Below are 112222 nucleotides of genomic sequence, written 5' to 3' on the forward strand. Positions count from 1 at the left end.
CTGGGATGGCCGTGTCCGGTCACCGGGGTCCGGGTAACCGGCCTTCGTCGTCCGGGCGGCCTCGATCGCGGCCGCCACGGGTTCTCGTCCGCACCGACGCCGTCACCGTCGCGACCGGTCGGCGACAGGACCGCCGGTGTCCCCTGTCGGCAACCCGCCGTACACGCTCTGTACGCTGTCCCGATCACCGCCGCGCGGGCGGCAGTTGGGCCTGGGAGGAACGTCATGGGTGCTCCGGTACTGGAGGAGCTGCGGGAGGTCTGCCAGCCGCGGGCCAAGATGGACAGCCGCAACGGCGAGCACTGGGCCGGCCGCCTCTACATGCGGAAGATCTCCCTGCGCACCACCCGCCACCTGGTCCGCACCCCCGTCACCCCCGACCAGCTCACCTGGACCATGGTGGTGTGCGGAGTGGCCTCCGGCGCCGCGCTGATGATCCCGGGCCTGACCGGCGCGGTCCTCGCCGTGATCCTCATGCAGCTGTTCCTGCTCTTCGACTGCGTGGACGGCGAGGTCGCCCGCTGGAAGGGCCAGAACAGTGCGGCCGGCATCTACGTCGACCGGCTCGGCGCGTACCTCGCCGACGCGGCGCTGATGGCGGGCGCCGGCTACCGCGCCGCCGAGTCGGGCGTCGGCGGCTGGCTGTCGGTCGGCATCGCCGCCGCCCTCGGCGTCGTCCTCCTCAAGGCCTCCACCGACCTGGTGGACGTCGCCCGCGCCCGCCGCGGCCTGACCGTCGCCGACGACGAGTCCACCCGCCCGCGCTCGGAGGGCGTCGCCACGGTGCGCCGTATCGCCGCCGCGTTCAAGATCCACCGGGTCACCAACGGCATCGAGGCGTCCCTCGTCCTCCTCGTCGCGGCGGTAGCCGACGTAGTGGCCGACAGCATCGAACCGACCCGCTGGGCCCTGGGCGCACTCGCCGTCATCACCTGGGTGATGGTCCCGGCCCACCTGCTGTCGATCCTGTCGTCGTCCCGCCTGCGCTGACCCGGCGGCCCACCGGTGCGCCGCCGCGGGCCGCGTCCTGGTGCCGGCGCGGCAGCGCGTTCGCGTCCGTCTCCGCCGTACCGTCGAACGACGCCTGCGCCGGGGCGCGTCGGGTCGCGAGGTCCTCACACGTCACACAGTCGGGGAACGGTACGGGGGCCGACTCACGTCGGCCAACGGCCGCGCATGGTCATGGGCGGCCCTGAGGCCCGCGCTCAGCCGCTCCTCCGGTGGGGCCGTACGCACCGACGCCGGGCCCGCCTGCCATTCCCGGCCGCCGCCGACGGGGCGCAGCATCAGGTGCGGGTCGGCCGTTCCCTGGTATCCGCAAGTGGAGCGGGTGTGCGTTCGGCGTCCCGCCCTCAGAGCCACCCTTGCTGGAATTTCGTGAGCACTGACCAAGGATGTGTTCACGCCCCTCACATCTGAGCGCTGCCCGAACACAATCGGCCGAGATGCTCACACCGTCCACACTCCCCCCGGACCGCAGAGCGGCGTGCGCGCCCTCAACGGCGTCTCCTGGCAGACGGCTTGAGCCTCACCGCCCCACCCGCATCTGCGTGTGCTCCCTGCGTGGCGTCAGTTCACTCGCCTGGGTGAACATCACCGGTTTGCCTGCTTTCGAGGCTCCGACTTCCTTTACCCTGCGCCCCGTGGTCGCCGGCCCGCACAACATGCCCGTGATCACCGATCCCGAGGAGGCCCGCGCCGACCTCGTCCTGACCAGTCTGGCGGCCATCACGCACGCCGCCGAACCCGCCGTCAATGCGATACCGAAGGCCCTGTCCACCGCACTGCGGGACGTGCCCGAAGACATCGCGGACCCCATCGTCGAATTCACCGCACAGGGCCTGGGCAAGCACCCGGCCAAGCACCTCTGGAGGAACCTGGTGGCCGTGGACCTCTCCTTCTACAAGTCCTACCTCGTCGAAGAGATCCGGGAAGAAGCCCGCGCGGAAGCCCGCGCCGAAGCCCTCGCAGAAGCCCTCGTCAAGAGCCGTGTCGAGGACATCCTGCTCATCCTGGAGCAGCGCGGTCTCGACATCTCCGACGACGTCCGCAGCCGCATCGCGGACTGCACCGACCCCGACCTCCTCCGCCGCCGGCTCACCCGCGCCGTCACCGCCCCGAAGGCCGAGGAGATCTTCGAAGGCGAGTGACCGGGCGGGACGTCGGTCTCGTGGGCGTCCCGTGGCTCCTGGTCGCGCGTCACCAGCCGCTGGTCGAAGTACCGTACGACGTACGGTACTTCGACGAACACGGGTGCGATTGGCTTTATGCTTGGCCCTGCCCTCATGGGCCGAGATCGCACGCCGGGAGGCATTTGTGTCAGCGCTGGAGCCGGACGACCCGCACTCCGTCGGGGCGTACCGGCTGCTGAGCCGGCTGGGCGCGGGCGGGATGGGCCGGGTCTTCCTCGGCCGCTCCCCGGGCGGGCGGCTCGTCGCGGTCAAGGTGGTCCATGCCGAGCTGGTGCGCAGGCCCGAGTTCCGCGACCGGTTCCGCCGCGAGGTCGAGGCGGCCCGCAAGGTCAGCGGCGCCTTCACCGCCCCGGTCGTCGACGCGGACCCGGACGCGCCCCTGCCGTGGCTGGTGACCAGTTACATCGCCGGGCCGTCGCTGGAGCAGGCGGTCGTCGAGCGGGGGCCGTTCGAGGCGGGGGCCGTACTGGCGCTGGCGGCCGGGCTGGCCGAGGCGCTGGTGTCGATCCATGCCGCGAACCTCGTGCACCGCGACCTCAAGCCCTCCAACGTGCTGCTCGCCGAGGACGGGCCCCGGGTCATCGACTTCGGGATCGTCCGCAGTGTCGAGGCCGACTCGATCACCGGCACCGGCCTCGTGGCCGGCTCGCCCGGATTCATGTCGCCCGAGCAGGTCAACGGCGGCACGATCGCCCCGGCCAGCGACGTCTTCTGCCTGGGCGCGGTGCTGGCCTTCGCGGCGACCGGCGCCAATCCCTTCGGGGAGGGACCGACCCCCGCACTGCTCTACCGCGTGGTGCACAACACCCCCGACATCAGTGCCGTCACCGACCCGGCCCTGCACGCCCTCATCGGCGACTGCCTCGCCAAGGACCCGGCCCGCCGCCCCACCCCGCAGGAGATCCTCGCCCGGGTCGGCGCACTGGGCAACGAGCGCACGATGGCCCTGCGGCACCTCGGCCCCTGGCCGCAGCAGGGCGACGTTCCCGACTCCCCGACTCCGGCCGGGACGCCCCTCCCGGGCGCCCGTCCCACGGACCCCGGGGCCCTCCCGGGCGCCCGTCCCACGGACCCCCGGGCTCTCACGAACGTACTCCCGCGCGACGGCGGACCCGGCGCCCTCCCGCAGCAGGCGACCATGGTGGCGCCGCGGTTCCACGACCAGGCCACCCGGGTGGGCGCCACCCCGGAACCCGCACCCGCCGCGACGGAGCCCACCGGCCGCAGGGCGGGCCGGGAACGCGGCGGCAGCCGACGGGCCTTCCTGCTCCTCGGTGTCGGCGGGGGCGTGGTCGCCGCGGCCGGTGTCGGGGCGGGGTTCTGGCTCAACCGATCGGCCGCCGCGGACCGGGACCGGGTCACGCCCCCCTCCTCGGCCTCCCGCTCGTCCTCACCCTCCGCCACCCCTCAGCCCGTCCGGCCCGTCGGACACTGGCCCCTCGACGAGACCTCGGGCACGGTCGCACGGGACACCACGGGCGGCCACGACGGCACCGCGACCGGCGTCACCTGGGTGCCCGGCGGAGGCGGAGCCGTCTTCGACGGGCAGGGCGGCCAGATCATGACCGGGGGACCGGTGGTGGAGACCGGGGAGGGCCGGAGCTTCACGATCGCCGCCTGGGTCCGGCTCTCCGCCGCACCGGGGGGCTGGGCCACCGCCGTCAGCCAGGACGCCGGGGACGCCAGCGCCTTCTACCTCCAGTACGCCGTCGACGAGAACCGCTGGGCCCTCTCCCGCCCCGGCCTGCGCGCCGCCGGCCGCAGCGAGCCCGCCGTGAACGTCTGGACCCACCTGGCCGGCGTCTGCGACGGCCAGGCGCGCACACTGCGGCTGTACGTCGACGGCGTACAGGAGGCGGAGACCGAGGACACCCACCCGATGTCCGCCACCGGCCCCCTCATCATCGGCCGGGCGTCGTACGGCGGTCAGGCCGTCGACTTCTTCCCCGGCGCCGTCCGGGACGTACGGGTCTTCGACCGGGCCCTCTCCGCCGCCCGGATCACGAAGCTCGTCGGCTGACCCGCTCCGGCGCCACGTCCGCGCTCACCCCGGATCCGCGCTGATCGACCGCCAGATCCGGTCCGGCAGGACGGCGGCCGCCTCGTCGAGGTCGACGTCGCCGAGGGTCAGCCAGCGGCGGCTGACGCCGACGACCGGGCCCAGGATCAGGGACTCGAGCAGGGACACCGACAGGGGCGCGACCTCCCCCGAATCGATGTGCCGGCTCACCCACGCGGACAGCGGCGACAGCCGGGCCTCCTGGGCGTCCCGCAACTGCTTCGCCTGGCGCATCCCGAGCTCGTCGGCGCGGGAGGAGTGCAGAAGGAGACCCGCGTCCCGGTGGTCGCGGATGAACGCGAGATACGCCTGTACGAGGGCGTGGACACCGGCCCGGGCGGAGTCCGACTCCTCCAGGGCCGTGACCATCCCGGCCAGCAGCCGCTCCAGCCAGCGCATCAGCAGGGCGGTCAGCAAGCCGTCCATGCTGCCGAAGTGGTGGTAGAGACTGCCCGGACTGACGCCGCTCGCCGCCGTCACCGCGCTGACCGTGAGTCCCTGCTCGCCCGACTCCGCGTAGACGCGCAGTGCCGCGTCCAGAAGCTGTTCGACGGTGACCTCGCCGCGGTGCTGCTTGGGACTCATCGCAGGGCCGTCGTACCTTCCGGATGTGCTTCTGGAGTGAATTTCTAGAATTCCCTTCCAATCCTAGCTCGCGCTGGTTCAGACTGACCCGTGCCGACGTGCGGTCCGTCCGTCACGGGGGAACGGGCGGGCCGCCACCGGTGGCGCGGTGACGGAACACGACAACGGGGCAGGCGTGATCGAGTTGGCTGGAAGCGGCGCCGAGCCGCTGGAGGACGAGGACCCGCGACGGATCGGACCGATCCCGCTCGTCGGACGGCTCGGAGCCGGCGGCATGGGCCGCGTCTACCTCGGTGTGCACGAGGGGCGGTACGCCGCCGTCAAGCAGCTGCTGCCGTCGGTCGTCGCCGAGGACAAGGACTTCCTGCGCCGCTTCGGGCACGAGCTGGACAACCTGGCCCGATTGCCCGAGCACGCCACGGTCCCGCTGCTCGCGGGTGACCGCACCGCCCGGCCCCCGTGGTTCGCCACCGCCTACGTCCCCGGCCTCACCCTGAGCGAGGCCCTCGAAGCCCATGAGGGGCCCCTGCCCACCGGCGCCCTGTGGCTGCTGCTGCGCGAGGCCGCCGCGGGGCTCGCCGCGGTGCACGCGCTGGACATGGTGCACCGGGACGTCAAGCCGTCCAACGTCATGCTCACCCTCGACGGCCTCACCCTCATCGACTTCGGGGTGGCCCGCGCCGCCGAGCAGAGCCGGCTCACCCGGACCGGCATGGTGGTGGGCACTCCCGCCTACATGTCCCCCGAACAGGCCTCGGGGGCGCGCAGGTCGACCGGTGCCGTCGACGTCTTCGCGCTCGGCTCCGTCCTCGCGTACGCGGCGAGCGGCCAGCCGCCCTTCGGTGACGAGTCCGGGCACGGCGTGCTGTACCGGATCGTGCACGAGGAACCCGACCTCGACGCCGTACGGGCCCTGGACCCCGAACTCGCCGAGGTCGTCGCGGCCTGCCTGGACAAGGACTACGAGGGCCGGCCCACCGCCGCGGAACTGGTCGAGCGTGCCGACCGGCACGGCCCGTTCACGCCGCCCCTGTGGCCGGAGGCCGTCACCGCACGGCTGGCCGAACGGGCCGCCTTCGCGGAACGGACGCCGGCCGTCCCGGAGGAACCGGAAGAGCCGGAGAAGCCCGAGGAACCGAAGGCGCCCGAGGTGTCCGGGCCGGCGCGGGAGGAGCGCGGTCGCCGGACACGGGTGATCCCCGTGGTCGTTCCCGTCGTTGTCGTCACGACGGGCGCCACCCTCGCCTTCACGCTCCTGCCGTACACCTTCGACACGGGTGACGGGTCGGGACCCACCCCCTCCGCGTCGGTCACGGTCTCCGCCGGCGTGACGCCGTCACGGGCGGCCGTCGGGTCCGCGAAGCCGTCGCCGTCCACCAGTGCGTCCTCCACGCAGGACCCGAAGGACCTCAAGGACTCGGACAAGCCGGGATCCGGCTCCCAGGAGTCACCTGCCGAGGCCGGGGCGGAGGGTGCGGGCGCCGGCTCGGACGCGGACGACGGAGCCGCGAAGGGCGACGGCAGCGGCGGTGACGACTCCGCCCCGGACACGGACACGGACACGGACACGGCGACCGGGGCCCCGTCGACGGGCGGCTTCACCCTGCGCAACGCGTCGAGCGGACAGTGCCTCACCGCCTCCGGCAACACCTCGTACGGCAATGTCGGCGGGGGCGGCTGCACCGCCGCAACGGCCCGCTGGAGCCTGCGGAGCGTCTCCTCCGGCACCTACCGGATCGTCCACCGGGAGTCCGGCAGCTGCCTGTCCGGCTACGGTTCGATGCACAGCGCGGCCTGCGGTGCGGACAACGCCCAGGAGTGGCGTCTCGGTTCGGGCGGCACCGTGATCCTCGCGAAACACGACCTGTGCCTGGAGCACGTCTCCGCGAGCGGCATGATCATGCGGCGGACGTGCAGCGGCTCGGCCGCCCAGAGCTGGACCCGGGGCTGACGCGGGGGCGGTCAGGCGGGCCCGCCCCGCTCGCCGTCCCCCGGCTTGTCGTCCTTGTCCTTCTCCTCGCCCAGCGACTTCAGGAACTCGGGGTTGTCGTCCGGCGCGACCCACTGCCGCCGGCCGCCGCCCCGGCTCCAGGCGGAACCGGCGGAGCCGCCCGCGGGGTGCCGCTTCTTGCCGGCGATGAGCCAGGAGATCGAACCGACCAGCGGGAACAGCAGCACGAGGATCGCCCACAGCGGTTTGGGCATGTGCCGGATGTCGTCGTCCTTCGTACTGATGCAGTCGATGAACGCGTACACGCTCAGGGCCAGTGGCACCAGGAACATCAGCACCCGCAGCATGGGCCTCTCCAGCGAAAGCGGTGGGCGGTACAGGGCCAGGGTAACCGCTCGGGGATACTTGACCGCATGGCTTACGACGATCTTCGCTCCCTGCTCAGGGCGCTGGAGCGCGAGGGCGACCTCAAGCGCATCAAGGCCGAGGTCGACCCGTATCTGGAGGTCGGTGAGATCGTCGACCGGGTGCAGAAGGCCGGCGGTCCCGCACTGCTCTTCGAGAACGTGCGCGGCTCGGACATGCCCCTCGCGATGAACGTGTACGGCACGGACCGCCGCCTGCTGAAGGCGCTCGGACTGAAGTCGTACGCGGACATCTCCGAGAAGATCGGCGGGCTGCTGAAGCCCGAGCTGCCGCAGGGCTTCATCGGCGTGCGCGAGGCGTTCGGGAAGCTCGGCGCGATGACGCACGTACCGCCGAAGAAGGTGAAGTCCGGGGACGCGCCCGTGCACGAGGTCGTGCTCACCGGCGACGACGTCGACCTCGACCGGCTCCCCGCGCTCTTCACCTGGCCCAAGGACGGCGGTTCCTTCTTCAACCTGGGCCTCACCCACACCAAGGACCCCGAGTCGGGCATCCGCAACCTCGGCCTGTACCGGCTCCAGCGCCATGACAAGCGCACCATCGGCATGCACTGGCAGATCCACAAGGACAGCCGCAACCACTACCAGGTGGCCGCCCGGCGCGGTGATCGGCTCCCGGTCGCCATCGCCTTCGGCTGCCCGCCCGCCGTGACGTACGCGTCCACCGCGCCGCTGCCCGGTGACATCGACGAGTACCTGTTCGCCGGGTTCGTGCAGGGCAAGCGGATCGAGATGGTCGACTGCAAGACCGTTCCGCTCCAGGTCCCGGCACAGGCCGAGGTCGTCATCGAGGGCTGGCTGGAGCCCGGCGAGATGCTGCCCGAGGGGCCGTTCGGCGACCACACCGGCTTCTACACCCCGCAGGAGCCCTTCCCCGCCCTGAAGATCGACTGCGTGACCATGCGGAAGCGTCCGCTGCTCCAGTCGATCGTGGTCGGCCGGCCCCCGACGGAGGACGGCCCGCTCGGGCGGGCGACGGAGCGCTTCTTCCTGCCCCTCCTCAAGATCATCGTCCCGGACATCGTCGACTACCACCTCCCCGAGTCCGGCGGCTTCCACAACTGCGCGATCGTCTCGATCGACAAGAAGTACCCCAAGCACGCGCAGAAGGTCATGCACGCCATCTGGGGCGCCCACATGATGTCGCTGACCAAGCTGATCGTGGTCGTCGACTCCGACTGCGACGTCCACGACCTGCACGAGGTCTCCTGGCGGGCCCTCGGCAACACCGACTACGCCCGTGACCTCACCGTCGTCGAGGGCCCCGTCGACCACCTCGACCACTCCTCCTACCAGCAGTTCTGGGGCGGCAAGGCGGGCATCGACGCGACGAGGAAGTGGCCCGAGGAGGGGTACACGCGTGACGGCGGCTGGCCCGACATGGTCGAGTCCGACCCGGACACGGCCGCGCTCGTCGACCGCCGCTGGAAGGAGTACGGACTGTGACCTCGGCCTCCGCCGCGCTTCCGCAGCAGCCGGGACGCACGAAAGCCTTCCTGCGCCTGGTGATGATCGAGCACTCGGTCTTCGCCCTCCCCTTCGCCTACATCGCCGCCCTCACGGCGATGTACGAGTGGGACGGGAACATCCACTGGGGCCGGCTGCTCCTGGTCACCCTCGCCATGGTCGGCCTGCGCACCTTCGCCATGGCCGCCAACCGGATCATCGACCGCGAGATCGACGCCCGTAACCCGCGCACCGCCCACCGCGAGCTGGTCACCGGCGCGATGTCGGTGAAGCACGCCTGGACCGGCGCGCTGATCGCCCTCGCCGTCTTCCTGGGCGCGGCGGCCCTGCTCAACCCGCTCTGCCTGGCCCTCGCGCCCATCGCCGTGATCCCGATGGTGGTGTATCCGTACGGCAAGAGGTTCACCGACTTCCCGCAGGCCATCCTCGGGCTCGCGCAGGCCATGGGTCCGATCGGCGGCTGGCTGGCCATCACCGGATCGTGGTCCTGGGACGCCGTCGTCCTCGGCCTCGCGGTCGGCGTCTGGATCGGCGGCTTCGACCTGATCTACGCCTGTCAGGACGTCGACACCGACCGCGAGACCGGCGTGAAGTCGGTCCCGGCCCGCTTCGGCATCCCGGCCGCCATTTGGGGCGCCCGCGCCTGCCACGCCGTGACGACGGCCCTCTTCGTCTGGTACGCGCTCCTCACCGACGCCGGCGCCTTCTTCTGGCTCGGCCTGCTGATCGTGGCCGGGGCCTTCGGCTACGAGCACACCATCGTCCGCCCCCACGACCTGACCCGCCTGAACCGGGCGTTCTTCAGCGTCAACGGGTTCATCGGCATCGCGTTGTTCGTCTGCGCGCTGCTGGACCTGCTGGTGCGGGGGCTGACGGTGTAGAGCGCCGGTGCGCGGCCGGGGACTCAGCCCTGGGGCTCCTGCGGCTTGGCGTCGACCTCGCGCAGACCCTGGTCCTTGAGCCCGGTGCGCGCCTCGGTGCGGTGGCCGCGGGCGATGTAGTCCCGCACGACCACCTCGATCGCGTCCTGGGGCGAGCCGACCCCCGCCAGGACCATCACTTCCACCACGAGTTCGGCGTCGAGACTGATATTGACCTTGGCCACCGTGTCCCCCTCATCGCGTCGCACCGGCACTCTAGCCGCCCGGGGTGCGGTGGTACGTGCCCGAAGACCGGCCGGTGGGGCCTCCGACCGGTCCTGAGCGCGGACGCCTGCCGCCCGCCGGTAGGCTCGAGTTGTGAACGCAGGAGAAACGCGGCGCAGGCCTTGGATCGTGGGGGTGTCGGGGGCGTCCGGGACGCCCTACGCAGCCGCTGTGCTGCGTGCGCTTCTGACGGCGGGGGAGAGTGTCGACCTCGTCGTGAGCCGGGCCTCCCGGCTCACCCTGCTGGACGAGACCGGCATCGCCTTCCGGGACGCCCACTGGCGGGACGACCTGCGGGAATGGCTGTCCCGGGGCGCGGACGGCAAGCCGGACACGTTCACCGTCGACCTCGACGGCGTACGGCACTGGGCCGCCGGTGACCTCGCGGCCGGGCCGTCCTCGGGGTCGTATCCGAGCAAGGGCATGCTGATCGTGCCCGCCTCCACGGCCGGTGTGGCCGGGGTGGCGCTCGGGCTGTCCAAGGACCTGTTGCAGCGGGCGGCGAGCGTCACCCTGAAGGAGGGACGCACGCTGGTGGTGGCCGTACGGGAGACCCCGCTGAACGGCCAGACCCTGCGGCACCTGGTGACGCTGGACGACGCGGGCGCGATCGTGGTGCCCGCCTCGCCGGCCTTCTACGCGGGCGCGACGCACATCCAGGACCTGGTGGACTTCGTCGCCGGGCGCGTACTCGACGCGGCGGGTGTCGAGCACCGGCTCTACCGCCGCTGGAAGGGCGAACTCGGCGGCGGATCCCGCACGGACTGAGCACTTTCGCACCACCCCGGCACGTGCAGAACTTTCAGACCTCTTCAGTTCCAGTGGAAGGCTTCGATTCGATGGACGCGGTGGACAGGCAGCTCATCCAGGCCCTGAGGGAGAACGGCCGGGCCTCCTACGCGGAGCTGGGGCGCCTCGTCGGCCTGTCGGGACCCAGCGTCACCGACCGCATCAACCGGCTGGAGGCGGCCGGTGTCATCACCGGCTACCGCGCCACCGTGGACGCCGCTTCGCTCGGCCTCGGCGTCATCGCCCTGATCGGCATCTCGCTCTCCGACGCCGCCGACCACGAGGACGTGGCGCAGCGGCTGAAGGAGCTGAAGGAGATCGAGGACTGCTGGTTCATCGCCGGCGACGACTCCTTCATGCTCAAGGTCCGGGCGACCGACGTGGACGGCCTGGAGAAGATCATCCGCCGGCTGTCCGGCACCAAGGGCGTCTCCCGGACCCGTACGACCATCGTGCTCTCCACCAAGTGGGAGAACCGCGTCGGTGAGCTGCCGGAAGAGGTGGAGTAGCCGGGGCGTACGGTTGACGGGGTCTGTCCGAAGAGGTCGAAGGAAAGAGGGATCGGCATGGACGTCGGGCTCAAGCGCGAGCTGGAGGAGAAGGTCAGGGCGGGTGTGCGCCTGACCCGTGAGGACGGCATCGCGCTGTACGAGTCGGACGACCTGGCCTGGCTGGGCGGGCTGGCGCACGAGGTGCGGACGCGGCTGAACGGCGACGTCGTGCACTTCAACGTCAACCGCCACCTCAACATGACCAACGTGTGCACCGCCTCCTGCGCCTACTGCTCCTTCCAGCGCAAGCCGGGGGAGAAGGACGCGTACACGATGCGCATCGAGGAGGCGGTGAAGCTCGCCAGGTCGATGGAGTCGGAGAACCTGACCGAGCTGCACATCGTCAACGGGCTGCACCCCAACCTGCCGTGGCGCTACTACCCGCGCTCGCTCAGGGAGTTGAAGGCCGCGCTGCCGGACGTCTCGCTGAAGGCCTTCACGGCCACCGAGATCCACCACTTCGAGACCATCTCCGGGATGTCCGCCTCCGAGATCCTCGACGAGCTGATCGACGCGGGCCTCGAGTCGCTGACCGGCGGTGGCGCCGAGATCTTCGACTGGGAGGTGCGGCAGCACATCGTCGACCACCGGACCCACTGGGAGGACTGGTCGAGGATCCACCGGCTGGCGCACGAGAAGGGGCTGAAGACCCCGTGCACCATGCTGTACGGCCACATCGAGGAGCCCCGCCACCGCGTGGACCACGTGCTGCGGCTGCGTGAACTCCAGGACGAGACCGGCGGCTTCCAGGTCTTCATCCCGCTGCGCTACCAGCACGACTTCGTGGACATGAAGGACGGCAAGGTGCGCAACCGGCTCCAGGCGCGGACGCGGATGGCGACCGGCGCGGAGGCGCTGAAGACGTTCGCGGTGTCGCGGCTGCTGTTCGACAACGTGCCGCACGTCAAGGTGTTCTGGGTGATGCACGGCGTGCAGACGGCGCAGCTGGCGCTGCAGCACGGTGCGGACGACATGGACGGCTCGGTGGTCGAGTACAAGATCACGCACGACGCGGACGATTTCGGCACGCCGAACAAGCTGACCCGGGAGGACCTGCTGGACCTCATCCGGGACGCCGGGTTCCGGCCGGTCGAGCGGAACACGCGGTACGAGATCATCCGGGAGTACGAGGGCGCGGACCCGGCGCGCAGGGAGTCGCCGCAGCCGATGCGCGTGTGAAGGGGCGCTGCCCCGCCGGCCCCCGCCAGGGGGCTCCCGCCCCCTGGCCCCGGACCCGCGCCCACCCGCCACCACGCGGCCCGGCAGGTGGGAGGCGACCGGCGGGAAAGGGGCTGCGCGCGCGCTGAGGTAATGCTTACTATCGGCCTATGCCCCTTACTTTCACGTTCGATCCCGTCGTCACCCCCGAACTCCGCGACGGCGTCCTCGACCTGTGGGCCGATGTCACCAACGCCGGCGGAGCGGTCGGCTTCGTACCGCCCGTGACGCGGGAGGACATCCGCCCCGGCCTGGTGCGGCAGCTCGTGTCGATGACGGAGGAGCGCTCCCGCCTCCTTGTCGGGCACGACGAGGAGGGCAGGGTGGCCGCGACGGCGTTCCTCACCTTCAACACCCACCGCCTGATGACCCACTGGCTCTGGCTGTACACGGTGATGGTCCACCCCCGCCACCAGGGCAAGGGCTACGGCCGTGACCTGCTCGCCGCCGCCGAGGAGTCCGCCCGCACCATCGACGGGATCGAGGCGATCCGGCTCACCTGCCGCGGCGGCCTCGGCCTGGAGCGCTTCTACGCCTCCTGCGGCTACAAGGAGGTCGGCCGGGTCCCGGACGCCATCCGCGTGGCTCCCGGCGACGACCGCGACGACGTCATCATGCTGCTGCCGCTCACCTGAGGCCCGTACCCCGCTGAAAGATCCACGCCCGCTCGTGCTTCACTGGACGTCGTCCCTTTGGGGCGTTCTGACCGTACGCAGGGAAGAGTGGATGAGATGCTCCGCTACACACTGATGCGCCTCGGAGTCTTCGTGGGCTGCCTCGTGGTCGTCTGGGGCCTCGTCCACTCCGGCCTCGCCCCGCGTGGCCTCGGTGACTCCAACGGCCTGTGGATCGTCCTGCTCGCCCTGCTGATCTCGGCCCCGATCAGCCTCGTCGTGCTCCGCAAGGAGCGGGACCGGGCCTCCGAGCGGATCGTGCAGCGGGTGAACCGGGCCAAGGCCGACCTGGAGGCCAACCGCAACCAGGAGGACGCGGCCGACGAGACCGCCCGCGCGCAGGGCCAGACCTCGTAACGTCCGTCACACCCGCGCACCGCACTCGGGCGCCCCTGTTTCCGAACTGACCCGGAAACCGGGGCGCTTTGCGTTGTATGGGTGCCTTTGGTCTACCGCCTCTCAAAGCAAGGCTTTGAGGATCTCAAAGTTCAGGTGTTACGGTCTCCGGGTGAAGTCAGCAGCCGTGTTCCCCACGCCCCGGAGTGTTCCGCTCGTGGCGCGCCTGCACGTGGACCTCTGCCGGGTCACTTCCGCGAACTGTCGTCACTGACGTTCCGCGCCACCCGAGTCCCACGTCACCTTTCCTCACGCGTCCCCACAGACGGATCACAACGGAGCATGTCCGTGTCCACGAACACGCAGTTCAAGCTGCCCCTGCGCGCGCCCTTCTGGGCCCAGATACTCGTCGGCCTCGTCCTGGGCGTCCTGCTCGGCTGGCTCGCCCGCAGCCAGGACCTCTCCTGGCTCGTCACCACCCTGGAGAAGGTCGGCGGCACCTTCATCGGCCTGCTGAAGCTGGCCGTCGCCCCGCTCGTCTTCTTCGCGATCCTGGTCTCCGTCACCAACCTGCGGAAGGTCGACAACGCGGCCCGGCTGGCCTCGCGCACCCTCCTCTGGTTCATGATCACCTCACTGATCGCGGTGGCGATCGGCCTGGTCATCGGCCTGGTCACCAACCCGGGCGCCGGCACCGGCCTCACCCCGGCGGACGGCGCGCCGCCGGAGAAGGCAGGCTCCTGGATCGACTTCCTCACCGGCATCGTGCCGACCGACGTCATCACGCCGTTCACCGAACTGAACGTGCTCCAGATCGTCTTCATGGCCGCCGTCGCCGGTATCGCCGCCCTCCAGCTCGGCGAGAAGGCCCAGCCGATCCTCACCCTGAGCGAGTCCGTCCTGGAACTCCTCCAGAAGGCCCTGTGGTGGGTCATCCGCCTCGCCCCGCTCGGCACCGTCGGCCTCATCGGCAACGCCATCGCCACCTACGGCTGGGACCTGATCGGCAAGTACGCCACCTTCACCGCCGACATCTACGTCGGCTGCGCGCTCGTCCTCTTCGGCGTCTACCCGGCGCTGCTCGCGACCGTCGCCAAGGTCAACCCCGTGCAGTTCTTCAAGGGCGCCTGGCCCGCGATCCAGCTGGCCTTCGTCTCCCGCTCCTCCGTCGGCACCATGCCGCTGACCCAGAAGGTCACCGAGCGCCTCGGCGTACCGAAGGAGTACGCCTCCTTCGCCGTCCCGTTCGGCGCGACGACGAAGATGGACGGCTGCGCCGCGATCTACCCGGCCATCGCCGCGATCTTCGTCGCCCAGATCTTCGACATCCCGCTCGGCGTCGGCGACTACCTGCTGATCGCGTTCGTCTCGGTGGTGGGCTCCGCCGCCACGGCCGGCCTCACCGGCGCGACGGTCATGCTCACCCTCACCCTCTCCACCCTGGGCCTGCCCATGGAGGGCGTGGGCCTGCTCCTCGCCATCGACCCGATCCTGGACATGATCCGCACGGCGACGAACGTCGCGGGCCAGGCCCTGGTCCCGGTCATCGTCTCCGCCCGTGAGGGACTGCTCGACCGGGAGGCGTACGACTCGGTCCACGCCTCCCCGGTCGACGAGGCCCCGGCCGACGAGCCCCGGCGGGTCCCCGTGGCGGCCTGACCGTCCCCGTCCCCGGGACCGCGGACAAACGGACCCGGGGACCTCACCCACCCGTCTCTTCTCGTGCTCCGGCGGTGACTTCTCCGCACGGCACCGTTTCCGACGACCCGTCAGAAAATGTGATCGCCGATGCCGGTGGCCGCTGTTAGCCTCCTGTCGCTCGACTGTTCGATGATCGGGCACCATCAGGGGAGGGGCATTCGTTCATGTCGGAGAGATGGGGCAAGAGAGGTCTGCTGCTGGGCAGTTGCCTTGCGGCGGTGGTGGCGGGGGTGGTCACGCCCGGCGCCGCGTACGCGGCGGAGCAGGCGAATCTTCCGCCCGCCGTCCAGGACCTGCAGACCGAATTCAAGGACTGCGCGTCGGGCGACGAGCCGGCCTATGTCGGGAGCCCTCCGGTTCTCACGGCCCGGCTGACCGATCCGGCCGAGGACGACCGCATCGGATACCCGGAGCAGGTAACCGCCGAGTTCGAGATCTGGTGGTCGGACGCGAGCGGTACCGAACAGCGCCGCTCCTTCACCACCCAGCCGACCTACACGGACCGGGTCCACCGGATCACCGTGCCGTCCGACATCCCGTCCGACACGGTGATCTCCTGGCACGTCCGGGCCAACGACGGCGAGGTGAACTCCTCCTGGAGTTCCGAGGCACCCGGCGCCGCGTGCCGGTTCGTCCATGACGACGAGAGCCCGGCCGCTCCCGTCGTGAGCTCACCGGAGTACCCGGAGGAGACGTGGTGGTCCGGCGGGGTCGGCATCTACGGCAGCTTCACCATGGACTCGCCCTCGGCGGACGTCGTCGAGTACCGGTACACCTTCCTCGGCGGCCCGCAGCGCACCGTCCGCCCCGCCGAGCTCGGCGGCCCGGCCACCGTCCGTTTCGTCCCGCTGAGCAACGCCCCGCAGACTCTCAGCGTCCAGGCCCGCGACCGCTCCGGCCGGATGAGCGGGCGCACCGACTACACGTTCTACCCGAAGGCGGCGAGCGCGCCCGTCTCCCGCTGGAAGCTCGCTGACGAGGCGGGCTCCACCACGGCGGCCGCAGAGGCGGGCGAGGCGGCCCGGGCGGGACGCGGCGTGACCTTCGGCGGTCCCGTGCCCCCGGGCACCCCGCTCACCTCCACGGCCACTCTCGACGGCAGCCGTCACGGCTTCCTCACCACGGACGCCCCGGCCGTCGACAGCGGCAGGACCTTCGCCGTCGGCGCCTGGGTGCGCCCGGCTGAGGACGGCCGGTCCATGACCGTGCTGAGCCAGGACACCGCGTCCGGCACGGCCTACGCCCTGGCCCTGGAGGCCCCGCGGGACGCGGCCGCCTCCTGGTCCTTCACCCTCGGCGACGCGAAGGTCACCGGCGGCGCCCCGGAGGCCGGCGAATGGGCCTACCTCCTCGGCGTCCACGACACCGAGACCGGGTACGCCCAGCTCTTCGTCAACGGCCACGAGGTCGGCACCAAGGCCGAGGCCGCTCCGGTCAGGGCGGACGGCGCGTTCCAGATCGGCCGGATCCGCGGCGAGCACGGCTACCGGCAGCGCTGGCACGGTGACATCGGCGACGTCCGGGCGTACGACCGTCTCGTCGTCCCGAAGGAGGTGACCGAGCTGGCCCACCGCAAGCCGGACCTGCTCGGCCACTGGTCGTTCAGCACGGCCGACGACGGCACCACGCCCGAGAACAAGGGCGGTTCGCCGCTGCGGCTCGCGGCGGGCGCGTCCGTCTACCGCGGTCCGGACGACTCCTGCATCCCGGACCTCGACCCCGACTGCCCGTGGAAGCCGTACCCGCTGGTCGGCGAGGGGCACCTGGCGCTGGACGGCGAAGGCGGCCACGCGGTCCTCGACGCCCCCGTGGTGGACACCGGTGACAGCTTCACCCTCGGAGTCGTCGCCAAGATCGAGGAGGCCGAGGCCACCCGGCCGATGACGGTCCTCTCCCAGGCCGGCGAGCACACCGACGCGTTCAAGCTGCGCTACGACCCGTCGGCGTTCGCCTGGCAGCTGGTCATGCCGGAACGCGATGAGGCGGGCGCGCCGGAGACGGTCGTCGCTCAGGTCACGAGGCCGGACGGCAGCAGCGGCCATGGCACGCAGCTGACCGTCGTCTACGACGACGCGACCGACACGGTCAAGCTGTACGCCGACGGCTACACGAACACCGGAGCCACCGCCCACCTCCGCGACGGCTGGACGAGCACCGGCCCGCTCCAGGTGGGCCGCGCCCGCACGGCCGACGGCTGGGGCGAGTACCTGAAGGGCGACGTCGACGAGCTCCAGGCGTACGCGGGCGCCCTGCGCGACCGCGACGTCATCGGCCTGGGCCACGAGACCGACCCCGGCGGGGGGGGCGCCAACCGGCCGCCCGCCCCCGGTGGCCCGGGGGCCGGCCTGCGGGACGAGGGGTGCTTCCCGGCAACCACCGACAGGTGACCGTTGCCGGGAGCGCCCCTCGTCCCTGTCCGTCCGGTGGTGTGAACCACCTGGACCGCGTGCCTCGAACGACGGCGGCCGGGACCCGCGCCAGGAGACGGACCGTACGCTGTGTCCCATGGGTGCCGTGAAGACGAAGCGGATGCCGCGTGCGGTCCGTGAACAGCAGATGCTGGACGCCGCCGTACGGACCTTCGGTCAACGGGGGTACATGGCCGCGTCGATGGACGAGATCGCCGAACTGGCGGGTGTGTCCAAGCCGTTGGTGTACCTGTACCTGAACTCCAAGGAGGACCTGTTCACCGCGTGCATCCGGCGTGAGGCGACGGCCCTCACCGAGGCCGTGCGCGCCGGTGCCCGCCCGGATCTGCCGGCCGACCGGCAGCTCTGGTCGGGCCTGACGGCGTTCTTCACGCACACCGCGCGCCACCCCGACGGCTGGGCGGTGCTGCACCTCCAGGCCCGTACCCATGGTGAGGTCTTTGCCGCGGAGGTCGCCGCGATGCGTGCGGAGATCGTGGCGTTCGTGACGCAGCTCATCCTCGTCGCCGCCCGTGACGCCCACCGGGACCCGGATCTGCCCGAGCGTGAGGTCTCGGGGCTCGCGGAGGCCCTGGTCGGTGCCGCCGAGTCCCTCGCGGACTGGGCGAACACCACGCCCGGTGTCACCGCCCGGCAGTCGGCGGCGACCCTGATGAACTTCGCCTGGGCGGGCCTCGGCGACCTGATGGCCGGCCGCCGCTGGACCCCGCCGGACGACGAGTCCGGCCCGGAGGCGGCTCAGAGCGGGCTGACCTCCCCGGTGACGTGAACCCGGCCGCCGTCGCCGCGTAGTTCGAAGCGTCCGCCCTCCGCCGCGTACGTCACCGTCCCCGGCAGCAGCACCGGCGCCCGGAAGTCCGCGCGGACCTCCGCCGCGTCCGGGGTGCCGTGGGCGGCGAGGCAGCGGGCCACGGTCCACATGCCGTGCGCGATGGCGCGGGGGAAGCCGAAGAGCCGGGCGGTGAGCGGGTGCAGATGGATCGGGTTGCGGTCGCCGGACGCGGCACCGTAGCGCCGTCCGACGTCCCCGGCCAGCCGCCACTCGTCGACGGCGGGCAGGGGCTCGCGCTCCTCCTGTTCGTGCCGCGCGGGCCGGCCGGCGGTCCGGTGGCGGGCCAGATACGTGCTCCGCGACTCCCATACGACGTCCCCGCCGTCCCGCATCTCGGTGACCACGGTGGCTTCCGTGCCGCGCCGGTGCGGGGCCAGTCCGTCGACGTACACCGTCAGCCCGTACGCGCCCGTGGACGGCGTCGCCCGGTGCCGGGTGATCCGTATCGACGTGTGGACGAGGCCCAGCAGCGGGAGCGGGAAGTCCGGCCCGCTCATCAGCCGCATGGCGAGCGGGAAGCCCAGCACGTGCGGGTACGTCACCGGCAGTGCGTCCTCGCCGGCCGGGGAGCCGGCCGGGAAGCCGGCCGGGAAGCCGACCGAGCCGGCCGGGGCGCCGGTCGGGAAGCCGCACACCCGCTCGTACGCGGCGAGCCGGGCGGTGTCGACGCGCAGGGCGGGCAGCACAAGGCGGGTGCGGGGATGACTGCCGCCGGGGCGCGGGCGCTTGAAGGGCGACAGCAGGGCGCCGCGTGCGAGGAGCGGTGCGAGGGCGGGGGGTGCGGGGAGTTCGACCGTGGGTGCGGGCGTCATGGCGGTCTCACGCCCCCAGCAGGCTCTGGCCGCAGACCCGGACGACCTGCCCGTTCACCGCGCCGGAGGCCGGGTGGGCGAGCCAGGCGGTGGTCTCGGCGACGTCGATGGGCAGGCCGCCCTGGGCGAGGGAGTTCATCCGGCGCCCCGCCTCGCGGATGAACAGCGGAACGGCGGCCGTCATCTTCGTCTCGATGAACCCGGGCGCGACCGCATTCACGGTCACTCCGTGCTCGGCGAGCGCGTGCGGTGCGAGGGCGCGGACCAGGCCGGTGATGCCGGCCTTGCTCGCCCCGTAGTTGGTCTGGCCGGCGTTGCCGGCGATCCCCGCGATGGACGCCGTGGCGACGATCCGCCCGCCGCGCTTCAACGTCCCGGCGGCGAGCAGCGCGTCGGTCGTGCGCAGCACGCTCGCCAGGTTCACCTCCAGCACCGGACCCCAGCGCTCGGCCGGCATGTTGACCAGCCGCCGGTCACGGGTGATGCCCGCGTTGTGGACGAGCACGTCGAGGCCGTCGGGGAGGGCCTCGACGATGCGGGCGCCCGCGTCGGCGGCGGTGATGTCGAGGGGGAGCGCGATGCCGCCGAGCCGCTCGGCGACGCGCCGGGCGTCCGCCTCGGCCCCCGGTACGTCGAGGACGACCACCTTGGCGCCGTCCCGGGCCAGGGTCTCGGCGACCGCCTCGCCGATGCCGCGCGCGGCGCCGGTCACCAGGGCGGTACGGCCGGACAGGGGGCGCTCCACGTCGTGGGGGACGGGGGTCTCGTGCGCGCCGATCCCGATCACCTGGCCGCTGACGTAGGCGGACCTGGGGGAGAGCAGGAAGCGCAGGGTGGATTCGGCGGCGGGGGCGTCGGTGAGGCGGACCAGGTTCACGGTGATCCCCCGGCCGGTCTCCTTGCCGAGGGAGCGGGTGAAGCCCTCCAACGCCTGCTGGGCGGCGGCCTGATGGTGGTCGGCGGGGTCGAGCGGGGCGCCGAGCACCACGATCCGGCCGCTCGCGGCGACCGACCGCAGAACGGGATGCAGGGCCGCGTGCACCTCGGCGAGCCCTTCGACGTCCCGTATCCCGCTCGCGTCCAGGACGACGGCGGCGGGCCGGCCGGTGTCGTCCGGACCGAGTCCCGTACGGGCGAGGACGGGGGCGAGGCCGAGGCCGGACGTGCCGGCCGTGAGGTGGAGCAGGCCGCCGTCCAGGTCCGGCCGCTCCGGGGACCAGCGCCGCAGCGGCGCCGGCTGGGGGAGGCCCAGGCGGCGCGTGAGGAAGCGGCCGGGCGCGGTGCCGGTGAAGCTCAGATAGCGGTCGGCCATGGGGGATTCCTCCGTGCCTGCTCCGGACATGCTTACTCTGGAGTAAGGTTACCGGAGGTAATCCTATGTCACCGGTGAGGAGCAGGTCGAGATGAGCACCCCCAAGCCGGCCGCCGTCCGGCGCGTCGCGGTCATCGGCGGCAGCCGTGTCCCCTTCGCCCGCTCCGACGGCCCCTACGCCACCGCCTCCAACCAGGAGATGCTCACCGCCGCGCTGGACGGCCTGGTCGAGCGGTACGGACTGCGGGCGCCGGGCGAGGTGGGCGAGTTCGTCGCCGGGGCGGTCCTCAAGCACAGCCGTGACTTCAACCTCGCCCGCGAGACCGTCCTCGGCTCGACGCTCGACGCCCGCACCCCCGCCTACGACATCCAGCAGGCCTGCGGCACCGGACTCCAGGCGGTCGTCGCCGCCGCCAACAAGATCGCCCTCGGCCAGACGGAGGCCGCGATCGCCGGCGGCGCCGACACCGCGAGCGACGCGCCCCTCGGCGTCAACGACGACCTGCGCAAGGTGCTGCTCCGGGCGCGGCGCGCCACCTCGCTCGGGGGCCGTCTGAAGGCGCTGGCGAAGGTGCGCCCGGGCCACCTCGTCCCCGACATCCCGCGCAACGCCGAACCGCGCACGGGTCTGTCCATGGGCGAGCACGCCGCGGTCACCGCCCGCGCCTGGGGCATCACCCGCGAGGCCCAGGACGAACTGGCGGCCGCCAGTCACCAGCGGCTGGCGGCGGCGTACGAACGCGGCCTGCTGACGGACCTGGTGGTGCCCTTCCGGGGTCTGGCCCGCGATCAGAACCTGCGCCCGGGGTCGACGGTGGAGAAACTCGCCACGTTGAAACCGGTGTTCGGCCTCGACGCACCCGACCCCACCATGACGGCGGGCAATTCGACCCCGCTCACGGACGGCGCGGCGCTGGTGCTGCTCGCGAGCGAGGAGTGGGCGGCGGAGCGGGGCCTGGAGCCGCTGGCCTACCTGACCGCGTACGAGACGGCCGCCGTGGACTTCGTGCACGGGGACGTCGCCGGCGGCGAGGACGGCCTGCTGATGGCACCCGCGTACGCGGTCCCGCGCATGCTGGAGCGCGCCGGCCTCGGCATGGCGGACTTCGACCTGATCGAAGTGCACGAGGCGTTCGCCTCCCAGGTGCTGGCCACGCTGGCCGCCTGGGAGAAGCGCGGCCTCGCGCCCGTCGACCGCTCACGGCTGAACGTGGCGGGCTCGTCCCTGGCCACCGGCCACCCCTTCGCCGCCACCGGCGCCCGCATCGTGGCGACCCTGGCGAAACTCCTCGCCGAACGGGACGCCCCCGCACGCGGGTTGATCTCGGTCTGCGCGGCGGGCGGACAGGGGGTGACGGCGATCCTGGAGCGTACGTGAGTGACCCTCACGTAACCTCCGACATTGCACACGCCCGGCCCGGGACCCTCCCCGTACCCGCACGAACCTTCCACGTCGGAGCCGTACGATCCCGGCACGACCGGTGGTGGACCCGTCCCCGGGAACCACCGGTGAGCGCCTCGGCGTGCGAGGCACGTACGTCGTGGCATCACGCAGTTCCCCCGCACGCCCCAGGAGCCGCCCGTGTCCACCACCTCTTCCTCCGCCCTCGACGACGACGTCCACGGAGCACCCGTCCTGGTCGAGCCGGCGACCCGGCGGCTGGACGGCGTCGTACGGGAGGCGTCCGTACCGCCGCTCGCCCGGCAGGCGCGGCACGGATCGCTCGCCGACCTGCCGTTCGAGAACGCGGACACGGCGCCGGACGCGGTGGTGCTCGGCCGGAAGACGGCGGACGGCAGGTGGCGGGATGTCACGGCGGAGCGATTCGCCGCCGAGGTCCTGGCCGTCGCGAAGGGGCTGATCGCCGAGGGACTGGTGCCGGGCGACCGGATCGCCGTCATGGCCCGCACGATCTACGAGTGGACCGTCCTCGACTTCGCCGCGTGGGCCGCCGGACTGGTCACCGTCCCGGTCTACCCGACCTCCTCCGGCTTCCAGGCCCGCTGGATCCTGCACGACTCCGGCGCGGCCGCCCTGGTCACGGAGACCGCGGGCCAGGCCGCCGCCCTCGGCCCCGAGCTTGTGCACCTCCCCGGCCTGCGGCGGGTGTGGGTCGTGGAGAAGGGCCACGTCGACGCCCTGGCGGAAGCCGGAGCGCACCTGCCGGACGCCGAGGTGGACGTACGCCGGGGCATGCTGGGCCCCGACACCCTCGCCACCCTCGTCTACACCTCGGGCACCACCGGACGTCCCAAGGGCTGCGCCCTCACCCACGGCAACTTCTTAGCCGAGGTGGACAACGCCATCGAGCTGCTCTACCCCGTCTTCAAGGCCCGGACCAGCGAAGAGGCATCCGTCCTCCTCTTCCTGCCGATGTCCCACGTCTTCGGCCGGATGGTCGCCGTCGCCTGCGTACGCGCCCGGGTGCGCCTCGGCCACGCGCCGAGCCTGGCCGCCGAGGACCTGCTGCCCGACCTGGCGAGCTTCCGGCCCACCTGCCTGCTGGCCATCCCGTACATGCTGGAGAAGGTCTTCAACACCGCCCGCGCCAGGGCGGAGGCGGGCGGACGGCTGACGGCCTTCGACCGCGCGGTGTCGGTGGCCCGCCGCTACGGCGAGGCCGTCGAGGCCTGCCGGGCCGGGGAGGGGACCGGTCCGTCCCGCCCCCTGAAGACGGCCCGCGCCTTCTACGACCCGCTCGTCTACCGCAGGATCCGCAACGCCATGGGCGGCAGGGTGCGGTACGCCATCTGCGGCGGCTCCCCGCTCGGCCGCCGCCTCGCCGCGTTCTACGCCGGTGCCGGCATCGAGATCTTCGAGGGCTACGGCCTGACGGAGACCACCGGCGCCGCGACGGTGACACCCCCGCTGAAACCCCGGCTGGGTACGGTGGGCTGGCCGTTGCCGGGGACGCGGATCCGCATAGCGGCGGACGGCGAGATCCTGATCGCCGGCGACCACGTGCTGCGCGGCTACTGGGACCCCGGGGCGGGCGGGGTCGTGCCCGCCGCCCCCGACGGCTGGCTGCACACCGGCGACCTCGGCGAGCTGGACGACGAGGGCTATCTGACCATCACGGGCCGCAAGAAGGAGCTGATCATCACCTCCGGCGGCAAGAGCGTCGCCCCGGCCCCGCTGGAGAACTGGCTCCGCTCGCACCCGTTGATCTCCCAGGTCATGGTGATCGGCGACAACCGCCCCTACGTCTGCGCCCTCATCACCCTCGACCCCGCCGGCCTCACCCACTGGCGCCGCATGAACGGAAAACACCCCGTGCCGCCGGAACTCGTCACCGACGACGAGGACCTGTACGCGATCCTGCAGCGCGCGATCGACGAGGCCAACAAGATGCTCTCCCGCCCGGAGTCGATCCGCCGTTTCACCGTCCTCCCGGTGGACTTCACGGAGGAGGCGGGACATCTGACCCCGTCGATGAAGCTGCGTCGCGAGGAGATCCTGCGGGACTTCGCGGGGGAGGTGGAGGGGCTGTACGGGGGGTAGGCCCAAGTCAGTCCGTCGCCGCGCGGGCGATCAGGAACGCCTGGGGGGTCGACTCGCCCTGGTCCGTGTCGGCCGCGCGCACCGTGTGCTGGACGAGGGTGAAACCGGCCGCCTCCAGGAGCGCCGTGATGCGTTCGGGGCGCAGCCGCCGGAAGTCGAGGGTGACCGGGTGGCCCCAGGGGCGGTCGTGGCGGCGGGGTTCGTCGCCGGACTGGAAGGCGAGCAGCAGATGGCCCCCGGGTGCCAGGACCCGACGGAACTCGGCGTAGAGGGACGGCAGTTCGTCCTGCGGGGTGTGAATGGTGGAGTACCAGGAGACCACGCCGGCGAGGGTGCCGTCGGGGAGGTCCAGGCTCCGCATCGAGCCCTGCTCGAAGCGCAGGTGGGGATTCTCGCGGCGGGCGATCGCGAGCATCCCCTCCGACAGGTCGAGGCCGAAGACGGCGAGGCCGAGGGAGGCGAGATGCGCGGTCACCCGGCCGGGACCGCACCCCAGGTCGGCCACCCGGCCGCCCTCGCCGACCAGTTCGGCGAAACCGGCCATCAGCGCCCGGTCCAGGGGCATGACGGAGAGGGAGTCGCGGAACCGGGCGGCGTAGTCCTCGGCGATGGCGTCGTAGAAGGTGCGGGTGGCGACTACGTGATCGGCGTCGGCGTCGGCGTCGGTGGTGGTCATGGACGGGGACCCTACCCGTCTCCGCCGACAACCCCGGGGGCATGGGGTGAATCCGGCCTCGCGCCCTTCGTGACCGGGCGGGCACGAGCCGGACACACCCCGCCGTGCCCGTTCGGCTCGGGTGACGGTCACGCGGTCCCTGTGCCCCTCCGGCCTGGGCGACGGCTACCCGATCCCCATGTCCCGCAGTGTCGCCGTCGTGGCCGCCGCCCCGAGGACGACCACCGGGAACGGTGCGCGTCGCCAGGCCAGTACGCCGCCCACCAGTACCCCGGCCGGACGCGCCCACCCCGCGAACCCTCCGCCCTCGGTGAGCGCCCCCGTCGCCAGCAACGCCACCAACAGGACCACCGCACCGGCGGACAGCAACTCCCGTACCCGGGCCGGCAGTTCCACCCGCCCGTGCAGTGCGGGCCCGACCAGCCGGAAGGCGTACGTCCCGGCCGCCAGCACCAGGATCACCGCGACCGTCGCGCTCATACCGACCGCCCCCGCCCGCGCCCTTGTCCCTGCCGACGTCCGCGCGGCACCAGCCCCGCCAGTGCCACCAGCACCGGCACGCCCGCCGGCACCACCGGTGTGACCGCAAGGGCCAGCGCCGCTCCTGGCAGCGCGGCCCGGCGGACGCCGGCGTCCTCGCGCAGGGCGGGAAGGACGAGGGCGGCCAGTACGGCGGGGAAGGCCGCGTCCAGTCCGTAGCGCGCCGTGTCCCCCAGCGCGCTGCCGGCCAGCGCGCCCGCCAGCACCCCGGCGTTCCACACGGCGAACATCCCCAGCCCCGAGATCCAGAACGCGGCCCGTCGCCGTGCCGGGTCCCGCTGGGCCAGGGTGAAGGCCACCGTCTCGTCGGTCACCAGGTGCGCCCCGACCAGGCGGGCGAGCCTTCCCGGGCCGATGTGCTCGGCGACGGCGAGGCTGAAGGCGGCCGTCCGGGTGTTGAGCAGCAGCCCCGTGACCGCCGCCGCGACCGGACCGCCCCCGGCCAGCAGCACGCCCACCGCGCTGAACTGGGCGGAGCCCGCGTACACCACCAGCGACATCACCACCGGCACCCACACCGGCAGCCCACCGGCGACGGCGATCGCCCCGAACGACACGCCGACGACGCCCCCGGCCAGACAGACCAGGGACACGTCCCGGAGCAGATCGGGGTCGAGGAAGCCGGGAGGTGTTCGCTGTACCGAACGCATGTTTCCTACCATGGACAGAAGAACTCGCGTTCGTCAAGACGAACGATCGTACCGCTGGAGCGAACAACATGACCGAAGGCCCCCCGCCCCGCCTCCCCCTCGACTGGATCGCCGCCGCCCTGCGCCGCGAACGCGTCCGCGCCGGCCTCTCCCTCTCCGAGCTGGCCAAACGCGCCGGAATCGCCAAGTCCACGCTGTCCCAGCTGGAGGCGGCGAGCGGAAATCCGAGCATGGAGACGATCTGGGCGCTGGCGGTGGCGCTCGGGGTGCCGTTCAGCGCGCTGGTGGAGCCGCCGGCGCCGCCCGTGCGGGTGATCAGGGCGGGGCAGGGGCCGGCCGTGCACTCCGAACAGTCCAGTTACGTCGCCACCCTGCTGTCGGCGAGCCCGCCGGGCGCGCGGCGCGACATCTACGCCGTGGGACTGGAACCGGGGACCGTACGCGCCTCCGAGCCGCACATTCCGGGGACCGTGGAGCACATCGTGGTCAGCGCGGGCCGGGTGAAGGCGGGACCGGGCCAAGAGAGCGCGGAACTCGGCCCGGGGGACTACATGACGTACCGCGGGGATGTGCCGCACGCGTACGAGGCGCTGGAGACCGGAACGAAATTCGTACTGATCATGCAGCACGTATGAGGGGAATTCCCCGAATGTTCACCGGGGCATTTCGGCGGCGCGAGAGGAGTGCGAGGGGAACGGAAGGGAAAGGCAGGAGCCCCGTCGCCTGACGGCGCGGGGCTCCTTGGGTACTGCTGGTCGTTCCCGGATCGGCGAGGATCAGACCGGGGTGACGTTCTCCGCCTGCGGGCCCTTCGGGCCCTGGGTGACGTCGAAGCTCACCTGCTGGTTCTCCTCAAGGGAGCGGAAGCCGCTCGCGTTGATCGCGGAGTAGTGGACGAAGACGTCGGGGCCGCCGCCTTCCTGGGCGATGAAACCAAAGCCCTTTTCGGCGTTGAACCACTTCACGGTTCCGGTAGCCATAAGCCCTCCTTGGGCCCAAAGGGTTGCCCTGCTCCAGAACCAGCAAGTGTGAAGACTATTCCGCACAAGTGCATCCGTCTGAGAACGACGAGAGCCCGCGGTCACATGCTCCGCAGGCTCTGTACTGCAAGGGAAACCAAACTGCAACTTGCGGAAGAGCCTAGCACGCACGCTCCCGAATGCAATAGAGGTCAAGATCACGTCACCCGAATGTTTGAACACCCCGTCCGTCACGGGCGTCCGGTCGAACGCACGGGTGATCGGGGGGTGAGGGGGCGAAGGTCCGTCCGACCGGTACGAGGGCTAGCCTCACGATGTGGACAATCCTCGCACCCGGCCGCGCGTCGGCCACATCCAGTTCCTGAACTGCCTGCCCCTGTACTGGGGGCTCGCGAGAACGGGCACGCTCCTCGACTTCGAGCTGACGAAGGACACCCCGGAGAAGCTCAGTGAGCAGCTGGTGCAGGGCGACCTCGACATCGGGCCGATCACCCTCGTCGAGTTCCTCAGACACGCCGACCGGCTGGTCGCCTTCCCCGACATCGCCGTCGGCTGCGACGGCGACGTGATGTCCTGCGTGATCGTCTCGCAGGTCCCGCTGGACCGGCTGGACGGAGCACGGGTCGCCCTCGGGTCGACCTCCCGCACCTCCGTACGCCTCGCCCAGCTCCTCCTCGCCGAGCGGTACGGCGTACGGCCCGACTACTACACCTGCCCGCCCGACCTGAGCCTGATGATGCGGGAGGCCGAGGCCGCCGTCCTCATCGGCGACGCGGCCCTGCGCGCGAACATGCTCGACGGGCCCCGCTACGGGCTCGACGTGCACGACCTGGGCGCGCTGTGGAAGCAGTGGACGGGCCTGCCGTTCGTCTTCGCGGTGTGGGCGGTGCGCCGCGACTACCTGGAGCGCGAGCCGGTCATCACCCGCAAGGTGCACGAGGCCTTCCTCGCCTCCCGCAACCTCTCCCTGGAGGAGGTCGGCAAGGTCGCCGAGCAGGCGGCCCGCTGGGAGGCCTTCGACGAGGCGACCCTGGCGCAGTACTTCACCACCCTCGACTTCAGCTTCGGCGCCCCGCAGCTGGAGGCGGTCGCCGAGTTCGCCCGCCGGGTGGGGCCGACGACGGGCTTCCCGGCGGACGTGAAGGTCGATCTGCTCCAGCCCTGAGGCCGCGGGCGGCCCGCCCACTACCCTGCTGGAAGGTTCCGGCGTACGGGCGTGACGGGGGAAGAGGTGGACGCCATGCGGCCGCTCGAAGTGGACGAGCCCACGGTCGTGGGCCCCTACCGGCTGCTCGGCCGGCTCGGCTCCGGCGGCATGGGCCGGGTCTACCTGGGCCGCAGCGCCGGGGGCCGCACGGTCGCGGTGAAGATCGTGCACCCGCACTTCGCGCTGGACGAGGAGTTCCGTGCCCGCTTCCGCCGCGAGGTCGACGCCGCCCGCCGGGTCGGCGGCGCCTGGACGGCCCCCGTCCTGGACGCCGACCCCGACGCCCGGGTCCCCTGGGTCGCCACCGCCTACGTGGCCGGTCCCTCCCTCGCCGCGGCGGTCACCGACACCGGCCCGCTGCCCACGCCCACCGTACGGGCGCTGGGCGCGGGGCTGGCCGAGGCGCTGACGGCCGTACACGCGCTGGGCCTGGTGCACAGGGACGTGAAGCCGTCCAACGTCCTCCTCACCCTCGACGGCCCCCTCCTGATCGACTTCGGCATCGCCCGCGCCACTGGGGGTACCTCCCGGACGAAGTCCGGGGGAGGCACGGCGTCCCTCACCTCCACCGGCGTCTCGATCGGCTCACCCGGCTACATGTCCCCCGAGCAGATCCTCGGCAAGGGCGTGACGGGCGCGGCGGACGTCTTCTCCCTGGGCGCCGTCCTGGCGTACGCGGCCACGGGCAGCCCTCCGTTCCCCGGCGACTCCTCGGCGGCCCTGCTGTACAAGGTCGTGCACGAACCGCCCGAACTGGGAGAGCTGGACGGCGAACTGCGCGAACTGACGGAGTCCTGCCTGGACAAGGACCCGTCGGCCCGCCCGGCCCCGGCCGAACTGGCCCACCGCCTCGCCCCCGAGGGCGGCGCGGCCCGCCTGGTGACGGCCGGCTGGCTCCCGGGAACCCTGGTGGAACAGGTGAGCCGGAGCGCGGTGCGGTTGCTGAACCTGGAGGCGGCGGGGGAGGGACCGTCGGGGCCGGTGGGGTTCAGCAGGCCGTCGGTGGGGGAGGCGTCGGCGGGCGGAGGCTTCGGCGGTCCGTCCGCGGGCGGCTCTTCGGCGCCCGGAGTCGCGCCAGGTGCCGTGCCCGGAGTCGCGCCAGGTGCCGTGCCCGGTGCGTTCGGTCCTCCGCCGGCCGGTGACTCCCCGCCGGCCGGCGCGGCGTCCGGGGCCTTTGGCCCGCCGCCCGTGATGCCGGGGGCACAGTGGCCGGGCGCGGCAGCCGTCCCCGGGCCACGCGACGCCCCGTCCCCCGCACCCGTGTCCCCGCACCCGCCGACCCAGCCGGGGGACCGGGTCGGCCCCGGGAAACTCTCCGTCTCCTTCGCGGCCACCTCCTCCCCCGACCGCGGCGGCCGGGGCAGACGCGTCAGCTGCACGGTCGCCCTCGCGGTGGCGGGCGCGCTGGCCGCGGTGACCGTCGGCTCCGTGTTCGTACGCGACCTGCTGCCGGGCGGCTCCTCGGACGACGGCCCCTCGAGTTCCGACGGCGGATCCCGGCCCGCGGCACCGCCCACCACGGTTCCCGCCGCCTACCTCGGCACCTGGGAGGGCCAGGCCAACTCCCGCGAGAGCATCGCCATTCCGCTCGGCACGTTCCGGGTGACGCTCAAGCAGGCCAAGGTGGGCGAACAGGTGGGCACCCTCCGGCACACGGACATCTTCGGCGGCGTCTGCGACGACGTCCTCACCCTGAAGCAGGTCACGGAGAAACAGCTCGTCACGACCTCCGTCGGCGCGAAGTCCAACCGCGACGTCTGCAACCAGGCCGAGCACACGGTCCGCCTCACCCCGGCCGGCGACGATCTGGTGTACGAGTCGGACAGCAAGGAGTCGGGGTCGCCGAAGGCCCGGTTGTCGAAGGTCGGCTAGCCGGAGCGGGCTCGGAAGCCTCCGCGGACGAGCCGGACCTGCCGCTGTACTTCACGGCCACACCGATCAGCAGCACGATCACGGCCAGCGTCGCGGCAAGTCCCACCACCCACAGATACGGGTACCGCTCATGCGTCCAGCACGGCCCGCCCACGCCGTAGCACCTGCTGCCCCAGTCCGACCGGTGCTTGGGCCGCGCGTACGCACCGATCACGCCCGCGACCAGGTAGCAGGCGGCCAGCCCGGGCAGCGAGGCGGCGGCCCAGGCCAGCGAGCGCGGCTTGCTCTTCTTCCAGGTCATCCGGGTCAGTGGGACGACCCAGGCGAGGAAGACCAGGGGCACGAGCGCCCCGACCGTCGCGGCGAAGGCGTACGCCCCACCCGGCCAGCCGGGCGCCAACTCGCCCCAGACGTCGTGACCCCAGTGCATCTTGAAGAAGACCAGCGGCATGATCAGGAGAACGAAGCCGGGCAGCACCAGACACCCGAACGCCTTCTCCCCGACCGTCATCCTCTTCTTCGCCCCGGACGCCGGCCTCCCCGGCCGGTGCTCGTACCGCAGGGACGACCCGGCCGCCTTCCGCCGCCCCGGCTTCGCCGATCCGCCGCTCACCCCGGCACCACGACCGTCCGCAGCTCTCCGTCCCCGAGGTGGAGCATGCCCTTGCCCGGAACCACCTGCCCGCCGACCATCCCGCGGGACAGCCGTACGCCGATGAGGTCGCCGCTGGACGACTCCTGCGGGGAGAGCAGAATCCCGCGCCGGGCCTTCTTCGCGTCGACCTGCCAGCCGGAGAAGCCGCTGCACACGTCCTCCTCGTCACCGGCGATGACCAGGGCGAGCCCTCGCTCGGCGCCACGTGAGATCAGCTTCTTCATCTGACTCTCGGCGTCGCAGTCCTCCAGGATCTCCCCGTCGTCGATGAGCACGGCGATCGGCTCGTCGGTCGACGCCCCGTCGATCAGCTCCTCGAACTCGTCCTCGTCGATGTCGTCACCGGTGAAGACCTTCAGCACACCCTCCGTGCCGTCGAGCCGACGCAGCGGGGACTGGCGCGGGGCGGCGACCACCAGGCGGGTGCCGTGCGCGAGGAACGACTGCGCGAAGTTCATCAGCACCGTGGAACGGCCCGACTTGGCAGGACCCGCGATGACGAACGCCGGTACGCCGTCGGCGAGATCGGGCCCGAAGCCGACGATCTCGTCGCCGCCGATACCGGCCAGCCCCCACAGCCTGGACCGGGACCCCTCCGGGTCGCGCAGCTCCCACGCCTCCGGGAAGGAGATCCGGCTCGGCAGGCTGTCCACCCGGAACGGCCTCCGCCCGCGCGGCACTTCGGCGTCACGGGCGGCCGCCGCCTCACCGATGGCCGTGAGCGCCGCCGCCTGGCCCTGACCGGTGGTGTCCTCGGAGAGCAGCGCGAACTGCGTCTCCGTACCCGCCTCGTTGCGGAAGGCGCGGCCCGGCGGGATCTCCTCCGGCACCTTGCGGGCCGGGATGCCGAGCGAGGAGAAGTCGCTGCGGTCGGCCAGCCGCAGACCGTACTTGTCCTCGGTGAGGGAGGCGATCCGGCCGACGAGCAGCGTCCGGTCACCGGTGAGGACGAGGTGGATGCCGACGCTCGCACCCTCCCGCATCATCGTCTGCAACTCGTCGGTCAGCGAACCGTGGTCGATCTCACCGAGCGTGGGCACCCAGCCCTCCCAGCGGTCCAGCAGCACCACGATGTGCGGCAGCCGCTCCTCCTCGGCGACCGCGGCCCGCTGCTCGCCGATGTCCGCGAACCCCTTGTCCGCCAACAGGTCCTGGCGGCGCGAGAGTTCGCCCTTGAGCCGGTTGACGAGCCGGATCACCCGCTCGGTCTGGTTGCGGCCGACGACCGCGCCGCAGTGCGGCAACCGGGTCAGCGCGTTCAGCGCGCCGTTGCCGCAGTCGATGCCGTACAGGTGGACGTCGGCGACGGAGTGGGTGCGGGCCAGGGAGCCCGCGATGGTGCGCAGCACCTGCGAGCGGCCACTGCGCGGGGCACCGCCGATCATCAGATGGCCGAAGCCGGCGAAGTCGACGACGACCGGGCGGCGGGCCTGGTCGCCCGGCAGGTCCTCGACGCCGAACGGGGCGGGCGGCAGCTTGCCCGGCGCGAGGGCGACAGCCGGCACCTCGACGTCGTCGAGCAGCAGCGTCTCGTCCAGCGCGGGCAGCCACGGGCTGTGCTGGGCCGGGATGCCGAGCGCGCTGTTGGCCTCGCGCACGGCGTCGACGAGCACCTTCAGGTCGGTGATCTCGTCGTCCTCGCGCGCCTGCGACTTGGGCTTGGCGAGCGCCGCACGCCCGAGGTCCTCCCAGGTCAGCGGTCCCACCCAGGGCGCGAGGGCGGCCGGGTCCGCCGCCCCGGGCCGCCGGCCACCGACCCGCCCCGACTGGAACGGCACCAGGGAGGCGTGACCGAGCCGCGCGTACGCCCGGCCCGGAGTGCTCTTCGCGATGTGCCCGGCCTCGGGCGAGTCGATGACGTCCGTCGACTCACCGGCGTCCGTCACCCGCAGGGCGATCCGGAGGTTGGTGTTGGCACGGATCTCCGGAGACACGACACCACTCGGCCGCTGTGTGGCGAGCAGCAGGTGGATACCGAGGGAACGCCCTCGCTGCGCGATGTTCACGAGACCCGTCACGAAGTCCGGCAGATCACGCACCATCGACGCGAACTCGTCGATCACGATGAGCAGCCGCGGCACGGGCGCGTGCGACGGATCCCGCCGCACCAGATCCTGGTAGTCCTCGATGTCCTTGGCGTCCGCGGCGGCCAGAATGTGCTCGCGCCGCTTGAGCTCGGCGCCCAGCGACTCCAGCGCCCGTTCCACGAGATGGGCGTCGAGGTCGGTCACCATGCCGACGGTGTGCGGCAGCTTCACACAGTCCTTGAAGGCGGAACCGCCCTTGTAGTCGACGAGGACGAACGTCATGTTCTCCGGCGTGTTGGCGACGGCCAGCGCGGCGACGATCGTCTGCAGCAGCTCGGACTTACCGGAACCGGTCGTACCGGCGATGAGCCCGTGCGGCCCGTCCTTGCGCATGTCGATGCCGAACGGCCCGTCGTACGACTCACCGATGACGGCGAGCGTCGACTGCCCGCCCATCCGCCACCGGGCGCTGATCGCGTCGGCCGTCGGCGGCTCCAGCTGGAGCACGTCGAGGAGTCGGCTGGAGCCGGGCAGCGCCGAGTCCTCCGTCTCTCCGCTGATGTCGCGCAGCGGCGACAGCGAACGGGCCAGCCGCAGACACCAGGCCGGCGGGACGAAGTCCGGCCGCACGTCCTTGATCCGTTCCGCTCCCGCCTCCTCGACGCGCAGCCGCAGCCGGTCCGCCCGCTGGGCACGGCCGGTCTCGGGCGCGCCGGTGTGCCAGGCATGGAAGGAGGGGAACCCGCCGCTCACCTGCTGTGGCCGGTCCTGCTGCTGTCGCTGTTCCCGGTCGTCCTCCTCGGCCCTGGGCTCGGCGACGACGAACGCCTGGCACTCACCCGGCAGGAACCGCTCCTCGGCGTCGAGACAGAGGGCGTACACGGACACGGACGGCCCCTCGCGCAGCAGCCGCACCACACCGGGCAGCGACCGCAACCGCCGCGAGCCGTCCCACACGACGACGATGTCCGGATCGCTGAACGTCGTGCCCTGCGCACGCGCCTGCTCGGCGGCCTTCTTGCGCGCGTCGAGGATCTGCGTCAGCTCACCGATACGGGCGCCGACGGTCTCGGCGTCGGTACCGATGAGGACGTTGACGTCCTGCCCGCCGGACGGCCGCGCGTGCGGCAGCCACCGCATCCAGTCCCAGGACGGCTGCGCGGAGTTCTCGCTCAGCACGTAGAACTGCACGTCCATCGGGCTGTGCAGCGCGGCGGTCTGCGCCACCGCCCACCGCCCGAGGGCCCGCGCGGAATCACCGGGCCCCGCCACACCGATCACCCCGAGCGAACGCAGGTTCAGCGCGACGGGCGCGTCCTCGATCTTCCAGGTCACCTGACGCCGGTGGTCGTCCTGCTCGGGGTCGTCGAGCACCACCTCGGACGGCAACCGCCCCGTCCCGAACCGCAGCAGCAGATGATCCCGGTCGGTCCGCCGCCGCTCCCACAGCCGGGTCCGCGGCCCGGTACCCATCGACAGCACGGTCGCCGGATCGGGAATGGCGTGCCGCCGGTCGTTCCGTTCCTGGACCAGCGCCTCCTGCGCGTCCTTCTCGATCCGCTCCTTCTGCTCCTCGTACTCCTTGACCTGCTTGGCATGGGACTTGCGCCCGTGCTTCTTGTCGTTGAAGTAGTTGGCGAAGAGCAGGATGGGGCTGAGCCCCGCCATGATCAGGTAGTACCAGCGCTGGAAGATCGCCACCATGACGACCGCACCGACGAGCGGCGTCAACGCCATCAGCCACGGCAACGGCCGGGCCTCGTACTCACGGGGCGCCGACGGCAGCCGGAAGTTCGTCTGCCGCTCGGCCGGACGCAGCCGGGGCGGCCGGTTGTAGTCGAGCCCCACCCCGTCGTCCGACCACTTGAGAGCGGCGTTCGGGGGCGTGTAACGGGCCAGCTCGAGAAGGGTGTTGCCGAGTCCGATCTGCGCACCGAGGGGCCAGTCGAACCGGTCGGCCTTCTTGCCGGCGGACTCCTCACCGCCCTTACGGCGCCTCTTGCGTCCCTTGCTCTCCTTGTCGCCCTCTTCCTCCTCGGGGCCGGCGATCGGCTTCCCGTCGAGGGTGACGCCCTCCTCGTCGCAGTGGAGGGCGACCTGACACGTCCCGTCGGTGGCGACGGAGAGGGTGAGCGCCCGGCCGTCGACCTCGGGATCGTCGACCCGGACGTACGAGGCCGCCCCGCTGCCGATGTCGTACCGCCCCACCCCGAGCCGGTGCACGAACCCGGCGGCCGGCCCGCCGACGACCCGCAGCTCGACGAGCCCGGACGGCTCCCCGGGCAGGCACCCGGAAGGGTCCTGGAGCGACACGACGGCCCCGTCACGCAACGGCGACCCGACGACGGTGGCGCCGGGATCGACGGCGTACCCGTCCACGTACACGGTGGGCGCACCGTCCGCGGGAACCTGCCCCTGGTGCCCGATGGGAATGACCTGCGCCCCGCCGCGCCCGACCTGCGCGGCCAGCTCCTGCGCGATGTCCCCGACAGTGGACTCGGGATCGGCATCGAGTACGACGTCGGCGGCGTCCCCGCCGAACGGATCGACGACGGTCAGAGTCAGGCGCACGCTTGTCCTCCCCAGGCCCCGTGACCGCTTCCACCCCGCAAGTCACAGTCCCGCCGACGATATCGGCTCACGCACGGTCCGGGGCAGCCGGGGAGCACGCCCGCAATTCCCGGCAGCAACGGCACGCACGGCTTCACACCGGCGCCTTCACAAAGCGGGGATGTGCCACCACAGTTCGCCCCCGTAAGCTGCTGCCGCAAGAGCGGACGATCGCACCGGCGGCCCCGGCGGCCCCGTGCCGACCGTTCCGCAAACAGGGAGCCACGGGGGTTGGCCCTGCGGCATTGCGAGAGGGAGCGGCTTCATGGCCAAGGACCTTGACATCACATACCAGGACATGCGGGAAGCTGCCAAGCATGTCGTGAAGGAGAAGGAGAAGCTCCAGGAGAAGCTGGACGCCCTCCGCAAGTACATCAACAACCTGGTCAACTCCGGCTACGTCACGAAGTCCTCCTCCAAGGCCTTCGACGAGAACTTCGACGAGTTCACCAACGGCGCGAAGACCACGCTCGACGGCCTGGACGGCATGGGCGACTACCTGACCATGGCCGCCGACAAGTTCGAGCAGATCGACGACGAACTGGCGAAGGCCGCCCGCAAGTAAGGGCGCGGTGCCGCCCCGGTGCGTTCGGACGCCGAACGCACCGGGGTCCGTCAGTTGTCGGGGGACGGATGCCGAAGCGCGTACATGTGAAGCTCGCTGCGGAGCTCCTCCGTGTCGACGCGCAGCCAGGAGCCGTCACGGAAGCGGATCAGCAGGATCCGCGTCTCGAACTCACCGGAGAAGGGGTCGACCAGCGTGGCTTCGTCGGCGGACAGGCGAGCGACGACCTGCATGTGCTTCTCCCGTCCCGTGCTGACGCGTTGGGGTGGAGCCGCGAGGACGATCCCGTCCGGGGTCGCGAGCAGCAGTCGCTCGTGGTGGGTGGAGTGGCCGTACCAGCGCAGCAGGAACTGCCCGGCGTCGCCGTGCCAGTTGCCGTCGAATACGTTGTCGAGGCCTTGTTGGTCGATGATGACGTCCCGACGCTTCTCATCCTCCTTCTTGGCTCGCCGTCGCTCCTTCACTTCCTTCGTGTCGAGGAAACGCTTGACGGCTTCCTCCGCCTCAGCCAGGAGGCTCAGCAGCATGACGAGCGGTATGAAGGGCGCACCGAGTACCGTGCCGATCATGGCCAGTGGGGGGAGCCTGGCGGGGCGGAGCCGAGGGTTGCCCGCAGCCTGGAGGACATCTGCGGGAGGCTGCGGGATCTTGCCGATCCAGCACCATTCGCCCGCCTCGGCGTGGATGCCGAGGCGGTCCGTCAGTACGTCCTGTTTAGTCCTACGTGTCACGTTAAGGCTTTCCCTGCGTCGGTGGGACGCTGGTCCTGCGTCCGCCTGACCGGTCACTCCGGGTTGGGGTTGAGCCAGAGACTGCGGGCGAAGTCATCGAAAACATCCAGATTCGTTGCCAACCAGCCGACTTCGTCAGTCACCGTGCGAACTGACGCGTAGAGTTGGTGTTCCTCGGACCACCACCCGTAGTTGAGAGAAACGCCCAAGCCGTCTTCGTCACTGAAATACTGAAGGCAACGCAGCCCAGGGCCGATCCGGTCGGAGTCGAACGTCACTACGTCGGGTGAGCGTTCTGGGTTCGGCTCCGAAGCCTGGACGATGCTGCGCAGCTCCTTCTCGCGATCCCCGCCTTCCGGCTGCACGATCAGCCCGTAGAAGGGTTGCGGAACCCTGCGCGGATCGCCGCCGTAAAGAAACACCTGATGCGCTGGGATGTTGGGATGCGGATGAGCCTCAAGTAGCATGCGAAACGTGTGCGTCAAACCGTCGCGGTTAGGGCTCCGCCACCACCTCTTGTGACGCCGGTACATGATCTCGGCGCAAGTTGCTGACCATTCATCGATTTCACGCTGATGAAGGTCTGTCCAATGAAGTGGCATAAGGAACCACTCAGTTGGATCGGCTTCGGTTTCGAAGAAGATCATTCGTAACTCCAGCGAAAGGTCATCATCACGGCATCGAAGAGGTCGACGAGGGCGGCGGAATATTCACTGTCCGGGTTTCCGTCCCCGACTGTGCTGAATGTGAATGCAAGCCAACGGGGAAGTGGGCTACCAGGGAGGGGGAGTACGTACTCGACTCGCCGAGAGGCGAACTTCATATCGGAATTTTCTGGAGGCGGAACAGTCCTCTCGAACCTGGTGCCTGATGACCCATCGAGGGTTACAGTCTCGTTCTGACCGCGTTCTGCTGCGAGCATTCCAAGTATCTGCTCCGATTGAAATCCGGCACCGACTGCCGAAATCGGCTCCGACACGACGAAGGAAGCTGGGACGACGCTGCCGTGTACTCGATCTACGGGCAGGTACAGCATCATCCCGTTTGCTCTGGAGGCCTTTCTGGCTGCTTTTCTAAGCTGCTTGAAGAGTTCCATACGGACCTTGCTCACGTCATCCCGAGGGAGATCTTCCGGGAGCTGATCGATGGATCGGTCAACAAGCGCCAGGACTGAATCATTCACGACCTTCTCGTGAAGGTCGATTTTCCCCCACCCGGGTGGTAGAACCAGATTGAATCCGACAGGAACCAGTGATCGAGCCACGCTTTGTTCAGTCACGGCGAACTCTCTCAATGATCCACGATCCAATGGTCAGAAGAGGAACCAGGGGAGCTGCAAAAACACCTGCCCAGACACCTGTTACCCAAGTGGCCAGGAAGAGACCAAATGAATAAATGAAAACTTCTGTGAGGCCTTCAGGGCGTCGCGACGCAAGCGGATACCTGAAGAAGAGTCCCAGCAAAGTGAAAATGGCTCCAGCAACGATGGCACGCTGAATCCAGTAGACTGCGTCCTTCGCGGAAGCCGGAAGTGCCCCTGCGATCATCACCAGGAAGATGGAGGTCATCCCTATGATGAGGCACACCTTCCCCAGTGCGGCCGGCCCCTCACCCAGGCTGCCGTAACTTCGTGTTTGTCGATTCGAGCTCACGGTGCTTCTTCCTCTCGATCGGTCACCAGTGGGTATCCTCTGACAACATGCCAGTCTCTCCCTTGAAATTCTCATAGGTCGAGTTGAACGGTTTGCCGGGGAGAACAGGACTTTCACCGAACGTCTTGTCGACGACATCCGCGGTTGCACCCGTCACCGCAGCACCTACCGCCACCTTGTAATAAGTCTCAGACTTCCCTGCCGCTGCTGCAGCACTGGGAAAGGTTTCACTGTTCCGACGGATGCTGTTGATCACGGAGCGGGCATCCGAATTCCCGAACCCGAGTTGCTCGAGGTGACTGGGGCGAAGAGGCGTCTCATCGGCAACGCGCCCCGCATTCTGCGACATTTCCTTCCGCATGCGATTAAGCGTTTGCCGTCCGAACTCTCTGAGACCGTCGTCGCTGGTCGTCGCCATGACGCGAGTGATCTCGTTCCGCACAGACCTGCTGACACGCAACGATTCTTTGAGCCGATCCGTCCGCTGTGCCTTGGAGGCGGTATTGACGGCCTTGCTTGCGATCCTCAGATTGGCGAGCATCTTTGTTCCCGTAGCAAAGGCGACCAAGCCGACACAGTCCATGATTACTTCAGTGAGACTTGCTTCTCCGGCAAAGAAAAGAATGAGCCGGGATGCTGCAATGAAGATGGATATTCCGATGGCGATCCCACCGATAAGGGGACCGATAATGGGAATGAAGGCAAGGAACGGTGCTAGGGTCCCTAGAATTGAGGCTGCCCATCCCAGTGCGTCAAGAACCCATTTTATCTTGTCGATGTTGTCATGTATCCAGCCTTTGACGTCATCCCAGAAGCTGTCCTCGATAATGTCGTCGATCTCATCACGGATCTTACTGGCGTAGTGTGCTGCGCGGTCGTCTCGGTCGCTCGTGATAGTGCCGAGTTTGACCCTGTATTTATGGAGTGGATCACCTTCGATGTCACTGGCAGTGGGCTTCGGTGTGCCTTCCTCGTCCGATTCTTTCTTATTCTTTTCGGCCTCGAGTTGTTCTTGTTCCTTCTTCGCGCTGGTGAGAACTTTGCCAGCTTCTGTCTGAAATCCTTCGAGTTCGTTTGCCCATTTTGTCAAATGCACATGGACGCGTTCATAACGACTGGCGACTTCGCGGAGATGCTTTTCAAGCACTTCCGACTCTTCACGCAGCTTTCCTGCATACTTTCCCTTTAGTTCGTCGTCGTTCTTGATGTCGCGAAGTCGCCCGGCTTGCTCTCGAAGGGTGGTTGCCACGCTTTTCATGTGCGTGACTTCATCGCGGATCTCTTCCGGATCGCCTGGGACGGGATCGGAGTCGGCGAGCGGGTGCCAGTCTCGGGGGCGTGGTTTCGAGGAAGTGCTCATTTACTCTTCCTCGCCTTCTTCAATTCCTTCGCGAGGGCAGCGTCAGCCCCGGTGAAACCGTTGATGGTGTTTGTGACGAGTTTTCCTACGCTATCCAGACTCTCGATCATTTTGCCACGATAATCGTCCCAGTTGTCTACAAATTTCCCCATTGCCTCGCTTATCTCACTGCTGCCCCAATAGGGTTGCATGTCATCCTTCCTATTCCCTATGTCCTTCAGATCCTTTTGGATCTTGCTCAGGGCGGACTCCGATTCCACAAGAAGGTCGACATTGACGATGAGATCTGGGTCGCCTGCCATGGCCCTAGTGCGTCTCCTGTAAAGGGTGTCTCGATGCGTGGTTGGTACTGCGCCGGTCTAGCGGTTGACGGCCTGGATCTCTTGAACGGTCACGTCCTGAGTCGTTCCGAACGTGCCGTCGGGGAGGGTGCCGCTCTCACCGGTGGTGCTCTCCCAGGTGATCTCCCAGGTCACAGTGGCCTGCAACTCATAGGACTCCCCGCCGGACGCGCGCAGATACGTGATCCCGCACGGTGGATCCTCGTCGGCCTTGCCCTTGGCGTACGGCGCGCCGATGGAACCGTCGTCGTTGATGGCGCACTCGCCGGAGGCGGGGAACAGCGTGGCGTCCTCGGTGCCGGGCTCCAGCTTCAAAGAGACGGGCTTGGCCGTGGTGGTCGAGGAGAGGTTCCAGCCGCCGACGTCCAGGGTCGCGGTGACGGACACCTCGTGGAAGTCGGCCTTGTCCAACCAGGCCCACGTCGGGAGGTTCACTTTGGTGACGTCCTCCGGCTTGAGTGTGACCTCGGTGTCGGGGACCTTGATCTCGTTGTAGGCGAGCTGGGCCAGGGTCTCCGCGTCGATGGCGTTCTCCACGGGCGGTTCGTCACCGTTGTCGACCCAGAAGTCGGCCTCGCCGCAAGCCAGATAGTCGTCACCCTCAAGGCGGTCCCAGTCGTACACGGCGCCCCAGAACATGCCCTCCCCCGACTTGTCCTTGTTGAAGTCCTTGTAGGGCTTTCCGTCGACATACCGGGCGGTTTCACCGGCGTAAGCCTCGCCGGCGCCACTGAAGTGCCCGACGTTCCAGCGCTTTTTGAACTCCTTCTCGTACTCCTCAGGAGTCCAGAGCGGTTCGTACCAGCAACCGGGTGGATCGTAGGTACCCACAGGGGCCGGCGTGCCCGTCGACTCACCCGAGCCGTTCCTGGACGTGTTGAAGGTGACTTGCGAAGTGATCGTCCGGTCTTTGGTGCCGCCGCTCGCGTCGGTCTCACCACCGCGGGAACCTCCGAAGCCGGTGCCTGCGTGCGCCGTGCCGGTTGCCACGAGGGTGCCGACAGACAGCGCCAGAACCAGAGCCGCCGTCCTGCCCGCCCTCACGGTGTGCACTTCGCGCTTCCGCGCTGAGAGTGGGTCTCCGTGGTCACCCAGACACGCGTGTCGTTGAGTTTCAGGCGGCTCAGGTAGTACACGTACGAATCGTCCGAGGGCGCGCTGCGATCGACCTTGCCCGTCTTGCGGAACTTGTTGAATGCCTTGCTCTCGTCCGCGCAGAGGGTGACTGCTGCCGTTTCCTTGCCGGACATGCTGACGGTCGGGGAGTAGTAGCGCGTGGTGCCGGTGATGGTGGCGTCGTGGTCCACGAAGGTCTGCACCCACTTCGCGGCACCGACGAGCGCCTCCCCTTCGTAGTAGAACTTCAGGGCTGCGGAGTCGGGTTCGCCGTCCGTGATGGCCCTGTTGACGGCCGTCATGGACCGGCCGGCGTCCGCGAGGACGGCGTCCTTGACCTCGTCGCCCGTGTTCCAGCCTTCGAAGGTTTCCTTGACATCGCCGGGAAGTGACAGGTCGGGACGGTCGATGGGATCGGAGGCGCTGGGAGAGGCGGACGTCTTCGTGTCGTCGGTGTCCGCCCCGGCGATCTGGTCGTCGTCGCCGGGCTTGTCGCTTCCGCTGCCACAGGCCGTCAACAGGAGGGCTGCGGTTGCGGCGAGCGCGGTTGCAAGGGGCAAAGTGCGGCGTTTCAAGAAGGGCTCCCCGTGAGACAAAGGTTCAGTCAACGCACAGACGCTATCGATGGCACTACGAGACACACCAGGCCGCCCCGCTCTCAGAGTGCACGCACTTGTGAATGCAGGTGTGCAGACCGGAGAGGAACTGTGTGCGGGTTGCTTCCGGAGCGTCAGAGCGCCGAGGGGGATCCTCAGAGGTCTCCGCTGCGGCCACAGGCCGTCCGTCACAGTGCTGCGGTGCCAGCGTGCACAGCTCACCCCGATGATGAGGCGCTTGACCAGTGCGGTGGCGCCTGCGCCTATTTCGCTCCCGGCCTTCGACGCGAAGTGGTCCCCTCATCGGCACTGTTCCGCCTTCTCCTCGACAAACACCTTGGATGCCTGCCACAGTCCGTCACTCGTGGGAACCTTCAGCATGATGATCTTGAAGTGGTCGTAGTCCGCGATGCTGGGCTCGCTCTTCAGGACCTTCCCGGTCTTGATCTCCTTGCCATAGAACTTGCTGGAGTCCACGCAGAACGCAATCTCCACTGAGGTGCCGTTCGCGGCGGACCGGGTGGTGGCCTGGTAGTGGCGCCGGGTGCCGGTTGCCGTCCAGTCGCCTTCGAGTCTGGCGTCGATCTGCGTCCTCGCGTACTTCAGACCGTCGCCTGTGGAGTACGCGGCAACGGACGCGTCCTTGGTGGTGCGCTGGTCGACGCCCCGGTAGATGGCCCGGAAGAAGTTGGCGGCGTCGTCCATGGCGGCCGCCTCGTTCTCGTCCTTCGGCTTCTCCCAGTCGAAGACCAGGTTCATGTCCTTGGGCAGGGACACGTCCACGCCGTCCGGCTTGTCCTCCGCCGGTGCTCCCGAGGGCTCCGCCGACTTGCTCGGTTTCTCCGTCCCCTGGTCGGAGCCGGCGATCTTGTCGCTGTCGCCGGACGTGTCGTCCCCGCCTCCGCAGGCCGTCAGCATCAAGGTCGCGGCGGCGGTGAACGCGGCGGCAACGGGCAAAGCGCGGCGCTTCACAGTGAGCTCCCCGTGAGACAAAGGTTCAGTCAAGAGCACAGACGCTAGCCATGAGGTTGCTGGTTTCGCCAGAGCGAACTGTCCCGAGAAGCGGGGTATTTCGGTTGCCTGACGTCACTGTCGCAATGAGCTGTGTCCTGATTGTGCCCAGGCGAGCGATGGGCCCGGCCACTTCGATGTGCTGTCTCCGGAGCCGTCGCTGTCCCTGTGCGTGCTTCCGCCCGTTATGGCGTGGGCACGCGCACGGAGGGTACGCCGACCAACGGGGGAACGGTTCGGAGGGCCCGTCGGCTTGGACCTCGCCCTTGGATCCGGCGTCGTATGCGTACATGGTGAGGTCAAGGCCCGTGGCGGCGTGGACCTCGTGGATCAGCCGAACGGGTCTCCAAAGGGGAGCCGCGGCTCGGCGCTCGGCTGCCGGGCAAGCGTGACTTTGCCCCGGTGAGTCCTCAGCCGCCGACCAGGAGCAGAAGTAGCCGGGCCGGCCGACCCGAAACCGCGCCCGTCCTGCCTCGGCCAGCCATAATGTCGGTAGGAGGTGAGCTGCCGTGTCAGTGATGAGCGAGCTGATCGAGCGGGGTGCCGTCCCCGAGGGGTACAAGGTCGAGGTGTTCGACGGCAGGGTGATCATGACGCCACAGAGCCCGGAGCAGGACTGGACCGTTTCCGACGTCAAGGACGCGGTCAAAGCCTCCGGCATCGCACGGGAACGTGTCTTCGGTGACGTCCTCATCACGTTCCCAGGGGAGAACGACGCCGCACCGGATCTGACGATCGTCGACTTCGAGGCTGAGCGCCGGAAGAACAGTTATTCGTGCCTTGATGTGCTGGCGGTGGTCGAGGTCCCGTCGGAACCGGCGGACGAGAAGGACTACGTCCGGAACGTTCGGAAGTACGGTCGCTTCGGGATCGACTTCTATATGATCGCCGATCCCTTCAAGACGATGGTCACCTTGATGTCGGAGCCGCACGCCTCGGGTTACGGGCGGGTCGTCGAGATCCCGTACGGCGATCCGGTCAGCTTCACGCTGGCCACCGGGGAGAGGGTCGAGATCGACACGGGGACCTTCCCGACGCGCGATGCGGGCGGAGTGTGACGCGGGACTGATGCCCAGCCTGACGCGGGCAGTTGCGGCGATGTCGCGCTCGTTAGGGTGATCCCTCGGACACGAGAAGTGTGACTGAGAGGGCGAGCGTCACGTGGCAGAGGGCACATCCGGGGCCGGTACGGGCATCCGGTGGCGGGCGGATGCGATCCGTTGGTTGTTGTTCAGTCTGGTGTGTGCCGGTGGTTCGCTCGGATTGTCCTGGGTCGGGCCGGTCGTGCCGTTGCCGGGCCTGTTGCGGGGAGCGGGGCTGGTACTCGCGTTCCTGGTGCTTCCGCTGGCCTCGTCGCTGGTGCCGGTGCTCATGCTGCGGCGGGTGCCGCGCAGGAAGCGGAAGGTGGCGTGGCAACTGGTCTTTCCGCTGGCAGCCGGGGCTGCTATGGGATTGTTCGGCAACGCCGCCGGTGAGGCGGCCGCGTTGACGGACCGGGGCGTGTGGACCGACGCCGTGGTCGTACGCATGGAAGACACCAGGACCAACAAATGCGACCTGCGTATGGTCGACGGGCGTGAGATCCCGCTCTCGCTCTCGGAGGGCGATGGCTGTGAGAACTGGGTGTCGAAGGGCGACAGGCTACGCGTGCTGTACGACCCCGAAGGTGTCGCCAGTCCGACCGAGGACCCGGACAGCAGCTCGTACGGAGGTTTCCTCGGGTCCCTCTTCGTGATCGCCGTCGTGATGGGCACCTGGGGTGGCGTGCGGCAGAGCAGATGGGATCGTGAGTACAACGGAGAGTGACCGGGGGCGGACGGGGAGAAGAGGAGCGACGGTGTTCGGATCCGGAGAACTTACGCTGCGGTCCGTTTACCGGCACTTCGCCGCCTTCGTCTCGACGAGTACCTTGGACGCCTGCCACAGGCCGGTACCAGTGGGATACTTGACCATGATGATCTTGTAGTGGTCGAAATCCTCGATGCTGGGCTCGGTCTTGAGGACCTTGTCGGTCTTGATCTCCTTGCCGTAGAACTTTTCGGCGTCCGCGCAGAACGCCACCTCCACCGACGTGCCGTTCGCGGCGGACCGAGTGGTGGCGTCGTAGTGGCGCAGTGTGCCAGTAGCGGTCCAGCCGCCGTCGATCCAGGCGTTGATCTGCGTTTCCGCGTACTTCAGTCCGTCACCGGTGGCATACGCGGCGACGGACGCGTCCTTGGCCGTACGTTTGTCGACGCCCCGGTAGATGGCCCGGAAGAAGTTTGCGGCGTCGTCCATGGCGTCCGCCTCGTTCTCGTTCTTCGGCTTCTCCCAGTCGAAGACCAGGTTCATGTCCGCGGGCAAGGACACGTCCACGCCGTCCGGCTCGTCCGTTGCGGGTGTCCCCGAGGGCTCCCCTGACTCCTTCGGCGTCTCCGCTCCCTGGTCGGCGCCGGGAATCTTCTCATTGTCGGCGGCTTTGTCGTCCCCGCTGCCGCAGGCCGTCAGTAGCAGGGCTGTTGCGGCGGCGAACGTGACAGCAACGGGCGAAGTGCGGCGCTTCACAGTGGGCTCTCCGTGACACGAAAGTTTCAAGTGTGCTGACGATATAGGTGGGTTTATTGGTTTCATCAACGTGAATTACCCGATGTGTAGACCGATATGGGGGCGTACGGCGGAGAGCCGCTCCGTCTACGCTGCGGTCGTGGTCTTCATCTCGCACCGTGCTCTCCAGGGCAGCCGTGGGCACCGGCTGGCTGCCGGCGTCATGCTCTTCCTCTTCTGGGTCTTCCTGGCCGTCGGGCTCACCGCCGCGGCGGTCACGAGCCGGGTCGGGTGGCCGGCCCGGCTGGGGTTCGTTGTTGGAGCCGTCTCCGCATACCTGCTCGTGTGGTGGAGCGCCCGGTTCTGGTGGTCGGCCTTCTGCCAGGGGCGGCGTGCGGAAGCGGTGGCCGAGCCGGACGCCTGGCCCTGGCTGTTTCCCCCGGTGATCGGCGGTGTCGCCCTCGCTGTCTCCGGAGTGGGAGCGCTGAGCCGTGGGGACGGCAGTGGGTGGTTCGGGGTGGGGTTCGCCCTGGTGCTCGCCGGTCCTTCCCTCGCGATGATGGTCCTGGAGGTGGGGGAGTGGTTCTCCAGGCGATCGAGCCGTGACCCGGTCGTACCCGTCCAGCCTGCCGAGCCACCGCGACTCCGGCGGGACTGGGGACCGGTCGGGAGGTGAGACAGGACGCGAGGGCGCCCCCGCGGCTTCTCCGGATTCAGGCCGCGTGGTCCTCGAAGCGGAATTCTGGGCTGGTGCGCGGGTCGATGAGGGCTCCGGCCTCGAGTGCTGCGGCCAGGCGCTCGATCAGTTCGAGTGTGGGGTCGACGCCGCTTTCCTCGATGGCTTCGATGTCCTCTTCGGAGAGCGCCGCACGTCGGGCCAGCTCCGCTGTTGTCCAGCCGAGGGCTGAGCGCCGGTCGTAGACCGCTTGGGCGAAGTCCATGCGGCGGCCCGCAGCACGGTACGCGGGGTCCTCGCGGTGTTCCGGCGGGACCTTCCAGCTGGTGTGGTATCCGCTGCTCATCGGGCCTCCTCGTCCCTACTGTAAACGTCGTGCTCACCGGCCGGTGCGTGTTCCGCCTCGCATTCCTTCCTTGCCCGCTGCGCACGCACGACTTCGTCCCGCTCCCGCATCCTGGTTTTGCGGAAGACCGTGAGGAGGACCGCGCGGCGTCCCCGAGCGAACCAGTAGGTGACGCGCACTGGTCCGATGCGCAGCTCTCGTAGGCCGTCGCCGAGGTGACTGGCGAGCGGGAACGGCAACGCGGGGCCGTCGGTGGCGAGCCGGTCCGCGAAGCGTTCGACGGCTCGGTAGTCCGCATGCGAGAGGGTTTCCAGCCAGGCGCGCACCTCCGGCTCCACTTCGATGGTGTAGAGGTCCGGGGCCGGCGGTTCCGACATGGCCGTTCCGTTCGTGGGCGTGGGTTCGTGGACACGTACGGCGTCCACACAATCGGGTGGCTTCCGGTCCTCGGGCCGGATTGTCCCGGCAATCACCCGATCAGGGTTCAGCCGACTGTCCCCGCCTTCCATGTGGTCGCCACGAGCCGCGTAAGCCCATTGGGCAGAGATGACAGCAGGTCGTCCGGGGCCCCGTCGGTGAGGGAGCGCCGTGCGGTGTTCGGTGTGTCAGCCCAGCTTCGCGTTCTGTGCCTTCACCACCGTCGGAGTCAGCTTCGCGTCGCTCGGCCTGGCGTTGGCGATGGCCGCGCCGTTGACCGAGAAGTAGACGCCGACGACCTCGCCTTCGCGGACGACCTGGGTGTGCATGGTGTGCGGGGCGCCGCGGAAGGTCAGCGTGGAGGCGAAGCCGAGGGTCTCGTCGCCCGCCGGGGTGACGTCCTCCGGCGTGACGGAGTCGTATGTGCTGGTGCCGCCGCTTCCCTTGGCCGTGAAGCCGTCGCCGCAGGCCGCCACGGCCTTCTTCACGTCGGCCATGGTGGACCGTGCCCCGCCGGACGCGTAGGCGGTGAGCGTGATGTAGGTGTGTGCGCTGTTCAGGCCCTTCGCCTTGTCCGCCAGTACGCGCGTGAGGTCGGCCTGCGGTTCGCCGAGCGGGAGCTGGTTGATCGCGTACGCCAGGGGCGCGCAGGCCGGCTTGTCGAGGGTGACGTCCTCCGGTGACTTGGCGAGGGCGAACTCGTCGCTGTGCTCCTGCACCGAGAAGCCCTTCACGTCGGCGGGCGCGACCATGAGCCCGGCCAGCTTCTCGGCGGGAGTGGGCTGCTTCGCCTGGGTGGCGGAGGGCCGGGGTTCGCCCGTCGCCTTGTCCGGCTCGTCCTCCCCGCCGCACGCGGTGAGCGTGGTCAGGGACATCAGCGTCAGGGCGGTCGCGACGGCCACCGTGGCTCGGTTCATGTGGGGGTTCCCTCGGGGTGTTCGTGGGGTGGTGGTTGTGGGGTGGATGGCGCCGGGGGCGTCACCGATCGAGCAGCTTGCGCAACGCGGGGGACAGTTCGGGGACTTGCACCCCTGCCGCCTGTGCCGCTGCCACGGATTCGACGTACGCCTCCGCCTCCGCCCGCAGCCGTTGCTTCTCGGCACCCTGGCGGCTGCCCGCCAGCCAGACGCTGATGGCCACGGGGACGAGGACCAGGGCCGCGTAGCCCAGGGGCGCATCCGAGGTCGCCGCCCAGATCGCACCGCCGGCGCCGGCCGCGACCAGGAGGCAGCCGGCCTCGTCGTGCCAGCCGCCCTCGTCGGCGAGGCGCTCGTAGGCAGTCACCGCCTCCGGTTTCGGAGGTACCGACGGGATGCTGGGAGAGCCGTCGGTCCAGAGGGCGGCGTCCGTCGGCTGTGGGTCCACTTGCGGGTACGTCGGTACAGGCGCCGTTCCCTTCCCGCTGCCGCCCAGCGTGCTGCGGCCCTCGAGCCACGCCGGTACGTGGGTCGGCCCGTAGCCGTGGGCCCGCGCATGGCCCAGAACCTCGCGGTAGCCGGCCAGGGCCCCCTGGATGAGTTCGCGCTTCCAGCGGACGCGGACGAGGGCGAGGCACGCCACGGCGATGAGCAGCAGAGGGCCGGCGGGGGCGTAGGACAGGACCGGGTCGTCCGCCAGCGCGGGGACCCTTGGGGCCAGCAGCGGCCAGACCACGGCTGCCGCGAGGACGAGGGCGCCCGACCACGCCAATGGGCCGCTCTGCATGCGTTCCAGAGTGCGGCGGCGTTCCGTCAACAACTCGGTCACCGCCGCGTCGTTCGTGTAGTCGATGCCGTGGCGTGCACCGGTCGCGTGGACCTTCTCCAGCAGGCGTGGGTCGTTCGCCAGAGTCGATCCGTTCAGCGGAAGCAGTTCCGTTCGAGCCTTCGTCACTCCTGAGTCCCCCTGTCCCGTACGTCCCGTCACCGGTCCGGGCGAAGATCATGGCATGGTCGCCCGGCGCCCCCGTGAGTGAATCGTGCAGGGCTCATGTGCGGTGCGTGATGAACCGTATGTCGTCCGTGGTTGCCGGAGTGCCCCGGGGGTTCGCTGCCGCACAGGCGGTCCTCCGGTCCCAACTGGGTTGTTCAACAGTGAAATTGCAGATGGATAACGGTGTGCGGGGTGAGATGCGTGAGGCGGGCTCCGCCTTGAGGGGCTTATGTGTGGCTGATACGGTGCGATGGCTTGACACTCATCCCCAGCGTTGGCTATTCGCCCAGGCAGGGCGGGTAGGTCCGACCCGTCGCGCATGTCCGTGCGCGAGCGGACGTGGATGAAGTGTCCGGAATTTCAGGGAACTTGGCAGACATCGTCTTGGGTGTACGGGGAGCGGTTGCGTGAAGATCCAAGAGCGTACGGGGGCGGGCGCCGGCCGTTCCGCGGCACCGGTCGGGCCGGCGGTCGGCGACCGGCTTCCCACTCCTCCTCGCGAGCGCAAACCGGCGCTGGCCGCGCTGGCGGTGCTGTTGATCCTGGTCGGCGCGCTCGGCGCCACGATGCTCGTGCTGCAGGCCGGGGACCGGATCGAGGTCGTGAAGATCACCGAGGAGATCCCGGCCGGCCAGAAGGTCACCGATGCCAACACCACGTCGGTCATGGTCGCCGAGGACCCGGAGATCAACTACGTCGAGTGGACTCAGCTCGACGCCCTGAAGAAGCTCAAGGCCGTCAGCACGATCCCGGGCGGCGTGGTGGCCGTCGGCGAGATGTTCGGTGAGGAGGCCAAGGTCCCCGAGGGCAAGGCCCTCGTCGGGCTCTCCCTCAAGGAGGGGCAGTACCCGGCCAATCTGGAGATCGGTGACGCCGTCGCCGCCTACCGCGTCGGCGGTACCTCGGGCTCCGACTCCGATTCCGACGCCGACAGCGGCTCCTCCGGCTCCACCGGTGGTGGCAACACCCTGATCGTGGACGAGGCGCGGGTGAACTCCGTGCCGGAGGGGCAGAGCGACGACATCGTCAGCAGCACCAACAAGGCCGTGACGCTGCTCGTCGACAGCGCCGACGCCGCGGCGCTCACCCAGGCCGCCTCCAACGGCGAGGTGGCTCTCGTCCTCGTTCCTGGCAACTAGAAGGCGGCACCCGACCCATGGCCCTCATCGCCCTCGCCGCCGACAAGGGTTCCCCCGGCGTCACCACCGCGGCCGTCGCCCTCGCGGCGGTCTGGCCGCGGCGGGTGCTGCTCGCCGAGACCGACCCGGCGGGCGGCGACCTCGTCTACCGCAGTGCCGCCGCGCACGGCGGTCCGCTGAACCCGAACACCGGGATGCTGTCCATCGCCGCCACCGCGCGGCGCGGACTCGTGCCCGACCAACTCTGGGATCATGTCCAGCCGTTGAGCGGCGGGCTCGAAGTGCTCGTCGGGCTCGGGATCGCCGAGCAGGCCGCCGGTCTCGCCGGGCTGTGGCCGACGCTCGGGCACGCCTTCGCCGCGCTCGCCGACTCCCCGCACGCGCCCGCCGACGTCATCGCCGACTGCGGGCGGATCAGCGGGGACACCCCGGCCGTGGAGCTGTTCCCGCACGCCTCCCTCGTGCTGCTCATCTCGCGCACCGAGCCCGAGGCGCTGGCGCGCGTACGGGACCGGGCCGCCGCGCTCGCGGGCAAGCTGCACGGCGGGCCGCGCGGCGCCGCGACCCTCGGCAACCCGGTGATCGGCGTCGTGCTGATCGCCGACACGGGCAACGCCGCCAAGCTCGCCTCCCAGGTCAACGACATGCTCGTACACGCCCAGACCGGTGCCCGGGTGGTCGGCACCCTCGCCGACGACCCGGCCGGTGCCGAGCAGCTGGCCGGGCGCAGGCGCGGGCGGCTCGACAAGTCGCTGCTGATCCGTTCCGCGCGCAAGGTGACGGCCGACGTGTACCAGCAGTACGGCGCCATCTGGGCGGCCGCGTCCACTCAGGCCCAGCAGCCGCCGCAGGCGCACGGAGCCGGGCGATGACGGCTGTCGACCATCAACTGGTCAAGCGGTTCCGTCAGGACGCCGGTGACCGGATCGCCGAACAGCGCCGCCTCGACCAGGTGGGCGGCGTCACGCCGATGTCCACCGAGGACGAGCGGCAGTACGCCCGCGCCGTCATCGCCCAGATACTGGAGGAGTACGCCCGCGCGGAGATCAACGCGGGCCGTACGCCGCTGGACGCCGAGACCGAGGAGCAGTACGCGGCCGCCGTGCACGCCGCGCTGTTCGGGGTCGGGCGGCTCCAGCCGCTGCTGGACGACCCCGAGGTCGAGAACATCGACATCAACGGCTGCGACCAGGTGTTCGTCGGCTACTCGGACGGGCGTGAGACGCGCGGTGAGCCCGTCGCCGAGACCGACGAGGAGCTCATCGAGCTGATCCAGGTGCTGGGCGCGTACTCCGGTCTGTCGTCCCGGCCCTTCGACTCCGCCAACCCTCAGCTCGACCTGCGGCTGCCGGACGGTTCGCGTCTGTCGGCCGTCATGGACGTGACGCGGCGGCCCGCGCTGTCCATCCGCCGCGCGCGCATGGGCAAGGTGTTCATCTCCGACCTCGTCGGCAACGGGACGCTGACCCCCGAGCTCGGCCACTTCCTCGCCTGCGCCGTCCGCGCCCGCAAGAACGTCATGATCGCGGGCGCGACCAACGCCGGCAAGACGACCCTTCTGCGTGCCCTCGCCAACGAGATCCCGCCGCAGGAGCGGCTCATCACCGTCGAGCGGGCGCTGGAGCTCGGCCTCGACACGTTCCCCGATCTCCACCCGAACGTCGTGGCGTTCGAGGAGCGGCTGCCCAACTCCGAGGGGCAGGGCACCATTTCCATGGCGGAACTGGTGCGCCGGTCGCTGCGCATGAACCCCTCCCGCGTCATCGTCGGTGAGGTGCTCGGCGACGAGATCGTGACCATGCTGAACGCGATGTCCCAGGGCAACGACGGTTCGCTGTCCACGATCCACGCCAACAGCTCCAGCGAGGTCTTCAACCGTATTTCCACCTACGCCCTGCAGGCGACGGAACGGCTGCCCATCGAGGCCAGCCAGATGCTGATCGCGGGCGCGGTGAACTTCGTCGTCTTCATCCAGCGGCGCAACGAATACCAGAGCGGCGGCCGCCTCCAGCGCATGGTCACCTCCGTGCGCGAGGTCAACGGCGTCGACGGACGCGTGCTGTCCAGCGAGGTGTTCGCGGAGACCCCCGACGGGCGGGTCACCGCGCACGCCCCCATAGCCTGCCTGGAGGAACTGATGGCCCACGGCTACCGGCCCAGCGGAACGTGGGGGTGAGTGAACCGGTGACCTCTACGACCACGGACCGCACCGACCTCGCCGCGCTCGGATCGCTCGACTCGCTCGGTGCCATGGGCGGCCTGTTCTCCACCACCGTCCTGTACGCGCTCGCGTCCGGTGTCGCGGTCGGCGGCGGACTCGCCCTGTTCGCCGTCGCCGTACGCGGACTGCCCGCGAAGCCCGAGCACGAGAAGCAGAAGGCGAGCGAGCGGGCGAACGAGCTGGTCCGGTTCGCCGGGCGGCGCGGCTCCCTCGCCGTGCTCGTCGGCCTCGCCGTCCTGCTGCTGACCCGCTGGACGGTCGCCGGTATCGCCGCCGCCGTCCTCGTCTTCTTCTGGGACCGCCTCTTCGGCGGGGCCGGGGAGGAGAAGGCCGCGATGCGGCGGGTGGAGGCGCTGGCCTCCTGGACCGAGTCACTGCGCGACACCATCGCCGGCGCGGTCGGCCTGGAGCAGGCCATTCCCGCGTCCGCGCGCGCCGCCGCGCCCGTGCTGCGCCCGCACCTCGACGCGCTCGTCGACCGGCTGCGTTCCCGCACCCCGCTGGCCGAGGCGCTCCAGCAGCTCGCCGACGAGATCGACGACGCCTCCGCCGACATCATCGTCGCCGCCCTCATCCTCAACGCCCGGCTGCGTGGACCCGGTCTGCGGCAGGTGCTGGGCGCGCTGGCGAAGTCGGCGCGCGAGGAGGTCGACATGCGGCAGCGCGTGATGGCGCAGCGCGCCTCCACCCGGCGTTCGGTACAGATCGTCGTCGCCGTGTCGATCGCGTTCGTGCTCGGACTGTCCGTCTTCAACCGGGAGTTCGTCGAGCCGTACGGTACGGCGGTCGGGCAGCTCGTACTGGCGTGTGTCTGCGGCCTGTTCGCACTCGGCTTCTGGTGGCTGCGCAAGCTGTCCACCATCGAGACGCCCGAACGGTTCCTGGTGCGTGACGAGTCGGAGGTGCGGTTCGTGCGTCCGCGTACGCCCGGTGCCGCACCGGCCGCCCAGCAGCAGGCGCCGCTCCAGCCGGAAGAGGGGGTACGCCGGTGAGTGACGACCTGACGATGCCGGTCGTCGTCGGCGCGGTCATCGGACTGGGCATCTACGTCCTGGTCCGCGCGTTGATGCCGACCAAGCGCAGCGCGCTCTCCCAGGTCGCCCGGATCGACGCCATGCGGGCGCGTGGCACGGCGTACGAGTCGGCCCGCACGGCGGCGCGGGACACCGGCCGTTTCGGCTCGCTGCGGGCCGAAGTGGGCGCTCGGGTAGCCGAGTTGTATCTGCAGCAGGGGTGGGAGCAGCGTTCGCTGCGCGCGGACCTCGCCGTCCTGGGGCGCAGCTGGGAGAAGTTCCTGGCGACCAAGGTGCTGTTGTCGGTGGCGGGTCTGTTCTTCGGGCCGTTCCTCTTCGCCATCGTCTGGACGCTCGCCCTCGCCGACAGCCCGATCGTCCCGGTGTGGATGGCCCTGCTGTGCGCGGCGCTGTTCTTCTTCCTGCCCGATCTGGAGGTGCGCCGGGACGCCGCCGAGAAGCGGCGCGATCTGCGCCGGGTGATCGGCGCGTACCTGGACCTGGTGTCGATGAGCCTGGCCGGCGGGCGTGGCCTGCCGGAGGCGCTGATGGCGGCGGCCGAGGTGTCCGACGGCTGGGCGACGCAGCGCATCCGCAACGCCCTTGCCGACGCCCGGATCACCGGCATCAGCCAGTGGCAGGCGCTGGGGCAGTTGGGGGAGGAGCTGGGCGTGGAGGAGCTCAAGGACCTCTCCGCGTCGCTGGCGCTGGTCGCGGACGACGGTGCCAAGGTGCGCGAGTCCCTCGCCTCCCGCGCCGAGACCATGCGGCACCGCGAGCTCGCCGAGATCGAGGGCAGCGCGGGCGAGAAGTCCCAGTCGATGCTCGTGGCACAGCTGCTGCTGTGCGCGGGGTTCCTCGTGTTCCTGATCTTTCCGGCGGCGATGCGGGTGTTCCAGGTGTGAGAACCGCGAACCCCGGGCCGTACGTCAGAACTTCCGTGAACCGAATTCGAGAGGACAACGCGTCATGAACGGACGTACCTTCCACACCGGCATCCCTGCCGTGGACTTCCTGGTCACCTTCATGCGGGCCCGCGTGGAGCGTGCCCGCTCCGGCGAACTGGACCGCGGGGCCTCCGCGGTGGAGTGGGTCATCATCTCGGCGGTCGTCGTGGCGATCGTGGGGGTGGTCGCCGCGATCATCAACGCCGCGCTGAGCGAGGGTGCCAACAAGGTCGGCGACTGCATCAAGGGCGCCAACGCGAGCGGTACCTGCTGATCGCGGCTGCAACGGGGCTTGCGGGAATGCGCGTACGTCGCTGGGTACGCCGACGGGTGGAGGCCGCCTCCGCCCGCGGCGATTCCGGCATGACCGCGATCGAGTTCGTGTTCCTCACTCCCGTCCTGTTCTTCATGATCTTCGCGACGGTGCAGTTCGCGCTGTACTTCTTCGCCGATCACGTCGCCCAGGCGGCGGCACAGGCGGGTGCGCGCAAGGCGCGTGCGACGGCGGACGCCCAGCCGGGCGGCTGGCGGGGCGAGGCGCAGGGCGTGGTGGACAGCTACATCCGGCAGCTCGGCCCGCAGTTGGTGCTGGCGCCCGACGTGAAGATGCTCCAGCCGGAGCAGGACACGGTGGGTGTGGAGATCACGGCACGCATTCCGACGGTGTTCCCGGGCCTGGACCTGACGGTGCACGCGCAGTCGGTGGGGCCGGTGGAGCGGTTCGTGCAGGAGGGGGAGAACTAGATGGGGTTCCCCCTGGGGGACGGACGGCGGGGGGCGGGTGATGACCGGGGCCTGTCCACCGTCGAGGTGGTCATCCTCGCGCCGGTGATGATCATGTTCATCCTCGTCCTGGTGGCGTTCGGGCAACTGGTCGACGGACGCGGCGCGCTGGACGGCGCGGCGCGTGACGCGGCCCGCGCGGGCTCGATCCAGAAGGACCACGGCACGGCGATCGCCGAGGCGCGGGCGGCGGCGGAGGCGAACCTCACGGACATCTGCTCCGGTCCGGTGAGCGTCGTCCAGACCAGCCAGGGCTTCGAGCCGGACACCATCTTCACGGTCGAGGTGAGCTGCGAGGTGCGGGGCCTCGCCATGCTGGGCCTGGACATCCCGACGACCCTGACCGCGAGCTTCAGCTCGCCGCTGGACCCGTACCGGAGGACGGCGTGAGAACGACGCGCATGTGGACCTGGGCGTCGGACCGCCGTGCGTGGCTGGACGACCGCGGCTCGGGCGCCGGCGCGGTCATCATCTTCGCGCTCGTCTTCCTCTCCCTGGCGGCCTTCGTCATCGACGGCGGCATGTCCATCTCCAAGCGGGAGCGCGCGGCGGACATCGCGGAGCAGGCGGCCCGTTACGCCGCCCAGGACATCGACCGCGAGGCGCTGTACGACGACGTGGGCGGCCCCGCGCCGATCAACTACGAGAACTGTGACGCCCGGGTGAAGGCGTTCGCCCGCGAGATGGACATGTCCGGGGCGGACATCGCGGGAACGCGTTGCGTGGCGGCGACGGCACAGGCGGTGGAGGTCGAGGTGCAGCTGACGTACGCGCCGGTCTTCACGGGCATGTTCTACGGCGGGGACGTGGTGGTGCGCGGGCAGGCGGTGGCGGAGAACGAGGTGGGCTGACGCCCCCGGAAGTGTCACAGTCGCCCCGACCCGAAAAATCCCTCGGACCTGCACACTGTTCACCGGAAGGCCGTACGGGGCGGGAGGAATCGAGGGAAGCCGGAGCGGAGAGCGGGGAGCCGGCCCGGGGAGCGACTCAAAGGAGCCCCGGGGACTCCGCGAACCGGTGGGTAACGTGAAGGCGTAGGCCCATTCCGTGACCGTATTGCCACACTGATGAATTCGGTGACGCTGAGGAAGCGTCCGTCAACTGCACGCCGCTGGTCGGCCGTTCCCTGCCGTGCTTTGATCGGTGCGCACGGCTCGCCGGTGATCGGACCCGTTCTCGGGCTTCCGGCGAATTCCCCGCCGTCGCGATTACTGATACGAACGGAAAGGCCAGTCATGACTTTCGCCCCGCAGGTAGAAACGGCCGAAATCTCCGACGCGGACCTGGACAACATCTCCGGTGGACACTCCGCCTCCGTCGGCATCGACGCCGGTGCGGCCGTCGTCGCGGACCACGGTTCCTTCGGCGTCGGCGTGTACGCCGAGGCGGGCCCGCTCTGCGTCTCCGCCGGTCTCGGCGGCTCGGTGGGCCACGAGGGTGCCGCGCGCACCACGATGCTCTGAGTGTTGTCCTGGGCCCCGGTCTGTTCGCAGGCCGGGGCCCGGCTCATTTCTTGGGGCGCTTGTCCTCGACCTTCATCTTCTCGTTGACCTGCTTGGTGAGTTCGTCCTCGAGCTTCTTGAACTCACGGACCACGGCGTCGGACATGCTCGCGAGCGCGTCGAGCTGCTGGGTGATGTCCTCGCGGCCGTCCTCCCAGTTGGACTCGAAGTCGGAGAGCGCGTCGTTGACGCTGCCGTCGCCGATGTCGTCCTTGTAGGACTCGAAGAGCTTCTTGGTGTGGTTCATCCGCGTCTTGAGGGACCGCAGGCGACGCCCGTAGTCCTCCATCTCGGTCAGCGGAAGCGCGAGATCGCTCTTTCCCTTGCCCATACGGAACTCCCCCTCGGTAGGCCGGGTCTAGACGAACCGGAATGTACTCGTCACCGCGTCGAAGACGTCATGGAACGCCTCCGCGAGGTCGAGCACCGGGCTGGCTCCCGAGACGAGTGCGACCTGGTCGGAGGTTCCCGGCACGGGGATGTACGTCTGGGTCAGCACCATACGCAGGGTACGGCTGTCGCCCTGGGCGACGGGGACGTCCTCGACGCCGTAGGTCCGAGCGGCCACGCCGACCTCGGGAATCTCGACGGTCGTCACCTTGCGCCAGGCGTCGCCCTCGCGGCGGGCTGTGATGGTCCGCAGGCTCTCGGCGATGGCGCGCGGATCTGTGGACAGGGCGACGCCCTGCTGATTCTTCGCGCCGAGCACCGAGACCGTGACGGTGGCAGAGAGAGGGACCCCGTCGAAGTTCTCCGCCATGCAGCCCAGATAGAGCGCACCGGAGTCGTGGGCGTCCTTGGCCATCTTGCGGAGCATGGTGGTCAGATCGGTGCGGTAGGGGGCGAGTTCGGGAACGTCCCGGACGCGCTCGTCGACCAGTGCACGGATGGTCGCTTCCCGCCCTTCGGGGCGGATGGCGAACTCCCACCAGGAGTCCGGGACCGCCAGTGAAAAGCTCGGCATCGGTGAACTCTTTCTCATTCGGTCCGGCAGCCTAGTCCAGGCTGATACCGAGGTCCTCGGTCGAGATTTCGATCAGTCGGCTCTCCGGCACCGCCGGTGCCGCGTAATCCAGGGACCGGATGTGTTCGAGGAAATCATCCGGAAGGGATACATGGTATGTGGCGATGTAGTAGGGGAGATCTTCCCGCCAGAGCCAGATTCCGTCCGTGATCAGTGACCCGATGCCCGTCATGTTCGGCGCCTCGGGGTCCAGGACGTCCGGTCCGGCGCTCATCTCGCTCCAGATTTCCGTTCCGTTCCTCAGATAGTCCAGGATCCTCCGCTCGTCCGGCTCCCCGGAGGGCCTGACGGCGTCCTTGATGGACCCGTCCTCGGGAAGTCCCCATCCGGGTGACAGTTCAGTGAAGAATCCAACAGGCCGAATCATCGATACTCCTTGCAGCGCCGCTGTCCTCAGACCATGGGAAGGAAAGTGAGCCAGACTCCGCCGTCCTTGATGTGTGGTGTGAAGGGACCTTCGCCGTAGCTCGGGACGCCGACAGCGTTGGTCGGAGCCTTGACGGGAACTCCAAGGGAGTTCGCCAGGTTTTGAATCGCCTGCGGCTGGGCGGCTCCTGAATGACAGGTGAGCATTCTGACGGGTTCACCGCTATAGCCAGGTATTCGATTGATTGTATCAAGAACGTGATTCGGATGAACGATGTGACCCCCTGCCCTCGCTCCTGCGCGGTTCGCCTCACCGGCAATCATGAGTCCGTCTCTCGTGCCGTGGATGATGACATCTTGATATCCCGGGAGCCGCTTCGCCACATCGAAGTTCCGCAGAGTGGCGGGATCGTAGCCAATAGCGGTTGCTCCGTCCTTGTGGTAAACCGGGACGTCTGAGGGAAGAGCGTCGTCGGCGGCCCGTCCAGGAGGGCCCACATGTGCTGAATCCGCCTTCCACCAACGGCTTTTCCCCATCATGCTGAAGGTGAGCAGCCGGACGTTCTTCAGCGTGCGGACGCTGTTGGCGAGGTTCTTGAGGCCACCGCCGATTCCGCCCATGAAGCCGCCGCCGAGTGCCTTGAGGCCGCCGGCTTTCCACAGCTTGCCCAGCTTGGCGAGGCTGGTGAAGCCCTTCGTGGCGGGGATGCAGTCGAGGGCGGCCCACAACAGGTCTCCCCAGCCTGCCTGGCCCTTGATGACTTTTCTTAACGTATCGGCCATCACGACCAGGGCCGCAGCGAAGACCAGCCAGCCCAGCGGTCCGCCCACGATCATCACGATGATGCCGACGACGGCGACGACCCACTTGCAGACGGTGACGATCTCGTCCCAGTTGTCGGTGACCCAGTCGCCGATCTCCTCCCACCAACTGCGGTTGGGGATGCCGGCGTCGGATGCCTCTCTCAGCTTGGTCACCGTGCGGCGGGCGGCCTCTTCGCGGAGGCCCTTCGCCTGGGCGGCGAGCTTCTTGGCCGCTTCGAGGGCGCTCTCGGCCGCCTCGACCTTCCGCTCGGCCGTGTCCTGACGGGACTTGGCGTGTTGGGCGTTGCGCGTGGCGCGACGGATCTCGTTCTCGTCGGGCTTGGGGATCTCCTTGCCGCCGTTCTTCGACGGGTCGTAGGAGTCCACTTTCTGGGCCGCGGTGCGCACCCAGTCATTGGCGTCGGTCAGCGCCTGCTGGGCGGTGGTGAGTTCGGCGCGTGCCTTGCGGCCGTCCCGCAGCGCTTTGTCGGCCTTCTCCTGAGCGTCCTCCAGGTCCGGCCAGAAGTCGGTGAGGGCGTCCCCTGCCAGGTCGTACGACTTCTTCAGTTTCCGCAACCGCTTGGGTGCGTCCGCGAACTCCTCCGCGAAGACGTCGGCCGTCTTGCCTGCCCAGGAGAGGATCTCGTCCTCCTTGGCGATCCCCTTGAGGTCCCGCAGCGCCTCGCCCACGTCGTCGGCGAAGTCGTGCAGGGTGCCGGCGAGTTTCCGGATACGCTGCGGATCACCCGGAGTCGGGTCCTTCTCCAGGTCGAGTATGTGCCAGTCCGTCGGCCTGTGTGACACGTGTGTACCCCCGTAACGCCTGCACCGTCCGTGTCGGAACGTGCGGCGAACTTACCAGGCGTGATGCGAACAGGGGTGTGACCAGCCGCTACGGTCACCGACTGGCCGGTGAGCTGCCTGACTTGAGGGCTTCGACGAAGGCGCTGAAAGCGGGGGCCGGGAAGGAGAGGGGGCCGTGGGTGGGGTGTTTGGAGTCGCGTATGGCGACTCGGGTGCGCAGCGGCGCGATCTCCACGCAGGTGTTGCCGTCGCCGCCGGAGTGGGACGACCTTCGCCAGGTTTCGGGTGTGGTCACGTTTGCCTTACAGCTCCTTCGCCATCCGATGTACGGAACGCCTTCAAGTCACTGATCGACCGGTGACCCGGCTTCAGGCTTGAGGGCTTGGACGAACGCGTTGAAGGCGGCGGGAGGGAAGGAGAGGGGGCCGTGGGTGGGGTGTTTGGAGTCGCGTATGGCTGTGCAGGTGGGGGAGCGGGCTATTTCCACGCAGTTGTTGCCGTCGCCGCTTCCGGAGTGGGACGCCCTCTGCCAGCGTTCGGGTGTGGTCATGGTGCCTTACAGCTCCTTCGCCAGACGGTGGATGAAATCGCGTGAGCGTGCAGGTTCGAGAGACGCGGACTCCACCATATGGAAGAGCGTACGGAGAGCGCTGAGCTGGGCTTCGGAGTCGATGAAGGCGGCACCTTGCGGTGCGTCCCGTACGGCCGTGTCCAGTCTGGGTACGGCACCGCTCACGTACATCATGGCGTTGGTGGCTCCCGCGAAGCCGTCCAGGTCGAAGGGGATGACGCGCACGGTGATGTGGTGTGCCTCGGAGAGTTCCAGGATGCGGAGGAGCTGAGCGTGTGTGGCGGTCCGATCGCCCACGCGGATGCGTAGAGCCGCCTCGTGGATGACGGCTGTGTACGGGACGGGCCGGGGTTCCTCGATGATCTGCCTGCGTTCCATCCGGTGTCTCACACGCAGTTCGAGGTCGTCACGGGGCAGTTCGGGGACCCGGTAGGAGAAGACCGCGCGAGCGTAGTCCTCCGTCTGGAAGAGGCCGGGTACGTGCAGGAACTCGATGTCCTGTCGGTGGGTGCAGTGGTGCTCCAGCTCGGCGAGGTCCAGGAACGACGGGGGCAGCAGGCCCTTGTATCGCTCCCACCAACCACGTGTCCGGTCGGTGGCCATGGCGACCAGTGCCTCGACCAACTTCTCATCCGTGCAGGAGTAGTGGGCGGCGAGTTGTCGTACGCGCGTTTCACTGACGCCTGCCACGCCGGCCTCGATCTGACTCACCTGTGCCGAGTCGGTACCGAGCAGCGCGGCGGCTTCGCGCCCCTTGAGCCCTGCGGCCTCCCGTAGTTTCCGCAGTTCAGTGCCCAGTCGCTCCTGGCGTGCGGTGGCCTGCTGCCTGCGCGGCATGGCGTGCTCCTCGCCTTCAACTGCCGACCGGCAGTGACACGTTCGGGGTGAAGAGTATGGCAATGGCTTGCATGGGCCCAAATTTTGGCCCTACTGTCAGTGATGCGACGCACACTCTGTGGCACCCGGGGTTCCGGAAGCGCACCGCTCCGTCATGCCATGACGGATGCGGCGGAGTCACCGCCCGGCCATCTCCCATCCCTGACAGGAGTCCACGCATGCCCGAACCCGGCGTCGAAGAGGCCGCCACCTCATGGGAGTACACCTTGTTCATCCCCAACGACCCACGGGCCGTGACCATCTGCCGCCGCACCCTCCGGCTGATCCTCACGATGCACGGCCTGATCGGCCTCGTCGACACCGCCGAACTGCTGGCGACGGAGCTGGTCGCCAACTCCGTACGGCACACGAAGGGGCCGGCGGCGCTGCGCGTGCGCTGGTCGGACGGCGTGCTGCGGATCGGGGCGTGGGACACGGACCCGGAACCGCCCGGGCCGCCGGGCGCTGGGAGCGGCTCACCGAGGCGGAGGAGGGGCGGGGGCTGGCCCTGGTGCGGGCCTGTGCGGACCTCTGGGGCTGGCAGCCCCATGCGAGGGACGGCAGCCGGGGCAAGTACGTGTGGTGTGACCTCGTCGCGGCCTGACGCGTTGATCGTGCCGACCAGGAAGGAGAGCCGATGGTCAGCTCATCGACTGAGCCGGCTGCTGAGCACCGCGACTGTCATGACGACGACGGGTGCCCGCCGATGATCCTTTTCGGGCACCCTGCCTTTCTGCGGGCCTACCTGGAGACGACCGCCGAGGCGAACTGGTCGCCGGAGTTGCTCGCCGAGTTCGTCCTGGCTCTCGCGGACGCCGGACCCCTTGAGGTCACGGACGACATCCGCGGGAGGGTGAACGCCTGCTCCGACCCGGAGCAGCTCATGGCCTGGGCAAGCCGGGCCATGCAGGTGACCGATGCGGATGCTCTGTTCGCTGATCGGGCGGGCTGACGCGCCGCTGAGGGACCGGCTTCAGCGGTTGATCGACCGGTCCTGTGGTGCCGTCGGGGAAGTTGCGGTGGGAGGAGCCCTTCGACTGCGGCCATTCGAGTCAATAAGATCCCCGTAGGCTCAGCAGACCCTCCTCCCACACGACCCCAGGACACCCGCCATGCCGCGACGCCGCAGTCCCAGCCCGTCCAGCTCGACGGCTCCGAGGAACCGGACACCGCAGCCGGTGCGGGTGCGGCGTCGGTCGTTCGGGGACTTCGTCAAGGCGTTCCTCGCCTTCGTGGCGTTGGCCGTGCTGCTCGTCGGGGTGCCGTTCGCGTTGGCGGTCACCGCCGGCTGGCCGCTCCCGGAGACGTTCGAGCCGATGGAGTGGCTCAAGCAGGACATCTCCGTCGAGACCTTCCTCTCCATCCTGACCTTCGTCGTCTGGCTCGCCTGGGCGCAGTTCACCGCGTGCGTGCTCGTCGAGATGAAGGCCGCGCTGTCGGGGGTCGGGGTGCCGGGACGGGTGCCCGGTGCCGGGCCCAGCCAGCTGCTCGCCCGTCAGCTCGTCGCCGCGCTGCTGCTCGTCGGCGCGACCGCCGCCAGTTTCGCTCCGGGACTGAGCCAGCTCGGGCAGGGCCTCGAGGGCAACCAGCGGCCCGCCGTGGCCGCCGCCGCCCAGCAGACCCCCGGCTTCTTCGCCCAGCAGCAGGAGCAGGCCGCCGGTGCCGCCGCCGCGCTCGCCGAGCAGGCGTCGCACGCCGAAGCGGCGGCGGGCAGCAGCGCCAAGCAGCAGGGCGACACGAAGTTCTACCGGATCCAGCCGCCCGAGGGACGTCACCACGACTCGCTCTGGGAGATCTCCGAGCGGCACCTCGGTGACGGACGCCGGTACAAGGAGATCTTCGAGCTCAACAAGGACCGTACGCAGCCCGACGGTTCCAAGCTGTCCGAGGCCAGTCTGATCCGGCCCGGCTGGATCATGGAGATGCCCGGCGACGCGCGCGGCGGTGACCTCGTCGAGATGCCGGACGAGGCGCCCGAGGTCTCGCCCGAGGTGCGGCAGCAGATCCGCGACTACGACAGGACCGGGGACCACGCGCAGGGCGGCGGAGCCGGCAGTGGTGCCGCTCAGGTCTCCGTGCCGGAGCAGCGGCCCGCGCCCGCGCCCGCCCCCGCGAACGACCACGCCGGCCATCAGCAGGAACGGCAGCACGCCACCCCCGCCCAGGAGTCCTCCTCCTTCGGCCTTCCCGAAGCCCTCCTCGCCGCGCCCCTCCTCGCCGCCGGCCTTCTCGGCGCGCTCGGGCACCGGCGTCGGCAGGCGCTGTGGCAGTCGGCGTTCGGCGGTGTCGGCGGGCGGCGCGGGATGGAGCCGCCCACGCCGGCCGGGGACGCCCAGGACGTGCAGGACGCGCTGCTGGTCGGCGCCGACCCCGAGGGCGTACGGCTGCTCGACCGGTCGCTGCGCGGGCTCGCCGCGTCCCTCGCCGCCGAGTCCCGTCCGCTGCCCACCGTCTACGCGGCCTGGCTCAGCAACGGCGACCTGCACCTCCAGCTTGCCCAGCCTTCGGGGAAGCCGCCGGCGCCCTGGCAGCACGGGCAGGACCAGACGTTCTGGACGCTGGCCAAGGACGACGCCGGGCGGTACGAGGACGCCGACACCGCCGCCCCCTACCCGGGCCTCGTCAGCCTCGGCACCATGGACGACTCGCGGCTGCTGCTCAACCTGGAGTCCGTCCCCGGCATCGTCTCGCTGAGCGGCAGCGAGGCCGACCGGGCCGCCGTGTTCGCCTCCGTCGCCGCCGAGCTGGCCACCAACGGCTGGTCGGACCGGATGACGATCACCCTCGTCGGATTCGGCGAGGACCTGACCCCCCTCGCGCCCAACCGCCTCCGCCACCTCGACGGCATCGAGGCGCTGATCGAGACCATGGAGGCCGAGACGCGGCAGCGGCGCGGCGCGCTCGGCGCCGCCGGGCACGACTCCGTGCTCACCGGGCGCACCGGCCCCGCCCAGCACACCCGTTGGGCCCCGCACCTCGTGCTGCTCGCCGCCGAGCCGTCCGCCGAGGACGCCGTCACGCTCGCCGAACTCGCCGCCGACGCGAGCCGCCTCGGCATCGGCTACCTCGTCGGCACCGGCAGCGGTGATCTGCCGGGCGCCGCCTGGGAGATGGAGATCACCGGCGAGGGCAAGCTGCTCGCGCCCCTCCTCGGCCTGGAACTCGACGCCCAGCTCCTGCCCGCCGCCCAACAACGCGCGGTCGTCGAGCTGTTCACCGACGCCGACCCCGAGCGCGGACCCGACGGGCCCGTCACCACCCCGCCGTTCCTCGTCGACATCAGCGAGCAGGGGCGGCCCGCCGTCTACGCGCGACTGGTCGGACCGTACGAGATCATCGGCCTCGACACCCCGGACGGCGAGCGCAGCGCCCTGCTCCACGAGGCGCTCGCGCTGCTGCTCCTGCACCGCGAGGGCGTGCACCCACGCGTGCTGTCGTCCGCGCTGTGGCCGCGTGGCGTCACCGACGACGTGCGCGAGGCGCTCGTCGAGCGGCTGCGCGCCTGGCTCGGCACCGACCCCGACGGCACCCCCCGCCTCGGCACGGACGACACCGGACGGCTCACGCTCGCCAAGTCCGTCGTCTCCGACCTGGACGTGCTGCGGTCGCTGTACCACGAGGCCACCCAGGGCAGGGGTGTCGACAGCCGGGCCGTACGCGGACGGCTGCTCACCGACGCGCTGGTGCTGGTGCGCGGTCCGCTGCTCGCCGACCGGCCCGAGGGCCGCTACCGCTGGCTCACCCACGAGATCGTCGACGCCCAGCTCCCGCTGCTCGTCGCGGACACCGGACTGGCGCTCTCCGAGTTCCACCTGGAGAAGAACCGCGCGGAGAAGGCCATCGAGGCGATCGAGGCCGCGCTGCGCACCGCCCCGGCCGACGAGCGGCTGTGGAACGAGCTGCTGCGCGCCACCCACGCCCTCGACGACCCCGAGCGGCTCACCGCCCTCGCCGCCGACCTCGTCGGCCGCAGCGGCGCCCGCGGGCTGCCGCCGCGCACCGAGGCGCTGCTCGACGAACTGCTGCCGGCCTGGCGCGACGCGGTCGCCGCGGCGGGATGAGCGACTACCTGAGCGACCACCTGGACGTCGCGTTGATCGTCGCCGCCGCGCTGTGGGGCGCGGCGGCCGGCGCGGTGCTGCCCCGCGCGGCCTACCGGTTCTCCGTCCCGCCGGGGGAGGAGTGGCGGACGGCGTGCCCGGCGGGGCACCCGGTCGGCGGCTGGCTCGGACGGGCCCGGTGCGGGCCGTGCGCGGACCCGTCGTACGGACCGGGCGCGGACCTGTCGCACGGACCGGGCGTGGACCTGTCGCACGGAACGGGCACGGGCCCGTCGCACGGACCGGGCGCGGACCCGTCGTACGGACCGGGCGTGGGCCCTTCGTACGGACCCGGCGCCGCTCCCGCCGCCGTCACCGCCCTCGTCTGCGCCGCCCTCGCCGCCGCCACCGGGACCCGGCCCGAGCTGGGCGTCTGGCTGCTGCTCGCGCCCGTCGGCGTGCTGCTGGCGGTGGTCGACTTCCGGGTGCAGCGGCTGCCCGACCCGCTCACCCTGCCGTTCGCCGGGGCCGCCCTCACCCTGCTCGGCCTGGCCGCCCTCACCCCCGAGCACGCGGGGGAGTGGACCACCGCGCTGCTGGGCGCGCTCGCGCTGGGCGCCGCCTACTTCGTGCTGTTCCTCGTCAACCCGGCCGGCATGGGCTTCGGCGACGTCAAGCTCGCGCTCGGCGCGGGCGCCGTCCTCGGCTGGTACGGCTGGCCGACCGTGATGCTCGGCACCCTCGCCGGGTTCGTCTTCGGGGCGCTGTACGGGGGCGCCCTCGTCGTCGCCCGGAAGGCGGGACGCAAGACGGCGATCCCGTTCGGACCGTTCCTGATCAGCGGGGCTTTCGCCGGGCTGCTGATCGGCGCGTACACGGCCTGACGTCAACCGCCGGACCCGGCTGACGTACGCTGGATCGGTCCGCCCACACCTTGCGCGAAAGGGACACCGGTGACCGAGAAGGCCGACCTTCAGCCCATCCTCGACCGTGCCGCCGCCGGTGGGCGGATCACCCCCGAGGAGGCCCTCGACCTCTACCGCGACGCCCCGCTGCACGCGCTGGGCGCCGCCGCCGACGCCGTCCGCAGGCGCCGGTACGCCGGTACGGAGCACATCGCGACGTACATCATCGAGCGGAACATCAACTACACGAACGTGTGCGTCACGGCGTGCAAGTTCTGCGCCTTCTACGCGGCCCCCAAGGACACGGCGAAGGGCTGGACCCGCGACCTCGACGACATCCTGCGGCGCTGCGCCGAGACCGTCGAGCTCGGCGGTACGCAGATCATGTTCCAGGGCGGTCACCACCCGGACTACGGCGTCGAGTACTACGAGAAGCACTTCGCCGCCATCAAGAAGGAGTTCCCGCAGCTCGTCATCCACAGCCTGGGGGCGAGCGAGGTCGAGCACATGGCGCGGATCAGCAAGGTGGGCGTCGAGGAGGCGATCACCCGCATCCACGCGGCCGGGCTCGACTCCTTCGCCGGCGCGGGCGCCGAGCTGCTTCCCGCCCGCCCGCGCAAGGCCATCGCGCCGCTCAAGGAGTCCGGCGAGCGCTGGCTGGAGATCATGGAGATCGCGCACGGGCTGGGTGTCGAGTCCACGTCCACCATGCTCATGGGGACCGGCGAGACCAACGCCGAGCGGATCGAGCACCTGCGGATGATCCGTGACGTGCAGGACCGCACGGGCGGCTTCCGCGCGTTCATCCCGTACACCTACCAGCCCGAGAACAACCACCTGAAGGGCCGCACCCAGGCCACCCTCTTCGAGTACCTGCGGATGATCGCCATCGCCCGGCTGTTCATGGACAACGTGGCCCACATCCAGGGCTCCTGGCTGACCACCGGCAAGGAGGTCGGCCAGCTCTCCCTGCACTACGGCGCGGACGACCTCGGCTCCATCATGCTGGAGGAGAACGTGGTCTCCTCCGCCGGTGCCAAGCACCGCTCCAACCGGCTGGAGATCATCGACCTGATCCGCAAGGCGGGCCGGGTCCCGGCACAGCGGTCGACGACGTACGAGCACCTCGTGGTCCACGACGACCCGGCGAACGATCCCGTCGACGAGCGCGTGGTCTCCCACATCTCCTCCACGGCCATCGAGGGCGGCACGGCCCACCCGGAGCTGAAGCTCCTGTCCGCCAACTGACGTCCCCGTGCTGACCCTTCACACCGCCGACGCCTCGCCCGAGGCCGCCGTCGTGGTCGACGGCGCGCACATCGCCGCCGTCGGCCCGTACGAACAGCTGGCCGCCGGTCACCCGGGCGCCCGGCTGCGGCGGTGGCCCGGCATCCTGACGCCCGGTCTGCTCAACCCCTACGGTCCGGAACTGCTGGAGCAGGCGTACCACCCCGACCCGCGCGAGGCGGACCGGCTCGGTACCGAGCCGGTGTTCGGGGAGCGCGCGCGGGCACTCCTGGCCGCCGGACCGTCCGTGCGGGGCGCCAGCGCACGCCGCGGAGTGCAGCGCATGCTGGCGCACGGAACGGTCGCGGTCGCCGGTGAGCTGCGCGGCCGCGAGGCCCTGGACGCGGTGCGCAGGGCCGGGCTCGCCCTGGCGGGGCGTCCGGCCGCACTGCCCGGGCCCGCGGCGCTCTCCCCGGTTCCTCTCGTGCTGCTGCCGGGCCTCGGCGCCGGGAGACCCGCGCGGTTCGCGGTGTTCGACGTGCCCGACCGGGACGCCCTCGTGCGGGACGGCGCGTCCACGTGTGTGGCCACCGTCGTGGGCGGCCGCCTGGTGTACCGGCGGCGCTGACCCCGTGGCGGCGCCGGTCCGTGGCGGCGCCGGTCCGTGGCGGCGCCGGTCCGTGGCGGCGCGGTCCTCACCCCGCGAACGCCTTCCCGAAGTGCGGCTGGGTCGAGGACGTCGCCGCGCGCCGGAAGCCGACGCTCCTGCCGGGAGGGGGTACTGCAAGAATGGGCGCGTGACCCGCGCATCCCTGGACAAGCAGCCGCACGAAGTCGCCTCGATGTTCGACGACGTCGCGGAAAGATACGACCTGACGAACGACGTGCTGTCCCTCGGCCAGGACCGGCGATGGCGCAAGGAGGTCGCGAAGGCCGTCGACGCCCGGCCCGCGCAGAAGATCCTGGACCTGGCGGCCGGCACGGGCACCTCGTCGATGCCCTTCGCCCGCGCCGGCGCCTACGTCGTGCCCTGCGACTTCTCCCAGGGCATGCTCCGGGTCGGCAAGCGGAACAACGCCTGGCTCCCGTACACGGCCGGCGACGCGACCCGGCTGCCCTTCAAGGACGACGTCTTCGACGCCGTCACCATCTCCTTCGGGCTGCGCAACGTGCAGGACACGGACGCGGCCCTGCGCGAGATGCGCCGGGTGACCCGGCCCGGCGGGCGGATCGTCATCTGCGAGTTCTCGCATCCGACGTGGGCGCCGTTCCGCACCGTCTACACCGAGTACCTGATGCGCGCGCTGCCGCCGGTCGCCCGGTCGGTGTCGTCCAACCCGGACGCGTACGTCTACCTCGCCGAGTCCATCCGTGCCTGGCCCGACCAGCCCGCGCTGGCCGGACGTCTGCAGGGCGCCGGCTGGTCGAAGGTGGCGTGGCGCGACCTCACGGGCGGAGTGGTGGCGCTGCACCGGGGGTTCAAGGAGAGCTGAGCACCACCGCGTGGGGGAGGGCGGGCTCCTCCAGTTCCCGCTGGAGTCCGCCCGTGGGCGGCACCGGCCCGCGCGGCTCGCGCACCCCTCCGCCGCCCTCGCCCTCACCGAAGTCGAACCACACGTGCACCACGGAGTCCCGCGGCACCTCGGTGCCGGGCTGCGGATACTGGCGTACGACGTAGTCGACGACGGCGAGCCGGAAGTCCGGCCGGTCCGGGGCGTCGACGGACAGGCCCCGGGCCCGGGCCGACTCGCGCGCGTCCACGGCCATCAGTCCGACCAGGCGCGGTACGCGCACTTCGGGTGTCGGGGTCCTGGGTGTCATACGCACGGACGTCACCCCCAAGCGGTACCGGCAGAGTAGACCCGGTGCCGGGCCCGCCGGAAGCATTGAGTGGCTTTCCGTGACAATTGGTTACTCGGAGTGACGGTCGGGTCTCGGGGTCAGAGGTCCAGCCGGTAGCAGTGGGCCTCGCGCGGGTCGGGCGGGATCGTGAACGTCTCGGCGAGGCGCATCCCGAGCCGCCGGGTCACCGCTATGGAACGGGAGTTGCGGGCGTCCACCATCGCCACCACGCCCTTCGGGCCCGCCGCTGTCACCCGCTCCAGCGTCTGCCGGGCCGCCGCGGTGACGTACCCCTTGCCCCAGTGCTCCCGCGCGAGCCGCCAGCCGATCTCGATCTCGCCCGTCGGGCCCCAGTCGCGCTCCCACGGCTGGGCGCCGGTGAAGCCGATGACCCGGCCGGACTCGTCGAGCATGCTCCACAGGCAGAAGCCGAGTTGGGCGTCGTGGCGGCGCTGGCGGGCGGTGAGCTCCTCGTAGACCGACAGCTCCGCCGACGCGCCGCCGTGGAACTCCATGACGTCCGGGTCGTCGAAGATCCGGTGCCAGACGAAGGCGTCCTCGTGGGTGGGGACGCGCAGCCGTACGACGGGGAGAGCTCGGTTCACGGGGCAGCCCTTCAGCCGGGTGATCAATCGTGCTGAATAGACTGCCCGTGTCCAGTGCCGGTCGGCACGCAGATTTCGAACTTGGGGAGATCCCGCCGTGACCGAGCCCCTCTCCGACAACACCGCAGACGTCATTGTCGTAGGCGCGGGGCCGGCCGGCTCCACCACCGCCTACCACCTGGCCCGGTCCGGACTCGACGTGCTCCTGCTGGAGAAGACCGAGTTCCCGCGCGAGAAGGTCTGCGGCGACGGCCTCACCCCGCGCGCCACGAAGCAACTCGTCGCGATGGGCATCGACATCTCCGAGGAGGCCGGCTGGCTGCGCAACAAGGGCCTGCGCATCATCGGCGGCGGTGTCCGCCTCCAGCTCGACTGGCCGGAACTCGCCTCCTTCCCCGACTACGGCCTGGTCCGCAAGCGCGACGACTTCGACGAGCAGCTCGCCCGGCAGGCCCAGAAGGCGGGCGCCCGGCTGTACGAGCGCTGCAACGTCGGCGCGCCGATCGTCGACGACCGCACCGGGCGCATCACCGGGGTGAAGGCCAAGCTCGGCGAGGACAAGCGGGAGGTCACCTTCCACGCCCCGCTGGTCGTGGCCGCCGACGGCAACTCCACCCGGCTGTCCCTGGCGATGGGCCTGCACCGCCGCGAGGACCGCCCGATGGGCGTCGCGGTCCGCACGTACTTCACCTCGCCCCGCCACGACGACGACTACCTGGAGTCCTGGCTGGAGCTGTGGGACCGCCGCGGCCCGCAGGACCGTCTGCTGCCCGGCTACGGCTGGATCTTCGGCATGGGGGACGGGACGAGCAACGTCGGCCTCGGCGTGCTCAACACCTCCGACTCCTTCAAGGAGCTGGACTGGCGCGAGGTCCTCAAGGCCTGGTGCGCCTCGATGCCGGAGGACTGGGGCTACACCCCGGACAACATGACCGGCCCGATCCGCGGCGCAGCGCTCCCCATGGCCTTCAACCGCCAGCCGCACTACACGCGCGGCCTGCTGCTGGTCGGCGACGCGGGCGGTCTGGTGAACCCCTTCAACGGCGAGGGCATCGCCTACGCCATGGAGTCCGGGCAGATCGCCGCCGACGTGATCGTCCAGGCCCACGCGCGGGCCACCCCGGCCCAGCGGGAGATCGCGCTCCAGCGCTATCCGCGGGTGCTGAAGGACACCTACGGCGGCTACTACACGCTCGGCCGGGCCTTCGTGAAGCTCATCGGCAACCCGAAGGTCATGCAGATCGCCGCACAGCGCGGGCTGACGCACCCGATGCTGATGAGGTTCACCCTGAAGCTGCTCGCCAACCTGACGGACCCGACGGGCGGCGACGCGATGGACCGCATCATCAACGGTCTGAGCAAGGTGGCGCCGAAGGCGTGACCGGTCCGGCCGGATGTTCCACCGCGATCACCGCGTGATGCGTCCGTGGACAACTGCTCGACTTCGGCCGGCGCCGTACGGGACGCAGCCGCTCGGGCGCGTCCCGTACGGCGAACGGGTCGCCGGGAACGCCAAGGGCGAGCCGGGGCTGCCGGCGCCGGGCCTCGGCGCGGGCGTGGTCGTGGTCGTGCGTCGCCGTGCGCGGCGGACGGGCGGGGTCATCGCCTGAGAGGCGTGAGTGAGCACCCGCGCGGCGTGAAGCCGTGAGCGGCGCTGTGGACGGCCGGGGTCCGGAGGACGGACCCGGGCCGTCGGCGTCCGTGCCGGGGCGCCGTGAGGGGCCGTCACGGGGCCGTACGGCGTCCGGCCGGTACGTACCGGTACCGGCAATCCGCCGACGTGGCGGGATAATTCGGGCAATCGGGCGATCTTGGTCCGATGCGAGGGAGCGCCGGAGGGCCGCTGCCCCCGAGCGGCAGCGGCCCTTCCGGCCATGACGAGGTGCGGCTCAGAGCACGCGCACGGCGCCCGACGCGGGGTAGCCCGAAAGGTCCTGGATGACGACGCCCTTGGCGGAGTTGGCGGCGTCCAGGTACTGGCCGTTGCCGATGTAGACACCCACGTGGTACGCGGAACCCTTGCCGCCCCAGTAGAGGATGTCGCCGACCTGGACCTGGGACAGCGGGATGTCGGTGCCGGCCATGGACTGGTCCTGCGAGACGCGCGGCAGGTCGACGCCGACCTGCTTGAACGCGGCCTGGACCAGGCTGGAGCAGTCCCAGGCGTTGGGGCCCGAGGCGCCCATGACGTAGGCGTCGCCCACCTGCGCCTGCAGGAAGGCGATGACCGTCGCGACGCTGCCGCTGGCCGGCGCGGAGGCGGTCGCGGTGGTGGCGGTGGCGGCGAGGGTGGTGCGCTCGGCGTCGCGCGTGGCGCGCTCGGCGGCGGCCTTGCGGGCCTCCTCGGCGGCCTTCTTCTTCGCCTCGGCCTTCTTCTTGGCCACGGCGAGGTCCGCCTTGGCCTCCTTGGCGGCCTCCTTGGCGGCCGTGTCACGCTCGGCCTGCAGCTGGTAGTTCGCGGCCGCCTGCTGCGTGGCGTCCGCGGACTGGGCGGCCTGAGCGGCCAGGTCGGCCGTCAGGGTGGGCAGCTCGAGGGTCTGCGTCACCGGCTCGGCGGCGTTCGCCGAACCCGACGCCCCAGCCACTGCCAGGGTGCTGAGGACGCCACCGGCAACTCCGGCCCGCATCGCCATCGTGGACGACGCGGTACGGCGGGGCTTCCGGTGGCTGCGTATGTGAGCGGTGTGGGACATGGGAACAACCGGTACCAGGCGCTGCTTCATATCTTCAAGAAACGTGTGCTGCGCCACAGTTGTTCAATCAGGGCTTCGAATCCCGGGCGTGTCGCTTTTTGGTGACGCCCTAACGGACATTGCGGACGTCCGTGATCGGCCCGTGATCACGTACTTTCATCGTTACGCCCGAATTGCCCCACGCTTACCATCGGTTGGGCTGGTTGGCCAACCCCTCCTCTCCTGCGCCTCTCGTGAATGTGGCGGAGGTCACGGAACGATTACCCGCACCGACGCGTCCGGGAGGACCGGCCGCGCTCCGGCCGGCCGCCGGGATCGCCCGACGGAAGGGAACGTCCCTCACGGACGGCCCGCCGGCTTCTCCGTGCCGCCGGTGATCATTCCCGGACGTTCCGTGCACGGCGGGACAGGCTGACCCGCCAGGTGGCGCCCGCCCGCCTCGAGGACCTGGCCGTGAGCAGTCGATCACGATGGCGGAGCTCACCCACCGGGTCGTACCTTCCGGTCGGGGCGCCATGCGGATCGGCACCTCCCTCGCCCCGCCCTCGACCTCCCTCGCCCCGTCCTCGACCTGTCTCGGCGCGCTGGACGTGCCTGGCATGACGGCCTGCTCGGGCCTGCTCGGGCTTGCTCGGGCCTGCTCGACGTCGGGGCGTCGCAGGGCGCCTCGCCCCGCCCCGCCCCGGACCGGTGCCGGCACCCCGAAGTCCACGGTCGTGGCCCGCCCGCCCGGCCGCCCGCCCGGCCTGGCCGGCAAGGCCACGTGCTACACCGGCCAGGACACCAACGGCGCGTACTGCACCATGGCCGTCCCGAAGGACTGGAACGGCTCCCCGGTCGTCCATGCCCATGGAGGACCCGACTTCTCCCACGACGAGTCCGGCACCACCGAGGACCTGGACCGCTGGGCGGTGATGGTCGACGAGGGACACGCCTGGGCCGGCTCTTCGTACCGCCGTGGTGGCTACGGGGTCAGGATGGCCGCCGCCGACACCGAGCAGGTGCGCCGGCTGTTCGTCGACCGCTTCGGCAGGCCCGACCGTATCTATCTCCACGGCCAGTCCTGGGGCGGCAACGTCGCCGCCAAGGTTGCCGAGACATACGGCAAGAAGTGGGGCGGCTATGACGGGATGCTGCTGACCAGTGGGAACATCGGCGGTGGCGCACGTGGCTACGACCACCGTGTGGACCTTCGCGCGGTCTGCCAGTACTACTGCCGCAACCTTCCCCGTTCCACGGAGCCGCAGTACCCGCTGTGGCAGGGGCTGCCCGCCGATTCCACCATGACCCCCACCGATGTGCTCGCGCGTCTGCGGGAGTGCACCGGCATCGAGTCGGACGCGCGGGAGCGGACCGCGCGGCAGCGGCGCGACCTCGACGACATCCTCGCTGTCACCCGTCTCGACGAGGGGTCGCTGGACTCGCATCCGCTGTACGCGACCTTCCTGTTCCAGGACATCGTGTCGAAGAGGCTCGACGGACGTAACCCGTTCGGCAACCGGGGTGTGCGGTACGAGGGTTCACGCGACGACGAGGCGCTCAACGCGGGTGTGGCCCGCTTCTCGGCCGATCCCACCGCCCGCCGTGACCTGTCCTACGACAGCGACCTCACGGGCCGGGTCTCCCTGCCGGTCCCCACTCTCCACGCGATCGGCGACCCGCAGGTCTTCGTGGAGACCGAGTGGGCCCATCGCGCCACCCTCCGTGGCGCCGGACGGGACGAACACCTCGTCCAGACCTTCACCGAAGAGGGCGAGCACAGCGAGCCGAGCGAGTCCGAGTACGCGAACTCCATATCCGCTCTCGACGACTGGGTACGCTCCGGCAAGAAGCCGACGGCCCGCTCGATCGCACGGTCCTGCGCTTCGTTCGACAGCACCTATGGCGCCGGATGCCTCTACGACCCCGAATTTCGCCCCGCACCGTTCGCCACGCAGATCCTGCCCCGGCCCGGCGGCCGTGACCGGCCCGCCATGACGGCCGCGCAGGAGCGCGCGTGGAGCCGGATCGACGGCGTGGGGATCGCTCCCTGACCGGATGCTCTCACCCTGGTGCCGGCGACCGGACGGCCCGAAGGCGGTTCTCCCTCCACGACCGTGCGACAGCCGGGCATGACGCTGCCGCTGTGAGCGCGTGGGCGGCGGCAGCGGGCCGTCACGTGCGGTTGTGGCCGGTACCGGCCTCGGCCGCCGCGTACCGGCCGGGCCGGAGTCTCCGGGGCTTCGTGTTTCCCAGGTGCTGACGGCCGCCCGGCTCCTGAGAACTGAGCCGAAGGGACCGGTGGCCGGACCGCGTCGCCGTGACTTCGTGAACGCGTGCACACGTCCACATCCCGCTCCCGACCCCCTCTGATGTGTGAACGCTCCTCTACCAAGAGATCAAGTCCAGCACCAATTTGCATGCGCAGGAAGCATCTTGATATGGAGACGGTCTCCCTGAGCTGCGCTGACGAGGTAAAATGTCACCTTTGGTGATCGCGTGGATGCTTGGCGTGTGAAGATCACCGCTCATCCGACTTCATGATCGTTCGTCAGGTGGTGGAGATCACAAAGCTTGTGCAATACCCCGTGTCGCAGATCACAGACTCACGGGCATAGGATGCGGAGCGGTTGGGCTTGTGACCTGCTTCACATGTTCTCGATCTTCGCCGGGGCGGGCGTGGTTCGTGGGGCTGTTGAGGCCGGATCGGCCCGACGCACAACCGCCACAGTCAGTGCCGACTGAGAGGAGCGAGGAGCGGTGAACGCGTATGCGCCCATCCTCGTACTGGGAGCCCTCGGGGCAGGCTTTGCGATCTTCTCCGTGGTCATGGCCACGCTGATCGGTCCGAAGCGGTACAACCGCGCCAAGCTCGAGGCCTACGAGTGCGGTATCGAACCGACCCCCACGCCGGCCGGCGGTGGGCGCTTCCCCATCAAGTACTACCTGACGGCGATGCTCTTCATCATTTTCGATATCGAGATCGTCTTCCTCTACCCCTGGGCCGTCACCTTCGACGCCCTGGGGATTTTCGGGCTCGTGGAGATGCTGCTCTTCGTGCTCACCGTCTTCGTCGCGTACGCGTACGTATGGCGGCGCGGCGGCCTGGAATGGGACTGAGGGGCCTTTAGCCATGGGACTCGAAGAAAAGCTGCCGAGCGGATTCCTGCTGACCACCGTCGAGCAGGCCGCGGGCTGGGTGCGCAAGTCGTCCGTCTTCCCCGCCACGTTCGGCCTCGCCTGCTGTGCCATCGAGATGATGACCACCGGCGCCGGCCGCTACGACCTGGCGCGCTTCGGCATGGAGGTCTTCCGCGGCTCACCGCGGCAGGCGGACCTCATGATCGTCGCCGGGCGGGTCAGCCAGAAGATGGCGCCGGTGCTGCGGCAGGTCTACGACCAGATGCCGAACCCCAAGTGGGTGATCTCCATGGGGGTCTGCGCCTCCTCGGGCGGCATGTTCAACAACTACGCGATCGTGCAGGGCGTCGACCACATCGTCCCGGTCGACATCTATCTCCCCGGCTGCCCGCCCCGCCCCGAGATGCTGATGGACGCCATCCTCAAGCTCCACCAGAAGATCCAGACCTCCAAGCTCGGCGTGAACGCCGAGGAGGCGGCCCGCGAGGCGGAGGAGGCGGCGCTCAAGGCCCTGCCCACGATCGAGATGAAGGGGCTGCTGCGATGAGCGACGCGAACGGCAACGGCGCGAACGGGCCGAACGGGGTCAACCCCGAGAAGGACCTCTCCGCCGAGAACCTCCCGGGCCGGCGCGGTCAGGACGGCGAGGAGATCCGCGTCCAGCGCGGCATGTTCGGCGCCAACAACGGCGGCGACACCTCCGGCTACGGCGGACTGGTCCGCTCGATCCGGCTCCCGGGACCGGCGTCCCGCCCTTACGGCGGCTGGTTCGACGAGGTCGCCGACGAGCTGGAGGGAGCCCTGGAGGAGCAGGACCTGCTCCCGGAGAACGCCATCGAGAAGACGGTCGTCGACCGCGGCGAACTCACCTTCCACATCGAGCGCGAGCACCTGGTCCGGGTCGCCCGCACCCTGCGCGACGACCCCGCCCTGCGCTTCGAACTGTGCACCGGCGTCAGCGGCGTGCACTACCCGAACGACAAGGGCCGCGAGCTGCACGCCGTCTACCACCTGCGCTCGATCACCCACAACCGGCTGATCCGCCTCGAAGTCAGCGCCCCCGACAGCGACCCGCACATCCCGTCGCTGTTCTCCGTCTATCCGACGAACGACTGGCACGAGCGCGAGACGTACGACTTCTACGGCATCGTCTTCGACGGTCACCCGGCCCTCACGCGGATCATGATGCCGGACGACTGGCAGGGCCATCCGCAGCGCAAGGACTATCCCCTCGGCGGCATCCCCGTCGAGTACAAGGGCGCCCAGATCCCGGCTCCGGACCAGCGGAGGTCGTACTCATGAGCACGTCGCACGCCTCCCCTCGGGAGACCACCGAGGGCACCGTATATACGGTCACCGGCGGAGACTGGGACGAGGTCGTCGAGACCGCGGCCCGCGCCGACGACGAGCGCATCGTCGTCAACATGGGTCCGCAGCACCCGTCCACCCACGGAGTGCTCCGCCTGATCCTGGAGATCGACGGCGAGACGGTCACCGAGGCCCGCTGCGGCATCGGCTACCTCCACACCGGCATCGAGAAGAACCTCGAGTACCGGACGTGGACCCAGGGCACCACGTTCGTGACGCGCATGGACTACCTGACGTCGTTCTTCAACGAGACGGCGTACTGCCTGGGCGTCGAGAAGCTCCTCGGGATCGAGGACCAGATCCCGGACCGGGCCACCGTCATCAGGGTGCTCCTGATGGAGCTGAACCGGCTCTCCTCCCACCTGGTGTGCATCGCCACCGGCGGCATGGAACTCGGCGCCACCACGATCATGATCTACGGATTCCGTGATCGTGAACTCATTCTCGATCTCTACGAGCTCATCACCGGGCTCCGCATGAACCACGCGTACATCCGCCCCGGCGGACTCGCCCAGGACCTGCCGCCCGGCGCGGTGGACCGGATCCGCGAGTTCGTGAAGACGATGCGGAAGAACCTCCCGGAGTACGACAAGCTCGCCACCGGGAACCCCATCTTCAAGGCCCGCATGCAGGACGTCGGCTACCTGGATCTGGCCGGCTGCATGGCCCTCGGTGCCACCGGCCCGATCCTGCGCTCCACCGGTCTGCCGCACGACCTGCGCAAGTCGCAGCCGTACTGCGGATACGAGACCTACGACTTCGAGATCCCGACCGCCGACACCTGCGACTCCTACGGCCGCTTCCTGATCCGGCTCGAGGAGATGCGCCAGTCGCTGCACATCGTCGAGCAGTGCCTGGACCGGCTCCAGCCCGGACCGGTCATGGTCGCCGACAAGAAGATCGCCTGGCCCGCCCAGCTCGCCCTGGGACCGGACGGACTGGGCAACTCCCTCGACCACATCAAGAAGATCATGGGCACCTCCATGGAGGCCCTGATCCACCACTTCAAGCTGGTCACCGAGGGCTTCCGCGTCCCGCCGGGACAGGCGTACGCGGCGGTCGAGTCGCCCAAGGGCGAGCTCGGGGCGCATGTCGTCTCCGACGGCGGCACCCGCCCCTACCGGGTCCACTTCCGCGACCCGTCCTTCACCAACCTGCAGGCCATGGCGGCGATGTGCGAGGGCGGCCAGGTCGCCGACGTCATCGTCGCCGTCGCGTCCATCGACCCCGTGATGGGAGGCGTCGACCGGTGACCACCTCTTCTTCCGAGCGGTCCGAGCGGGGCGTCAGCCTGGGCATGCCCGAACTGCCCGCGCCCGCCTACCCGGACGACGTCCGGACCCGGCTGGAGACCGACGCGCGCGAGATCATCGCCCGCTACCCGGACTCCCGGTCCGCCCTCCTGCCCCTGCTGCACCTCGTGCAGTCGGAGGAGGGCCACGTCACGCGCACCGGGATGCGGTTCTGCGCGGACGTGCTCGGCCTGACCACCGCGGAGGTGACCGCGGTCGCCACCTTCTACACCATGTACCGGCGCCGGCCGAGCGGTGACTACCAGGTCGGGGTGTGCACCAACACCCTGTGCGCCGTCATGGGCGGCGACGCGATCTTCGAGGAGCTCCAGGAGCACCTGGGCGTCGGCAACGGAGGGACCACCGACGACGGCAAGGTCACCCTGGAACACATCGAGTGCAACGCGGCCTGCGACTTCGCGCCCGTGGTGATGGTGAACTGGGAGTTCTTCGACAACCAGACACCCGAGAGCGCCAAGCGCATGGTCGACGACCTGCGCGCCGGCCGACCGGTCGCGCCCACCCGTGGGGCGCCCCTGTGCACGTTCAAGGAGACCGCCCGCATCCTGGCCGGCTTCCCCGACGCGCGCGAGGGAGCCGTCGAGGCCACCGGCAGTGCGGGACCCGCCTCCCTGATCGGTCTGAAGCTGGCCAAGGGGGAGGCCGCACCCGCGCGTGTGGTGCACCCGCGCGGCGAGGCGCCCCGGGACACCCCGCCGCACGAGCCGTCGCCCACCGAGCACCTCAGCTCGCACGACGCGCCGCAGGACACATCGGCCTCGGACCCGGCCCACCCGTCGCCCACCACCACCCGTGGAGGAGAGGCTTCGCCTCGCCCCTCCGATTCGTCGGGACCTGTCGCCGAGGAGGGGGAGTGATGACCTTGGCACCCGAACTCAAGGACATGAGCCCGGAGAAGCTGCTCGCACCCGTGCTGTCGGCCTTCTGGGACGAGGACGCGTCCTGGACGCTGGACGTCTACCGGAGGCACGAGGGATACGAGGGGCTTCGCAAGGCGCTCGCCATGCCGCCGGACGACGTCATCGCGTACGTCAAGGAGTCCGGTCTGCGCGGGCGCGGCGGCGCCGGCTTCCCGACGGGAATGAAGTGGCAGTTCATTCCCCAGGGGGATGGAAAACCGCACTATCTAGTTGTCAACGCCGACGAGTCGGAGCCCGGAACGTGCAAGGACATTCCGCTCCTCTTCGCGAACCCGCACAGCCTCATCGAGGGCATTGTCATCGCCTGTTATGCCATCAGGTCGTCTCATGCCTTCATCTATCTGCGTGGTGAAGTCGTCCCTGTCCTGCGGCGGTTGCACGAGGCCGTGCGCGAGGCCTACGCGGCCGGCTTCCTCGGCGAGAACATCCTGGGCAGCGGACTCGACCTCGAACTCACCGTGCACGCGGGCGCGGGCGCGTACATCTGCGGTGAGGAGACCGCACTGCTCGACTCGCTCGAAGGCCGCCGGGGTCAACCGCGGCTCCGTCCCCCCTTTCCTGCCGTCGCGGGTCTCTATGCGTGCCCGACTGTGGTGAACAACGTCGAGTCGATCGCATCGGTTCCCGCCATCATGAACCGGGGCAAGGAATGGTTCCGCTCGATGGGCAGCGAGAAGTCCCCCGGCTTCACGCTCTATTCCCTCAGTGGGCACGTCGCGAACCCCGGACAGTACGAGGCGCCCCTCGGCATCACGCTGCGCCAGCTGCTGGAGATGAGCGGCGGGATGCGCCCAGGCCACCGGCTGAAGTTCTGGACACCGGGCGGCTCCTCGACGCCGATGTTCACCGACGAGCACCTCGACGTCCCCCTCGACTACGAAGGAGTGGGCGCCGCGGGTTCCATGCTCGGCACGAAGGCCCTGCAGTGCTTCGACGAGACGACCTGCGTCGTCCGTGCCGTCACCCGCTGGACCGAGTTCTACGCCCACGAGTCCTGCGGCAAGTGCACGCCCTGCCGCGAGGGGACGTACTGGCTGGTCCAGCTGATGCGGGACATCGAGGCTGGCAAGGGGCAGATGGCCGACCTCGACAAGCTGAACGACATCGCCGACAACATCAACGGCAAGTCCTTCTGCGCCCTCGGCGACGGCGCCGCCTCGCCGATCTTCTCCTCGCTCAAGTACTTCCGTGAGGAGTACGAGCAGCACATCACGGGCCGGGGCTGCCCCTTCGACCCGGCCAGGTCCACGGCCTGGGCCGACCACCGTACGGAGGTGAACGCATGACTGTGACCACCAGCGCTCCCTCCGGCGGAGGGGAGGCCGCGATCCCGCCCGAGGACCTCGTGACGCTGACCATCGACGGCGCCGAGATCAGCGTGCCCAAGGGCACCCTGGTCATCCGGGCCGCCGAGCAGCTCGGCATCGAGATCCCCCGGTTCTGCGACCACCCGCTCCTCGACCCGGCGGGCGCCTGCCGCCAGTGCATCGTCGAGGTCGAGGGCCAGCGCAAGCCCATGGCGTCCTGCACCATCACCTGCACCGACGGGATGGTGGTGAAGACCCAGCTCTCCTCGCCGGTCGCGGAGAAGGCCCAGAAGGGTGTGATGGAGCTGCTGCTCATCAACCACCCGCTGGACTGCCCGGTCTGCGACAAGGGCGGCGAGTGCCCGCTGCAGAACCAGGCGATGTCGCACGGCAACGCCGAGTCCCGCTTCGAGGGCAGGAAGCGCACCTACGAGAAGCCCGTCCCGATCTCCACACAGGTGCTGCTCGACCGTGAGCGGTGCGTGCTGTGCGCCCGCTGCACCCGGTTCTCCAACCAGGTCGCGGGCGATCCGATGATCGAGCTGATCGAGCGGGGCGCGCTCCAGCAGGTCGGCACCGGCGAGGGCGACCCCTTCGAGTCGTACTTCTCCGGCAACACCATCCAGATCTGCCCGGTCGGCGCGCTCACCTCGGCGGCGTACCGGTTCCGCTCCCGCCCCTTCGACCTGATCTCGTCGCCGTCGGTGTGCGAGCACTGCTCCGGCGGCTGTGCCACCCGCACCGACCACCGGCGCGGCAAGGTCATGCGGCGGCTCGCCGCGTACGACCCCGAGGTCAACGAGGAGTGGATGTGCGACAAGGGGCGCTTCGCGTTCCGGTACGCGCAACTGCCAGGCCGCCTCGACACGCCACTCGTACGGAACCCGGAGGGCGAGCTGGAGCCGGCGTCCTGGCCGGACGCGCTGCAGATCGCGGCGCAGGGGTTGCTGGCCTCGCGCGGTCGCACCGGTGTCCTGACCGGCGGCCGGCTCACCGTCGAGGACGCCTACGCGTACAGCAAGTTCGCGCGGGTGGCGCTCGCCACCAACGACATCGACTTCCGCGCGCGCGTGCACAGCGCCGAGGAGGCCGACTTCCTCGCCGCGCAGGTCGCGGGACGCGGCCGTGACCTCGACGGTACGGGTGTCACGTACACGCACCTGGAGAAGGCGCCCGCGGTTCTGCTGGTCGGGTTCGAGTCCGAGGAGGAGGCACCCGGCGTCTTCCTGCGGCTGCGCAAGGCCTCGCGGAAGCACGGACAGAAGACCTTCGCCCTGGCCACGCACGCCACGCGCGGGCTCGAGAAGGCCGGCGGCACGCTGCTGCCGGCGGCTCCCGGTACCGAGACCGAGTGGCTGGACGCCCTGTCGAGCGGCGTCGGCCTGGAGGGCGACGGGGCCAGGGCCGCCGAGGCGCTGCGGGGCGAGGGCGCGGTCGTCGTCGTCGGCGAGCGGCTGGCGGCCGTACGGGGCGGCCTGACCGCCGCTGTCCGGTTCGCCGCCGCCACCGGCGCCCGGCTGGTGTGGATCCCGCGCCGGGCCGGGGAGCGGGGCGCGCTGGAGGCGGGCGCGCTGCCGGCGCTGCTGCCGGGCGGCCGTCCGTCGACCGACCCCCGCGCGCGCGAGGAGGTCGCCGCGCTCTGGGGCATGGCCGAACTGCCGCACCGCTACGGCCGCGACACCGGACAGATCGTCGAGGCGGCGGCACGCGGTGAGCTCCAGGCGCTGCTGGTCGCGGGCGTGGAGGTCGCCGACCTGCCCGACCCGGCCCGCGCGCGTGCCGCACTCGCCGAGGCCGGGTTCGTGGTCTCGCTGGAGCTGCGGCCCGGCGAGGTCACCGAACTCGCCGACGTCGTCCTGCCCGTCGCCGCGGTCGCGGAGAAGGCCGGCACCTTCCTCAACTGGGAAGGCAGGGTCCGCATGTTCGAGGCGGCGCTCAAGCCCGACCAGATGACCCGGCGGCTCGCGCCCGCCGACGCGCGCGTGCTGCAGATGCTGGCCGACGCCATGGACGTCCACCTGGGGCTGCCGGACCTGCGCACCATCCGCGCGGAGCTCGACCGGCTCGGCGCCTGGGACGGTCCCCGGGCCACCGACCCGCTGGAGACCGCGGGCGCGCTGCCCCGGCCGGCCGCCGGGGAGGCCGTGCTCGCCGGGCACCGGCTGCTGCTCGACGAGGGCCTCCTGCAACGGGGCGACGAGGCGCTCGCCGGCACCCGGCACGCCGCCCGCGCGCGCGTGTCGGCCGCCACGGCCGCCGAGGCCGGCGTCAAGGACGGCGACCTGCTCGCGGTGACCGGCACCGAGGGAACGGTCGAGCTGCCCCTGGCCGTCACCGAGATGCCCGACCGCGTGGTGTGGCTCCCGCTGAACTCCGTCGGCGGCGGCGTCGCCTCCGGCACCGGGGCACTGCCCGGCTCACTCGTCCGTATCGGCCCGGCGACGCCCGCCGACGAGGCCACCGAGGAGGTGGAGGCATGAGCCCGTACCTCGCCGCTGAAGACCTCTCGATGTTCGGCACCGACCCCTGGTGGCTGGTCGTCGTCAAGGCGGTGTTCTGCTTCGCCTTCCTGATGGTGACCGTGCTGATCTCCATCGTCATGGAGCGCAAGGTCGTCGCCTGGATGCAGCTGCGCATCGGTCCCAACCGGCACGGCCCCTGGGGCATGCTCCAGTCGCTCGCCGATGGCGTGAAGCTGATGCTCAAGGAAGACGTCATCGTCAAACGCGCGGACAAGGCGGTCTACGTCCTCGCGCCGGTCGTCGCGGCCATCCCGGCCTTCATGGCGTTCGCGGTGATCCCCTTCGGCCCGGCCGGCAACGAGATCTCGGTCTTCGGACACCGCACCACCATGCAGCTGACCGACCTGCCGATCGCGATGCTGTACATCCTCGCGGTCGCCTCGGTCGGCATCTACGGCATCGTCCTGGCGGGCTGGAGCTCCGGCTCCACCTATCCGCTCCTCGGCGGCCTGCGCTCCTGCGCGCAGATGATCTCGTACGAGATCGCCATGGGCGCCGCGTTCGCCTCGGTGTTCCTCTACTCGGGGTCGATGTCGACGTCGACGATCGTCGAGGCGCAGACCGACCGCTGGTACATCCTGCTGCTGCCGGTCTCCTTCCTCATCTACATCGTGACGATGGTCGGCGAGACCAACCGCGCCCCGTTCGACATGCCGGAGTCCGAGGGCGACCTCGTCGGCGGCTTCAACACCGAGTACTCGTCGATCAAGTTCGCGATGTTCATGCTCGCCGAGTACATCAACATGGTGACCGTCTCGGCCGTCGCCGTGACCCTCTTCCTGGGCGGCTGGCGGGCCCCGTGGCCGATCAGCACGTTCTGGGAGGGCGCGAACCACGGCTGGTGGCCGATGCTCTGGTTCACGGGCAAGCTCCTCTCGCTGCTGTTCGGCTTCGTGTGGCTGCGCGGCACGCTCCCGCGCGTGCGCTACGACCAGCTGATGAAGCTCGGCTGGAAGGTCCTCATCCCGGTGTCCCTGGTGTGGCTGATGCTCGTCGCCACCGTGCGGGCGCTGCGGAACGAGGGCTACGACTTCGCCAACATCGCGCTCTACATCGCCGCGGGCGTCCTCGCCCTGCTGCTGCTCTCCTTCGTCGCCGACATGTTCCGGTCGAAGGCGAAGGAGTCCGAACAGCCCGATGGCCCGCCTGCCTTCGACCCCATGGGCGGCGGATTCCCCGTACCGCCGCTGCCGGGACAGGAGGTGCCGCCGGTGCCGCGACGCCGTTCGCGCCGGGAGCGGGAGCTGATTGTCAGTGGTGCCCCCGATACTCAGAGTGACGGATCTGTGGGCGGACCCGCGGATGGAAAGGAGGCGTCCGATGGCTGAGGAGCCCAAGGAGACCAAGCCCGGTTTCCTGAACCCCGTGGCCGGCTTCGGCGTGACCTTCAAGGCCATGTTCAAGAAGCGGCTGACCGAGCAGTACCCGGAGCAGCAGAAGACCACCGCTCCGCGTTTCCACGGACGGCACCAGCTCAACCGCCATCCGGACGGCCTGGAGAAGTGCGTCGGCTGCGAGCTGTGCGCCTGGGCCTGCCCCGCCGACGCGATCTACGTCGAAGGCGCGGACAACACCGAGGAGGAGCGCTACTCGCCCGGTGAGCGGTACGGCCGCGTCTACCAGATCAACTACGCCCGCTGCATCCTGTGCGGGCTGTGCATCGAGGCGTGTCCCACGCGTGCGCTGACGATGACCAACGAGTTCGAGCTGGCGGACTCCAGCCGCGCCAACCTCATCTACACCAAGGAGCAGCTGCTCGCCGGTCTGGAGGAAGGCATGGTCGACTCGCCGCACGCCATGTACCCGGGCACGGACGAACAGGACTACTACCGGGGCCTGGTGACCGAGGCCGCGCCCGGTACGGAGCAGCAGACCGCCCACTCCAAGGGTGAGGTGGTGCAGGAGGCCGACTCGACCTTCGGCGCGGAGGAACCGGCGTCGGAGGAAGTGATCAAGCGATGACCGAGCAGCTCGCCGCCTACTCCACCTCCACCGGAGAGGCCTTCCAGTTCTGGATCCTCGGCACGGTCGCCGTGATCGGCGCCCTGTGCACCGTCTTCATGAGGCGGGCCGTGCACAGCGCGCTCTGCCTCGCCGGCACCATGATCATCCTGGCGGTGTTCTACCTCGCCAACGGCGCCTACTTCCTGGGCGTCGTCCAGATCGTCGTCTACACCGGCGCGATCATGATGCTGTTCCTGTTCGTGGTGATGCTGGTCGGCGTCACCGCGGCGGACTCCCTGAAGGAGACCATCAAGGGCCAGCGCTGGCTGGCCCTGCTGTGCGGTCTCGGCTTCGGCGTCCTGCTGGTCGGCGGGATCGGGAACGCCTCGCTCAGCGAGTTCAACGGCATCGGCGAGGCGAACGCGGGCGGCAATGTGGAGGGCCTCGCGGCCCTCCTCTTCACCAAGTACGTCTTCGCCTTCGAGATCACCGGCGCCCTGCTCATCACGGCCGCCGTCGGCGCCATGGTGCTCACCCACCGCGAGCGCACCGAACGCGCCAGGACACAGCGGGAGCTGGCCGAACAGCGCGTCCGCGACGGCAAGTACCTGCCGCCGCTGCCGGCGCCGGGTGTGTACGCCCGGCACAACGCGGTGGACATCGCGGGTCTGCTGCCCGACGGCACCCCGTCGGACCTCACCGTCAGCAAGACGCTGCGGGAGCGCGGCCAGATCCGTGACGTGTCGCAGGAGGCGATCAACGACCTGCGGGCGATGGAGCAGCGTGCTCAGGAGCGTCTGGAGCGCACCGCGATCGACGCGCCGACCTTCAAGCGGGCCGAGGAGGCGTCGAAGTGAACCCCGTCAACTATCTGTACCTGGCCGCGCTGTTGTTCACGATCGGCGCCACCGGCGTACTGATCAGGCGCAACGCGATCGTCGTCTTCATGTGCGTCGAGCTCATGCTCAACGCCTGCAACCTCGCGTTCGTCGCCTTCTCCCGGATGCACGGCAACCTCGACGGCCAGGTCATCGCGTTCTTCACGATGGTCGTCGCCGCCGCGGAGGTCGTGGTCGGGCTGGCGATCATCGTGTCCCTGTTCCGTTCCCGCCACTCGGCCTCGGTCGACGACGCCAGCCTGATGAAGCTGTGAGGGGCTGCTGAATCGTGGAGAACCTGATTGCGCTGCTGGTGGCGGCGCCCCTGCTCGGAGCGGTGGTCCTGCTGTGCGGCGGACGCCGGCTGGACGCCGTGGGCCATTGGATCGGCACGCTGCTCGCGGCCGTCTCCTTCGTGCTCGGCCTGGTGCTGTTCACCGACCTGCTGGGCAAGGGCGCCGAGGAACGCACCGTCACGCAGCACCTGTTCAGCTGGATCCCGGTGGAGGGCTTCCAGGCCGACGTCGCCTTCCGGCTCGACCAGCTGTCGATGACGTTCGTCCTGCTGATCACCGGCGTCGGCTCGCTGATCCACCTGTACTCCGTCGGGTACATGGAGCACGACGAGCGGCGCCGCCGCTTCTTCGGCTATCTGAACCTGTTCCTCGCGGCGATGCTGATCCTCGTACTCGCCGACAACTACCTGCTGCTGTACGTCGGCTGGGAGGGCGTCGGTCTCGCCTCCTACCTGCTGATCGGCTTCTGGCAGCACAAGCCGAGTGCCGCGACGGCCGCGAAGAAGGCCTTCCTGGTCAACCGCGTCGGCGACATGGGCCTGTCCATCGCGATCATGCTGATGTTCCTGTGGTTCGGCACCTTCGCCTTCGGGCCGGTGCTCGGCACCCTGGAGGAGCCCGGTCTCGCCGGGCAGGCCGGCGAGGGCAAGCTCACCGCCATCGCGCTGATGCTGCTGCTCGCCGCCTGCGGCAAGTCCGCCCAGGTGCCGCTGCAGTCCTGGCTCGGGGACGCGATGGAGGGCCCGACCCCCGTCTCGGCCCTGATCCACGCCGCGACCATGGTGACGGCGGGCGTGTACCTGATCGTCCGCTCCGCGGCCGTCTTCAACGGAGCCCCGGACGCACAACTGGTCGTCACCATCGTCGGCGCGGTCACGCTGCTGTTCGGTGCGATCGTCGGTTGCGCGAAGGACGACATCAAGAAGGCGCTGGCCGGCTCGACCATGTCGCAGATCGGTTACATGGTGCTGGCCGCGGGCCTCGGCCCCATCGGCTACGTCTTCGCGATCATGCACCTGGTGACGCACGGCTTCTTCAAGGCCGGGCTGTTCCTCGGCGCCGGCTCGGTGATGCACGGCATGAACGACGAGGTCGACATGCGCCGTTACGGCGGCCTCCGTAAGTACATGCCGGTCACGTTCGTCACCTTCGGCCTCGGCTACCTCGCCATCATCGGCTTCCCGGGCCTGTCCGGCTTCTTCTCCAAGGACAAGATCATCGAGTCCGCCTTCGCCAAGGGCGGCACCGAGGGCTGGATCCTCGGCGCCTGCGCCCTGCTGGGCGCGGCCATCACCGCGTACTACATGACGCGCGTGATGCTGATGACGTTCTTCGGCGAGGAGCGCTGGCGCAACGCGCCGACGCCGTCCCCGGCGGCGCCGGGCGTGGAGCCCGCCGCCGAGACGCGCGGCGCGTACGAACCGCCGCACCCGCACGAGTCCCCGAAGATCATGACGATCCCGATGATCGTGCTGGCCGTCGGATCGGTCGCGGGCGGTGCCTTCTTCAGCATCGGCGACCGCTTCATGCACTGGCTGGAGCCCGTCACCGGGCACGACCACGGTCACGCGCCGATCAGCGCCATGACGGTGACCGCCGCCACGGTCGCCGTGATGGTCATCGGCGTGGCGGTCGCCTGGGCCCAGTACGGGCGCCGCCCGGTGCCGGCCGTCGCCCCGCGCGGGTCGCTGCTCACCCGGGCCGCCCGGCGCGACCTGCTCCAGGACGACTTCAACCACGTGGTCCTGGTCCGCGGCGGTGAGCACCTCACCCGCTCGCTGGTCTACGTCGACCACACCCTGGTCGACGGGGTCGTCAACGGCACGGCGGCCTCCATGGGCGGCCTGTCCGGGCGGATGCGCAGGCTGCAGAACGGCTTCGCGCGGTCCTACGCGGTCTCCATGTTCGGCGGCGCGGCGGTCCTCGTCGCCGCGACCCTGCTGATGAGGGCGGTCTGATACCGATGTCCTTTCCTCTGCTGACAGCGACGGCGGCGCTCCCGGCCATCGGGGCGATCGCCACGGCCGCCGTACCGGCCGCGAAACGCACGGCCGCCAAGTGGCTGGCCCTGCTGTTCTCGCTCGCCACGCTCGCCTCGGCGATCGTCGTCCTGGTGCGGTTCGACCCGGACGGCGACCGCTACCAGCTCACCGAGTCCCACGCCTGGATCGCGGACTTCGGGGTGCGGTACGAGCTGGGTGTGGACGGCATCGCGGTGGCGCTGATCGCGCTGACCGCCCTGCTGATCCCGTTCATCGTCCTCGCGGGCTGGCACGACGCCGATCCGCTGGAGACGGGGAGCAAGAGGTGGCGGCCGACGCAGGGCTTCTTCGCCCTGATCCTGGCCGTCGAGGCGATGGTGATCATCTCCTTCGAGGCCACCGACGTCTTCCTCTTCTACATCTTCTTCGAAGCCATGCTGATCCCGCTGTACTTCCTCATCGGCGGCTTCGGGGACCGTGCCCACGAGCACGGCGAGGAGAAGGCGGCGACGCAACGGTCGTACGCGGCGGTGAAGTTCCTGCTCTACAACCTGGCCGGCGGTCTGATCATGCTGGCCGCGGTGATCGGGCTGTACGTGGTCGCCGGGAACTTCTCGCTCACCGAGATCGCCGCGGCGCGGGCCGACGGCTCGCTGGACATGGCGACGAACACCGAGCGCTGGCTGTTCCTCGGCTTCTTCTTCGCCTTCGCGGTGAAGGCGCCGCTGTGGCCGCTGCACACCTGGCTGCCCAACGCCATGCAGGAGTCCACCGCCCCGGTGGCCGTGCTGATCACTGCGGTCGTCGACAAGGTGGGCACCTTCGCGATGCTCCGCTTCTGCCTCGGGCTGTTCCCGGAGGCCAGTGAGTGGGCGACACCGGTCGTCCTCGTGCTGGCGGTCGTCAGCATCATCTACGGCGCGCTGCTCGCGGTCGGCCAGCGCGACATCAAGCGGCTGATCGCGTACGCGTCGATCTCGCACTTCGGCTTCATCATCATGGGCATCTTCGCGATGACCAGCCAGGGCCAGTCCGGGGCGACGCTCTACATGGTCAACCACGGCATCTCGACCGCCGTGCTCATGTTGATCGCCGGGTTCCTGATCTCGCGGCGCGGCTCCCGGCTCATCGCCGACTACGGCGGGGTGCAGAAGGTCGCCCCGGTGCTCGCCGGCACCTTCCTGATCGGCGGCCTCGCGACCCTCTCCCTGCCGGGGCTCGCGCCCTTCGTCAGTGAGTTCCTGGTCCTGGTCGGCACGTTCACGCGCTATCCGGTGATCGGCATCATCGCCACCCTCGGCATCGTCCTCGCCGCGCTCTACACCCTCGTCCTGTACCAGCGGACGATGACCGGCCCGGTGAAGCCCGAGGTCTCCGCGATGCCCGACCTGCGGGTGCGGGAGATCGCGGTGGTGGCGCCGCTGATCGTGCTGCTGGTCTTCCTGGGCGTCTACCCGAAGCCCGTCACGGACGTCGTGAACCCGGCGGTGGAGCACACCATGTCCGACGTACAGAAGAAGGATCCCCGGCCCGAGGTGGAGGCGGCCAAGTGAGCGCAACAGCCGTCCACAGCCTGTGGACAACGGCGGCCGACCCGATCTCGAAGATCGACGCGCCGAAGATCGAATACGGGCAGCTCGCCCCCACCCTGATCGTCGTCGGCGCGGCGGTCGTCGGGATCATGGTCGAGGCGTTCGTACCGCGCAGGTCGCGCTACTACGCGCAGATGTTCGTGGCCGTGGCCGCGCTGGCCGCCGCCTTCGCCGCGGTCGTGGCGCTCGCCGCGGACGGCTACGGCACGACCAAGGCGGGCATCGCGGCGATGGGCGCCATCGCCGTCGACGGGCCCGCCCTGTTCCTGCAGGGCACGATCCTGCTGACGGCCCTGGTCGGCCTGTTCACCTTCGCCGAGCGCCGGCTCGACCCGGAGGCGCACGGCAACCGCGTCGACTCCTTCGCCGCCCAAGCCGCGTCCGTACCGGGCAGCGACAGTGAGAAGAAGGCGGTCAAGGCCGGGTTCACCACCACCGAGGTGTTCCCGCTGCTGCTCTTCGCGGTCGCCGGCATGCTGGTCTTCCCGGCGGCCAACGACCTGCTGACGCTGTTCGTGGCGCTGGAGGTGCTCTCGCTCCCGCTGTACCTGCTGTGTGCGCTGGCCCGCCGCAAGCGGCTGATGTCGCAGGAGGCCGCGGTCAAGTACTTCCTGCTCGGCGCGTTCGCCTCCGCGTTCACGCTGTTCGGCATCGCGCTGCTGTACGGCTACTCGGGCTCGATGTCGTACGCCACGATCGCGCAGGTCGTCGACGGCACGGTGCAGGACGTCAACCCGGCGCTCGCCGACACCATGGGCAACGACGCGCTGCTGCTGGTCGGTGCCGCGCTGCTGGTCATGGGCCTGCTGTTCAAGGTCGGCGCCGTCCCCTTCCACATGTGGACGCCCGACGTGTACCAGGGCGCCCCGACGCCGGTGACCGGTTTCATGGCGGCGGCGACCAAGGTGGCCGCGTTCGGCGCGCTGCTGCGGATCCTGTACGTCGTGCTGCCGGGCCTGCGCTGGGACTGGCGGCCGGTGATGTGGGCCGTCGCCATCGTCACCATGCTGGTCGGTGCGATCGTGGCGATCACACAGACCGACATCAAGCGGTTGCTGGCGTACTCGGCGATCTCGCACGCGGGCTTCATCCTCGCGGGTGTCATCGCGACCACGCCGTCGGGCATCTCGTCCGTCCTCTTCTACCTGGCGGCGTACTCGTTCGTGACGATCGGCGCGTTCGCGGTGGTCACGCTGGTCCGGGACGCCGGCGGCGAGGCGACGCACCTGTCGAAGTGGGCGGGGCTCGGCCGTCGCTCCCCGCTGGTGGCGGCGGTGTTCGCGGTGTTCCTGCTGGCCTTCGCGGGCATCCCGCTGACCTCCGGTTTCTCCGGGAAGTTCGCCGTGTTCAAGGCGGCGGCGGAGGGCGGAGCGGCCCCGCTGGTCGTGGTCGGTGTGATCGCGTCGGCCATCGCGGCGTTCTTCTACATCCGTGTGATCGTCCTGATGTTCTTCAGCGAGCCGCGCCCCGAGGGCCCGACCGTCGCGGTGCCGTCGCCGCTGACGATGACGGCGATCGGGGTCGGCGTGGCCGTCACGGTGGTGCTGGGCGTCGCACCCCAGTACTTCCTGGAGCTGGCGGGGGACGCGGGAGTGTTCGTGCGCTGACGCGGCACTCACCGGCACGACGGCTTCGGCCCGGCACCCTTCGGGGTGCCGGGCCGAAGCCGTCGGGGCGGACCTGTGGATAACTCCGGGGCTGTCGGTGCGGACCCCTATCGTGGGGGCAGTGGTCGAGGGACGGCTCACGGGGGCACGGTGACGGGCGGTAGTGGCGGGATGACAGTGACGGAGAGCGAGGCGCTGGCCGCGCTGCATCGGGTGTTCGGGTACGACGCCTTCCGTGGTGAGCAGGAAGCGGTCATCGAGCACGTGGTCACGGGCGGCGACGCCGTCGTGCTCATGCCGACCGGTGGCGGAAAGTCGCTCTGCTACCAGATTCCGGCCCTGGTCAGGCCGGGTACGGGAGTCGTCGTCTCCCCGCTCATCGCGCTGATGCAGGACCAGGTGGACGCGTTGCGGGCGCTGGGCGTGCGGGCCGGGTTCATGAACTCCACGCAGGACTTCGACGAGCGGCGCGTCGTCGAGGCGGAGTTCCTCGCCGGCGAGCTGGACCTGCTGTATCTCGCGCCGGAGCGGCTGCGGCTGGACAGCACCCAGAACCTGCTCTCGCGCGGCAAGATCTCCGTCTTCGCGATCGACGAGGCGCACTGTGTGTCCCAGTGGGGACACGATTTCCGGCCGGACTACCTCATGCTGTCGCTGCTCGGCGAGCGGTGGCCGGACGTGCCCCGCGTCGCGCTCACGGCGACGGCCACGCACGCCACGCACCGGGAGATCACCGAGCGGCTCGGCATGCCGGACGCCCGGCACTTCGTGGCGAGCTTCGACCGGCCCAACATCCAGTACCGGATCGTGCCCAAGGCGGACCCCAAGAAGCAGTTGCTGAGCTTCCTGCGCGGGGAGCACGCCGGGGACGCGGGCATCGTCTACTGCCTGTCGCGCAACTCGGTGGACAAGACCGCCGAGTTCCTCAGCCGCAACGGCATCGAGGCGGTGCCGTACCACGCGGGCCTCGACGCGGGGACGCGCGCCAGACACCAGGCGCGGTTCCTGCGGGAGGAGGGCCTGGTCGTGGTGGCGACCATCGCGTTCGGCATGGGCATCGACAAGCCGGACGTCCGCTTCGTCGCCCACCTCGACCTGCCCAAGTCCGTCGAGGGCTACTACCAGGAGACCGGCCGCGCGGGGCGTGACGGACTGCCGTCCACGGCCTGGATGGCGTACGGGCTGAACGACGTCATACAGCAGCGCAAGCTGATCCAGTCCGGGGAGGGCGACGAGGCGTTCCGGCGGAGAGCCCATCAGCATCTGGACTCGATGCTGGCGCTGTGCGAGACCGTACGGTGCCGGCGCGGGCAGCTGCTCGCCTACTTCGGTCAGGAGCCCGATCCGGCGGGCTGCGGCAACTGCGACACCTGCCTCGTCCCGCCGCAGACCTGGGACGGGACGGTCGCGGCGCAGAAGGTGCTGTCGACGGTGGTGCGGTTGCAGCGCGAGCGCGGGCAGAAGTTCGGCGCGGTGCAGATCGTGGACATCCTGCTGGGGCGGCGCACGGCCAAGGTCATCCAGTTCGACCACGACCAGCTGTCCGTGTTCGGCATCGGTGAGGAGCTGAGCGAGGCCGAGTGGCGGGGCGTGGTGCGCCAGTTGCTCGCCCAGGGGCTGCTCGCCGTCGAGGGGGAGTACGGCACGCTGGTGCTGACCGAGGCGAGCGGGGCGGTGCTGCGGCGGGAGCGGGAGGTGCCGCTGCGCAAGGAGCCGGAGAAGCCGGCCGGGGCCCGGAGCACGGGCAGCCGCGGCGAGCGCAAGGCCAAAGCCGCTGCCGCCGAGCTGCCCGCGGAGCTGCTCCCCGCGTTCGAGGCGCTGCGCGCCTGGCGTGCCGAGCAGGCTCGGGAGCAGGGCGTTCCGGCGTACGTCATCTTCCACGACGCCACGCTCCGGGAGATCGCCACGGTGTGGCCCACGTCGGTGGCCGAGCTGGGCGGGATCAGCGGTGTGGGGGAGAAGAAGCTGGCGACGTACGGGGAGGGCGTGGTCGCGGTGCTGGCCGGGCTGACCGGGGCGGGGGACGACGGCGGCGCGGGGGACGACGGCGGCGCGGGGGACGACGGCGGCGCGGGATCCGGACCGGCGGGTGCCTCCGACGACTGGCCGGAGGGGGAGCCGGAGCCGGAGGAATGGGAGTGAGGGGGCGTCCCGGTCGGGCCGCCCGCGGTGGAGTGACGGGGCTGCGGTGACGGGCTGTCAGTTCCCCGTGTCAGGGCACGGGGCACGAGAACTCCTGAAGAATTCCGTGCGGTAGCCCGTGAGCTGGGCGTTTCCGATGATTCCCTCACGCTGGTCCTGAAGCACCTGCGGCCCGCCTACGGGCTGGGTCACGGGGGCGAAACAGTGGGATACCTGGGCGGGTATCCGGAGCTGCCGGCCGGTATGGAGTGGGACGGCGAACAGGTCTTCATCGCCTCCGTGGACCTGGCTGCCCTGCCCGGGCGTTCCCGGGACACCGAGCTGTCCCGGGAGGGCCGGGTGCTGTTCTTCGCGGAGACCTTCGACGGTCGCACCACGCTGGACCGGCCCGATGGACCGCCCGAATTCCCCTACGCGCTGTACATACCGCCGGGGACGGAGACCGTCGCCCGGGACCCCTCGTCCGCGGGCGACTGCTTCCACGAGGAGTATGTCCTCGAGCGCCGGCCGCTCGGGGCCGAGACCATCTGGGACATGGACACCACCCTGGACCCGGACGGCTTCTCCCGCTCCCCGGCGGACATGGACGCCGGGGAGCGGGAGAGCTACGAGGAGGCAGTGGCCCTGAAGGAGGCGATCGAGGAGTTCCGGTCCCTTGCCGGTCAGCTGTCCCCCTGAACCTCGACGGCTGGAGCGACCTTGAAGTTGTGCGGAGTGACGCAAGCCCAGCAGGAAGAGGTGGAGATCGAGGTCGTCGACCGGGGCGAGGCGCGGAGGAAGCGGCGTGCCGAGTGCGGCGAAGGCCCGCATCCGGACGCGTACGAGTCCGGTCTCGCCACCAGGGAAGAGCAGGAAGCCGCCTGGAAGCCCCTGGCGCAGGTCAGCCAGGCCGACCTCTTCGCCGAAGGCGACGGGGCGCTGTACCGGATGGTTCCGCGCGCGGACCTGGCCGTCCCCCGGTTCGACCGCACCGAACTGGTCTACCAGTGCTGACCTCCACGCGGTGACCGCGGAAGAGACCTCCTGCGTCTAGAAGATCTTCATCGATCTTCTAGGGCAGCGTGCTCAGCAGACCCGGGGCGAAGGTGATGAGCAGCGGGACGAGGGGAACCAGGGCCGCCGTGGCCGTCGTCAGGGCGCGGTGGCGGCGGCCGAGGCGGGGCGGGGGTTCCAGGAGACGGTCGACGCGTTCGCCGAGCAGGCGGTGGCTGGAGGCGCAGGACAGTACGCCGCGGTGCTGGTTGAGCTCGATCAGTGCCAGTGCCGTGGTCAGGTGACCGCAGCGGCGGGAGGCCGTGTCGTCGGCGGACAGTTCGACCAGGCGATGGGTCTGGTCACAGAAGTGGGTGAACAGCGGGATCCGCGGGAAGCCAGTGGCCAGGGCCGTGGAGAGGTGCAGCAGCCAGTCGTGGTGGGCGCGGGCGTGGCCGCGCTCGTGGGTGAGGACGGCGTCGAGCTGGTGGTCGGTGAGGCGCTGCAGGGCGCCGGTGGTGACGATCAGCTGGGGCGGACTGCCGGGCATCCACCAGGCGTCGGGGTAGTCGTCCTCCAGCACCAGCAGGGGACCGCGGGCGGCGGGAAGGCCGGCGGGCAGGTCGGGGGCGCGCTCCCGCAGAAGCGCCCGGGACCGGGCACGGCGGTGGCGCGCCTCGACCAGTTCGCGTCCGAGCACGGCCGCAGTCCAGGCCGCCCCGCAGGCGAGCAGCACGGTGAGGACGGCCGTCCAGGGCGAGGCGGCTGACAGGTTGTAGGCCTCGGTCACGGCGGGCGGGGCCGGAGCGAAGAGCTGGGCGCGAACGGTGCCGAAGACGGCCGCGGAGCCCAGCGCGAGAGCCGTCAGACAGCACAGCAGAACGGTGGCGACCAGGCACTGCCACACCCACAGCCCGACCACCGGCTCGCGGTCCGGCCATTTCGCCCGGGTCAGCGTCCGGGGGACGGGCACGGCGGCCGTCACGGCGACAACACTCAGCAGGAGCAGGCAGAAGGCCATGCCACGGGCTCCGGATCCTGTCGGAAGGGGCGGCTCGGGGGCGTGCGGGACGTGCGGGTCGTACGTGAGAAGGGGGTGCGCGGTCACGGATACGCACACACCGCCCGACGCCGATTATGACGGCGAAGGGCGGTGCGAGTCAGGAGGCTTCGCGAATCGGGCAGGGCCGGAAGGGTCAGGGCGCGGGGACCACCCGTCCCGTCACCTCGCCGAGGCCCACCCGCACACCGTCCGGTCCTGGCGCCCAGGCGGACAGCGTCACCACGTCGCCGTCCTCGAGGAAGGTCCGCTTGCCGTCGGGGAGTTCGAGGGCGTCGCGGCCGTTCCAGGTCAGTTCCAGCAGCGATCCGCGTTCCCGCTCGGCGGGGCCGCTCACCGTGCCGGAGCCGTACAGGTCACCGGTGCGCAGACAGGCGCCGTTGACGGTCATGTGGGCGAGCTGCTGGGCGGCCGTCCAGTACATGGTGGAGAACGGGGGCTCGGAGACGACATGGCCGTTGACCGTGACGGTGATCCGCAGGTCGTAGCCGCCGGGCTCCTCGTCCGCGTCGTCGAGGTAGGGCAGCAGGCCGTGGGTGCGCGCGGGCGGCGCGACGCGGGCCTGCTCCAGGGCGTCCAGCGGGGTGATCCAGGCCGACACCGAGGTGGTGAAGGACTTGCCGAGGAACGGGCCGAGGGGGACGTACTCCCAGGCCTGGACATCGCGGGCGGACCAGTCGTTGAGGAGGCAGAGGCCGAAGACGTGGTCGCGGAAGTCGCCGAGCGGCACCGGCCGGCCCAGCTCGGACGGCACGCCGACCACGAAGCCGACCTCGGCCTCGATGTCCAGCCGGACGGACGGCCCGAAGACCGGGGCGGCGTCCGTGGGCGCCTTGCGCTGGCCGGAGGGGCGCACGACGTCGGTGCCGGACACCACGACCGTGCCGGAGCGGCCGTGGTAGCCGATCGGCAGATGCTTCCAGTTGGGCGTCAGGGAGTCGGCGGCGTCGGGGCGGAACATCTTGCCGACGTTCCGGGCGTGGTTCTCGGAGGCGTAGAAGTCGACGTAGTCGGCGACCTCGAAGGGGAGGTGCAGGGTCACCTCGGACAGCGGGTGGAACAAGGGCTCGACGGTCTCCCGGTGCGCCGGGACGGTCACCCACGCCGTGAGCGCCCGCCGTACGTCCGACCAGGCCGTGCGACCCGCCGCCAGCAGCGGGTTGAGGGTCGGACGGGCGAGCAGGGAGGCGTACGGCGAGCCCAGGGCGTGTGCCGCCGCACCGACGTCGAGGACATGGTCGCCGAGCCGGACGCCCACGGTCCGCTCCGACGAGCCAGGGGGCGAGAAGACGCCGTACGGCAGGTTGTGCGGGCCGAAGGGATCGCCCTCGGAGACATCGAAGGGGGGCATCGGGTGCTGCCTCGCTTTCGTGTGCGCAGGTGCTCCACGTGTCTGTGGCCGTGCCACACGTTACGGGTGGGACGGCGGTCTTGGGCAGAGCCGACGTGGTGGCGCCCCTCCGCGCTTCCCCTCGCGTACCGGAAGTTATCCACAGGACGCGACGCAATCTTGACGGAGCGGTGCGAACAGGGCGACTCTGGGCGGGTGCCGGAAGGTCTCGGGGAGGGGGCGTTCCGAAGGCACACGGGGGGGCGGATGACCATGGGGGAGGCCGGCCCGCGCCCGGCGCGCTCGGGATCGCGGCCGGAACGGCTGGAAGAGACCATGCGCGGCCGGCTCGGCCGGGAATGTGTGTACGTGCCGTCCTGCAGATTCGGGCTGTTCGTGGCGTTGCGCCACTGGTGCCCGCCGGGCGGCCGGGTGCTGATGTCGCCGGTCAACGACGACGTCATCTTCTTCGTGGTGCTGGCGGCGGGGCTGCGGCCGGTGCAGGCGCCGTTGAACCCGTTCGACGGATCCATCGACATCGACGCCGTGCCCGAGGAGACATGGGGCTCGCTGTCCGCCGTACTGACGACGAACCTGTACGGCAACCCGGACCCGGCGCCGGAACTGAAGCTGCGTTGCGACGCGTTGGGCATTCCGCTGTTCGAGGACGGGGCGCACGCGATCGGCAGCACGGTCGGCGGGCGGCCGGTCGGGGCCTGGGGCGAGGCCTCCGTTCTCAGCCTTTCCAAGCATGTCGGCGCCCAGGCGGGCGGCATCCTCTCGCTCGCCGACCCGAGCCTGTCCGAGGAGGTGCGGGCCACCTGCGACGAGCTGCTCACCCCGCCCCGGCCGGCGTCCGAACTCGCTTATTTCCTAAGGCCGTACGCCGAGACCGCCGTACGAGGGCTGGGGCTTCGGCGAGCCGCCTGGGCCGCGCTGGGGCTGCTGGGGCTGACGGAGCGCGAAGGGATCAGGATGCCGCTGCGTCCGGAGGAACTGGCCCGGGCCGTCGACGCGGCCCCGGACCTGACCGCGCACGACCCCTGGGTCCGCGTCGACATGCACACCTACCGCCTGGAGTCCGGCCCGCTGCGGCTGCGGCGCATCCGGCGCAGGCTCGGACGGCTGGACGAGGTACTGCGGGCGTACCGCGACGGCACGGAACTGCTGTTGTCGACCCGGTGGGCCCGGCCCGGAGAGGGAAGCGAGGTGCAGCCGTTGTTCCGGGTGCCGCTGCTGGTGGCGGACCGGGACGCGGCGATCGCGGCACTGGCCCGGCGCGGCATCGTCGTCGGCTACCTCTACGACCCGCCCCTCGACGACTACGCGGGGAAGGCCTTCACGGACCTGTCGCCCGCGCCGGAGGCGGCCCGCTGGTTCGCGCGGCACGCGCTGCCGGTGGACCCGCTGCGGGCGAAGGAAGCCGTCGACGTGCTGGAGCGTTCCGGTGTGCGGCCGGCCGAACCGCCGGAGGATCTGGCGCGGCCGGGGACATCGGCCGACGGGCTGGGGCCGGCCCGTGACTGACACCCGGGTGCACGGGCCCGCCGCGGTGCGCGCCGGCGGCGGGCCCCGGCCCGCCGGGAACACGCCCGGCTCCGACTCCCTGTTCAAGAACGCCTACTTCCTGATGCTCAGCACGGGCGTGTCCGCCGTCCTCGGCCTGGGATTCTGGCTCGTGGCCGCCCGCTACTACTCCGAGGACGCCGTCGGCCAGGGATCCGCCGCGATCGCCGCGATGCGGCTGCTCGCCAGCATCACCGCGACCACGATGATCGGCGCCGTGGTCCGCTTCGTACCGCGCGCCGGCCGTGAGACCGGACGCCTGGTGTGGGGCGTGTACCTGGCGAGTTCGGTGGTCGTCGCGCTGGCCGCGGGCGTCTTCCTGCTCACGCTCGACCAGTGGGGCGCCTCCTACGCACCCCTCGGCACACCACTGGCCGGGGCGCTGTTCGTCGCGGCGTGCGTGGGGTGGGCACTGCTCACCCTCCAGGACGGCGTGCTCACGGGACTGCGCAAGGCCGAGTGGGTGCCGGCCGGGAACGCCGTGTTCTCCGTCGGGAAACTGGCCCTGCTGGCCGTCTTCGCGAGCACGCTGCCCGTGCTGGGCATCTTCGTGTCCTGGGCCGTGGCCATCGCGTTCTCCACACTGCCGCTCGGCTGGCTGATCTTCCGTCGGCTCATCCCGCGCCAGGCCGCCGCCGACCACGACGTGGAATCGCCCGGCCTGCGGTCCATGGGCCGTTTCCTGGCCGGTGACTCGCTCGGCGCGCTGTTCAGCCTGGCGATGATCAATCTGCTGCCGGTGATGGTCGCGGTCCGCTTCAGCGCGGCGGAGAACGGCTACTTCTACGTGGCGTACACCGTCGGCGGCACGATGGAGTTCATGGCCATCAACATGGCCTCGTCGCTCACCGCCCACGCCTCGCACGACCCGCGTCAGCTCGCCGACGGCGTGCGCGGGGCGCTGCGCCGGATGACGCTGCTGCTGGTGCCGGTGGTCGCGGTGCTGGTCGTCTTCGCGCCCCAGATCCTCACGCCGTTCGACGCGGACTACGCAGAGCACGGCTCGACCGTGCTGCGGCTGCTCGCGCTCGGGGCGCTGCCCCGGGTGGTGGTGGAGCTGTACATCGGTGTGCTGCGGGTGCAGGGGCGCACCGGTGTGCTCGCCGTTCTGCAGGGCGCGATGTGCACGCTGGTCCTGGGCAGTGCGGCAGTGCTGTTCACTCCGGCGGGGATCGCGGGGGCGGGATGGGCGGTGCTGATCAGCATGACGCTGATCGCGGCCGTCTCGGTGTTCGGGCTGCGTGCGGCGCTGCGCGACAAGACCGGCGAGATCGCGGGAGGGCCCTCCACCGCCCCCGACTACGGCACCCGCTGGGCCCGGCTGAACGCCACCGCCGGGTACGGCACGAACTGGGCGCGCCGGGCGGCGTACGAGCACAGGGGCCGGGGAGAGGACGACGACGAGGACACCGTCACGCTGTTCATCGGCCGCCCCGGCTACGAACGGGAGGCCCTCCACGCGGACACGCTGGCGTTCATCGTGCGGCCGCAGCCCCTGGACGAGCGGGAGGAGGAGCCCGGCCGCACAGAGCCGCCGCCTCACGACGAGAACGACGCCCGGAAGGAAACCCCGGGTCCACAGGGGGAGCAGGCCGCCACGGACGGGGCACGGAGCCGGGAGGGGACACCGGCTCGGGACGGGGAATCGGCCAGGGACGGGGAGGACCCCCAGGACGGAAAACCGGACGAAGACGTGGAGCCGCTCCATGACGAGAAGCCGCTCCATGACGAGAAGCCGCTCCATGACGAGGAGCCGCTCCACGATCGGGATGAGCGGGAAGAAGGGGAGGAGCCGGAAGCGCGGGAAGACGGGGAGACGGCTCCGGAACACCGGGAAGACCGGAAAGACCAGGAAGACCAGGAAGAAGCGGATCGGTTCGTCACGGCCGCCGGGGCCCGGACCGGTGGCCGTCGGTCGTCCTGGGACGTTTTCCCGCAGCCCGCCCAGCCCGCCCAGCCCGCCCAGCCCGCCCAGCCCGCCCAGTCGGCACGGAGTGCCGGAGCACCGTCGGACGTGCCCACAGGGGAGAGGCGGATACCGGCGGAGGCGAGCGGTGCGCCGTGGGCCGACGGCCCGGACGCCGGCGTGCCGACGGCACCCGGCGAGGACCCCGACCGTGGCGTCGGAGGGGTCCTGTGGGCCCTGCTCGGCCTCGCGACCCTGGTCTTCTGGATCTCGGTGCGCGCGCTTCCCTGGTCCGACGGGGCCGACGGCGGCGAGCCCACGGGGCGTCAGCTGCTGACAGAACCACCACCATTCACACTGGTCGCAGGGGGAGCGCTGCTCCTGGTCTTCGTCGCCTCGGTGACGTTGTGCAGACGACCGGTCCCCTGGCTCTCCGGTACCGCGCTGGGCTCCGCCCTGGTCGCCCTGCACGCCGCACCCGTAGCCCTCGGGTGGCGGCCCGAGCCGGTGGACGGGACGCTGTACGCCGATACGGCCCGCTTCCTCGCGGAGGCGGCGGGGCTCTTTGGGCCGGGCCCCTTGCTGCGGTGGGCGCCCCTGGTGCTCCAGTTGCTGTGTCTCATACCGATCCGGCTGCTGCTCGCTCGTACGGGCGGGTGGTTGTCGTGGCCGGGCCGCTGGGGCGTCCTGTATCTCGTGGCGGTGGCCGGCTGGATGTGGCGGCAGGCACTCGCACCGGTCGCGCTGCCGCTGCTGGTCGCGCTCCTCGGGCTCCTGCTGCTCAGCCGTGTCGTGCCGGCACCGGGGCCCGCGCACCGCGGCGGAGGCGACGGCCCGCCCGGTCACTGAGCAGCCCCGGGGCCGGGCACCGGGCGCGACTCAGCGGGGCGGCACGGGCTGGTGGAAGTACCCGTTCTTGCCCGCTTCCCGGTAACCCTCCAGCCCCGGGCCCGCGTTGACGGTCAGGTCGCACTCGGCCTTCTCGGAGGTCGGCCGGTTCCAGTGGACCAGCGCCTTCACCTTCGGGAGCTTCTTCACGTCGGCGGGGATCCGGGTGTACCAGTCACGCTGGCGCGACGGGTCGTCGGCGTCGGGCGCGGTGGCGAACTCCGCGAGCATCACCGGTTTGGTGTCGGAGATGTTCGCACGCAGCCATGCGTAGCTGGGCTGCTGGCTGCGCAGGAAATCCTTCCAGTCCGTGGTGTCGTGGCAGCCGTAGTAGTTGTACTGGTCCATGGCGATCCAGTCGACGTACTCGTCCCCGGGGTAGAGGGCCTTCATCTCCTTCGCGCTGCCGAGGTAACCGGAGACGGTCCACACCCATACGACGTTGTCGGCACCCAGTTCACGGAACCGGTCGTGGAGGTGGCGGTACGCCGCGACGAACTCCGCCGGGGTGCCCGCGCCTTCCTTGATGCGGGCGTCGGTCTCCTGGTCGAAGGAGAAGAAGACACGTTTGCCGTAGGCCTTGATGCGCCGGATCTGCGGGTCGAGGATCTCCTCGTCGTACTTCCCCGAGGCGATGTTCTTCCAGCCGAGCTGGGTCTCCGACCAGTTCTCGTGGTGCGGCTCGGTCCAGACGGTGGACTCCCAGGCCAGCATGAGCAGCCTGTCCCTGCCGAGCTCCTGCTCGTCAGGGGTGAGCAGCTGCCCGTCGAGCTCGGTGCCCGACATGTCGTGGTAGTTGTACACGAGATCGAGCTTGCGGCCGATCCTCTTCTCGAAGCCGAGCACGGCGTCCTTGAGCGAGCCGTTCGCGGCGTACGGCACATAGGCGCCCCACCAGGCGCCGCAGGGCGGAACCAGCGTGCCGGTGGGGGCGCAGGGGCCGGTGGGCAGCTCGCCGGAGGCCGCGTTGTCGGGTGTGCCCCGGCCGGAGGTCTCCGCATCGCCGGACCGGCCGGCCCAGATCCCGAGCCCGACCAGCAGCGCGGCGACCGTCATCAGGACGACCGTCGTGCAGCTGCGCCTCGCGCTCCCCATGTCCCGGATCCTGCGCCGCTTCGCCGGCCTGTCCGGATCGCGCAGACGGTGCGAACCCGTCACGTGCCGTCACCGCCGGCGGGCCTGTGCCGGACGCGTTCCGCCGCGCCGCGTCGCGCGGCGGGCAGCGGCAGTCCCGGCAGGGCCGCGACGATCGTGGTGAAGGCGGCGAGCGAGACGAGGAAGGCGGTCATCGAGAATCCCTCCACCAGGAACAGAGAGGTGGCGGTGAGCACGCCGAGCGACAGGCTGACGGGCGCGGCGAGCGCGACGGCCTCCAGCCTGGCACCGGGGGCCAGCCCGCCCGGCTGCGGATACAGCGCCGCACAGCCCGGACCGAACAGGGTGAAGAGCAGCACCGGGATCCAGCGCAGCGGTGCGGGGCCGGGCACGGCGGTGGCGGCGAGCGCGAGCCAGCCCGAGACCGCGACGAGGACTCTGAGGTGCGTCCGGGTGACCCGGAGGCCCCGGATGCCGTGAGCGACATCGGTTCCGCCCCCTGCGGAGCCCGTGGAGTCGGTGGTGTTCATGGATTGACCTGACGGGACTGACTGACTGCCATCGTCACTTCGATCACCTTGTGGTCGTTCCTCGGGCGGTCGGCCGGTATTCCAGGACGACGCCGTAGGAGTGGCTTTCGACGGTCCGGAAGAGCGGTGAAGCGGAGAGCTTCGTACGCAGCGTCTCGAAGCCGCCGGGCGGCAACAGGCCCTCGCCGGCGGTGTAGATGTCCTGGGTGCGGGTGAGGACGACGTACGTCCTGGTGCCCGGCGGGATCCCGTCGGCGAGGTAACCGGCCGGGTCCTTCAGCATCTTCTCGTTCTCGGGCAGTTCCTGCTCGGCGAAGAACCAGTGCTCGAGGCGGTCGTACCGGTGCAGCGCCTGCGGGAAGGAGCCGCTGGTGGACAGGATCAGCGAGCCGTCGGGAGCGTTGTCGAGGGCGCGGGTGACCAGCGCGGTCTCCCCGGGCGGCGTGTAGTACATCTTCTCCTTGCCGTAGTACGACGGCAGGAAGCCGGCGAGCAGCACCAGCAGAACGGCCGGCAGGGCGACGGCCGCGACTCGACGCCGCACCGTCTTCATTCGGCTGCGGTGGGTTCCCGCGACGGCGGGCACGAGCGCGGCGGCGGCGAAGAAGGCCGCACCGGGCAGGCCGAACAGGTAGACACGGAACAGCATTTCGCCGCCGTAGTCGTTGACGGCGAACAGCGGGAGCGGGGCGGCGGAGACCAGCAGCAGCGGCAGCGCGCTGCGGACCAGCCGGCGCCGCAGCACGAGGGCCACCCCGGCGAGCGCGGCGACCGCGAGCACCATCAGCACGTTGGCGGTGCCCGCGAGTTCCGGTCCGGGCCCGGTCAGCTGCCCCGCGTAACCCGCGCGGGAGTTCTGCGTCAGTTCGCCGATCGACTCCTTGAGGGTGGACAGCGTCTCGACGAACAGCGGCCGCCCCATGGTCAGGTCCCAGGTGAGCATCAGCAGCACGGCGACGGCCAGCAGACCGTAATTGCGGTAGCGGCGGGTGAGGTTGAGCGCGAGCAGGCAGACGCAGAGCATCACCGGGGTGAGCTGGTGCGTGGCGTTGACGGCGGCGATCAGCGGGGCGAGGATCACCACGCAGACCGCGCGCTGCCGGTTTCCCGTGGGCGGCGGCACGGTGGCGGCGGCCGGATCGAGGAAGGAGCGGTCGCGCAGCCGTCCGGCGGAGCCGGGGCGCACGAAGTGCCGCAGCACCACGGCGATGACCGTCAGATGCAACAGGTACGCGAGCCCTTGCGGGGCGAAGTAGTCCTGGCCCACCCAGTTGGCGAGCTGGAAGATCCACACCCCGGTCCACACCAGCCGCCAGTCGTGGCTGAAGGTGCGGTAGAGCAGGACGAGTACCGGCATCAGCAGCAGGCCGAAGACGATCGGCGCCCAGTTGACGTACGCGGCGGCGCTCTCCACGCCGAAGGCGCGCACCAGCCCGGCGTTGAGCGTGAAGAAGCCCGGCCACTGGTCGTACGCGGACATGTTGCCCGACAGCGCCGCGCCCGGCCGCAGTTCACCGTTGGCGAGCAGGGTGTCGACGACGGCGTCGTGCTTGGAGGCCCACGGGTAGCGCACGGCGTCGTACAGCATCGCCGGTGGCGCCTTGAGCGCGAACAGCAGCGCGGCACAGTGCGCGGCCGGCCACCAGGGCGCGGTGCCCGCGCGCCGCAGACTGACGACGAAGCCGGCGGTGAGGACCAGCAGCGAGAGGTGGTAGGCGGCCGGCAGGCGGTCCAGCAGGCCGTAGTCGCCCATCTCCCGGAAGCCGATGCGGGGCAGCGCGTAGAACCACAGCCCGGTGGCGAGCAACAGGGTCAGCAGGGCGGGGTCGGGCGGACGGCGCGGTAGCGGCCAGGCCCTGCGGTCACCGCCGGTCGTCCGCCCCGGATCCGCCGGTCCGGCGGCCTGGCCGGGAGCGGGCAGCACGCTGCTTTCAGCGGTCGGTACGGGCACATGCTGTTGCACGCCGGAACTCCCCTCCCCCACACCAAGTATAGGAATTACCTCTGTTTTTCACACCAAAAACGTCGGACTCGCCTCTGGAGCGACAACCGCCCGATCCCACCGGATCACCCCGGTTCATCCCGTCCCACCCCGCTCAGCCGGCGAAGGCGGGGCCGCGCAGGACGGTGCGGGCCCGGCGGTACCACCGCCAGCCGACGGTCCTCAGCCCGTCCCGGTAGGGGGCGACCCGCGCGCCGTCGCCCGCCAGCCAGGCCTCCACGTCGGCGACGGTGTGGCCGCGGCGGACGATCAGGCGGGCGATGCGGTAGCGCTCGTCCCGGTCCGAGCTGAGCGCGTGCCGCACGGCGGTCGCCGTCTCGTAGCCGACGCGGGCGGCCATGGCGCGCACCCGGGGGCTGTTGTAGCCGTGCGGATAGGCGAGGTGGGGAACGGGGTGGCCGAGGGCGTCCTCCAGCACGGCCTTGGAGTCGAGCAGTTCGGCGCGCAGCTGCCTGGTGGTCAGGGTGTCGAGCTGGGCGTGGGTGACCGTGTGGCTGCCGATCTCCATGCCGGAACGTTCCAGCTGCACCGCCCGGTCCAGGGTCATCATCGGGGCGGGCGGCAGCAGACTGCGGCCGCCCGGGGTGACGGCGCCGGTGGTGAGGTACGCGGTCGCGGGCAGCGCGCGCCCGGCCAGGGCGTCGGCGGTGGGGCCGGGCAGGTCGGCGAAGCCGTCGTCGAAGGTGAGCAGCACCGGCCGGGGCGGCAGGGGGGACCGCCCGGCGAGATGCCCGGCGAGGGTACTGATGGTGACGGGCGTGCGGCCGCTGTCCACGACGGCGTCGAGATGAGCGGCGAACTCCTTGGGCGTGACGGTGAACTCGGCGATCCAGTCCGGCGGATCGTCCATGACGGCGTGGTAGAGGAAGACGGGTATGGCCGGGTTCATCTCGTCCCCCGTCCCGTGGCGTTCACCGACGCCCGCCGCGCCCGCAGGTAACCGAGCGGTCCGTACACCATCCCCCTGCGCTGCAGCCGCGACAGCCGGCGTGGCCATGGATGGGTGCGGGTGTCGTGCGCGCCCGGCGCACCGCCGCCGGCGTCCGCCTCGCGCACCTCGGTCAGCGCGCGGGCGTGCGCGAGGCCGCGCGGCAGCCGGGCGAGGAACGCCGGCAGCAGCGCGGGCCGGTTGACCAGGAGCGCGGTGAGGTAGGCGGTGAGGCCGGCGCCGTAGCCGTACGCCTGGGTCTCCAGGTCGGCCCAGGTCTCCCGGTGGTGGTGCCACACCAGCGCGTACGGCGTGTAGTGCAGCCGGTGTCCCTGGGCGAGGACGCGGACGAAGCCGTACAGGTCGTCGCCGCCCCGGGCGGGCGTGCCGGCGCCGGTGGCCGGGTCGAAGCCGCCGACGGCACGCAGCACCTCCGTGCGGAAGGCCATGTTCGCGCCGGAGCCGAAGCGGCCCGCGGTGAAGGGGAACAGCGGCTCGTCGCGGGGCGGGTCCCCCGGGTCGTACGTCGTCGGCGTGAAGCCCTTGGCGAAGCCGCCGTGGCTCTCCAGCAGGACCTGGGCCGGAGTGCGCAGCCGGGCGGGCAGGATCAGGCCGGTGGCGCAGCCGAGCCGGGGGTCGGCGGCGAAGGGCGCGGTCAGTTCGGTGAGCCAGCGGGGGTCGGCGACCACGTCGTCGTCGGTGAACGCGACGACCTCGCCCCGGACTTCCGTCAGCCCTCTGTTGTGCGCGACGGCGAGTCCGGGCACCGGCTCGCACACGTACCGCACCCGCTCGCCGTACTTGCGTTCCACCAGCTCACGGGTCTCGTCGGTCACGGGCGCGTTGTCGACGACGACGACCTCGAACCGCGGATGCTCCTGGGCGAGCAGGGAGTCCAGGGCCCGGGCGAGCTGCCCGGCCCGCTCCCGGGTGGCCACGACGACCGAGGCGTACGGCGGCTCCCCGCCGCCCCTCACCTCCACGGCCCCCGGCACCGCTTCGGAGGCCGCCTCCGTCAGCACCGCCCGCGGGTCCGCGTCCTCCGGTACCTGTACCAGCAAGGTCCCCACCGGGCGGCCTGCCCGTCTGACCAGCAGGAAAACCTCTCCGTGGGTCACCGGCGGGCTGCCCGGGCCGGGTCTCAGCACGGCCTCGGCACCGTCCAGGTCCAGTTCGGCGACCTGCACCGCGCCGATGGCCAGGAACCGCCGTATCTCCTCCTGCGTACGCGCTCTTCGGAACACCTGTCCCCCTCCTCACGCCTCACGACTCACGGCCGGCGCAGCCGTGCCGCGCCCTTCAGGGCCCGCGCCGCCAGCGCCGCCAGGCGCGGACGGGCGCGGACGAAGCCGTGCGCGCGGCGCGCGGGCGCGCGGCTCAGCCAGTGCAGCGCGGCGCCCGTGCCCGGACGGGTCACCGCCCCCTCGTAGACGGCGAGTTCGCCGGTCTTCAGCGAGTCCTTGTACACGGCCGGACCGCGCCCCATGTCGAGCATCCCGATGCCCTCGGCCGCCGCCGCCTCGGCCATCCGCAGATGCAGCACGAGACCGGGCGAGTACTTCGCGAACTCCGGGTCGTACGCCGGGAACCAGCAGGCCAGGACGGACGCCGACCGCAGCCCGAAGTGCGCGGCGACGGGGCGGTTCCCGGCGTACAGGACCGACAGCGTGCCCGTGCACTGGGCGGCCCGGGTCTCGGCGAGCCGGCCCACGAGCCGGGCGATCCACTCCCGCGCGAACCGGTCGCGCCGCCCGGTCCTGCGGTACTGCGCCGACTTCCACTCCATCAGCGCGCGCAGCGCGGCCGGGTCGCGTTCGTCGAAGACGAACCGCACGGCTCCGGCCTGGCGGCCCAGCCTGCGCTCCTTGGCCAGTGTGGTCTTCAGGAACTTGGGCGACCGGGTGCGCAGCACCGACTCGTACGTCTCGTAGCCCTTCTCCACGTCGATGACGTACGTGGCGTGCTCCTCGGCCGCGTACGGCGCGAACAACCGCTGGCCCGCCTCCAGGTTGTCGAAGGCGAAGCTCGACACCGAGCAGCCCCGCAGCAGTTCACCCGCCTCCGGGACGACACCTGGGGCCAGGACCGCGCCCTGGCAGTCCGACACTCCGAGCCCGATCGCCCGGCCCTGCCCCAACACACCCCGCTCGTACGGCAGGAAGCCCGCCGGTTGTGCGCCCGCGTACAGCACGGCGACCCGGGCCCGCGGGCGCACCCGGGCCGCGGTGATGCTGAACTCCGGTTCCATGAAGGGGTTGCGCGGTGCGTCCGCCGCGGCGCGCAGCTCCCGCCAGCGCTCCCGTTCCCCCTCGCCGAGCTCCTCGGGCCTCAGCACGCGCATGCGTCCACTGCTCACCTGACCCCCCGATCAAGTCCCCCCTGGACTCTTGGAAGGTACCGCCCGGGACCAGGTGGACGGTAGATAGCGGACCATGTTCTTGCCAAACGGGGAAAGAGTCCTGAACCGGTCCTTACCCGGCACCGAGAGAAGGGGAACCACACCGAAAGCGAGCGCAAACGGGCACGGTGAATCGGACCGTCGAGTTGTCCGTATTCTCTGATCATGGCCGCACCCACCGATTGCTCGCTCATCGCCACCGACCTGGACGGGACGCTGCTGCGCGGCGACGACACCCTCTCCGACCGGTCCCTCGCCGCGCTCGCGCGGGCGGGGCGGGCCGGTGCGCAGCACCTCGTGGTGACGGGGCGCCCGGCCCCCAGAGTGCGGCCGCTCCTGGACGACCTCGGCTGCACGGGGCTCGCGGTGTGCGGACAGGGCGCGCAGGTGTACGACGCCGGTGCGGACCGGCTGCTGTGGTCCGTGACGCTGGACCGGGAACTGGCGGAGACCGCGCTCGGCAAGATCGAGGCCGAGGTGGGGGAGGTGTACGCCGCGGTCGACCAGGACGGGGTCGACGGGCTGACGCTGATCGAGCCCGGCTATCTGATGCCGCACCCGACCCTGCCCGCGGTGCGGGTCGAGCGGCGCGGGGAGCTGTGGGACCGGCCGATCAGCAAGGTGCTGCTGCGCCATCCGGACCTGTCCGACGACGCGTTGGCGGCGGCGGCCCGGTCGGTGGTCGGTTCGCTGGCCACGGTCACCATGTCGGGGCCGGGCACCGTGGAGCTCCAGCCGTGCGGGGTGACCAAGGCGACCGGCCTTGCGCTGGCCGCCGAACACCTGGGGCTGAGCCCGGCGCGGACGATCGCCTTCGGCGACATGCCGAACGACATCCCCATGTTCGACTGGGCGGCCCACGGCGTCGCCATGGCCAACGCGCATCCCGAGCTGAAGGCGGTGGCGGACGAGGTCACCGCGTCGAACGAGGACGACGGCGTGGCCGTCGTCCTCGAGCGACTGTTCGGCGGGGCGATGACGCTCGCCCGTCAGCGGGTGGCTCAGTACGCGCCGAAGACGTTGTCGATGGAGCCGTAGCGGTCGGCGGCGTAGTTGCAGGCCGCCGTGATGTTCGCGACCGGGTCGTACGGGTCGAAGGCGGTGCCGGGCACGTGGTAGGCCGCGAAGGTCGGGTCGATGACCTGCAGCAGGCCCTTCGACGGGGTACCGGCGGCGGCGTTGGAGTCCCAGTTGTTGATGGCGTACGGGTTGCCGGAGGACTCGCGCATGATGTTGCGGTGGATGGCGTCGTAGCTGCCCGGGATGCCGTGCTGCGCCATGACGTCCAGCGACTCGCGGATCCAGCCGTCGAGGTTGTCCGGGTACGCCGTCACGGAGGCGGCGGTCGTCGTCGGCTCGGTGGTGGCCGCGGAGGCACTGGTCGCGCCGAACAGCGGCAGGGCGACCACGGCGACGCCGGCGACGGCGAGGGAGCGGGCGAGGCGGCGGCGGTGCTGACCGAAAGCAGGCATGTCTGGGTTCCTCTCCTACGCCTGCGAGGTGAGCTGTCGGGTTCGGGCGGGAGAGTGCCCGGCCGTGCCCCTGCGGGCATGGCTTCACCCCTAGCCGTTCCGGCACGTGTCCGGCCCGGCGGCTTACCTGGGTCCCCCGCTCCTGCCGTTCTGAGTGATCGTCGTGGGTTGATCCGGGCGGCGGCAGGATTAGGCGTCCACCCGGCAGGCCCGGAACGTATGCGAGAGCACATGTCGGGAACAAGTGCGGACATCACACAAGGCGCCGTTTGATCTTGCAATGGGGCTTTTGGGATGCTTGATCCTTTGCAGGTGCCAAGGGTCAACTCGGCGCTGTGGGAAGGCTGGAGGCGGGTGGCGGCGGGTGGCGGCCGGTGGCGGGGGTGGTGGATCGCGCGTGACCCACTTCACCGGGGATTCCCTCTGGGTACATTTCTCACCAAGGGGAATTCACTCGGTATTTGCGGCAAATCGGACGTCAGGGCGGGCGGGGTGATCCGCGCGGTGGGCCGCGGCCCGGAAGGCGGGCCGGGGCCGGGTCGAGGAGTGGATTGCCGCGTCCGGGAAAGGCGAGGAATGTCCGTTGTTATCAACCGATCAAAATCACTCCGTTCCTGATCCTCTGCAGCCCTGCCGGTAACCCCGGGCGCTGGCGGTGATCGAAACGTGACCGGATACGCTGACTTGAGTGAAGGCAGCGACCTATCGACATTCCGTGTAATCGCCAGTGGACACCAGCAGACAGGAGACCCCTCGTGACCGTCGTCGGGCCGTTCGGGCTGAGCGTGCGGGACCAGGCTCTGGAAGCCGATGTCCAGGCCGGAATGACGGCTGTCGAGGAAGGGCTGCTCGAGGCCACCAAGAGTGAGGTCCCCTTCATCACCGGGGCCGCCCAGCACCTGGTGCGGGCCGGTGGCAAGAGGTTCCGTCCGCTGCTGGTGATGCTCGCCGCCCAGTTCGGCGACCCCTACGCGCCCGGTGTCGTGCCCTCCGCCGTGGTGGTGGAGCTCACCCACCTGGCCACGCTGTACCACGACGACGTGATGGACGAGGCCGAGGTGCGGCGCGGGGTCGACAGCGCGAACGCCCGCTGGGGCAACTCCGTCGCGGTCCTCACCGGCGACTTCCTCTTCGCGCGGGCCTCGCACATCCTGGCCGACCTCGGTCCTGAGGCCGTGCGGGTGCAGGCCGAGGCGTTCGAGCGGCTGGTCACCGGGCAGATCCTGGAGACCGCGGGACCGCAGGACGGCCGCGACCCGGTCGACCACTACCTCGACGTGCTCGGCGGCAAGACCGGCTCGCTGGTCGCCGTCGCCTGCCGGTTCGGCGCGATGATGTCCGGGGCCGAGGAGACGGTCGTGGACGTGCTGACCCAGTACGGCGAGCGGCTCGGCGTCGCCTTCCAGCTCGCCGACGACGTCCTGGACATCGCCTCCGACTCCCACGAGTCCGGCAAGACCCCCGGCACCGACCTGCGCGAGGGCATCGCCACCCTGCCCGTGCTGCGGCTGCGCGAACGGGCGGCCCGGCTGGGTCTCGCCGACGACATCGCCCTGTGCGAGCTGCTCGACTCCGACCTCACCGACGACGTCCGGCACGCCGAGGCGCTGCGGCTGCTGCGCGCCCACCCCGCGCTGGAGCAGGCCCGCCGGGACACCGTGCGGTACGCCGAGGAGGCGCGCGCGGCGCTGGCCCCGCTGCCGGAGTGCGAGGCGAAGACGGCACTCGTGCAGCTGTGCGACGCGGTGGTGCACCGCGCGGGCTGAACCGGCCCGGACTCCCCGTGACCCCTACGGGGCGGGGGAGGAAACCGCCCCGCGTGTCATACCCCAGCAGTACGTGGAGTTGCGTCCGGGGTCTGACGAATCCGCCTGCCGGATTTGGTCAGATGGACCACGACGGACAACACCACTTCTCACCGATTCGGGTGAGAATGGCGGCTCAGGGTGAGACTGGTGCGAGGTCACGAGACGAAAAGCCGCCGCCGACTACGGAGGTAGGGCACACATGGCACCGTACGAATCCGACGACATGACGACCGCGGGGGAGGCCGACGAGCCGCGCACGCGACGGCGCAGGGCCGCGCGGTACGTCGTCCCGGTCACCGTGATGGGAGTGGCGGCCGCGACCATCGGTCTCGTCCCCGCGATCGCCGACTCCGGCGACCCCGACCTGCCGGAGATCACCGCCGCGCAGCTGATAGAGAAGATCGCGAAGTCGGACGTCGAGCAGCTGTCCGGCACCGTGAAGATCACTACGGACCTCGGTCTGCCGAACCTCGGCGGACTGGAGAGCGGCCTCACGTCCGGCGCCATGGGGCAGGGCGAGGACGGCGGCTCCTCGGCCGACCCGTCCGCCAAGCTCACCGAACTGGCGTCCGGCACGCACACCCTGCGCGTCGCGACCGACGGCCCGGACCGGCAGAAGGTGTCGCTCCTGGAGAACGCCGCCGAGTACAGCCTGATCCACAACGGCGAGGACGTCTGGGGCTACGACAGCGCGTCCAACGAGGTCTACCACGGCACCGTCGACGAGTCCGGCGAGGAGCGGGAGCAGCAGCCCCCGGCCACCCCGAAGGACTTCGCCGAGGAGGCGCTGAAGTCGGTCGACGACACCACGTCCGTGACGGTCGACGGCACCGCCCAGGTGGCCGGCCGGGACGCGTACAAGCTGGTCGTCAAGCCCAGGCAGTCCGGCTCCACGGTCGGCGCGATCAGCATCGCGGTCGACCACAGGACCGGCATGCCGCTGAAGTTCACGCTCACCCCGTCGAGCGGCGGCGCGGCCGTCGTGGACGTCGGCTTCACCGAGGTGAGCTTCGACCGGCCGGCCGCGTCGACCTTCGAGTTCACCCCGCCCAAGGGCGCCGAGGTGACCGAGGACGGCGAGCTGGACCGGGGCCGGGAGCACTCCGGGAAGCCGGAGAACGCCCCGAAGTCCGAGGAGGACCTGGCCAAGGGCCTGGACGGGCTGAAGATGCTCGGCGAGGGCTGGAACTCCGTCGCCGTCTTCGACACCGGCGCCGAGGGCGGCCTGCCCACCGGCGAGGCCGGCGGCGACCTCAGCGGCTTCCTCGGCTCGCTCGGCGACCAGGTCAAGGGCGAGTTCGGCACCGGCACGGTGTTCAGCACCCGCCTGGTGAACGCCCTGATCACCGAGGACGGCAAGGTCTACGTGGGCACCGTCACCAAGGACGCGCTCGTGAAGGCGGCCGACGCGGGGAAGTAAGGCCCCGGGACCTTACGACGTCACAGGGAACGAGGGAGCCGATGGACGAGGC

109 protein-coding genes, 1 pseudogene and 1 riboswitch (1 of these 111 cut by a window edge) are annotated in these 112222 nt (G+C 70.4%); of the genes and pseudogenes, 66 read left to right on the forward strand and 44 right to left on the reverse strand.

Annotated features, from left to right (window positions below):
* Positions 1 to 225: 225 nt before the first annotated feature.
* From ACFXAE_RS06755 to ACFXAE_RS06765, 3 genes are all read left to right on the forward strand, one after another.
* Entirely contained in the window at positions 226 to 990 is a 765-nt protein-coding gene (locus ACFXAE_RS06755; protein ID WP_384709082.1) for a CDP-alcohol phosphatidyltransferase family protein, read from the forward strand.
* 455 nt (positions 991 to 1445) lie between these two features.
* The gene (locus ACFXAE_RS06760; RefSeq protein WP_384709085.1) at positions 1446 to 2150 is read left to right on the forward strand and encodes a hypothetical protein; all 705 of its coding nucleotides are present in this window, start codon (positions 1446 to 1448) and stop codon (positions 2148 to 2150) included.
* A 166-nt stretch (positions 2151 to 2316) separates the two neighbouring features.
* Positions 2317 to 4212 (forward strand): LamG-like jellyroll fold domain-containing protein, encoded by a 1896-nt coding sequence (locus ACFXAE_RS06765; RefSeq protein ID WP_384709088.1) that lies wholly within the window; start codon positions 2317 to 2319, stop codon positions 4210 to 4212.
* A 24-nt stretch (positions 4213 to 4236) separates the two neighbouring features.
* On the opposite strand, the gene ACFXAE_RS06770 is transcribed toward ACFXAE_RS06765, so the two are convergent.
* The gene (locus ACFXAE_RS06770; protein WP_384709091.1) at positions 4237 to 4836 is read right to left on the reverse strand and encodes a TetR/AcrR family transcriptional regulator; all 600 of its coding nucleotides are present in this window, start codon (positions 4834 to 4836) and stop codon (positions 4237 to 4239) included.
* Positions 4837 to 5011: 175 nt separating this feature from the next.
* On the opposite strand from ACFXAE_RS06770, the gene ACFXAE_RS06775 reads away from it, so the two are divergent.
* Positions 5012 to 6787, forward strand: coding sequence for a protein kinase (locus tag ACFXAE_RS06775; protein WP_384709588.1), 1776 nt, complete (start codon positions 5012 to 5014; stop codon positions 6785 to 6787).
* Positions 6788 to 6798: 11 nt separating this feature from the next.
* On the opposite strand, the gene ACFXAE_RS06780 is transcribed toward ACFXAE_RS06775, so the two are convergent.
* Complete coding sequence (locus tag ACFXAE_RS06780; protein ID WP_384709094.1) at positions 6799 to 7134, reverse strand: PLD nuclease N-terminal domain-containing protein; 336 nt, start codon at positions 7132 to 7134, stop codon at positions 6799 to 6801.
* Between the two features lie 66 nt (positions 7135 to 7200).
* Between ACFXAE_RS06780 and ACFXAE_RS06785 the strand changes: the two genes are divergently transcribed.
* Complete coding sequence (locus tag ACFXAE_RS06785; RefSeq protein ID WP_384709097.1) at positions 7201 to 8658, forward strand: menaquinone biosynthesis decarboxylase; 1458 nt, start codon at positions 7201 to 7203, stop codon at positions 8656 to 8658.
* Entirely contained in the window at positions 8655 to 9560 is a 906-nt protein-coding gene (gene mqnP, locus ACFXAE_RS06790) for a menaquinone biosynthesis prenyltransferase MqnP (RefSeq protein ID WP_384709100.1), read from the forward strand. The genes ACFXAE_RS06785 and mqnP overlap by 4 nt, the downstream gene beginning before the upstream one ends.
* A 23-nt stretch (positions 9561 to 9583) precedes the next feature.
* Here mqnP and ACFXAE_RS06795 read toward each other — a convergent pair whose 3' ends face one another.
* Positions 9584 to 9784 carry a type II toxin-antitoxin system VapB family antitoxin gene (locus ACFXAE_RS06795; RefSeq protein WP_384709103.1) on the reverse strand — a complete coding sequence of 67 codons (201 nt, stop codon included), beginning with the start codon at positions 9782 to 9784 and terminating at the stop codon, positions 9584 to 9586.
* A gap of 169 nt (positions 9785 to 9953) precedes the next feature.
* On the opposite strand from ACFXAE_RS06795, the gene ACFXAE_RS06800 reads away from it, so the two are divergent.
* The 9 genes from ACFXAE_RS06800 (at position 9954) to ACFXAE_RS06840 (ending at position 18291) form a co-directional block, all read left to right on the forward strand.
* Entirely contained in the window at positions 9954 to 10592 is a 639-nt protein-coding gene (locus ACFXAE_RS06800; protein WP_384709591.1) for a UbiX family flavin prenyltransferase, read from the forward strand.
* 71 nt (positions 10593 to 10663) lie between these two features.
* Complete coding sequence (locus ACFXAE_RS06805) at positions 10664 to 11122, forward strand: Lrp/AsnC family transcriptional regulator (protein ID WP_384709106.1); 459 nt, start codon at positions 10664 to 10666, stop codon at positions 11120 to 11122.
* Positions 11123 to 11179: 57 nt separating this feature from the next.
* Entirely contained in the window at positions 11180 to 12343 is a 1164-nt protein-coding gene (gene mqnE / locus ACFXAE_RS06810) for an aminofutalosine synthase MqnE (RefSeq protein ID WP_384709109.1), read from the forward strand.
* A 149-nt stretch (positions 12344 to 12492) separates the two neighbouring features.
* On the forward strand, positions 12493 to 13017 hold the full coding sequence (locus ACFXAE_RS06815; protein WP_384709112.1) for a GNAT family N-acetyltransferase: 525 nt from the start codon (positions 12493 to 12495) through the stop codon (positions 13015 to 13017).
* Between the two features lie 96 nt (positions 13018 to 13113).
* A complete protein-coding gene (locus tag ACFXAE_RS06820; protein ID WP_384709115.1) occupies positions 13114 to 13413 on the forward strand; it encodes a DUF4229 domain-containing protein in 300 nt (99 codons plus the stop codon).
* A 166-nt stretch (positions 13414 to 13579) separates the two neighbouring features.
* Positions 13580 to 13666 (forward strand): putative leader peptide, encoded by an 87-nt coding sequence (locus tag ACFXAE_RS06825; RefSeq protein WP_310740022.1) that lies wholly within the window; start codon positions 13580 to 13582, stop codon positions 13664 to 13666.
* A 68-nt stretch (positions 13667 to 13734) separates the two neighbouring features.
* Positions 13735 to 15051: a dicarboxylate/amino acid:cation symporter gene (locus ACFXAE_RS06830; RefSeq protein WP_384709118.1), complete on the forward strand. Its 1317-nt coding sequence runs from the start codon at positions 13735 to 13737 to the stop codon at positions 15049 to 15051.
* Between the two features lie 206 nt (positions 15052 to 15257).
* Positions 15258 to 17480: a LamG domain-containing protein gene (locus tag ACFXAE_RS06835; protein ID WP_384709121.1), complete on the forward strand. Its 2223-nt coding sequence runs from the start codon at positions 15258 to 15260 to the stop codon at positions 17478 to 17480.
* 118 nt (positions 17481 to 17598) lie between these two features.
* Positions 17599 to 18291 carry a TetR/AcrR family transcriptional regulator gene (locus ACFXAE_RS06840; RefSeq protein ID WP_384709124.1) on the forward strand — a complete coding sequence of 231 codons (693 nt, stop codon included), beginning with the start codon at positions 17599 to 17601 and terminating at the stop codon, positions 18289 to 18291.
* On the opposite strand, the gene ACFXAE_RS06845 is transcribed toward ACFXAE_RS06840, so the two are convergent.
* Both ACFXAE_RS06845 and ACFXAE_RS06850 read right to left on the reverse strand, forming a co-directional pair.
* Positions 18261 to 19166, reverse strand: a complete 906-nt coding sequence (locus ACFXAE_RS06845; protein ID WP_384709127.1) for a MaoC/PaaZ C-terminal domain-containing protein — start codon at positions 19164 to 19166, stop codon at positions 18261 to 18263. The genes ACFXAE_RS06840 and ACFXAE_RS06845 overlap by 31 nt on opposite strands.
* Positions 19167 to 19173: 7 nt before the next feature.
* The gene (locus ACFXAE_RS06850; protein WP_384709130.1) at positions 19174 to 20478 is read right to left on the reverse strand and encodes a 3-oxoacyl-ACP reductase; all 1305 of its coding nucleotides are present in this window, start codon (positions 20476 to 20478) and stop codon (positions 19174 to 19176) included.
* A gap of 91 nt (positions 20479 to 20569) precedes the next feature.
* Between ACFXAE_RS06850 and ACFXAE_RS06855 the strand changes: the two genes are divergently transcribed.
* Together ACFXAE_RS06855 and ACFXAE_RS06860 are read left to right on the forward strand one after the other, a co-directional pair.
* Positions 20570 to 21856 carry an acetyl-CoA C-acetyltransferase gene (locus tag ACFXAE_RS06855; protein ID WP_384709133.1) on the forward strand — a complete coding sequence of 429 codons (1287 nt, stop codon included), beginning with the start codon at positions 20570 to 20572 and terminating at the stop codon, positions 21854 to 21856.
* A gap of 204 nt (positions 21857 to 22060) precedes the next feature.
* Positions 22061 to 23980, forward strand: a complete 1920-nt coding sequence (locus tag ACFXAE_RS06860) for an AMP-dependent synthetase/ligase (RefSeq protein WP_384709136.1) — start codon at positions 22061 to 22063, stop codon at positions 23978 to 23980.
* Between the two features lie 7 nt (positions 23981 to 23987).
* On the opposite strand, the gene ACFXAE_RS06865 is transcribed toward ACFXAE_RS06860, so the two are convergent.
* The 3 genes from ACFXAE_RS06865 to ACFXAE_RS06875 form a co-directional block, all read right to left on the reverse strand.
* The gene (locus ACFXAE_RS06865) at positions 23988 to 24656 is read right to left on the reverse strand and encodes a class I SAM-dependent DNA methyltransferase (protein WP_384709139.1); all 669 of its coding nucleotides are present in this window, start codon (positions 24654 to 24656) and stop codon (positions 23988 to 23990) included.
* A 165-nt stretch (positions 24657 to 24821) separates the two neighbouring features.
* On the reverse strand, positions 24822 to 25136 hold the full coding sequence (locus ACFXAE_RS06870) for an AzlD domain-containing protein (protein ID WP_384709142.1): 315 nt from the start codon (positions 25134 to 25136) through the stop codon (positions 24822 to 24824).
* Positions 25133 to 25846 carry an AzlC family ABC transporter permease gene (locus tag ACFXAE_RS06875; protein ID WP_384709145.1) on the reverse strand — a complete coding sequence of 238 codons (714 nt, stop codon included), beginning with the start codon at positions 25844 to 25846 and terminating at the stop codon, positions 25133 to 25135. The genes ACFXAE_RS06870 and ACFXAE_RS06875 overlap by 4 nt, the downstream gene beginning before the upstream one ends.
* A gap of 68 nt (positions 25847 to 25914) precedes the next feature.
* On the opposite strand from ACFXAE_RS06875, the gene ACFXAE_RS06880 reads away from it, so the two are divergent.
* On the forward strand, positions 25915 to 26481 hold the full coding sequence (locus ACFXAE_RS06880) for a helix-turn-helix domain-containing protein (protein WP_384709148.1): 567 nt from the start codon (positions 25915 to 25917) through the stop codon (positions 26479 to 26481).
* Between the two features lie 141 nt (positions 26482 to 26622).
* Here the strand turns inward: ACFXAE_RS06880 and ACFXAE_RS06885 are convergent, their stop codons facing one another.
* Positions 26623 to 26826 carry a cold-shock protein gene (locus ACFXAE_RS06885; protein ID WP_003992177.1) on the reverse strand — a complete coding sequence of 68 codons (204 nt, stop codon included), beginning with the start codon at positions 26824 to 26826 and terminating at the stop codon, positions 26623 to 26625.
* 316 nt (positions 26827 to 27142) lie between these two features.
* On the opposite strand from ACFXAE_RS06885, the gene ACFXAE_RS06890 reads away from it, so the two are divergent.
* Together ACFXAE_RS06890 and ACFXAE_RS06895 are read left to right on the forward strand one after the other, a co-directional pair.
* Entirely contained in the window at positions 27143 to 27991 is an 849-nt protein-coding gene (locus tag ACFXAE_RS06890) for a menaquinone biosynthetic enzyme MqnA/MqnD family protein (RefSeq protein ID WP_384709151.1), read from the forward strand.
* Positions 27992 to 28066: 75 nt separating this feature from the next.
* A complete protein-coding gene (locus tag ACFXAE_RS06895) occupies positions 28067 to 29905 on the forward strand; it encodes a protein kinase (protein WP_384709154.1) in 1839 nt (612 codons plus the stop codon).
* On the opposite strand, the gene ACFXAE_RS06900 is transcribed toward ACFXAE_RS06895, so the two are convergent.
* Positions 29820 to 30518 (reverse strand): hypothetical protein, encoded by a 699-nt coding sequence (locus ACFXAE_RS06900; RefSeq protein ID WP_384709157.1) that lies wholly within the window; start codon positions 30516 to 30518, stop codon positions 29820 to 29822. The genes ACFXAE_RS06895 and ACFXAE_RS06900 overlap by 86 nt on opposite strands.
* On the reverse strand, positions 30515 to 35158 hold the full coding sequence (locus ACFXAE_RS06905; RefSeq protein ID WP_384709160.1) for an FtsK/SpoIIIE domain-containing protein: 4644 nt from the start codon (positions 35156 to 35158) through the stop codon (positions 30515 to 30517). Before ACFXAE_RS06905 ends, ACFXAE_RS06900 begins: the two co-directional genes overlap by 4 nt.
* Before the next feature lie 304 nt (positions 35159 to 35462).
* Between ACFXAE_RS06905 and ACFXAE_RS06910 the strand changes: the two genes are divergently transcribed.
* Positions 35463 to 35762: a WXG100 family type VII secretion target gene (locus tag ACFXAE_RS06910; protein ID WP_159535155.1), complete on the forward strand. Its 300-nt coding sequence runs from the start codon at positions 35463 to 35465 to the stop codon at positions 35760 to 35762.
* A gap of 50 nt (positions 35763 to 35812) precedes the next feature.
* On the opposite strand, the gene ACFXAE_RS06915 is transcribed toward ACFXAE_RS06910, so the two are convergent.
* The 9 genes from ACFXAE_RS06915 to ACFXAE_RS06955 all read right to left on the reverse strand — a co-directional run bounded on the left by ACFXAE_RS06915 (position 35813) and on the right by ACFXAE_RS06955 (position 42530).
* Entirely contained in the window at positions 35813 to 36493 is a 681-nt protein-coding gene (locus ACFXAE_RS06915; RefSeq protein ID WP_384709163.1) for a hypothetical protein, read from the reverse strand.
* 53 nt (positions 36494 to 36546) lie between these two features.
* The gene (locus ACFXAE_RS06920) at positions 36547 to 37140 is read right to left on the reverse strand and encodes a hypothetical protein (protein ID WP_384709166.1); all 594 of its coding nucleotides are present in this window, start codon (positions 37138 to 37140) and stop codon (positions 36547 to 36549) included.
* Positions 37137 to 37787, reverse strand: a complete 651-nt coding sequence (locus ACFXAE_RS06925; protein WP_384709169.1) for a hypothetical protein — start codon at positions 37785 to 37787, stop codon at positions 37137 to 37139. Before ACFXAE_RS06925 ends, ACFXAE_RS06920 begins: the two co-directional genes overlap by 4 nt.
* A complete protein-coding gene (locus ACFXAE_RS06930; protein ID WP_384709172.1) occupies positions 37765 to 38061 on the reverse strand; it encodes a hypothetical protein in 297 nt (98 codons plus the stop codon). Before ACFXAE_RS06930 ends, ACFXAE_RS06925 begins: the two co-directional genes overlap by 23 nt.
* A gap of 106 nt (positions 38062 to 38167) precedes the next feature.
* Positions 38168 to 39505 carry a hypothetical protein gene (locus ACFXAE_RS06935; RefSeq protein ID WP_384709175.1) on the reverse strand — a complete coding sequence of 446 codons (1338 nt, stop codon included), beginning with the start codon at positions 39503 to 39505 and terminating at the stop codon, positions 38168 to 38170.
* The gene (locus ACFXAE_RS06940) at positions 39502 to 39807 is read right to left on the reverse strand and encodes a hypothetical protein (RefSeq protein ID WP_384709178.1); all 306 of its coding nucleotides are present in this window, start codon (positions 39805 to 39807) and stop codon (positions 39502 to 39504) included. The genes ACFXAE_RS06935 and ACFXAE_RS06940 overlap by 4 nt, the downstream gene beginning before the upstream one ends.
* Before the next feature lie 57 nt (positions 39808 to 39864).
* Positions 39865 to 40677, reverse strand: coding sequence for a hypothetical protein (locus ACFXAE_RS06945; RefSeq protein ID WP_384709181.1), 813 nt, complete (start codon positions 40675 to 40677; stop codon positions 39865 to 39867).
* 209 nt (positions 40678 to 40886) lie between these two features.
* Positions 40887 to 41537, reverse strand: coding sequence for a hypothetical protein (locus tag ACFXAE_RS06950; protein ID WP_384709184.1), 651 nt, complete (start codon positions 41535 to 41537; stop codon positions 40887 to 40889).
* A 321-nt stretch (positions 41538 to 41858) separates the two neighbouring features.
* A complete protein-coding gene (locus ACFXAE_RS06955; RefSeq protein ID WP_384709187.1) occupies positions 41859 to 42530 on the reverse strand; it encodes a hypothetical protein in 672 nt (223 codons plus the stop codon).
* Positions 42531 to 43087: 557 nt separating this feature from the next.
* Between ACFXAE_RS06955 and ACFXAE_RS06960 the strand changes: the two genes are divergently transcribed.
* Positions 43088 to 43627, forward strand: a complete 540-nt coding sequence (locus tag ACFXAE_RS06960) for a Uma2 family endonuclease (RefSeq protein ID WP_384709190.1) — start codon at positions 43088 to 43090, stop codon at positions 43625 to 43627.
* A gap of 103 nt (positions 43628 to 43730) precedes the next feature.
* The gene (locus ACFXAE_RS06965) at positions 43731 to 44375 is read left to right on the forward strand and encodes a hypothetical protein (RefSeq protein WP_384709193.1); all 645 of its coding nucleotides are present in this window, start codon (positions 43731 to 43733) and stop codon (positions 44373 to 44375) included.
* Between the two features lie 66 nt (positions 44376 to 44441).
* Here the strand turns inward: ACFXAE_RS06965 and ACFXAE_RS06970 are convergent, their stop codons facing one another.
* Complete coding sequence (locus ACFXAE_RS06970; RefSeq protein WP_384709196.1) at positions 44442 to 45113, reverse strand: hypothetical protein; 672 nt, start codon at positions 45111 to 45113, stop codon at positions 44442 to 44444.
* Positions 45114 to 45252: 139 nt separating this feature from the next.
* Between ACFXAE_RS06970 and ACFXAE_RS06975 the strand changes: the two genes are divergently transcribed.
* Positions 45253 to 45768, forward strand: a complete 516-nt coding sequence (locus tag ACFXAE_RS06975) for a hypothetical protein (RefSeq protein ID WP_384709199.1) — start codon at positions 45253 to 45255, stop codon at positions 45766 to 45768.
* 37 nt (positions 45769 to 45805) lie between these two features.
* Here ACFXAE_RS06975 and ACFXAE_RS06980 read toward each other — a convergent pair whose 3' ends face one another.
* From ACFXAE_RS06980 to ACFXAE_RS06995, 4 genes are all read right to left on the reverse strand, one after another.
* Positions 45806 to 46114, reverse strand: a complete 309-nt coding sequence (locus tag ACFXAE_RS06980) for a helix-turn-helix domain-containing protein (RefSeq protein ID WP_384709202.1) — start codon at positions 46112 to 46114, stop codon at positions 45806 to 45808.
* Complete coding sequence (locus ACFXAE_RS06985) at positions 46111 to 46491, reverse strand: type II toxin-antitoxin system RelE/ParE family toxin (protein ID WP_384709205.1); 381 nt, start codon at positions 46489 to 46491, stop codon at positions 46111 to 46113. The genes ACFXAE_RS06980 and ACFXAE_RS06985 overlap by 4 nt, the downstream gene beginning before the upstream one ends.
* 228 nt (positions 46492 to 46719) lie before the next feature.
* Positions 46720 to 47448, reverse strand: a complete 729-nt coding sequence (locus ACFXAE_RS06990; RefSeq protein ID WP_384709208.1) for a hypothetical protein — start codon at positions 47446 to 47448, stop codon at positions 46720 to 46722.
* A 61-nt stretch (positions 47449 to 47509) separates the two neighbouring features.
* Entirely contained in the window at positions 47510 to 48403 is an 894-nt protein-coding gene (locus ACFXAE_RS06995) for a hypothetical protein (protein ID WP_384709211.1), read from the reverse strand.
* Between the two features lie 446 nt (positions 48404 to 48849).
* On the opposite strand from ACFXAE_RS06995, the gene ACFXAE_RS07000 reads away from it, so the two are divergent.
* The 10 genes from ACFXAE_RS07000 (at position 48850) to ACFXAE_RS07045 (ending at position 56008) form a co-directional block, all read left to right on the forward strand.
* Positions 48850 to 49581 carry a hypothetical protein gene (locus ACFXAE_RS07000; RefSeq protein ID WP_384709214.1) on the forward strand — a complete coding sequence of 244 codons (732 nt, stop codon included), beginning with the start codon at positions 48850 to 48852 and terminating at the stop codon, positions 49579 to 49581.
* Positions 49582 to 49598: 17 nt separating this feature from the next.
* A complete protein-coding gene (locus ACFXAE_RS07005) occupies positions 49599 to 50453 on the forward strand; it encodes a hypothetical protein (protein ID WP_384709217.1) in 855 nt (284 codons plus the stop codon).
* Positions 50450 to 51757 (forward strand): CpaF family protein, encoded by a 1308-nt coding sequence (locus ACFXAE_RS07010; RefSeq protein WP_384709220.1) that lies wholly within the window; start codon positions 50450 to 50452, stop codon positions 51755 to 51757. Before ACFXAE_RS07005 ends, ACFXAE_RS07010 begins: the two co-directional genes overlap by 4 nt.
* Before the next feature lie 74 nt (positions 51758 to 51831).
* Positions 51832 to 52794, forward strand: a complete 963-nt coding sequence (locus ACFXAE_RS07015) for a type II secretion system F family protein (protein WP_384709594.1) — start codon at positions 51832 to 51834, stop codon at positions 52792 to 52794.
* Between the two features lie 14 nt (positions 52795 to 52808).
* Entirely contained in the window at positions 52809 to 53720 is a 912-nt protein-coding gene (locus tag ACFXAE_RS07020; protein WP_384709597.1) for a type II secretion system F family protein, read from the forward strand.
* Between the two features lie 64 nt (positions 53721 to 53784).
* Entirely contained in the window at positions 53785 to 54036 is a 252-nt protein-coding gene (locus tag ACFXAE_RS07025) for a hypothetical protein (RefSeq protein ID WP_384709223.1), read from the forward strand.
* Between the two features lie 26 nt (positions 54037 to 54062).
* Positions 54063 to 54506 carry a TadE family protein gene (locus tag ACFXAE_RS07030; protein ID WP_384709226.1) on the forward strand — a complete coding sequence of 148 codons (444 nt, stop codon included), beginning with the start codon at positions 54063 to 54065 and terminating at the stop codon, positions 54504 to 54506.
* Positions 54507 to 54935 (forward strand): TadE/TadG family type IV pilus assembly protein, encoded by a 429-nt coding sequence (locus ACFXAE_RS07035; RefSeq protein WP_384709229.1) that lies wholly within the window; start codon positions 54507 to 54509, stop codon positions 54933 to 54935.
* An 11-nt stretch (positions 54936 to 54946) separates the two neighbouring features.
* Entirely contained in the window at positions 54947 to 55396 is a 450-nt protein-coding gene (locus ACFXAE_RS07040; RefSeq protein ID WP_384709600.1) for a pilus assembly protein TadG-related protein, read from the forward strand.
* 384 nt (positions 55397 to 55780) lie between these two features.
* Positions 55781 to 56008 carry a hypothetical protein gene (locus ACFXAE_RS07045; protein ID WP_384709232.1) on the forward strand — a complete coding sequence of 76 codons (228 nt, stop codon included), beginning with the start codon at positions 55781 to 55783 and terminating at the stop codon, positions 56006 to 56008.
* Between the two features lie 43 nt (positions 56009 to 56051).
* Here ACFXAE_RS07045 and ACFXAE_RS07050 read toward each other — a convergent pair whose 3' ends face one another.
* From ACFXAE_RS07050 to ACFXAE_RS07080, 7 genes are all read right to left on the reverse strand, one after another.
* On the reverse strand, positions 56052 to 56378 hold the full coding sequence (locus ACFXAE_RS07050) for a hypothetical protein (protein ID WP_384709235.1): 327 nt from the start codon (positions 56376 to 56378) through the stop codon (positions 56052 to 56054).
* A 27-nt stretch (positions 56379 to 56405) separates the two neighbouring features.
* Complete coding sequence (locus tag ACFXAE_RS07055) at positions 56406 to 57011, reverse strand: hypothetical protein (RefSeq protein ID WP_384709238.1); 606 nt, start codon at positions 57009 to 57011, stop codon at positions 56406 to 56408.
* Between the two features lie 31 nt (positions 57012 to 57042).
* Positions 57043 to 57438 (reverse strand): hypothetical protein, encoded by a 396-nt coding sequence (locus ACFXAE_RS07060; RefSeq protein ID WP_384709241.1) that lies wholly within the window; start codon positions 57436 to 57438, stop codon positions 57043 to 57045.
* Between the two features lie 26 nt (positions 57439 to 57464).
* Positions 57465 to 58931, reverse strand: a complete 1467-nt coding sequence (locus tag ACFXAE_RS07065) for a hypothetical protein (protein WP_384709244.1) — start codon at positions 58929 to 58931, stop codon at positions 57465 to 57467.
* 208 nt (positions 58932 to 59139) lie between these two features.
* Positions 59140 to 59340: a DUF397 domain-containing protein gene (locus ACFXAE_RS07070; RefSeq protein ID WP_384709247.1), complete on the reverse strand. Its 201-nt coding sequence runs from the start codon at positions 59338 to 59340 to the stop codon at positions 59140 to 59142.
* 48 nt (positions 59341 to 59388) lie between these two features.
* A complete protein-coding gene (locus ACFXAE_RS07075) occupies positions 59389 to 59595 on the reverse strand; it encodes a DUF397 domain-containing protein (protein WP_384709250.1) in 207 nt (68 codons plus the stop codon).
* Positions 59596 to 59601: 6 nt separating this feature from the next.
* Positions 59602 to 60453, reverse strand: coding sequence for a helix-turn-helix domain-containing protein (locus ACFXAE_RS07080; protein ID WP_384709253.1), 852 nt, complete (start codon positions 60451 to 60453; stop codon positions 59602 to 59604).
* Between the two features lie 218 nt (positions 60454 to 60671).
* On the opposite strand from ACFXAE_RS07080, the pseudogene ACFXAE_RS07085 reads away from it, so the two are divergent.
* The 7 genes and pseudogenes from ACFXAE_RS07085 to ACFXAE_RS07115 all read left to right on the forward strand — a co-directional run bounded on the left by ACFXAE_RS07085 (position 60672) and on the right by ACFXAE_RS07115 (position 68157).
* Positions 60672 to 61096, forward strand: a pseudogene (locus ACFXAE_RS07085) (ATP-binding protein).
* Positions 61097 to 61129: 33 nt separating this feature from the next.
* Positions 61130 to 61444 (forward strand): hypothetical protein, encoded by a 315-nt coding sequence (locus ACFXAE_RS07090; protein ID WP_384709256.1) that lies wholly within the window; start codon positions 61130 to 61132, stop codon positions 61442 to 61444.
* A gap of 160 nt (positions 61445 to 61604) precedes the next feature.
* Positions 61605 to 64553, forward strand: coding sequence for a BTAD domain-containing putative transcriptional regulator (locus tag ACFXAE_RS07095; RefSeq protein ID WP_384709259.1), 2949 nt, complete (start codon positions 61605 to 61607; stop codon positions 64551 to 64553).
* Positions 64550 to 65416 carry a prepilin peptidase gene (locus ACFXAE_RS07100; RefSeq protein WP_384709262.1) on the forward strand — a complete coding sequence of 289 codons (867 nt, stop codon included), beginning with the start codon at positions 64550 to 64552 and terminating at the stop codon, positions 65414 to 65416. Before ACFXAE_RS07095 ends, ACFXAE_RS07100 begins: the two co-directional genes overlap by 4 nt.
* A gap of 69 nt (positions 65417 to 65485) precedes the next feature.
* On the forward strand, positions 65486 to 66685 hold the full coding sequence (mqnC, locus tag ACFXAE_RS07105) for a cyclic dehypoxanthinyl futalosine synthase (protein ID WP_384709265.1): 1200 nt from the start codon (positions 65486 to 65488) through the stop codon (positions 66683 to 66685).
* Positions 66686 to 66692: 7 nt separating this feature from the next.
* Complete coding sequence (locus tag ACFXAE_RS07110) at positions 66693 to 67292, forward strand: hypothetical protein (protein ID WP_384709268.1); 600 nt, start codon at positions 66693 to 66695, stop codon at positions 67290 to 67292.
* Between the two features lie 169 nt (positions 67293 to 67461).
* On the forward strand, positions 67462 to 68157 hold the full coding sequence (locus ACFXAE_RS07115) for a demethylmenaquinone methyltransferase (protein ID WP_384709271.1): 696 nt from the start codon (positions 67462 to 67464) through the stop codon (positions 68155 to 68157).
* On the opposite strand, the gene ACFXAE_RS07120 is transcribed toward ACFXAE_RS07115, so the two are convergent.
* Complete coding sequence (locus tag ACFXAE_RS07120; RefSeq protein WP_384709274.1) at positions 68144 to 68485, reverse strand: PASTA domain-containing protein; 342 nt, start codon at positions 68483 to 68485, stop codon at positions 68144 to 68146. The genes ACFXAE_RS07115 and ACFXAE_RS07120 overlap by 14 nt on opposite strands.
* 119 nt (positions 68486 to 68604) lie before the next feature.
* A complete protein-coding gene (locus tag ACFXAE_RS07125) occupies positions 68605 to 69111 on the reverse strand; it encodes a GNAT family N-acetyltransferase (RefSeq protein WP_384709277.1) in 507 nt (168 codons plus the stop codon).
* 97 nt (positions 69112 to 69208) lie between these two features.
* Here ACFXAE_RS07125 and ACFXAE_RS07130 point away from each other — a divergent pair, with 97 nt between their 5' ends.
* Positions 69209 to 70492, forward strand: coding sequence for a geranylgeranyl reductase family protein (locus tag ACFXAE_RS07130; protein ID WP_384709280.1), 1284 nt, complete (start codon positions 69209 to 69211; stop codon positions 70490 to 70492).
* A gap of 508 nt (positions 70493 to 71000) precedes the next feature.
* Here ACFXAE_RS07130 and ACFXAE_RS07135 read toward each other — a convergent pair.
* Positions 71001 to 71834, reverse strand: a complete 834-nt coding sequence (locus ACFXAE_RS07135; protein WP_384709283.1) for a C40 family peptidase — start codon at positions 71832 to 71834, stop codon at positions 71001 to 71003.
* A gap of 569 nt (positions 71835 to 72403) precedes the next feature.
* On the opposite strand from ACFXAE_RS07135, the gene ACFXAE_RS07140 reads away from it, so the two are divergent.
* The 18 genes from ACFXAE_RS07140 (at position 72404) to ACFXAE_RS07225 (ending at position 93788) form a co-directional block, all read left to right on the forward strand.
* Positions 72404 to 73837, forward strand: a complete 1434-nt coding sequence (locus ACFXAE_RS07140; protein WP_384709603.1) for a hypothetical protein — start codon at positions 72404 to 72406, stop codon at positions 73835 to 73837.
* Between the two features lie 706 nt (positions 73838 to 74543).
* On the forward strand, positions 74544 to 74903 hold the full coding sequence (locus tag ACFXAE_RS07145; protein WP_003974383.1) for an NADH-quinone oxidoreductase subunit A: 360 nt from the start codon (positions 74544 to 74546) through the stop codon (positions 74901 to 74903).
* A 13-nt stretch (positions 74904 to 74916) separates the two neighbouring features.
* Entirely contained in the window at positions 74917 to 75471 is a 555-nt protein-coding gene (locus tag ACFXAE_RS07150) for an NADH-quinone oxidoreductase subunit B family protein (RefSeq protein ID WP_010041554.1), read from the forward strand.
* Positions 75468 to 76226, forward strand: a complete 759-nt coding sequence (locus tag ACFXAE_RS07155; RefSeq protein ID WP_384709287.1) for an NADH-quinone oxidoreductase subunit C — start codon at positions 75468 to 75470, stop codon at positions 76224 to 76226. Before ACFXAE_RS07150 ends, ACFXAE_RS07155 begins: the two co-directional genes overlap by 4 nt.
* Entirely contained in the window at positions 76223 to 77545 is a 1323-nt protein-coding gene (locus tag ACFXAE_RS07160; protein WP_384709290.1) for an NADH-quinone oxidoreductase subunit D, read from the forward strand. Before ACFXAE_RS07155 ends, ACFXAE_RS07160 begins: the two co-directional genes overlap by 4 nt.
* Positions 77542 to 78462: an NADH-quinone oxidoreductase subunit NuoE gene (gene nuoE / locus ACFXAE_RS07165; RefSeq protein WP_384709293.1), complete on the forward strand. Its 921-nt coding sequence runs from the start codon at positions 77542 to 77544 to the stop codon at positions 78460 to 78462. Before ACFXAE_RS07160 ends, nuoE begins: the two co-directional genes overlap by 4 nt.
* Positions 78462 to 79811, forward strand: a complete 1350-nt coding sequence (nuoF, locus tag ACFXAE_RS07170) for an NADH-quinone oxidoreductase subunit NuoF (RefSeq protein WP_384709296.1) — start codon at positions 78462 to 78464, stop codon at positions 79809 to 79811. Before nuoE ends, nuoF begins: the two co-directional genes overlap by 1 nt.
* The gene (locus ACFXAE_RS07175) at positions 79808 to 82312 is read left to right on the forward strand and encodes an NADH-quinone oxidoreductase subunit G (protein WP_384709299.1); all 2505 of its coding nucleotides are present in this window, start codon (positions 79808 to 79810) and stop codon (positions 82310 to 82312) included. Before nuoF ends, ACFXAE_RS07175 begins: the two co-directional genes overlap by 4 nt.
* A complete protein-coding gene (nuoH, locus tag ACFXAE_RS07180) occupies positions 82309 to 83682 on the forward strand; it encodes an NADH-quinone oxidoreductase subunit NuoH (protein ID WP_384709302.1) in 1374 nt (457 codons plus the stop codon). Before ACFXAE_RS07175 ends, nuoH begins: the two co-directional genes overlap by 4 nt.
* Positions 83675 to 84316 (forward strand): NADH-quinone oxidoreductase subunit NuoI, encoded by a 642-nt coding sequence (nuoI, locus tag ACFXAE_RS07185; RefSeq protein ID WP_384709305.1) that lies wholly within the window; start codon positions 83675 to 83677, stop codon positions 84314 to 84316. Before nuoH ends, nuoI begins: the two co-directional genes overlap by 8 nt.
* Positions 84313 to 85155: an NADH-quinone oxidoreductase subunit J gene (locus tag ACFXAE_RS07190; RefSeq protein WP_384709308.1), complete on the forward strand. Its 843-nt coding sequence runs from the start codon at positions 84313 to 84315 to the stop codon at positions 85153 to 85155. Before nuoI ends, ACFXAE_RS07190 begins: the two co-directional genes overlap by 4 nt.
* Positions 85152 to 85451, forward strand: coding sequence for an NADH-quinone oxidoreductase subunit NuoK (gene nuoK / locus ACFXAE_RS07195; RefSeq protein ID WP_037929353.1), 300 nt, complete (start codon positions 85152 to 85154; stop codon positions 85449 to 85451). Before ACFXAE_RS07190 ends, nuoK begins: the two co-directional genes overlap by 4 nt.
* Before the next feature lie 14 nt (positions 85452 to 85465).
* Positions 85466 to 87430, forward strand: a complete 1965-nt coding sequence (nuoL, locus tag ACFXAE_RS07200; RefSeq protein WP_384709312.1) for an NADH-quinone oxidoreductase subunit L — start codon at positions 85466 to 85468, stop codon at positions 87428 to 87430.
* A gap of 5 nt (positions 87431 to 87435) precedes the next feature.
* The gene (locus ACFXAE_RS07205) at positions 87436 to 89007 is read left to right on the forward strand and encodes an NADH-quinone oxidoreductase subunit M (protein WP_384709315.1); all 1572 of its coding nucleotides are present in this window, start codon (positions 87436 to 87438) and stop codon (positions 89005 to 89007) included.
* Complete coding sequence (gene nuoN / locus ACFXAE_RS07210) at positions 89004 to 90653, forward strand: NADH-quinone oxidoreductase subunit NuoN (protein ID WP_384709318.1); 1650 nt, start codon at positions 89004 to 89006, stop codon at positions 90651 to 90653. The genes ACFXAE_RS07205 and nuoN overlap by 4 nt, the downstream gene beginning before the upstream one ends.
* Before the next feature lie 171 nt (positions 90654 to 90824).
* A complete protein-coding gene (gene recQ / locus ACFXAE_RS07215) occupies positions 90825 to 92795 on the forward strand; it encodes a DNA helicase RecQ (RefSeq protein WP_384709321.1) in 1971 nt (656 codons plus the stop codon).
* A gap of 204 nt (positions 92796 to 92999) precedes the next feature.
* Entirely contained in the window at positions 93000 to 93473 is a 474-nt protein-coding gene (locus tag ACFXAE_RS07220) for a hypothetical protein (protein ID WP_384709324.1), read from the forward strand.
* Positions 93474 to 93509: 36 nt separating this feature from the next.
* Positions 93510 to 93788, forward strand: a complete 279-nt coding sequence (locus tag ACFXAE_RS07225; protein ID WP_384709327.1) for a hypothetical protein — start codon at positions 93510 to 93512, stop codon at positions 93786 to 93788.
* Positions 93789 to 93846: 58 nt separating this feature from the next.
* On the opposite strand, the gene ACFXAE_RS07230 is transcribed toward ACFXAE_RS07225, so the two are convergent.
* Together ACFXAE_RS07230 and fahA are read right to left on the reverse strand one after the other, a co-directional pair.
* Complete coding sequence (locus tag ACFXAE_RS07230) at positions 93847 to 94788, reverse strand: M56 family metallopeptidase (protein ID WP_384709330.1); 942 nt, start codon at positions 94786 to 94788, stop codon at positions 93847 to 93849.
* 175 nt (positions 94789 to 94963) lie between these two features.
* On the reverse strand, positions 94964 to 96178 hold the full coding sequence (gene fahA, locus ACFXAE_RS07235) for a fumarylacetoacetase (protein WP_384709333.1): 1215 nt from the start codon (positions 96176 to 96178) through the stop codon (positions 94964 to 94966).
* 246 nt (positions 96179 to 96424) lie between these two features.
* On the opposite strand from fahA, the gene ACFXAE_RS07240 reads away from it, so the two are divergent.
* On the forward strand, positions 96425 to 97684 hold the full coding sequence (locus tag ACFXAE_RS07240; protein ID WP_384709336.1) for a DegT/DnrJ/EryC1/StrS family aminotransferase: 1260 nt from the start codon (positions 96425 to 96427) through the stop codon (positions 97682 to 97684).
* Positions 97677 to 100478 carry a lipopolysaccharide biosynthesis protein gene (locus ACFXAE_RS07245; protein ID WP_384709339.1) on the forward strand — a complete coding sequence of 934 codons (2802 nt, stop codon included), beginning with the start codon at positions 97677 to 97679 and terminating at the stop codon, positions 100476 to 100478. Before ACFXAE_RS07240 ends, ACFXAE_RS07245 begins: the two co-directional genes overlap by 8 nt.
* Positions 100479 to 100508: 30 nt before the next feature.
* Here the strand turns inward: ACFXAE_RS07245 and ACFXAE_RS07250 are convergent, their stop codons facing one another.
* The 6 genes from ACFXAE_RS07250 to ACFXAE_RS07275 form a co-directional block, all read right to left on the reverse strand.
* The gene (locus ACFXAE_RS07250; RefSeq protein ID WP_384709342.1) at positions 100509 to 101612 is read right to left on the reverse strand and encodes a glycoside hydrolase family 26 protein; all 1104 of its coding nucleotides are present in this window, start codon (positions 101610 to 101612) and stop codon (positions 100509 to 100511) included.
* 59 nt (positions 101613 to 101671) lie between these two features.
* Positions 101672 to 102142 carry a hypothetical protein gene (locus ACFXAE_RS07255; RefSeq protein ID WP_384709345.1) on the reverse strand — a complete coding sequence of 157 codons (471 nt, stop codon included), beginning with the start codon at positions 102140 to 102142 and terminating at the stop codon, positions 101672 to 101674.
* A 43-nt stretch (positions 102143 to 102185) separates the two neighbouring features.
* Complete coding sequence (locus tag ACFXAE_RS07260; protein WP_384709348.1) at positions 102186 to 104105, reverse strand: hypothetical protein; 1920 nt, start codon at positions 104103 to 104105, stop codon at positions 102186 to 102188.
* 133 nt (positions 104106 to 104238) lie between these two features.
* The gene (locus tag ACFXAE_RS07265) at positions 104239 to 105033 is read right to left on the reverse strand and encodes a polysaccharide deacetylase family protein (RefSeq protein WP_384709351.1); all 795 of its coding nucleotides are present in this window, start codon (positions 105031 to 105033) and stop codon (positions 104239 to 104241) included.
* On the reverse strand, positions 105030 to 106316 hold the full coding sequence (locus ACFXAE_RS07270) for a glycosyltransferase (protein WP_384709354.1): 1287 nt from the start codon (positions 106314 to 106316) through the stop codon (positions 105030 to 105032). The genes ACFXAE_RS07265 and ACFXAE_RS07270 overlap by 4 nt, the downstream gene beginning before the upstream one ends.
* 26 nt (positions 106317 to 106342) lie before the next feature.
* On the reverse strand, positions 106343 to 107413 hold the full coding sequence (locus ACFXAE_RS07275) for a GNAT family N-acetyltransferase (protein ID WP_384709357.1): 1071 nt from the start codon (positions 107411 to 107413) through the stop codon (positions 106343 to 106345).
* Between the two features lie 222 nt (positions 107414 to 107635).
* Here ACFXAE_RS07275 and ACFXAE_RS07280 point away from each other — a divergent pair, with 222 nt between their 5' ends.
* Positions 107636 to 108508: an HAD family hydrolase gene (locus ACFXAE_RS07280; protein ID WP_384709360.1), complete on the forward strand. Its 873-nt coding sequence runs from the start codon at positions 107636 to 107638 to the stop codon at positions 108506 to 108508.
* Here the strand turns inward: ACFXAE_RS07280 and ACFXAE_RS07285 are convergent.
* Positions 108472 to 108942, reverse strand: coding sequence for a transglycosylase SLT domain-containing protein (locus ACFXAE_RS07285; RefSeq protein ID WP_384709363.1), 471 nt, complete (start codon positions 108940 to 108942; stop codon positions 108472 to 108474). The genes ACFXAE_RS07280 and ACFXAE_RS07285 overlap by 37 nt on opposite strands.
* Positions 108943 to 108947: 5 nt before the next feature.
* Positions 108948 to 109116, reverse strand: a riboswitch (cyclic di-AMP (ydaO/yuaA leader).
* Positions 109117 to 109697: 581 nt separating this feature from the next.
* On the opposite strand from ACFXAE_RS07285, the gene ACFXAE_RS07290 reads away from it, so the two are divergent.
* The 3 genes from ACFXAE_RS07290 to ACFXAE_RS07300 form a co-directional block, all read left to right on the forward strand.
* Positions 109698 to 110708 (forward strand): polyprenyl synthetase family protein, encoded by a 1011-nt coding sequence (locus ACFXAE_RS07290; protein WP_384709366.1) that lies wholly within the window; start codon positions 109698 to 109700, stop codon positions 110706 to 110708.
* Between the two features lie 241 nt (positions 110709 to 110949).
* A complete protein-coding gene (locus tag ACFXAE_RS07295; RefSeq protein WP_384709369.1) occupies positions 110950 to 112170 on the forward strand; it encodes an outer membrane lipoprotein carrier protein LolA in 1221 nt (406 codons plus the stop codon).
* A gap of 41 nt (positions 112171 to 112211) precedes the next feature.
* Positions 112212 to 112222, forward strand: partial view of an ABC transporter ATP-binding protein gene (locus ACFXAE_RS07300; protein ID WP_384709371.1) — the beginning only. Its footprint extends 973 nt past the window's final position; only the first 11 of its 984 coding nucleotides appear in the window; it begins with the start codon at positions 112212 to 112214; its stop codon lies beyond the right edge, outside the window.

The sequence above is a fragment of the Streptomyces sp. NPDC059454 genome (genome assembly GCF_042749965.1).
Lineage (GTDB): Bacteria > Actinomycetota > Actinomycetes > Streptomycetales > Streptomycetaceae > Streptomyces.

Excerpts from the sequence above, each read along its gene's own strand:
- ACFXAE_RS06755 (WP_384709082.1), top strand. The coding sequence starts at position 226 with ATGGGTGCTCCGGTACTGGAGGAGCTGCGGGAGGTCTGCCAGCCGCGG.
- ACFXAE_RS06760 (WP_384709085.1), top strand. The coding sequence starts at position 1,446 with ATGCTCACACCGTCCACACTCCCCCCGGACCGCAGAGCGGCGTGCGCG.
- ACFXAE_RS06770 (WP_384709091.1), bottom strand. The coding sequence starts at position 4,836 with ATGAGTCCCAAGCAGCACCGCGGCGAGGTCACCGTCGAACAGCTTCTG.
- ACFXAE_RS06780 (WP_384709094.1), bottom strand. The coding sequence starts at position 7,134 with ATGCTGCGGGTGCTGATGTTCCTGGTGCCACTGGCCCTGAGCGTGTAC.
- ACFXAE_RS06785 (WP_384709097.1), top strand. The coding sequence starts at position 7,201 with ATGGCTTACGACGATCTTCGCTCCCTGCTCAGGGCGCTGGAGCGCGAG.
- ACFXAE_RS06805 (WP_384709106.1), top strand. The coding sequence starts at position 10,664 with ATGGACGCGGTGGACAGGCAGCTCATCCAGGCCCTGAGGGAGAACGGC.
- mqnE (WP_384709109.1), top strand. The coding sequence starts at position 11,180 with ATGGACGTCGGGCTCAAGCGCGAGCTGGAGGAGAAGGTCAGGGCGGGT.
- ACFXAE_RS06815 (WP_384709112.1), top strand. The coding sequence starts at position 12,493 with ATGCCCCTTACTTTCACGTTCGATCCCGTCGTCACCCCCGAACTCCGC.
- ACFXAE_RS06820 (WP_384709115.1), top strand. The coding sequence starts at position 13,114 with ATGCTCCGCTACACACTGATGCGCCTCGGAGTCTTCGTGGGCTGCCTC.
- ACFXAE_RS06830 (WP_384709118.1), top strand. The coding sequence starts at position 13,735 with ATGTCCGTGTCCACGAACACGCAGTTCAAGCTGCCCCTGCGCGCGCCC.
- ACFXAE_RS06835 (WP_384709121.1), top strand. The coding sequence starts at position 15,258 with ATGTCGGAGAGATGGGGCAAGAGAGGTCTGCTGCTGGGCAGTTGCCTT.
- ACFXAE_RS06840 (WP_384709124.1), top strand. The coding sequence starts at position 17,599 with ATGGGTGCCGTGAAGACGAAGCGGATGCCGCGTGCGGTCCGTGAACAG.
- ACFXAE_RS06845 (WP_384709127.1), bottom strand. The coding sequence starts at position 19,166 with ATGACGCCCGCACCCACGGTCGAACTCCCCGCACCCCCCGCCCTCGCA.
- ACFXAE_RS06850 (WP_384709130.1), bottom strand. The coding sequence starts at position 20,478 with ATGGCCGACCGCTATCTGAGCTTCACCGGCACCGCGCCCGGCCGCTTC.
- ACFXAE_RS06855 (WP_384709133.1), top strand. The coding sequence starts at position 20,570 with ATGAGCACCCCCAAGCCGGCCGCCGTCCGGCGCGTCGCGGTCATCGGC.
- ACFXAE_RS06865 (WP_384709139.1), bottom strand. The coding sequence starts at position 24,656 with ATGACCACCACCGACGCCGACGCCGACGCCGATCACGTAGTCGCCACC.
- ACFXAE_RS06870 (WP_384709142.1), bottom strand. The coding sequence starts at position 25,136 with ATGAGCGCGACGGTCGCGGTGATCCTGGTGCTGGCGGCCGGGACGTAC.
- ACFXAE_RS06875 (WP_384709145.1), bottom strand. The coding sequence starts at position 25,846 with ATGCGTTCGGTACAGCGAACACCTCCCGGCTTCCTCGACCCCGATCTG.
- ACFXAE_RS06880 (WP_384709148.1), top strand. The coding sequence starts at position 25,915 with ATGACCGAAGGCCCCCCGCCCCGCCTCCCCCTCGACTGGATCGCCGCC.
- ACFXAE_RS06885 (WP_003992177.1), bottom strand. The coding sequence starts at position 26,826 with ATGGCTACCGGAACCGTGAAGTGGTTCAACGCCGAAAAGGGCTTTGGT.
- ACFXAE_RS06895 (WP_384709154.1), top strand. The coding sequence starts at position 28,067 with ATGCGGCCGCTCGAAGTGGACGAGCCCACGGTCGTGGGCCCCTACCGG.
- ACFXAE_RS06910 (WP_159535155.1), top strand. The coding sequence starts at position 35,463 with ATGGCCAAGGACCTTGACATCACATACCAGGACATGCGGGAAGCTGCC.
- ACFXAE_RS06920 (WP_384709166.1), bottom strand. The coding sequence starts at position 37,140 with ATGATCTTCTTCGAAACCGAAGCCGATCCAACTGAGTGGTTCCTTATG.
- ACFXAE_RS06930 (WP_384709172.1), bottom strand. The coding sequence starts at position 38,061 with ATGACCTCCATCTTCCTGGTGATGATCGCAGGGGCACTTCCGGCTTCC.
- ACFXAE_RS06935 (WP_384709175.1), bottom strand. The coding sequence starts at position 39,505 with ATGAGCACTTCCTCGAAACCACGCCCCCGAGACTGGCACCCGCTCGCC.
- ACFXAE_RS06940 (WP_384709178.1), bottom strand. The coding sequence starts at position 39,807 with ATGGCAGGCGACCCAGATCTCATCGTCAATGTCGACCTTCTTGTGGAA.
- ACFXAE_RS06960 (WP_384709190.1), top strand. The coding sequence starts at position 43,088 with ATGAGCGAGCTGATCGAGCGGGGTGCCGTCCCCGAGGGGTACAAGGTC.
- ACFXAE_RS06980 (WP_384709202.1), bottom strand. The coding sequence starts at position 46,114 with ATGAGCAGCGGATACCACACCAGCTGGAAGGTCCCGCCGGAACACCGC.
- ACFXAE_RS06985 (WP_384709205.1), bottom strand. The coding sequence starts at position 46,491 with ATGTCGGAACCGCCGGCCCCGGACCTCTACACCATCGAAGTGGAGCCG.
- ACFXAE_RS06990 (WP_384709208.1), bottom strand. The coding sequence starts at position 47,448 with ATGAACCGAGCCACGGTGGCCGTCGCGACCGCCCTGACGCTGATGTCC.
- ACFXAE_RS07005 (WP_384709217.1), top strand. The coding sequence starts at position 49,599 with ATGGCCCTCATCGCCCTCGCCGCCGACAAGGGTTCCCCCGGCGTCACC.
- ACFXAE_RS07010 (WP_384709220.1), top strand. The coding sequence starts at position 50,450 with ATGACGGCTGTCGACCATCAACTGGTCAAGCGGTTCCGTCAGGACGCC.
- ACFXAE_RS07015 (WP_384709594.1), top strand. The coding sequence starts at position 51,832 with ATGGGCGGCCTGTTCTCCACCACCGTCCTGTACGCGCTCGCGTCCGGT.
- ACFXAE_RS07020 (WP_384709597.1), top strand. The coding sequence starts at position 52,809 with ATGCCGGTCGTCGTCGGCGCGGTCATCGGACTGGGCATCTACGTCCTG.
- ACFXAE_RS07025 (WP_384709223.1), top strand. The coding sequence starts at position 53,785 with ATGAACGGACGTACCTTCCACACCGGCATCCCTGCCGTGGACTTCCTG.
- ACFXAE_RS07030 (WP_384709226.1), top strand. The coding sequence starts at position 54,063 with ATGCGCGTACGTCGCTGGGTACGCCGACGGGTGGAGGCCGCCTCCGCC.
- ACFXAE_RS07035 (WP_384709229.1), top strand. The coding sequence starts at position 54,507 with ATGGGGTTCCCCCTGGGGGACGGACGGCGGGGGGCGGGTGATGACCGG.
- ACFXAE_RS07040 (WP_384709600.1), top strand. The coding sequence starts at position 54,947 with ATGTGGACCTGGGCGTCGGACCGCCGTGCGTGGCTGGACGACCGCGGC.
- ACFXAE_RS07045 (WP_384709232.1), top strand. The coding sequence starts at position 55,781 with ATGACTTTCGCCCCGCAGGTAGAAACGGCCGAAATCTCCGACGCGGAC.
- ACFXAE_RS07050 (WP_384709235.1), bottom strand. The coding sequence starts at position 56,378 with ATGGGCAAGGGAAAGAGCGATCTCGCGCTTCCGCTGACCGAGATGGAG.
- ACFXAE_RS07055 (WP_384709238.1), bottom strand. The coding sequence starts at position 57,011 with ATGCCGAGCTTTTCACTGGCGGTCCCGGACTCCTGGTGGGAGTTCGCC.
- ACFXAE_RS07060 (WP_384709241.1), bottom strand. The coding sequence starts at position 57,438 with ATGATTCGGCCTGTTGGATTCTTCACTGAACTGTCACCCGGATGGGGA.
- ACFXAE_RS07075 (WP_384709250.1), bottom strand. The coding sequence starts at position 59,595 with ATGACCACACCCGAACGCTGGCAGAGGGCGTCCCACTCCGGAAGCGGC.
- ACFXAE_RS07080 (WP_384709253.1), bottom strand. The coding sequence starts at position 60,453 with ATGCCGCGCAGGCAGCAGGCCACCGCACGCCAGGAGCGACTGGGCACT.
- ACFXAE_RS07090 (WP_384709256.1), top strand. The coding sequence starts at position 61,130 with ATGGTCAGCTCATCGACTGAGCCGGCTGCTGAGCACCGCGACTGTCAT.
- ACFXAE_RS07095 (WP_384709259.1), top strand. The coding sequence starts at position 61,605 with ATGCCGCGACGCCGCAGTCCCAGCCCGTCCAGCTCGACGGCTCCGAGG.
- ACFXAE_RS07100 (WP_384709262.1), top strand. The coding sequence starts at position 64,550 with ATGAGCGACTACCTGAGCGACCACCTGGACGTCGCGTTGATCGTCGCC.
- ACFXAE_RS07120 (WP_384709274.1), bottom strand. The coding sequence starts at position 68,485 with ATGACACCCAGGACCCCGACACCCGAAGTGCGCGTACCGCGCCTGGTC.
- ACFXAE_RS07135 (WP_384709283.1), bottom strand. The coding sequence starts at position 71,834 with ATGAAGCAGCGCCTGGTACCGGTTGTTCCCATGTCCCACACCGCTCAC.
- ACFXAE_RS07140 (WP_384709603.1), top strand. The coding sequence starts at position 72,404 with ATGACGGCCTGCTCGGGCCTGCTCGGGCTTGCTCGGGCCTGCTCGACG.
- ACFXAE_RS07150 (WP_010041554.1), top strand. The coding sequence starts at position 74,917 with ATGGGACTCGAAGAAAAGCTGCCGAGCGGATTCCTGCTGACCACCGTC.
- ACFXAE_RS07155 (WP_384709287.1), top strand. The coding sequence starts at position 75,468 with ATGAGCGACGCGAACGGCAACGGCGCGAACGGGCCGAACGGGGTCAAC.
- ACFXAE_RS07160 (WP_384709290.1), top strand. The coding sequence starts at position 76,223 with ATGAGCACGTCGCACGCCTCCCCTCGGGAGACCACCGAGGGCACCGTA.
- nuoF (WP_384709296.1), top strand. The coding sequence starts at position 78,462 with ATGACCTTGGCACCCGAACTCAAGGACATGAGCCCGGAGAAGCTGCTC.
- ACFXAE_RS07175 (WP_384709299.1), top strand. The coding sequence starts at position 79,808 with ATGACTGTGACCACCAGCGCTCCCTCCGGCGGAGGGGAGGCCGCGATC.
- nuoH (WP_384709302.1), top strand. The coding sequence starts at position 82,309 with ATGAGCCCGTACCTCGCCGCTGAAGACCTCTCGATGTTCGGCACCGAC.
- nuoI (WP_384709305.1), top strand. The coding sequence starts at position 83,675 with ATGGCTGAGGAGCCCAAGGAGACCAAGCCCGGTTTCCTGAACCCCGTG.
- ACFXAE_RS07190 (WP_384709308.1), top strand. The coding sequence starts at position 84,313 with ATGACCGAGCAGCTCGCCGCCTACTCCACCTCCACCGGAGAGGCCTTC.
- ACFXAE_RS07205 (WP_384709315.1), top strand. The coding sequence starts at position 87,436 with ATGTCCTTTCCTCTGCTGACAGCGACGGCGGCGCTCCCGGCCATCGGG.
- recQ (WP_384709321.1), top strand. The coding sequence starts at position 90,825 with ATGACAGTGACGGAGAGCGAGGCGCTGGCCGCGCTGCATCGGGTGTTC.
- ACFXAE_RS07230 (WP_384709330.1), bottom strand. The coding sequence starts at position 94,788 with ATGGCCTTCTGCCTGCTCCTGCTGAGTGTTGTCGCCGTGACGGCCGCC.
- fahA (WP_384709333.1), bottom strand. The coding sequence starts at position 96,178 with ATGCCCCCCTTCGATGTCTCCGAGGGCGATCCCTTCGGCCCGCACAAC.
- ACFXAE_RS07240 (WP_384709336.1), top strand. The coding sequence starts at position 96,425 with ATGACCATGGGGGAGGCCGGCCCGCGCCCGGCGCGCTCGGGATCGCGG.
- ACFXAE_RS07250 (WP_384709342.1), bottom strand. The coding sequence starts at position 101,612 with ATGGGGAGCGCGAGGCGCAGCTGCACGACGGTCGTCCTGATGACGGTC.
- ACFXAE_RS07255 (WP_384709345.1), bottom strand. The coding sequence starts at position 102,142 with ATGAACACCACCGACTCCACGGGCTCCGCAGGGGGCGGAACCGATGTC.
- ACFXAE_RS07265 (WP_384709351.1), bottom strand. The coding sequence starts at position 105,033 with ATGAACCCGGCCATACCCGTCTTCCTCTACCACGCCGTCATGGACGAT.
- ACFXAE_RS07275 (WP_384709357.1), bottom strand. The coding sequence starts at position 107,413 with ATGCGCGTGCTGAGGCCCGAGGAGCTCGGCGAGGGGGAACGGGAGCGC.
- ACFXAE_RS07280 (WP_384709360.1), top strand. The coding sequence starts at position 107,636 with ATGGCCGCACCCACCGATTGCTCGCTCATCGCCACCGACCTGGACGGG.
- ACFXAE_RS07285 (WP_384709363.1), bottom strand. The coding sequence starts at position 108,942 with ATGCCTGCTTTCGGTCAGCACCGCCGCCGCCTCGCCCGCTCCCTCGCC.
- ACFXAE_RS07295 (WP_384709369.1), top strand. The coding sequence starts at position 110,950 with ATGGCACCGTACGAATCCGACGACATGACGACCGCGGGGGAGGCCGAC.